Annotated in this window: 107 protein-coding genes (2 of these 107 running past the window's edge); 55 read left to right on the top strand and 52 right to left on the bottom strand. The window is 38.6% G+C overall.

What is annotated here, in order from left to right; genetic code table 11:
- From ruvB to pal, 8 genes are all read left to right on the top strand, one after another.
- Nucleotides 1-760, top strand: the 3' portion of a protein-coding gene (ruvB, locus tag F959_RS06525; protein ID WP_004878487.1) for a Holliday junction branch migration DNA helicase RuvB. It extends 236 nt beyond the left edge of the window; only the last 760 of its 996 coding nucleotides appear in the window; its start codon lies off the left edge, out of view; it ends in the stop codon at nucleotides 758-760.
- A gap of 96 nt (nucleotides 761-856) precedes the next feature.
- Entirely contained in the window at nucleotides 857-1,750 is an 894-nt protein-coding gene (locus F959_RS06520) for a hypothetical protein (RefSeq protein ID WP_004878486.1), read from the top strand.
- Between the two features lie 151 nt (nucleotides 1,751-1,901).
- The gene (gene ybgC, locus F959_RS06515; RefSeq protein WP_004878485.1) at nucleotides 1,902-2,309 is read left to right on the top strand and encodes a tol-pal system-associated acyl-CoA thioesterase; all 408 of its coding nucleotides are present in this window, start codon (nucleotides 1,902-1,904) and stop codon (nucleotides 2,307-2,309) included.
- Between the two features lie 25 nt (nucleotides 2,310-2,334).
- The gene (tolQ, locus tag F959_RS06510) at nucleotides 2,335-3,033 is read left to right on the top strand and encodes a protein TolQ (RefSeq protein WP_004878484.1); all 699 of its coding nucleotides are present in this window, start codon (nucleotides 2,335-2,337) and stop codon (nucleotides 3,031-3,033) included.
- Nucleotides 3,033-3,485: a protein TolR gene (gene tolR, locus F959_RS06505; protein ID WP_004878483.1), complete on the top strand. Its 453-nt coding sequence runs from the start codon at nucleotides 3,033-3,035 to the stop codon at nucleotides 3,483-3,485. Before tolQ ends, tolR begins: the two co-directional genes overlap by 1 nt.
- Before the next feature lie 3 nt (nucleotides 3,486-3,488).
- A complete protein-coding gene (gene tolA, locus F959_RS06500) occupies nucleotides 3,489-4,781 on the top strand; it encodes a cell envelope integrity protein TolA (protein WP_004878482.1) in 1,293 nt (430 codons plus the stop codon).
- A 99-nt stretch (nucleotides 4,782-4,880) separates the two neighbouring features.
- Nucleotides 4,881-6,167 carry a Tol-Pal system beta propeller repeat protein TolB gene (gene tolB, locus F959_RS06495; protein ID WP_004878481.1) on the top strand — a complete coding sequence of 429 codons (1,287 nt, stop codon included), beginning with the start codon at nucleotides 4,881-4,883 and terminating at the stop codon, nucleotides 6,165-6,167.
- A gap of 22 nt (nucleotides 6,168-6,189) precedes the next feature.
- Nucleotides 6,190-6,756, top strand: a complete 567-nt coding sequence (gene pal, locus F959_RS06490) for a peptidoglycan-associated lipoprotein Pal (RefSeq protein ID WP_004878480.1) — start codon at nucleotides 6,190-6,192, stop codon at nucleotides 6,754-6,756.
- Between the two features lie 47 nt (nucleotides 6,757-6,803).
- On the opposite strand, the gene F959_RS06485 is transcribed toward pal, so the two are convergent.
- Nucleotides 6,804-6,998, bottom strand: a complete 195-nt coding sequence (locus F959_RS06485; RefSeq protein WP_004878479.1) for an NF038105 family protein — start codon at nucleotides 6,996-6,998, stop codon at nucleotides 6,804-6,806.
- 177 nt (nucleotides 6,999-7,175) lie between these two features.
- Here F959_RS06485 and F959_RS06480 point away from each other — a divergent pair, with 177 nt between their 5' ends.
- The 5 genes from F959_RS06480 (at nucleotide 7,176) to F959_RS06460 (ending at nucleotide 10,638) form a co-directional block, all read left to right on the top strand.
- Nucleotides 7,176-8,147 (top strand): class 1 fructose-bisphosphatase, encoded by a 972-nt coding sequence (locus F959_RS06480; protein ID WP_004878478.1) that lies wholly within the window; start codon nucleotides 7,176-7,178, stop codon nucleotides 8,145-8,147.
- A 252-nt stretch (nucleotides 8,148-8,399) separates the two neighbouring features.
- Entirely contained in the window at nucleotides 8,400-9,176 is a 777-nt protein-coding gene (locus tag F959_RS06475; RefSeq protein ID WP_004878477.1) for a TrmH family RNA methyltransferase, read from the top strand.
- Between the two features lie 158 nt (nucleotides 9,177-9,334).
- A complete protein-coding gene (locus F959_RS06470; RefSeq protein WP_004878475.1) occupies nucleotides 9,335-9,943 on the top strand; it encodes an RNA polymerase sigma factor in 609 nt (202 codons plus the stop codon).
- A complete protein-coding gene (locus tag F959_RS06465; RefSeq protein ID WP_004878474.1) occupies nucleotides 9,936-10,259 on the top strand; it encodes a hypothetical protein in 324 nt (107 codons plus the stop codon). Before F959_RS06470 ends, F959_RS06465 begins: the two co-directional genes overlap by 8 nt.
- Entirely contained in the window at nucleotides 10,249-10,638 is a 390-nt protein-coding gene (locus F959_RS06460; RefSeq protein ID WP_004878473.1) for a DUF3106 domain-containing protein, read from the top strand. Before F959_RS06465 ends, F959_RS06460 begins: the two co-directional genes overlap by 11 nt.
- Before the next feature lie 63 nt (nucleotides 10,639-10,701).
- Here F959_RS06460 and F959_RS06455 read toward each other — a convergent pair whose 3' ends face one another.
- The 4 genes from F959_RS06455 to cxpE form a co-directional block, all read right to left on the bottom strand.
- Nucleotides 10,702-13,152, bottom strand: a complete 2,451-nt coding sequence (locus tag F959_RS06455; RefSeq protein ID WP_004878472.1) for a CSLREA domain-containing protein — start codon at nucleotides 13,150-13,152, stop codon at nucleotides 10,702-10,704.
- 18 nt (nucleotides 13,153-13,170) lie between these two features.
- A complete protein-coding gene (rbtA, locus tag F959_RS06450; protein ID WP_004878471.1) occupies nucleotides 13,171-15,054 on the bottom strand; it encodes a rhombotarget A in 1,884 nt (627 codons plus the stop codon).
- A gap of 113 nt (nucleotides 15,055-15,167) precedes the next feature.
- Complete coding sequence (locus F959_RS06445) at nucleotides 15,168-15,866, bottom strand: DnaA ATPase domain-containing protein (RefSeq protein ID WP_004878470.1); 699 nt, start codon at nucleotides 15,864-15,866, stop codon at nucleotides 15,168-15,170.
- Nucleotides 15,867-15,886: 20 nt separating this feature from the next.
- Nucleotides 15,887-17,080 (bottom strand): chloramphenicol efflux transporter CxpE, encoded by a 1,194-nt coding sequence (cxpE, locus tag F959_RS06440; protein ID WP_004878469.1) that lies wholly within the window; start codon nucleotides 17,078-17,080, stop codon nucleotides 15,887-15,889.
- A 134-nt stretch (nucleotides 17,081-17,214) separates the two neighbouring features.
- Here cxpE and purM point away from each other — a divergent pair, with 134 nt between their 5' ends.
- Nucleotides 17,215-18,285 carry a phosphoribosylformylglycinamidine cyclo-ligase gene (gene purM / locus F959_RS06435; protein ID WP_004878468.1) on the top strand — a complete coding sequence of 357 codons (1,071 nt, stop codon included), beginning with the start codon at nucleotides 17,215-17,217 and terminating at the stop codon, nucleotides 18,283-18,285.
- Entirely contained in the window at nucleotides 18,282-18,923 is a 642-nt protein-coding gene (purN, locus tag F959_RS06430) for a phosphoribosylglycinamide formyltransferase (protein WP_171056592.1), read from the top strand. Before purM ends, purN begins: the two co-directional genes overlap by 4 nt.
- Before the next feature lie 45 nt (nucleotides 18,924-18,968).
- On the opposite strand, the gene F959_RS06425 is transcribed toward purN, so the two are convergent.
- Complete coding sequence (locus F959_RS06425; RefSeq protein ID WP_004878466.1) at nucleotides 18,969-19,766, bottom strand: alpha/beta fold hydrolase; 798 nt, start codon at nucleotides 19,764-19,766, stop codon at nucleotides 18,969-18,971.
- A 169-nt stretch (nucleotides 19,767-19,935) separates the two neighbouring features.
- Nucleotides 19,936-20,958 (bottom strand): signal peptide peptidase SppA, encoded by a 1,023-nt coding sequence (gene sppA, locus F959_RS06420; protein WP_004878465.1) that lies wholly within the window; start codon nucleotides 20,956-20,958, stop codon nucleotides 19,936-19,938.
- A gap of 138 nt (nucleotides 20,959-21,096) precedes the next feature.
- Between sppA and F959_RS06415 the strand changes: the two genes are divergently transcribed.
- Nucleotides 21,097-22,053 (top strand): lysophospholipid acyltransferase family protein, encoded by a 957-nt coding sequence (locus tag F959_RS06415; protein WP_004878464.1) that lies wholly within the window; start codon nucleotides 21,097-21,099, stop codon nucleotides 22,051-22,053.
- A 1-nt stretch (nucleotide 22,054) separates the two neighbouring features.
- Here the strand turns inward: F959_RS06415 and F959_RS06410 are convergent, their stop codons facing one another.
- From F959_RS06410 to F959_RS06400, 3 genes are all read right to left on the bottom strand, one after another.
- Nucleotides 22,055-24,484, bottom strand: a complete 2,430-nt coding sequence (locus F959_RS06410; protein WP_004878463.1) for a DNA internalization-related competence protein ComEC/Rec2 — start codon at nucleotides 24,482-24,484, stop codon at nucleotides 22,055-22,057.
- Between the two features lie 86 nt (nucleotides 24,485-24,570).
- The gene (gene lolD, locus F959_RS06405) at nucleotides 24,571-25,257 is read right to left on the bottom strand and encodes a lipoprotein-releasing ABC transporter ATP-binding protein LolD (protein WP_004878462.1); all 687 of its coding nucleotides are present in this window, start codon (nucleotides 25,255-25,257) and stop codon (nucleotides 24,571-24,573) included.
- Nucleotides 25,250-26,485 (bottom strand): lipoprotein-releasing ABC transporter permease subunit, encoded by a 1,236-nt coding sequence (locus F959_RS06400; RefSeq protein ID WP_004878461.1) that lies wholly within the window; start codon nucleotides 26,483-26,485, stop codon nucleotides 25,250-25,252. The genes lolD and F959_RS06400 overlap by 8 nt, the downstream gene beginning before the upstream one ends.
- A gap of 25 nt (nucleotides 26,486-26,510) precedes the next feature.
- Between F959_RS06400 and F959_RS06395 the strand changes: the two genes are divergently transcribed.
- A complete protein-coding gene (locus F959_RS06395; protein ID WP_004878460.1) occupies nucleotides 26,511-27,089 on the top strand; it encodes a PilZ domain-containing protein in 579 nt (192 codons plus the stop codon).
- On the opposite strand, the gene F959_RS06390 is transcribed toward F959_RS06395, so the two are convergent.
- The 3 genes from F959_RS06390 to F959_RS06380 form a co-directional block, all read right to left on the bottom strand.
- Nucleotides 27,086-27,979, bottom strand: a complete 894-nt coding sequence (locus tag F959_RS06390) for a DMT family transporter (protein ID WP_004878459.1) — start codon at nucleotides 27,977-27,979, stop codon at nucleotides 27,086-27,088. The two genes, F959_RS06395 and F959_RS06390, sit on opposite strands and share 4 nt — an antisense overlap.
- A 7-nt stretch (nucleotides 27,980-27,986) precedes the next feature.
- Nucleotides 27,987-28,457: a YaiI/YqxD family protein gene (locus tag F959_RS06385; RefSeq protein ID WP_004878458.1), complete on the bottom strand. Its 471-nt coding sequence runs from the start codon at nucleotides 28,455-28,457 to the stop codon at nucleotides 27,987-27,989.
- 95 nt (nucleotides 28,458-28,552) lie between these two features.
- The gene (locus F959_RS06380) at nucleotides 28,553-28,981 is read right to left on the bottom strand and encodes a tetratricopeptide repeat protein (protein ID WP_004878457.1); all 429 of its coding nucleotides are present in this window, start codon (nucleotides 28,979-28,981) and stop codon (nucleotides 28,553-28,555) included.
- A 172-nt stretch (nucleotides 28,982-29,153) separates the two neighbouring features.
- Here F959_RS06380 and F959_RS06375 point away from each other — a divergent pair, with 172 nt between their 5' ends.
- Both F959_RS06375 and F959_RS16710 read left to right on the top strand, forming a co-directional pair.
- The gene (locus F959_RS06375; protein WP_004878456.1) at nucleotides 29,154-30,092 is read left to right on the top strand and encodes a hypothetical protein; all 939 of its coding nucleotides are present in this window, start codon (nucleotides 29,154-29,156) and stop codon (nucleotides 30,090-30,092) included.
- A 35-nt stretch (nucleotides 30,093-30,127) separates the two neighbouring features.
- Nucleotides 30,128-30,271 (top strand): hypothetical protein, encoded by a 144-nt coding sequence (locus F959_RS16710; RefSeq protein WP_004878454.1) that lies wholly within the window; start codon nucleotides 30,128-30,130, stop codon nucleotides 30,269-30,271.
- 78 nt (nucleotides 30,272-30,349) lie between these two features.
- Here F959_RS16710 and serC read toward each other — a convergent pair whose 3' ends face one another.
- Nucleotides 30,350-31,429: a 3-phosphoserine/phosphohydroxythreonine transaminase gene (gene serC / locus F959_RS06370; protein WP_004878453.1), complete on the bottom strand. Its 1,080-nt coding sequence runs from the start codon at nucleotides 31,427-31,429 to the stop codon at nucleotides 30,350-30,352.
- Between the two features lie 348 nt (nucleotides 31,430-31,777).
- Between serC and F959_RS06365 the strand changes: the two genes are divergently transcribed.
- From F959_RS06365 to F959_RS06350, 4 genes are read left to right on the top strand one after another with little or no spacing between them, the layout of a single operon-like run.
- On the top strand, nucleotides 31,778-33,274 hold the full coding sequence (locus F959_RS06365; protein ID WP_004878452.1) for a TolC family protein: 1,497 nt from the start codon (nucleotides 31,778-31,780) through the stop codon (nucleotides 33,272-33,274).
- 12 nt (nucleotides 33,275-33,286) lie between these two features.
- The gene (locus F959_RS06360) at nucleotides 33,287-34,450 is read left to right on the top strand and encodes an HlyD family secretion protein (RefSeq protein ID WP_004878451.1); all 1,164 of its coding nucleotides are present in this window, start codon (nucleotides 33,287-33,289) and stop codon (nucleotides 34,448-34,450) included.
- 3 nt (nucleotides 34,451-34,453) lie between these two features.
- The gene (locus tag F959_RS06355; RefSeq protein ID WP_004878450.1) at nucleotides 34,454-35,584 is read left to right on the top strand and encodes an ABC transporter permease; all 1,131 of its coding nucleotides are present in this window, start codon (nucleotides 34,454-34,456) and stop codon (nucleotides 35,582-35,584) included.
- On the top strand, nucleotides 35,581-36,693 hold the full coding sequence (locus F959_RS06350) for an ABC transporter permease (RefSeq protein WP_004878449.1): 1,113 nt from the start codon (nucleotides 35,581-35,583) through the stop codon (nucleotides 36,691-36,693). The genes F959_RS06355 and F959_RS06350 overlap by 4 nt, the downstream gene beginning before the upstream one ends.
- A 24-nt stretch (nucleotides 36,694-36,717) precedes the next feature.
- Here F959_RS06350 and gyrA read toward each other — a convergent pair whose 3' ends face one another.
- From gyrA to xerA, 6 genes are all read right to left on the bottom strand, one after another.
- A complete protein-coding gene (gyrA, locus tag F959_RS06345; protein ID WP_004878448.1) occupies nucleotides 36,718-39,450 on the bottom strand; it encodes a DNA gyrase subunit A in 2,733 nt (910 codons plus the stop codon).
- Between the two features lie 353 nt (nucleotides 39,451-39,803).
- On the bottom strand, nucleotides 39,804-40,439 hold the full coding sequence (locus F959_RS06340; RefSeq protein WP_004878447.1) for a hypothetical protein: 636 nt from the start codon (nucleotides 40,437-40,439) through the stop codon (nucleotides 39,804-39,806).
- Between the two features lie 186 nt (nucleotides 40,440-40,625).
- Nucleotides 40,626-41,561 (bottom strand): FAD-binding protein, encoded by a 936-nt coding sequence (locus F959_RS06335; RefSeq protein WP_004878446.1) that lies wholly within the window; start codon nucleotides 41,559-41,561, stop codon nucleotides 40,626-40,628.
- A gap of 12 nt (nucleotides 41,562-41,573) precedes the next feature.
- Nucleotides 41,574-42,323, bottom strand: coding sequence for an electron transfer flavoprotein subunit beta/FixA family protein (locus tag F959_RS06330; protein ID WP_004878445.1), 750 nt, complete (start codon nucleotides 42,321-42,323; stop codon nucleotides 41,574-41,576).
- Between the two features lie 470 nt (nucleotides 42,324-42,793).
- Nucleotides 42,794-43,372 carry an HD domain-containing protein gene (locus tag F959_RS06325; RefSeq protein WP_004878444.1) on the bottom strand — a complete coding sequence of 193 codons (579 nt, stop codon included), beginning with the start codon at nucleotides 43,370-43,372 and terminating at the stop codon, nucleotides 42,794-42,796.
- Nucleotides 43,362-44,255 (bottom strand): site-specific tyrosine recombinase/integron integrase, encoded by an 894-nt coding sequence (gene xerA / locus F959_RS06320; RefSeq protein WP_017196828.1) that lies wholly within the window; start codon nucleotides 44,253-44,255, stop codon nucleotides 43,362-43,364. Before xerA ends, F959_RS06325 begins: the two co-directional genes overlap by 11 nt.
- Before the next feature lie 160 nt (nucleotides 44,256-44,415).
- Here xerA and F959_RS06315 point away from each other — a divergent pair, with 160 nt between their 5' ends.
- Nucleotides 44,416-45,027: a LysE family translocator gene (locus tag F959_RS06315; RefSeq protein ID WP_004878442.1), complete on the top strand. Its 612-nt coding sequence runs from the start codon at nucleotides 44,416-44,418 to the stop codon at nucleotides 45,025-45,027.
- Nucleotides 45,028-45,060: 33 nt separating this feature from the next.
- Here the strand turns inward: F959_RS06315 and F959_RS06310 are convergent, their stop codons facing one another.
- The 5 genes from F959_RS06310 to F959_RS06290 form a co-directional block, all read right to left on the bottom strand.
- Nucleotides 45,061-45,675, bottom strand: coding sequence for an alpha/beta fold hydrolase (locus tag F959_RS06310; RefSeq protein WP_004878441.1), 615 nt, complete (start codon nucleotides 45,673-45,675; stop codon nucleotides 45,061-45,063).
- Between the two features lie 70 nt (nucleotides 45,676-45,745).
- Entirely contained in the window at nucleotides 45,746-46,600 is an 855-nt protein-coding gene (gene dapF, locus F959_RS06305) for a diaminopimelate epimerase (protein ID WP_004878440.1), read from the bottom strand.
- 6 nt (nucleotides 46,601-46,606) lie between these two features.
- Complete coding sequence (gene lysA, locus F959_RS06300; RefSeq protein ID WP_004878439.1) at nucleotides 46,607-47,857, bottom strand: diaminopimelate decarboxylase; 1,251 nt, start codon at nucleotides 47,855-47,857, stop codon at nucleotides 46,607-46,609.
- A gap of 22 nt (nucleotides 47,858-47,879) precedes the next feature.
- Nucleotides 47,880-48,104 (bottom strand): LPS translocon maturation chaperone LptM, encoded by a 225-nt coding sequence (gene lptM / locus F959_RS06295; protein ID WP_004878438.1) that lies wholly within the window; start codon nucleotides 48,102-48,104, stop codon nucleotides 47,880-47,882.
- Nucleotides 48,105-48,222: 118 nt separating this feature from the next.
- Complete coding sequence (locus F959_RS06290; RefSeq protein ID WP_004878437.1) at nucleotides 48,223-49,635, bottom strand: amino acid permease; 1,413 nt, start codon at nucleotides 49,633-49,635, stop codon at nucleotides 48,223-48,225.
- Nucleotides 49,636-49,793: 158 nt separating this feature from the next.
- On the opposite strand from F959_RS06290, the gene F959_RS16955 reads away from it, so the two are divergent.
- Entirely contained in the window at nucleotides 49,794-49,922 is a 129-nt protein-coding gene (locus F959_RS16955) for a hypothetical protein (RefSeq protein ID WP_004878436.1), read from the top strand.
- Nucleotides 49,923-49,937: 15 nt separating this feature from the next.
- Here F959_RS16955 and F959_RS06285 read toward each other — a convergent pair whose 3' ends face one another.
- Complete coding sequence (locus tag F959_RS06285; RefSeq protein ID WP_004878435.1) at nucleotides 49,938-51,437, bottom strand: alanine/glycine:cation symporter family protein; 1,500 nt, start codon at nucleotides 51,435-51,437, stop codon at nucleotides 49,938-49,940.
- A 354-nt stretch (nucleotides 51,438-51,791) separates the two neighbouring features.
- Between F959_RS06285 and radA the strand changes: the two genes are divergently transcribed.
- Both radA and F959_RS06275 read left to right on the top strand, forming a co-directional pair.
- Nucleotides 51,792-53,183, top strand: a complete 1,392-nt coding sequence (gene radA / locus F959_RS06280; RefSeq protein WP_004878434.1) for a DNA repair protein RadA — start codon at nucleotides 51,792-51,794, stop codon at nucleotides 53,181-53,183.
- Nucleotides 53,184-53,541: 358 nt separating this feature from the next.
- Nucleotides 53,542-54,513: a Tim44 domain-containing protein gene (locus tag F959_RS06275; protein ID WP_004878433.1), complete on the top strand. Its 972-nt coding sequence runs from the start codon at nucleotides 53,542-53,544 to the stop codon at nucleotides 54,511-54,513.
- 617 nt (nucleotides 54,514-55,130) lie between these two features.
- Here F959_RS06275 and F959_RS06270 read toward each other — a convergent pair.
- A complete protein-coding gene (locus F959_RS06270; protein WP_004878432.1) occupies nucleotides 55,131-56,759 on the bottom strand; it encodes an inorganic phosphate transporter in 1,629 nt (542 codons plus the stop codon).
- Nucleotides 56,760-57,195: 436 nt separating this feature from the next.
- Between F959_RS06270 and metH the strand changes: the two genes are divergently transcribed.
- The 3 genes from metH to F959_RS06255 all read left to right on the top strand — a co-directional run bounded on the left by metH (nucleotide 57,196) and on the right by F959_RS06255 (nucleotide 62,137).
- A complete protein-coding gene (gene metH / locus F959_RS06265; protein WP_004878431.1) occupies nucleotides 57,196-60,882 on the top strand; it encodes a methionine synthase in 3,687 nt (1,228 codons plus the stop codon).
- A gap of 84 nt (nucleotides 60,883-60,966) precedes the next feature.
- Nucleotides 60,967-61,407, top strand: coding sequence for a hypothetical protein (locus F959_RS06260; RefSeq protein WP_004878429.1), 441 nt, complete (start codon nucleotides 60,967-60,969; stop codon nucleotides 61,405-61,407).
- A 4-nt stretch (nucleotides 61,408-61,411) separates the two neighbouring features.
- The gene (locus F959_RS06255; RefSeq protein ID WP_004878428.1) at nucleotides 61,412-62,137 is read left to right on the top strand and encodes a hypothetical protein; all 726 of its coding nucleotides are present in this window, start codon (nucleotides 61,412-61,414) and stop codon (nucleotides 62,135-62,137) included.
- A gap of 130 nt (nucleotides 62,138-62,267) precedes the next feature.
- Here F959_RS06255 and F959_RS06250 read toward each other — a convergent pair whose 3' ends face one another.
- Nucleotides 62,268-62,636: an endonuclease domain-containing protein gene (locus F959_RS06250; RefSeq protein WP_004878427.1), complete on the bottom strand. Its 369-nt coding sequence runs from the start codon at nucleotides 62,634-62,636 to the stop codon at nucleotides 62,268-62,270.
- Nucleotides 62,637-62,648: 12 nt separating this feature from the next.
- A complete protein-coding gene (gene def, locus F959_RS06245) occupies nucleotides 62,649-63,134 on the bottom strand; it encodes a peptide deformylase (protein ID WP_004878426.1) in 486 nt (161 codons plus the stop codon).
- A 132-nt stretch (nucleotides 63,135-63,266) separates the two neighbouring features.
- On the opposite strand from def, the gene F959_RS16450 reads away from it, so the two are divergent.
- The gene (locus F959_RS16450; RefSeq protein WP_080585244.1) at nucleotides 63,267-63,470 is read left to right on the top strand and encodes an amino acid transport protein; all 204 of its coding nucleotides are present in this window, start codon (nucleotides 63,267-63,269) and stop codon (nucleotides 63,468-63,470) included.
- Between the two features lie 45 nt (nucleotides 63,471-63,515).
- Here F959_RS16450 and F959_RS06240 read toward each other — a convergent pair whose 3' ends face one another.
- Both F959_RS06240 and F959_RS06235 read right to left on the bottom strand, forming a co-directional pair.
- The gene (locus F959_RS06240) at nucleotides 63,516-64,007 is read right to left on the bottom strand and encodes a DUF2505 family protein (protein WP_004878425.1); all 492 of its coding nucleotides are present in this window, start codon (nucleotides 64,005-64,007) and stop codon (nucleotides 63,516-63,518) included.
- 108 nt (nucleotides 64,008-64,115) lie between these two features.
- Entirely contained in the window at nucleotides 64,116-64,406 is a 291-nt protein-coding gene (locus tag F959_RS06235; protein ID WP_004878424.1) for a hypothetical protein, read from the bottom strand.
- 252 nt (nucleotides 64,407-64,658) lie between these two features.
- Between F959_RS06235 and F959_RS06230 the strand changes: the two genes are divergently transcribed.
- The 3 genes from F959_RS06230 (at nucleotide 64,659) to F959_RS06220 (ending at nucleotide 67,199) form a co-directional block, all read left to right on the top strand.
- Complete coding sequence (locus F959_RS06230; RefSeq protein ID WP_004878423.1) at nucleotides 64,659-65,099, top strand: universal stress protein; 441 nt, start codon at nucleotides 64,659-64,661, stop codon at nucleotides 65,097-65,099.
- Between the two features lie 257 nt (nucleotides 65,100-65,356).
- Nucleotides 65,357-66,598 carry a hypothetical protein gene (locus F959_RS06225; protein WP_004878422.1) on the top strand — a complete coding sequence of 414 codons (1,242 nt, stop codon included), beginning with the start codon at nucleotides 65,357-65,359 and terminating at the stop codon, nucleotides 66,596-66,598.
- A 232-nt stretch (nucleotides 66,599-66,830) separates the two neighbouring features.
- Nucleotides 66,831-67,199 (top strand): hypothetical protein, encoded by a 369-nt coding sequence (locus F959_RS06220; RefSeq protein ID WP_004878421.1) that lies wholly within the window; start codon nucleotides 66,831-66,833, stop codon nucleotides 67,197-67,199.
- Nucleotides 67,200-67,290: 91 nt separating this feature from the next.
- Here F959_RS06220 and F959_RS06215 read toward each other — a convergent pair whose 3' ends face one another.
- The 3 genes from F959_RS06215 to F959_RS06205 all read right to left on the bottom strand — a co-directional run bounded on the left by F959_RS06215 (nucleotide 67,291) and on the right by F959_RS06205 (nucleotide 71,686).
- On the bottom strand, nucleotides 67,291-68,454 hold the full coding sequence (locus F959_RS06215; protein ID WP_004878420.1) for an alanine racemase: 1,164 nt from the start codon (nucleotides 68,452-68,454) through the stop codon (nucleotides 67,291-67,293).
- Between the two features lie 212 nt (nucleotides 68,455-68,666).
- Nucleotides 68,667-69,953 carry a D-arabinono-1,4-lactone oxidase gene (locus F959_RS06210; RefSeq protein WP_004878419.1) on the bottom strand — a complete coding sequence of 429 codons (1,287 nt, stop codon included), beginning with the start codon at nucleotides 69,951-69,953 and terminating at the stop codon, nucleotides 68,667-68,669.
- Nucleotides 69,950-71,686, bottom strand: coding sequence for a neutral/alkaline non-lysosomal ceramidase N-terminal domain-containing protein (locus F959_RS06205; RefSeq protein ID WP_004878418.1), 1,737 nt, complete (start codon nucleotides 71,684-71,686; stop codon nucleotides 69,950-69,952). Before F959_RS06205 ends, F959_RS06210 begins: the two co-directional genes overlap by 4 nt.
- 117 nt (nucleotides 71,687-71,803) lie before the next feature.
- On the opposite strand from F959_RS06205, the gene F959_RS06200 reads away from it, so the two are divergent.
- The gene (locus tag F959_RS06200) at nucleotides 71,804-72,847 is read left to right on the top strand and encodes an AraC family transcriptional regulator (protein ID WP_004878417.1); all 1,044 of its coding nucleotides are present in this window, start codon (nucleotides 71,804-71,806) and stop codon (nucleotides 72,845-72,847) included.
- 308 nt (nucleotides 72,848-73,155) lie between these two features.
- Here the strand turns inward: F959_RS06200 and tauD are convergent, their stop codons facing one another.
- The 4 genes from tauD to tauA are packed head-to-tail and all read right to left on the bottom strand — an operon-like array spanning nucleotide 73,156 to nucleotide 76,751.
- Nucleotides 73,156-74,001, bottom strand: a complete 846-nt coding sequence (tauD, locus tag F959_RS06195) for a taurine dioxygenase (RefSeq protein WP_004878416.1) — start codon at nucleotides 73,999-74,001, stop codon at nucleotides 73,156-73,158.
- A 30-nt stretch (nucleotides 74,002-74,031) separates the two neighbouring features.
- Nucleotides 74,032-74,913 carry a taurine ABC transporter permease TauC gene (gene tauC, locus F959_RS06190; RefSeq protein ID WP_004878415.1) on the bottom strand — a complete coding sequence of 294 codons (882 nt, stop codon included), beginning with the start codon at nucleotides 74,911-74,913 and terminating at the stop codon, nucleotides 74,032-74,034.
- A complete protein-coding gene (locus F959_RS06185; RefSeq protein WP_004878414.1) occupies nucleotides 74,910-75,701 on the bottom strand; it encodes a taurine ABC transporter ATP-binding protein in 792 nt (263 codons plus the stop codon). The genes tauC and F959_RS06185 overlap by 4 nt, the downstream gene beginning before the upstream one ends.
- A gap of 9 nt (nucleotides 75,702-75,710) precedes the next feature.
- Nucleotides 75,711-76,751 (bottom strand): taurine ABC transporter substrate-binding protein, encoded by a 1,041-nt coding sequence (gene tauA, locus F959_RS06180; protein ID WP_171056589.1) that lies wholly within the window; start codon nucleotides 76,749-76,751, stop codon nucleotides 75,711-75,713.
- A 224-nt stretch (nucleotides 76,752-76,975) separates the two neighbouring features.
- Here tauA and chrA point away from each other — a divergent pair, with 224 nt between their 5' ends.
- Complete coding sequence (chrA, locus tag F959_RS06175; protein ID WP_004878412.1) at nucleotides 76,976-78,319, top strand: chromate efflux transporter; 1,344 nt, start codon at nucleotides 76,976-76,978, stop codon at nucleotides 78,317-78,319.
- A 55-nt stretch (nucleotides 78,320-78,374) separates the two neighbouring features.
- Here the strand turns inward: chrA and dmeF are convergent, their stop codons facing one another.
- Nucleotides 78,375-79,316, bottom strand: a complete 942-nt coding sequence (dmeF, locus tag F959_RS06170) for a CDF family Co(II)/Ni(II) efflux transporter DmeF (protein WP_004878411.1) — start codon at nucleotides 79,314-79,316, stop codon at nucleotides 78,375-78,377.
- Nucleotides 79,317-79,373: 57 nt separating this feature from the next.
- Between dmeF and F959_RS06165 the strand changes: the two genes are divergently transcribed.
- Nucleotides 79,374-79,640 (top strand): metal/formaldehyde-sensitive transcriptional repressor, encoded by a 267-nt coding sequence (locus F959_RS06165; RefSeq protein WP_004878410.1) that lies wholly within the window; start codon nucleotides 79,374-79,376, stop codon nucleotides 79,638-79,640.
- Here the strand turns inward: F959_RS06165 and F959_RS06160 are convergent.
- The 3 genes from F959_RS06160 to modA are packed head-to-tail and all read right to left on the bottom strand — an operon-like array spanning nucleotide 79,635 to nucleotide 81,680.
- Entirely contained in the window at nucleotides 79,635-80,252 is a 618-nt protein-coding gene (locus tag F959_RS06160) for an ATP-binding cassette domain-containing protein (protein WP_004878409.1), read from the bottom strand. The genes F959_RS06165 and F959_RS06160 overlap by 6 nt on opposite strands.
- A complete protein-coding gene (gene modB / locus F959_RS06155; RefSeq protein WP_004878408.1) occupies nucleotides 80,249-80,941 on the bottom strand; it encodes a molybdate ABC transporter permease subunit in 693 nt (230 codons plus the stop codon). The genes F959_RS06160 and modB overlap by 4 nt, the downstream gene beginning before the upstream one ends.
- Nucleotides 80,942-80,948: 7 nt before the next feature.
- Nucleotides 80,949-81,680 carry a molybdate ABC transporter substrate-binding protein gene (gene modA / locus F959_RS06150; RefSeq protein ID WP_227499184.1) on the bottom strand — a complete coding sequence of 244 codons (732 nt, stop codon included), beginning with the start codon at nucleotides 81,678-81,680 and terminating at the stop codon, nucleotides 80,949-80,951.
- A 147-nt stretch (nucleotides 81,681-81,827) separates the two neighbouring features.
- Here modA and F959_RS06145 point away from each other — a divergent pair, with 147 nt between their 5' ends.
- A complete protein-coding gene (locus F959_RS06145; protein WP_004878326.1) occupies nucleotides 81,828-82,760 on the top strand; it encodes an IS5 family transposase in 933 nt (310 codons plus the stop codon).
- Nucleotides 82,761-82,825: 65 nt separating this feature from the next.
- Here F959_RS06145 and F959_RS06140 read toward each other — a convergent pair whose 3' ends face one another.
- Nucleotides 82,826-83,197 carry an Mpo1-like protein gene (locus F959_RS06140; RefSeq protein WP_004878406.1) on the bottom strand — a complete coding sequence of 124 codons (372 nt, stop codon included), beginning with the start codon at nucleotides 83,195-83,197 and terminating at the stop codon, nucleotides 82,826-82,828.
- A gap of 177 nt (nucleotides 83,198-83,374) precedes the next feature.
- Here F959_RS06140 and F959_RS06135 point away from each other — a divergent pair, with 177 nt between their 5' ends.
- Nucleotides 83,375-84,820: a CYTH and CHAD domain-containing protein gene (locus F959_RS06135; RefSeq protein ID WP_004878405.1), complete on the top strand. Its 1,446-nt coding sequence runs from the start codon at nucleotides 83,375-83,377 to the stop codon at nucleotides 84,818-84,820.
- Nucleotides 84,821-85,168: 348 nt separating this feature from the next.
- On the opposite strand, the gene F959_RS06130 is transcribed toward F959_RS06135, so the two are convergent.
- Nucleotides 85,169-85,801 carry a hypothetical protein gene (locus F959_RS06130; RefSeq protein ID WP_029424852.1) on the bottom strand — a complete coding sequence of 211 codons (633 nt, stop codon included), beginning with the start codon at nucleotides 85,799-85,801 and terminating at the stop codon, nucleotides 85,169-85,171.
- Nucleotides 85,802-85,905: 104 nt separating this feature from the next.
- On the opposite strand from F959_RS06130, the gene F959_RS06125 reads away from it, so the two are divergent.
- Nucleotides 85,906-86,289: a DUF3144 domain-containing protein gene (locus F959_RS06125; protein ID WP_004878403.1), complete on the top strand. Its 384-nt coding sequence runs from the start codon at nucleotides 85,906-85,908 to the stop codon at nucleotides 86,287-86,289.
- A gap of 74 nt (nucleotides 86,290-86,363) precedes the next feature.
- On the opposite strand, the gene F959_RS06120 is transcribed toward F959_RS06125, so the two are convergent.
- From F959_RS06120 to F959_RS06110, 3 genes are all read right to left on the bottom strand, one after another.
- Entirely contained in the window at nucleotides 86,364-87,329 is a 966-nt protein-coding gene (locus F959_RS06120) for a calcium/sodium antiporter (RefSeq protein ID WP_004878402.1), read from the bottom strand.
- Nucleotides 87,330-87,468: 139 nt separating this feature from the next.
- Entirely contained in the window at nucleotides 87,469-90,237 is a 2,769-nt protein-coding gene (locus F959_RS06115; RefSeq protein ID WP_004878401.1) for a M16 family metallopeptidase, read from the bottom strand.
- A 145-nt stretch (nucleotides 90,238-90,382) separates the two neighbouring features.
- On the bottom strand, nucleotides 90,383-91,201 hold the full coding sequence (locus F959_RS06110) for a PhzF family phenazine biosynthesis protein (protein ID WP_004878400.1): 819 nt from the start codon (nucleotides 91,199-91,201) through the stop codon (nucleotides 90,383-90,385).
- A 244-nt stretch (nucleotides 91,202-91,445) separates the two neighbouring features.
- Between F959_RS06110 and F959_RS06105 the strand changes: the two genes are divergently transcribed.
- A complete protein-coding gene (locus tag F959_RS06105; protein ID WP_004878399.1) occupies nucleotides 91,446-92,096 on the top strand; it encodes a DJ-1/PfpI family protein in 651 nt (216 codons plus the stop codon).
- Nucleotides 92,097-92,172: 76 nt separating this feature from the next.
- Here F959_RS06105 and icd read toward each other — a convergent pair whose 3' ends face one another.
- Nucleotides 92,173-93,429: an NADP-dependent isocitrate dehydrogenase gene (gene icd / locus F959_RS06100; protein ID WP_004878398.1), complete on the bottom strand. Its 1,257-nt coding sequence runs from the start codon at nucleotides 93,427-93,429 to the stop codon at nucleotides 92,173-92,175.
- 194 nt (nucleotides 93,430-93,623) lie between these two features.
- On the opposite strand from icd, the gene F959_RS06095 reads away from it, so the two are divergent.
- Nucleotides 93,624-94,427 carry an rRNA large subunit pseudouridine synthase E gene (locus F959_RS06095; protein ID WP_004878397.1) on the top strand — a complete coding sequence of 268 codons (804 nt, stop codon included), beginning with the start codon at nucleotides 93,624-93,626 and terminating at the stop codon, nucleotides 94,425-94,427.
- A 78-nt stretch (nucleotides 94,428-94,505) separates the two neighbouring features.
- Here F959_RS06095 and F959_RS06090 read toward each other — a convergent pair whose 3' ends face one another.
- Together F959_RS06090 and F959_RS06085 are read right to left on the bottom strand one after the other, a co-directional pair.
- A complete protein-coding gene (locus F959_RS06090) occupies nucleotides 94,506-95,156 on the bottom strand; it encodes a hypothetical protein (protein WP_004878396.1) in 651 nt (216 codons plus the stop codon).
- Nucleotides 95,157-95,347: 191 nt separating this feature from the next.
- Nucleotides 95,348-97,579 (bottom strand): NADP-dependent isocitrate dehydrogenase, encoded by a 2,232-nt coding sequence (locus F959_RS06085; RefSeq protein WP_004878395.1) that lies wholly within the window; start codon nucleotides 97,577-97,579, stop codon nucleotides 95,348-95,350.
- Nucleotides 97,580-98,070: 491 nt separating this feature from the next.
- Here F959_RS06085 and uraH point away from each other — a divergent pair, with 491 nt between their 5' ends.
- Nucleotides 98,071-98,469, top strand: a complete 399-nt coding sequence (uraH, locus tag F959_RS06080) for a hydroxyisourate hydrolase (RefSeq protein ID WP_004878394.1) — start codon at nucleotides 98,071-98,073, stop codon at nucleotides 98,467-98,469.
- An 85-nt stretch (nucleotides 98,470-98,554) separates the two neighbouring features.
- Here uraH and F959_RS06075 read toward each other — a convergent pair whose 3' ends face one another.
- Nucleotides 98,555-100,258: a M61 family metallopeptidase gene (locus tag F959_RS06075; protein WP_017196731.1), complete on the bottom strand. Its 1,704-nt coding sequence runs from the start codon at nucleotides 100,256-100,258 to the stop codon at nucleotides 98,555-98,557.
- 170 nt (nucleotides 100,259-100,428) lie between these two features.
- On the opposite strand from F959_RS06075, the gene F959_RS06070 reads away from it, so the two are divergent.
- The 9 genes from F959_RS06070 (at nucleotide 100,429) to F959_RS06030 (ending at nucleotide 111,024) form a co-directional block, all read left to right on the top strand.
- Nucleotides 100,429-101,748 (top strand): D-alanyl-D-alanine carboxypeptidase PBP6B, encoded by a 1,320-nt coding sequence (locus F959_RS06070; RefSeq protein WP_004878392.1) that lies wholly within the window; start codon nucleotides 100,429-100,431, stop codon nucleotides 101,746-101,748.
- Between the two features lie 93 nt (nucleotides 101,749-101,841).
- Entirely contained in the window at nucleotides 101,842-103,128 is a 1,287-nt protein-coding gene (locus tag F959_RS06065) for an NAD(P)/FAD-dependent oxidoreductase (RefSeq protein WP_004878391.1), read from the top strand.
- 113 nt (nucleotides 103,129-103,241) lie between these two features.
- Nucleotides 103,242-103,724: an FKBP-type peptidyl-prolyl cis-trans isomerase gene (locus F959_RS06060; RefSeq protein ID WP_004878390.1), complete on the top strand. Its 483-nt coding sequence runs from the start codon at nucleotides 103,242-103,244 to the stop codon at nucleotides 103,722-103,724.
- A 115-nt stretch (nucleotides 103,725-103,839) separates the two neighbouring features.
- On the top strand, nucleotides 103,840-105,282 hold the full coding sequence (gene phrB, locus F959_RS06055) for a deoxyribodipyrimidine photo-lyase (RefSeq protein ID WP_004878389.1): 1,443 nt from the start codon (nucleotides 103,840-103,842) through the stop codon (nucleotides 105,280-105,282).
- A gap of 151 nt (nucleotides 105,283-105,433) precedes the next feature.
- A complete protein-coding gene (locus F959_RS06050; protein ID WP_004878388.1) occupies nucleotides 105,434-106,180 on the top strand; it encodes a hypothetical protein in 747 nt (248 codons plus the stop codon).
- Entirely contained in the window at nucleotides 106,181-107,083 is a 903-nt protein-coding gene (locus F959_RS06045; RefSeq protein WP_004878386.1) for a hypothetical protein, read from the top strand.
- Nucleotides 107,070-108,320 carry a glycosyltransferase family 2 protein gene (locus tag F959_RS06040; protein WP_004878385.1) on the top strand — a complete coding sequence of 417 codons (1,251 nt, stop codon included), beginning with the start codon at nucleotides 107,070-107,072 and terminating at the stop codon, nucleotides 108,318-108,320. Before F959_RS06045 ends, F959_RS06040 begins: the two co-directional genes overlap by 14 nt.
- On the top strand, nucleotides 108,321-110,168 hold the full coding sequence (locus F959_RS06035; protein WP_004878384.1) for a hypothetical protein: 1,848 nt from the start codon (nucleotides 108,321-108,323) through the stop codon (nucleotides 110,166-110,168). It abuts the gene before it with no gap.
- Nucleotides 110,169-110,223: 55 nt separating this feature from the next.
- Nucleotides 110,224-111,024: an alpha-amylase family protein gene (locus tag F959_RS06030; protein WP_017196730.1), complete on the top strand. Its 801-nt coding sequence runs from the start codon at nucleotides 110,224-110,226 to the stop codon at nucleotides 111,022-111,024.
- Here the strand turns inward: F959_RS06030 and F959_RS06025 are convergent.
- The gene (locus F959_RS06025; RefSeq protein WP_004878382.1) at nucleotides 111,021-112,235 is read right to left on the bottom strand and encodes a tetratricopeptide repeat protein; all 1,215 of its coding nucleotides are present in this window, start codon (nucleotides 112,233-112,235) and stop codon (nucleotides 111,021-111,023) included. The genes F959_RS06030 and F959_RS06025 overlap by 4 nt on opposite strands.
- A 228-nt stretch (nucleotides 112,236-112,463) precedes the next feature.
- On the opposite strand from F959_RS06025, the gene F959_RS06020 reads away from it, so the two are divergent.
- The 3 genes from F959_RS06020 to F959_RS06010 all read left to right on the top strand — a co-directional run.
- Entirely contained in the window at nucleotides 112,464-113,165 is a 702-nt protein-coding gene (locus F959_RS06020; RefSeq protein ID WP_004878381.1) for a VIT1/CCC1 transporter family protein, read from the top strand.
- 182 nt (nucleotides 113,166-113,347) lie between these two features.
- Entirely contained in the window at nucleotides 113,348-113,800 is a 453-nt protein-coding gene (locus F959_RS06015; protein WP_004878380.1) for a DUF2946 domain-containing protein, read from the top strand.
- A 155-nt stretch (nucleotides 113,801-113,955) separates the two neighbouring features.
- On the top strand, nucleotides 113,956-115,343 hold the 5' portion of the coding sequence (locus tag F959_RS06010; RefSeq protein WP_004878378.1) for a cytochrome ubiquinol oxidase subunit I. The gene runs 46 nt beyond the window's last position; the window shows 1,388 of its 1,434 coding nt (coding positions 1-1,388); its start codon is at nucleotides 113,956-113,958; its stop codon lies beyond the right edge, outside the window.

Here is a 115,343-nt window from a genome sequence, read left to right as displayed (position 1 = left end):
TCTTAAATCAACTTCTGGCCCTGTCTTAGAGCGTGCTGGTGATTTAGCAGCCATGCTGACCAATTTAGAAGAAGGTGATGTTTTATTTATTGATGAAATTCATCGTCTTTCACCTGTGATTGAAGAAATTCTCTATCCCGCAATGGAAGACTATCAGCTCGACATCATGATCGGCGAAGGTCCAGCGGCTCGCTCAATTAAGCTCGATTTACCGCCATTTACACTCGTTGCGGCAACGACTCGTGCAGGTCTACTCACCTCACCTTTACGTGATCGTTTTGGGATCGTACAACGTTTAGAGTTTTATTCTGTCGAAGATTTAACTCACATTGTCACACGTTCGGCAAACCTCATGGATGTACCTATTACTCATGATGGTTCAATGGAAATTGCACGTCGCTCACGCGGTACACCACGTATTGCAAATCGTCTACTCCGTCGTGTCCGCGACTATGCCCAAGTTAAAGGCACTGGTGAAGTGACACAAGACATGGCTCAACGCGCTTTAGATATGCTCAATGTTGACAAAATGGGTTTAGATACCTTAGATCGACGCTATCTGAGTATGTTACTTGAGCGTTTTGAGGGTCGCCCGACAGGTGTTGAAGCTTTAGCAGCAGCGATGGCTGAAGATAGCGGTACATTAGAAGATGTCATCGAACCTTATCTCATTCAACAAGGTTATGTGATGCGTACGGCCCGTGGTCGTATTGCTACTAATATAGCTTATTTACAATTTGGTATGACTCCCCCTGAATAATATAAAAACATTCTTAATAAAATACTTTCTATAATGAAGCAATTAAAATAATATACAGATTATTCTAATTGCTTCATTATTTTATTAAGGGTCGAAATGAAAAATAAGTTATTAACAACAACATTTTATAGTAGCATTGTATTATTAACAGCTTGCGGTGGTGGGAGTGATAGCAACAATAATGAAAACTCTTTTCAAAGCAAAGAAAAAGTAGACTACACCAAAGCAGAGACAATTGAATCAATTTATGAACCAATAACAAATTTATCTCAAGATCAAAACAACATCTTATTAATTGGTACTGAGTTTGCTGAAAGTCTCTATTACGGTATTTATGCTAATAATAACTTTAAATGTTCGGATGGATCGTATACAAAAAATAGCGATAAGAGCATTACATTTAATAAATGCTCATTTCTAGATTATGCCAATGACGACAGCATCATTACACAGTTACGAGTTATAACTATTTCTGGATCAGTAAACAGTAAAGAAACACTTTATACAGATTCAGGCCGTTATGAGACTACGCTAAAAAACTTCAAAATCACGCCTTCAAATAATGATACTATTACTTATAATGGCAGTATTATCAGCAAATACAGTTATAACAATGCTCAATACCAAATTAAAAAAATGACTTTTAATGTTTTTGATAACGAAACAAAGGAATCGAACCAACTAATTGCTAACAACTATCAACTCAACGTAAACAATCTGACAGTAACTAGTCAAGGAAATGTCGAAGGAGATCCAGACAACAAAATCTTCTCTGTGAATTTCAAAAGTGATATTAGATTTGAAAACATTAATGATAAAATTGCTTTCTACCCTAATTCAGCAGATATCGTAATTGAAGATACGAATAATGTGAAAAATTCAATTAAGATTTCGAATACGAGCAATTACAAAGCGCTCATTCGAGCTTATGCCGATGGAATCACAGTGGCTGGATATCCTAAAACGATTGAATGGTCTGACTTAGAATAAAGATTATTTATTTCTTTTTGAAGAAGCCCTCAACTTGTTAGGGCTTTTTTTATCAGCACCAAGAATATGTTATTTATTACTATTTCTTTAGTCTCATCGAGATCTTATCATTCCCTCATTGCTCCCAGTACGAAACCAATAGGTAAAAGAGATGGCAAATCATTTTGAGTTCAATATTCGCGTTTATATCGAAGACACTGATGCAGGCGGTATTGTTTACCATGCCAATCATATCCGCTTTATGGAGCGTGCACGTACTGAATGGCTACGCGCAGCGGGTGTTGATCACTACTGGCATCAACAAGACTACAACTTCGTTGTTCATCAAATTCAAGTCAAATATGTACGCCCAATATTAATGGATGATTTAATTACCGTTACAGCACGTGTTATTTCGTGTAAAGCAGCATCATTTGTGTTGCAACAAAATATTTATCGTGGTGAAATCTTGCTGGCTTCAGGTGAGGTAACGTTGGCATGTTTGAATAAAGAATTAATGCCACGTAGACTACCTGAGGAAATTCGTGATCTGATTCAAAAAGAATTAGCACAGGACTAAAAATAAACTTTCGGCACAGCAACTTATGGCAACTAACCTAGAATCTTCCCTGCATATTTCTGATTTGATTTTACAAGCAAGCCCTGTTGTACAACTGGTTATGCTGATCTTATTACTCGCATCGATTTATAGCTGGTATTTAATTGCCAAATTGCATATGGGTTTCAAGAAAGCAGGCCAAGAGGATGAACATTTTCAAAAAATGTTCTGGTCAGGTGCCGAATTAAATACGTTATATAACAATGCTCAACTCAACTCTAAACGTCGTGGTTTAGAAGATATCTTCTATCAAGGTTTAGGTGAGTTTTTCAAACTTCAAAAACGTAAAGCTGATACTAACCAAACCATTGAAGGTACTGAACGCATCCTTCGTGTTGGTTTAAGCCGCGATCAAGGTGGTTTAGAACAAGGCTTGGGTGCTCTCGCAAGTATCGGTTCAGTTGCCCCTTATATCGGTTTGTTTGGAACAGTTTGGGGCATTATGAATGCCTTTATCGGTCTGGCAGCCGTTGATCAAGTGACTTTAGCCACTGTTGCCCCTGGTATTGCAGAAGCTTTAATCGCAACCGCAATTGGTCTTTTTGCAGCAATTCCAGCAGTACTTGCATTTAACCATTGCACTGCAAAAGGCGAATCTATCTATTCTGATCGCGCATTATTTGCAGAAGAAATGGTTGCTCTTCTACAACGTCAGTCAATTGGAACGACACAGGAAGATGCATAATGGCAATTCAGCGCTCAGGACGTTTTGAACGTATCAAAAAACCACTTAAAAGTGATATGAACGTCGTTCCTTATATTGACGTCATGTTGGTGCTCCTTGTCATTTTCATGGTTACGGCACCAATGATCACCAGTGGAATTAAAGTAGATTTGCCGCAAGCAAATAATCATCCAATCGAATCAAAAGATATGCCTGCAATGGTAACGATTGGAAAAGATGGAAATATTTATCTACAGTATCAAGAATACAAGGATAGTGAACCCCTATCGCTAGAACAACTTGAAACAGTCCTAAGCGATGCTCAAAAGCAAGCTGAACAAGACAACAAACAACTAACTGTATTGGTAAATGGTGATAAGACACGCCCTTACGGCGAAGTTGTATCGCTCATGGCAAGTTTGCAAGAAGCAGGTTTAACACAAGTTGGTTTACTTACAGAGCCATTAAAATAAGCTATGAAAAAAATTCAAGAGCCTCCATTTAAGCAAAATGCGATTGCACTGGGTTTCACACTCGGTGTTCATGCAATCGCGATTGTTGGCTTGCTTTTTTTAGGCTTGAGCAAACCACCTGAGCAGCCAAAAAAACTGACAACAGTTTTAGTAAAACCCGAAGATCTTCCTCAAATTAATGATGAACAAGCTTCTGCAGAAAACCAAGCAAATGAAGTGCAAAGTCAGATTGTCGATCAAACCTTGCCAGAAAATATTCCTGTCGTACCGCCTAAACCAACGACTCAACAACCAAATTTGGAACAACAAAAAGCTGAGCAAGAAAAGTTAGCCGAACAAAAAAGTAATGCTGATGAAGCTGCTCGTGCTAAAAAAATTGAAGAGCAACGCAAACTTGCTGAAGCTCAGGCACAAAAGCAACGTGATGAATCAGAAGCCAAACAAAAGGCAGATGCTAAAGCTAAATCGGATGCAGATGCTAAACGCAGAGCTGATCAAAAAGCGGAAGCTGATGCTAAAGCACGCCAAAAAGCTGAACAAGATGCCAAATTGAAGCAGCAACAGAAAGCTGCAGAAAATGCAAAGTTACAAGCTCAGCAAGATGCCAAGCGCAAAGCTGATGCGGAAGCTAAACGAAAAGCCGATGCAGATGCCAAACGAAAAGCCGATGCAGATGCCAAACGAAAAGCTGACGCAGAGGCTAAACGTAAAGCCGATGCTGATGCCAAAGCTAAGGCTAATGCAGACGCTAAACGCAAAGCTGAAGCAGAAGCTAAACGTAAAGCCGATGCTGATGCTAAACGAAAAGCTGATGCGGATGCCAAAGCTAAGGCTAATGCAGACGCTAAACGCAAAGCTGATGCGGATGCCAAAGCTAAGGCTGATGCAGAAGCTAAACGTAAAGCCGATGCAGAAGCTAAACGTAAAGCCGATGCAGAGACCAAAGCTAAAGCTGATGCAGAAGAAAAAGCTGCTGCTGCGAAAAAAGCTGAACAAGATGCTGCACAGAAAAAAGCGGAAGCTAAACGAATTGCATCGACAGCAAAGCAAGATTTTGAAAAGAAAATCTATCGTACTTGGAATATTCCAATGAGCTCATCTGGTCAGAAAGCTACAGCTCGTGTAACTCTTAATGATAGCGGTGCTGTTATGTCTGTTATTGTAAATTCATCAGATCCAGACATGAAAGCTAGTATTGAAGCTGCCGTTCGAGCCGCTGCTCCATATCCGATGCCTCAAGATCCAGATGCTCGTCGTGAGGCAAGAAGCTTTACTTCAAGTTTCACAGCAAAATAGTAATGAATAGTTAACATGCTTCGTTTTTAATAGCCGAAAGCATGTTAAGTATGTTAAATAATCAACTGTCTCAAAACACCAGCTCAAGTAATTGTAATTATGGAAAATACGCGTAGACATCTTATTTCTTTGGCAGTTCTTACAGCGCTTAGCTTAACTGTACCAGCCACGACCTTTGCACAATTACACCTAGAAATTGCTAAGGCACCCGAACAAGCACCAAAGATTGCAATCGTTCCTTTTGGTAATGACAATAATGCGCTCTACCCCATCATTGAAAACGACTTAAATCGTTCAGGTCGTTTTACAAGTGCATCACAAAATCTTCCTGCGACTGCACAACTCAATCAAATTCAAGCGGAAAATTGGCAAAGTGCTGGCGTTCCTTATGTTGTCGTTGGTCAACTTAAGCCAATTACTGGAAACTCTTTTGAAGTCCATTACCAGTTATACGATGTACAAAAACGTCAATACTTACTCAACGAAGTGTTAACAGTTCCAAACTCAAGAGTACGCCAAGCGGGTCACATGATCAGTGATGCAATTTATCAAGCATTAACTGGCATTGCAGGCGACTTCAGCGGTCGTATTGCTTATGTATTAAGAAATCAAGCGACTCCAGCTCAACGCTATACATTACAAATTGCTGATACAGATGGCGAACAGCCGAAAACTGTACTTTCATCACGCGATCCTATTCTGTCACCGACATGGTCACCTGATGCCAAGAAAATTGCTTATGTCTCATTTGAAACCAAACGCCCTGCAATTTATATGCAAGATTTAGCAACGGGTGAAAGAGAGGTTTTAGCGAGTTTCCGTGGTTTGAACGGCGCACCAAGTTTCTCTCCAGATGGCAAGTCTATGCTCTTCACAGCATCTATGCATGGAAACCCAGAAATCTATCAAATGGATTTAGGAACTCGCCAAGTAAAACGAATGACTACGGACTCAGCGATTGATACTGAAGCACGTTACGCACCAGATGGAAAATCATTTATTTTTACCTCTGACCGTGGTGGCTCTCCACAAATTTATCGTTATAGTTTTGATGATGGATCAGTTAAACGACTTACATTCAAAGGTGCGTTCAATGCACGAGGTACATTGAGTGCTGATGGCAAAAAAATTGCACTTGTTCATCGACCTAGCGGCAGCAATTACAAAGTTGCGATTCAAGATATTAATACAGGCATCACAAATATCTTAACCCCAACAAGTCTAGACGAATCACCAAGCTTCTCACCAAATGGACAAATGGTGGTTTATGCAACGCGTGAAGGTAATCGTGGCCTGTTATCAATCATGTCAACAGATGGTCGTTTCCGTATGAACTTGCCAAGCGAACAAGGCGAAGTTCGAGAACCAGCTTGGGCACCAAAATAAATTCAATCGATTGGAGATTCAAATGAATATTAAATATTTAACACTTCCACTTATTGCTGCAACGCTTGTATTTACAGGATGTGCAAGCCGTAAACCAGCTGCTGAAATCACAACTGGTAATACACCAAATGGTTCAACTACTGTAAGCACAGAAGGTTTAAGCGAAGATGCTGCATTAAATGCACAAAATCTAGCTGGTGCATCTTCTAAAGGTGTTACTGCTGCAAATAAAGCATTTTTAGCTAAACGTGTTGTTCATTTCGACTATGACAGTAGTGATTTATCAAATGAAGACTATCAAACACTACAAGCACATGCTCAATTCTTAGTTGCAAATGCCAACTCAAAAGTTGCTTTAACAGGCCACACTGATGAACGTGGTACTCGTGAATACAATATGGCACTTGGTGAGCGTCGTGCAAAAGCTGTAGAAAGCTTCTTGATTACCAATGGTGTAAATCCACAGCAACTTGAAGCTGTGAGCTATGGTAAAGAAGCACCTGTTAATACAGGTCACAATGAAGCAGCTTGGAAAGAAAACCGTCGTGTGGAAATCAACTACGAAGCAGTACCACCATTATTAAAATAATAATGATTTAGCTTCAAATAAAAATGCTCACATATCGTGAGCATTTTTTATGTTTGAGATTCTTCATCATCTTTTTTATCAGATGGCTGCATCGACTCAATCATATCGTGTTTATTAAACTCTTTATATTCAGGCTTTGATTCGTACTCTTTCCACGCCTCTTGCACATTTTCTTTAGAAATCTTTTCTAAGCTAATTGGCTCACTTGGCGTTGGGGTAGCGTCAAAATTCTTAGTCGACATCTGTGCTCTCCAAACTTCCTGTCTAGTATGCGATCAACATAGCATGTAATCTGTCGCTTGTAATCATAAAAGCAACATAAATAAAGTAAGATAATTTTTATTTTCGAGCGTTCTCATCTAAAATAGCCGCATTGTTTTATCAATTTTTTGACGCGGCTAAATCGGAGCTATTCAATTATGTCAAACCTTACCTTGTCCCAATATCTAGAACAACAAAATGGGAATTTGACACCAGAGTTGGCACAAGTCATCGAAACAATTGCAGACACTTGTAAGACAATTGATCAGGCATTACAAAAAGGTGCCTTAGCAGGTATTTTGGGCAGTGCTGGTAATGAAAATGTTCAAGGCGAAACTCAAAAGAAATTAGATGTTATTTCTAATGATTATTTAATTGATGCTTTAAAGGTACATCCTCAAGTTGGCGGTTTAGCGTCTGAAGAATTAGATGATTTCACACCTGCACAAGAAAATGGTAAATACCTCGTGTTATTTGATCCATTAGATGGTTCAAGCAACATCGACATTAATATGTGTGTAGGCACAATCTTCTCAATCTTGCCAGCAAAAAATGCCATAACTCAATCTAATGACTTCATGCAAGCTGGCATAGAACAAGTTGCTGCAGGTTACGTATTATACGGTCCATCAACAATGTTGGCACTTACTGTTGGTGCTGGCGTAGTGTTCTTTACATTAGATCCAGTAACACAAACCTATCTACTAACCACCGAACAAGTTCAGGTGTCAGCTGATACGCAAGAATTTGCGATTAATGCATCGAATCAACGCCATTGGGAAAATCCTGTAAAACGTTATATTGATGAACTTTTAGCAGGTAAAACTTCAGTTCGTGAAAAAGACTTTAATATGCGTTGGGTTGCATGTATGGTTGGCGATATTCACCGTATTTTGTGCCGTGGTGGTATCTTCCTCTATCCTTACGATTTAAAAGACCCTAAAAAAGCAGGTCGTTTACGTTTAATGTATGAAGCAAACCCAATGAGTATGTTAATCGAACAAGCTGGTGGTGCTTCAACAACAGGTCGTGCTCGTATTATGGAAATCCAACCGACAGAATTACACCAACGCGTTCCTGTCATTATTGGTTCTAAAAATGAAGTTGAACGTGTGACAAGCTATCACTAATCCAATCAAAATTTGATACTCGGAAACATCATCCACAACCTACGATGTATCAAAAAATTAAATATTTCATAGATTTAATGGGATATTTAAATGAATAAAATCGATAGGTTTTGTGGATGACTATGGTTTACCTACTTTTCTCTCAAGAAAAGTAGGTTTAACCGAAGGCTAACCCTTAAATAAGATGAGAACTTAGCCTGATACTGCTAAACCATCCTATTCATTGAGCCTAAATTTATTAGACAAACTCTTATGGCCATTATTTTCCTAGAATCAAAAGACAATGCAAAAATCAAACATTTGCGTGGGCTGATCGAGCTGAATAGTGCCCGAAAGAAACATCAGCAAACCGTTCTAGAGGGTACTCACCTATGCCTAGCATGGTTACAACAACAAAAGAAAATCTTTTCACTATTTACCACTGAACAAGCATTAGAAAATCCCGAGTTACAACAAGTCTTTAAGCTTCATCAAGGGCATATTTTCGTTATCAGTGAAGTTTTATATAAAGATTTAAGTACACTCGGTACAACATTACCGTGTTTGGCAATCATTGATTTACCACAGAATCCTGTACAAATTGATTTCACTCAAGACACTTTAATTCTTGAAAATGTCCAAGATCCAGGCAACGTAGGTACGCTTTTACGCTCAGCCGCAGCAGCAAATATCAAACAAATTATTTGCACACAAGGATCTGCATCACTTTGGTCACCGCGTGTATTACGCGCAGGAATGGGCGCACACTTTAGCTTAGTCTGCTTTGAAAATATTCAACTTAAAGACATTCTTCCGCAATTTAAAATTCCAGTTTTTGTTACGAGTTCCCATCGTTCAACAAGCTTATATAGTAAGGACTTAACACAAGCTTGCGTATGGATTTTAGGAAATGAAGGACAAGGTGCAAGTAATTATGCCCTCGAACATGCTGAGGCGGTTGCGATTCCACAACCAGGCGGACAAGAATCTCTGAATGTTGCAATTGCTGGATCAATTTGCTTTTTTGAAATGGTTCGCCAACGTCAGTAAAACGTTAATTTATTTTAAATACGATTTTTTTACTGAGAAAATCAATTACACTACTAAAAATAATTGCTTAAGTTGTCAACGAATCCACCATTTTCAACGTTATATGGTTAATGAATTGGAAATAATGGTGGGTGTCCATGACAGGATTTTCCATCTCTATGGATTTAGCACCGAAACAGGCTCGAACAGATAGCAGTACTGATCACAGTACTGTTGAACAACGTCTGCGTTTTTTTATGCAAGATGTTACTGGTCGTGCCCTAGTGATGATGGAAAGTGCGACGCAAGGACAACAAGGTATTGCAATGGATTTAGTCCAAGAAGCCTTTATTTCCTTACACAAATCATATTCTGATAAAAGTACAGAAGAATGGTATCCTCTTTTCTATACCATCCTTAATAACAAATTACAGGATTGGCGACGTAAAGAAGCGCGTCGAGCAAGCCCATTTTCTCTATTCAAAAAAGTGAGTCTAGATGACGACAATGAAATTATTGATGTCGTCGATGAATCCACTCCAAATCCATTTGAATTTCTCAATCAAGAAGTAACAATGGAAGAAATTCAGGTAGCGATTAACCAGCTACCAGTAAGACAACAGCAAGCTTTTATGTTGAGAGCTTGGGAAGGTTTTGATACATCTACCACAGCTCAAATCATGGATTGTAGTGAAGGCAGTGTAAAAACACACTATCATCGTGCAATTCAAGGACTCAGAATCGCTTTAGAGCATTTAAATCCACATGGAGGATCATCAGATGAATAAAGATGAGTTCACAAAAAAAGTGACTTCCAAGCTCGATCAACTTGAGAAAGAGCAATATCACAACAAAATGTTAGTGATGAATCATGTTCTTGATACTGTTCAAAAGAAACCAACGTCTTACTACAGTATTTGGAAAATGACGGGCTTTGCTTTTGCAGCAGCACTTATGGGTATTGTTGTATTACCTAGTTCATTGCAACTTGCAGACAAACAGCAAAATCAAGTGATCGTAAATCCAAAACTTTCACCACAAATGGTTGAAGATATGGAAATGTTAATGGCCTTTGGTGAAGATAGAGTTCCTCATGGCAGCTAAAAGAATTGCTCTTGTTGTATGCACACTCAGCCTGCTACAAACCAGTTTTGCTAGTTCAGAGCGTTTTTGGGTTTTTTCTAAACCTAATAAACCAACAACTGAAGAAGCTTGGGATGATCTCTCGCCTGAAGAACAACGTGTATTGATTCAACGCTATCAAACACTAAAAGAAATTCCGACAAATCAAAGCACTCAACTCCAACAAAGAATGGAGTGGTTTACTCAACTGCCAGAAAATGAAAAACAAAAAATGCGTGATGTTTGGCAAAAAATGAGCACCCAAGAACGTAATACATTGCGTAAAAGAATGCAGAATGCCAGTGTTGAAGAAAGATTAAACATCCGAGAAGAATACTTAAGTAAATATTCTGAACATTGATTTCAAAAATTAAACTATGCATAAAAATAGCGCCTAAAGGCGCTATTTTTATTGAATCAAATTTTATTTCTTCATACGGCGATAGCCCAACATCCCAAACAGTCCAAGTAAAGAAAGCCACCCCATACTTCCCCCGCCACTACTTGCATTACGAGTATCATCTGTTGTTGTTGCTGTACTAATGATATTTACAGTGCCAACATTAGAAATAGCAGGTGTACTATCATTATCGTAAACTTGGTAATTAAATGAGTAATTGAACGGGTTAAAGTTATTTGACTCTTGAATATAAATATTACCGCCATAACAGGTTTCTTTATCATCTGGAGCAGGACAAGCACCCTGACGATCTGCAGTAACAATAATATTCTTACTCGGTACATTTGTTAAACGAATTGGTAATTCAATACCCTCTTCATTTATCCAAAAAGCTGATTTATTTGGATTATTATCTGGACCATTTCCACCCTCCCCCGTATCACCATCATCGTTAGCATATTTCAATAAATTCAAAGCAATTTTTTGATTTTGTTGATACTTTAAAGTTACCGAGGTATCTTCTACTTCAGGCGCAATATTAGTAAATGCGGCTTTAATTAACCCCGATGATTTTACTGTTGGATTAGCTATTGACTGAATAGTATACTTACAAAACACTTTATCGCCAGCTTGAGTAATTGTGTCATCTTTACGATAAATAATGATTTGCCCAAGATCTTGATTCCAAGAACAAACTAAATTTTCATCTGGCTGTACGCTAGTAACGGCATCATTAATTTGACCAACCCCTAATGCCTCAGTCGTAACATTATACAAAGTTTTATCAAAAAATTGGATCTTATGCGTACCATCTGATTGTATTAACTCTTCCGGTAGAGGTAACTGATATTTCTTTAAATCAACATAAATTGCACGATAATGCAGGTTATTCTTTGTACTGTCATAGAGATTTTTATTGATTTCTAAATTATCTTTATCCGATGTTGTAAGCAATGGATCGTCTGGATTTTCTATTAGATATTCATAGTTTTCAATTTGCTGTTTATAACCATCAACCAAACCTTTAATAGATACATTCGACAGATCTTCTAGATCACCAGCTGTAAACTTCATTAACTCTACTGAACCAATATCACAACTATTTCGGGCATCTGGATCATAATAAAGAGTACCATCTGCAATACGTGCTATCCCTCGTTGATCATTTGTACTACAACCATCCGCACCTACTGTGCTCACATCAACTAAATCTGTTTCAGTTTTATTATTCTTTGGATAGTACAGTGGTAAGAAAGAAGTATTTTCTGTTTCGGGCTGTAGAGCACTTAATAAAGTTCCCATACTTTGTGTACTAATATCAAGATTAGTATGGTCTTCAGGAAGTGCTTCTTTTGGTAAATCACATTTATTATTACTTGCGCTTAAAGCAAAAGCATTATAAGCAAGTAACATATTAACATTTTCTTGATCCTCAGCAGCACCTAGCAAATAACGACACGCATAACTACTATTATTAAAAGATAAGACATTGAAACCTAATGCTTTTAAGCCTAATTTATCATAGAGAAAAACTGTGTTCGCTTGGTTCTCAACGACCGTATTACTCGTCATCACTAAGCTACTATTACCACTCAGAATACTTGAAGAATTATCTGTAGCACTTCCAGCCTTAGTATCACCACTAAACTTAATTATTGTTCCAGTTGCACTATTTGCCTTGTTTTGAGCTATAGTATTTGTAGTTAAATTAACTGTTGGTTCCCCACAAAAATCGAACACGCTACCTGATGATGTTGAACCATTTGCAATAATGCTACTTGCAGAGAAAGTAATCTCACGCTTTGAGTACACGTTGTCATTGAAACAACTCATACCCAAAACACTTCCAAGTGGAGATTGATTCGCCTTAATTACAGAGTTTGCGACAGATAACCCCGCTGTTGGGCCAGCAAGAAAAATTGCCCCCCCAGCAACCGCGGCCTGAGAAGAAAGAATTTGTACATTATTCAGACTTATATCTGCCCCTGCATAAATTGCCCCACCACGATCAGAGGTTTTGCCACCTTTAAGGGTAAGGTTATTTAAAAACAATCCTCTTCCACCAATCGTTGTATTGAAAATACGAGAATTATTATTCCCATCAATCACTGTTTTAATTGCAGTTTGAGCTGGGTAACGATTAGTAATTGCACTTTTTTTCTCCCAATCCAAAGGACTAGCACCATAAACAGTAACAGTAACATTAGGAACCAGCTCACTTTTTAATGTATATGTACCTGCCTCAAGTTGAATTTGTTTTGTTGTACTAGAAGAAATATCACTAATACTACAGCCACCATAGGACTTTCTTATTTCGGCAGCTTTTAGTGCTTCTCGTAATGAGCAAGCATTCGTATTTTCTCCATCTTCATCAGCAAAAGTAGTAACCTTAATAATATCGGTGCTTGTTGCAGCAATTAATGGCATTGATGCAACAACCATCGTAGCCAAAATTCCTTTTTTATAATTTTTCATCTTTAAACTCATCCTTGTTCAAGCTCTGAAACGGCGTAAACCAATTAACCCAAACAACATTAAAATTGCTGGAAAACCAAAACTTCCTCCACCAACATTGACTGTTTTACTTTCGAAATTATTTGGCGGGTCTTGAACAATCGTTGTAGGGATCGTGATGTAATAATTTGAAACATCATTGAAACGAGTTGTAGTTGTTATAATACGCAAATTGAATTTATCAGCACCATGCCAATTGCTATTCGGTGTATAAATAACATTACCCTCTTGATCAAGCGTTAATTTACCTTTTGATACAGTTTGAGTCTGCTGAATCTCTAAACAACCTGGTTGCCAAGATTGGCCATCTGAGCGTTTCCCCAAAATTTTCTCACATGAAGCAATATCTAATAACTCCCCATCTAAAAAGCTATCTGCAATATTAAATTTAGCTGTTTCTCCGTATAAAATATCTTGTCCAGCAACAGGTATTTCACTACGATTAATAACTAGCTCAATAGCTCCTAGATCACAAAGTTCATCATAACCGCTTCGAGTTTTCCCACGTTGATCACTTGCCTCACAACTTGCCAATCCTATTGAACTACCATCACTGTAAATTCGACCTTTATTCACAATAAGTGAGTCAGATAGTCGAATATATGACATTAATAGTCGGGGTTTAAAGTATCCAAGCATTTGATCTTTAGGAGTGTAGTATGGACATAATAGACCATTTGCTGGTGGGGCATCACAAGTTCCCTCATCGTCTACACCACCAGCTATTAATTTATGTTCGGGTTTACTCTTATCCCAAATAATATTTGGTCTTTCCGTTGGGGCATTACGATTACAATCTAATTCGGTTAAATTACTCTGTACTATCGATTCATCATTTGCTGAAGCTACGCAGTTTTTACCATCATTATCCACTAAAACACTATTTGAAATATTAGCACTTGGTAATTTCTCTGTAGTTGTTTCACCATTGGTTGTAGATGTATATGTCCACTTAGGTGCTTGCAAATAGAGACCAGCAGCATTCTTAATCATAGTAATATTATTAAGAATCATGCCCTCTCGTACATTTGCAACATATCCACCCTTATTATGAAAAATTGTTGTGTTTCGCAAACCCGCAATACGTGTAGCGAGTGCTGTTCCAGTCGTAGTATCAGTAAATCCTGTTTGTGAATATAATAAAGCACCATCTGGTGTTGTAGCAGTGCCTTCGTTATCTCTAATGACTGATTGCGAAATTAAATAACGAGGCATTTCACTATAAATCACAGCACCTTGATCAGCCTTATTTTTTTCTATAATACTATTATTAAAACTTACGTATCCTGCTGTTTTTCGTTCATCTGACAAAATACCAGCATTATAAACAGCCCCACCTCGTGCAGCGTAGCCAGAAGATAATCTTGAATATACAATATTTAATGCCTCACGATTATAAATCAATCCACCATCGTTTAACTTACTTGATGAACCCTTAAGATTTAACTCATTAAATGTAACTAAAATAAGGTCTTTTTCTACACTGCCATCATCAATAAAGAACAATCGATCATTACCAACCATTTTCAATGTAGCATTATTTAATCCTTTTTTATTATCATTAAACTCACCACTACTTGCCACAGTAATAGTCATTGCTGCTTTAAGCTGTAATGAGCTATTTAAAGTATATTCTTTATCACGTTGCAAAATGATTGTAGAAGTTGCATCTTTATCTCCACAACCATGATATCCATTTTCGTACTTAGTCTCAGCTCTATTATTTAAAAAGAATACGGCTTCACGTAATGAACAAACAGTATCATCTTTATCTTCATCAACTAATGTTGTAACTTGAATATCTGCAGAATATACATGTCCAGTAATCGCAAATAAAGCACAGGCAAGCGTCCGCTTGAGCATACCGATCTCCTTCTATTTTTCATTTTTCTTCGTATTGCAAACTAATCATTTGCAACCACATTCCTTTGTGCGTACTTTGTCACAGCTCTCGAAATTACTCAAGAAATTTTGTGCTATTGGCGATATTCATCAATTAATGCATAAATTTGCTTAAGTGTTGTATTTGAAAGCTTTGTTTTTTCGCCCTTCAACATTTTTTCGAGCTGCGCAAGAGTTTGTAATAAAATAGAGGCTTGGTGTGGGCCATTTAATAATAAATAATCTACAATTTGTTGATCAAAATGTATGCCTCGACGGATCATCACAGATTGAAGTAATGCTTGTCGATCAGAAAAAGAACTCCCATTTGGCACTTTCACACTTACAGCCTGCGTTAACCTTGACTGTAAATCTGGTAATTCTAGTTTTAATTCAATAGGAGCAACACGAGAAGAAAAAACAAGCTGCCCCTCGTGATTATTCATTAAATGAAATACAGCTTTTTGCCAATGTGGAACACCACTGATTGCATCAATGTCATCTAAAGCAACTAAATCATAAAACTCTAATGAGGTAATCGCTTCAATAGGAGCATCTAATAATTCTAATAAAGATACCTTGATTGCTGGGCGCCCCAATTCAAGATAAGAATCACAAATTGCTGATAGTAAATGACTCTTTCCAGTACCAGCCCCACCATAAATATAAAAACGACTCACTAGACCCGCATGTAACTGTCTAATTGCATCAACTACAGGCCCCCAACCTGGCCCCGAAAAATCACTGATTCGAGCATCCAGTTGGGGTTCAATATCCAGTTGGAGTTGACGCATATATGTCGTATTTTCCTCAATTACTTGGAAGTGTTTGTATCTGAAGTCTCTGTATCTTGAGAGTTTTTCACATCAATATCAATATCTATTTCATTCGTTTCGATACTAATGTGCTGAGTGCTGCCTTCTGCAACAATAATTTCGGTAGGTAATCCATAGAGACGACTTTTTTCATAGTTATTTCTTGCATGTTTAAGCAAAACAACGATGACCGCAGCGACAGGTAAAGCAATCAACATTCCAAGAAAACCACCTAATTGCGCACCTGCTAAAACAGCAAAGACAACAGCGACAGGAGATAAACCAATTTTATCACCTAACAGGAACGGTTGCAGAATATAACCTTCAACCATTTGACCAATCATAAATACAATGCCAACTAACAATAGCTGCATCCAATCAAGTCCGAATTGGAATAATGAAGCAATCACAGCTGCAATAATACCAACACCAAAACCTAAATAAGGAATAATACTCGCCAAACCCGCAATCATTCCAATAATTAAGCCAACCTCTAAACCGATAAGTTGTAGACCTACCGCATAAACAATTCCAAGTAAAAGCATTACCAAGAACTGCCCTTTTACAAACGCACCTAATACACTGTGGCACTCACGAACGATTGTTAATGTCGACGCCTCATAAGGACGAGGAATTAAACGTCGAAGGCTTTGTAACATTCTTTCCCAATCAAGTAAGAAATAGAAAGAAATAATCGGAATAAGAATAACCACGCCACCAATTTGAATAAAATTCAAACCAGACTGAGCAAGCCGTAACGCCATCGTTTGAATACTATCTGCACTATAATTGGTTTGGATATAATCCATTACAGTCTTAGAAATTTGCTCAGTATCGATTTCCATTGGTACCACATTGAACGTATGTGAAACCCAAGGCAAGAACGTCGCGTTGATCCAGTGAATACCCGCAGGAATACTGTCTCTAGCGTACATTAACTGTTTCCATACCAACGGTACAAGGAACCACAAAACAACTGTCAGACCTACGCCAATACCAACAAATACGATACTGATGGCTAACCAACGGGGTAATTTAATTTTTACAAGAACATCAACAAGCGGACTAAACAGGTAGGCAATAAAAAATGCGCCGACAAATGGCAGTACAACAGGTTTCAATAAGTATAAGACCCAGAGAAGCAATGCGAGTCCAGCGATGATAAAGATACGGCGCAGTACCTGATCTTGCATAAAATCTAGCCTTTTTTCGTGTAATCGTTATAAATGAAAAAAAAATTTAAATAAAGATAGCATTTTCGAGCATAAATAACATAAGAGTTTCGTATATTCGGGTTATAATCTGCCGCCAATGCGGAGACTTCATTATGAGCAACTCAACTTCTACCCCAAACACTGGTTTAAGCTACAAAGATGCGGGGGTCGACATTGAAGCGGGCGACGCACTGGTCGATCGTATCAAATCTGTCGCTAAACGTACCACTCGTCCTGAAGTTATGGGCGGTCTAGGTGGCTTTGGTGCACTATGCAAAATTCCTAAAGGCTATGAAGAGCCTGTATTGGTTTCAGGAACTGATGGTGTAGGTACTAAGCTACGTTTAGCACTTAATCTGAACCGCCATGACACAATCGGTCAAGACCTTGTGGCAATGTGTGTAAATGACTTACTTGTATGCGGTGCTGAACCATTATTCTTCTTGGATTACTATGCAACAGGTCATTTGAATGTTGATGTTGCTGCGAATGTAGTCACTGGTATTGGTAAAGGTTGTGAGCTTGCAGGTTGTGCATTAGTCGGTGGTGAAACTGCTGAAATGCCTGGTATGTATGAAGGTGAAGATTACGATCTTGCTGGTTTTGCTGTCGGTGTTGTTGAGCAAAGTAAAATTATTGATGGCTCTAAAGTAAAAGCTGGTGATGTATTGATTGGTGTTGCCTCTAGCGGCGCACATTCAAATGGCTATTCTTTACTACGTAAAATTTTAGATGTTAAAAATGTTGATTTAACTCAAATCGTTGATGGTCGTCCACTTGCAGATGTTGCAATGGAACCGACTCGCATTTATGTAAAACCTGTTTTAGAACTTTGCAAACAAGTTGATGTCCATGCAATGGCACATATCACTGGTGGTGGTTTGCCGGGTAACCTTCCGCGTGTTCTTCCAAATGGCGCTCAAGCCGTTATTGATGAATCAAGCTGGGAATGGTCTGAATTATTCCAACTTTTACAACGCGAAGGCAATGTAGAACGCTTTGAAATGTATCGCACATTCAACTGTGGTGTTGGTATGGTGATTGCTGTTGATCCAAGCGAAGCGGATAAAGCCGTTGAGGTATTGAACGCTCAAGGTGAAAAAGCTTGGAAAATTGGTCATATCCAAGAAAATGCTGAATCAGTTGAAGGCGCAGACGAAAAAATTCGTGTGATCTTTGCATAATGAAAATTGCTGTACTTGTCTCTGGCAATGGTAGCAACTTACAAGCCCTGATAGATGCCCAACAAGGCAAACAACTATCAGGGCAAATCATTGGTGTTCTTTCAAACAAAGCTGATGCTTATGCGTTACAACGTGCTGAGAACGCCAATATTGCAACTGCTGTCATTTCGCATAAAGACTTTCCAAATAGAGAAAGCTTCGATGAAGCAATGCATCAACAACTACTGAATTGGCAGATTGATTTAGTCATTCTTGCAGGTTTTATGCGCATATTAACACCAAACTTTGTCAGTAAATGGCAAGGAAAAATGTTAAATATTCACCCTTCTCTCTTACCTTTCTATAAAGGTGTTAATACGCATCAACGCGTATTAAATACAGGGGATCGCCTGCATGGTTGTACGGTTCATTTTGTAACAGCTGAACTCGACGCTGGCCAAAGTATTGCTCAGTCAGTTATTGAAGTTAGTTTGAATGATACAGCGGAAAGCTTAGCGCAACGCATACATAAACTTGAGCATTTCATTTATCCTCAAGTTGCACAATGGATATGTAATGGTCAGCTATCTTGGGAAAATGGCAAAGCCTATTTCAACCAAAAACCTTTAGAGCGCCCTATTCAATTTGCTCAATTGTAGCTAATGAATCAGCAAATTTAGATTTGCTGATTCTTCTCATCTTTTTTATTTTGATTTAATCAAACTTCTAATCTTTTTCACCGTATCCAGTGGATGTTCCAATGGGAACATATGCCCTCCGTCAACAACTGAAAATGGAATATCCAATTTCTTTTGTGCCACTTGAGGAAGCTTCTGCTTTAAAAATACGCTGTCTTGACCGACAACCAAATCAACAGGAACTTTTGGCTTAGGCATCGGCAACCACCACATTGATGGTGTTGTTCTAAATATCTTAACTTCCGCCTGTTTAGGTATGGTTAACATGACGCCATTATTTTGCGGATCGTTTGTTAAGGCATGATCGATATAGGCTTGAAAACAATCTTCATCGAAGTATTGATAAAAACCTTTTGGTCTCAACAATTCAGCAGCCTGCTCTCGCGACTCCCAGCGATCTCTGCGTCGGGCAGATAAACCTGCTGGTGTAATCTGATCAACAAGTTTTGGCTTAAATAACTTTGCCAAATGAAAAGCGAAAGATGCTTTACCAATAATAAAAGGTGGATCAAGCATGATCACTTGAGAAAATAATTCAGGACGACGATATGCTGCCATTAAGGTCAAAACAGAACCCAAAGAGTGCCCTAATCCAATCACCTTACGTCCATGCGATTGCTGAACGATACTATCAATCACTTGGTCTACTAAATATTTCCAACCATGCGTAATTGGATAACGTTGATCAGCACCAATTTCTGATACATAAATGACATCATAATCATCTTTGAGTTGATCAAAAAGTTTTTGATAAACTTTTGAAGGGACACCGTTCGCATGCGCGAAATGGATTAAAGGTTTCATAAGTTTGTCTATAAATTTATTGATTGGTCAATTATCCCGCTATGTCACTTTAATGCAAATTAAAAGAAAGAACTATGGAGTAATTTTTAAAGAGGGAAATTTGATGCGTTAATTGATTTGCTTAGTTTCCCCTTACGAATAAGAGGAAACCAAATTTTAAAAACTAAAATTATTGAATTTTTGCACTTTGCTGAGTTTCTAATTGAGCAGCTAATGAACTACTAATCCCTTCACCAATCTTCGCGCCCATACGTCCCAAAATTGACTCTAAAGGATTACGCTGTACTGTGTAATCAACTTTTTGCTCAACTTTCAGCTCACGCATTAGCGTTGTAAGACTACCACTACGGTCAGCAACACCCAAAGCAATCGCTTGTTCACCCGTCCAAAATAGACCTGAGAACACCGCAGGATCAGTTGATTTCAAACGCTTACCACGACCTTCTTTAACCGCATTGATAAAATGTGTGTGCACATTGTCTAAGACAGATTGTACATGCGCTTGTTGAGCAGGATTAATCGGTTTCGTCATACTCAAAATATCTTTGTTGTTACCCGATGTGAGTGTGCGATCTTCAATACCAAGCTTTTGTGCTAAGCCACTTAATCCATAATTTGGCATAATCACACCAATTGAACCCACCAAGCTTGAAGGATTCACGATAATTTCATCCGCTGCTGAAGCAATATAATAAGCACCTGATGCACCCATATCACCAATCACAGCATAGACTTTTTTATCTGGATGTTGTTTTTTTAAATAACGAATTTCTTGCCAAATTTCATCTGATTGAACAGGAGAACCACCAGGTGAATTAATATTTAAAGCAATCGCTTTGCTACCGCTCGCTTCAAAAGCACGTTTTAATGCTTTATTGGTATCTTCACTATTGACAGTCGATTGACTGCTAGAAGAATCAATCGTACCAATAATATCCACCACTGCTAGGTGGTCGCTACTGATATTTGTTGTTGATTTTTCTGCTGATGTTGAACATCCTTTAGTCATCGCTATAAGTACAATCAGTAAATAAGCAAAACCTAAACATTTAAAGAAGATACTCCAACGACGGCTACGACGTTGTTCCTCTACGGAAGCTAAAACAGCCTTTTCTAAAATTTGCCATTCTTTGCCTGTGACATTATTACTATTTGTTGGTTCGTTTTGTGGTTTCGGTGGCCAATCGGACATAAGATTCCAATCCAATATATTGTAAAGTGGTTTTATTATATACGCGGATTTGCATAAAACTGTTTAAATAACTTGTCTTAACTTATAATTATTTTTTGCATTATACTTTCCTTTGTAATTCTCAATACCTTCTGATAAATGACCCAACATACATCGACAAGTACTTCCTATCGTCTTATAAAATTGATTAGCCGCCAGCCGATTCAACTCGGGCGTTTCTTTGCGAAACTGCTGGCTGCACTATTTAATACATTTCAACTCTCTAAAATTTCTAAAATTATTGGTTTAAATCTCCGAATTGCTTTTCCACATTTATCTGAACAAGAACATCAACGACTCAAAAAACAAGCCATTCAAAATGAAATTACGTCCTATTTTGAGTTTTTGAGCATTTGGGGAACATCAAACAAAAAAAATATTCAACGTATTCTTCATGTGAGTGGTGAACATTATTTCCATGAAGCTCTCGCCGCAAAAAAAGGGGTTGTCTTGATTCTTCCACACTTTGGCACCTGGGAAGTAATGAATGCATGGTTATCTCAACATACACAAATGACTATTTTGTATAAGCCCGTTAAAAACCCTGACGCTGATCGTTTTGTCCGTGATGCGAGAAGCCGAGAACAAGCAAACCTTGTTCCAACGGATGAAAGTGGCGTGCGTCAAATTTTTAAAGCTTTAAAACAAGGTGGAACCACAGCTATTTTGCCTGACCATACCCCTGATCATGGTGGTGAGATGGTCAATTATTTTGGTATTCCTCTAGCTTCAAGCAGCTTGAGTGCAAAAATGATTCAAAAAACTAAAGCTGCTGCATTATTGCTCTACACTAAACGTAATGATCAAGATGGATTTGATATGGTGATTGAACCTATTAATCCTCAAATCTATCAAGGAACTGCCGAGGATGGTACGCTGATCATTCATCAAAGCTTAGAACAACTGATTCGACGTTATCCTGAACATTATCATTGGAGTTATAAACGTTTTAGTGCCAATAAGGCATTGAAAAAAATTTATGACATTGATGAGAAAGAGGCATTAGAAAAAGTTGATGAAGTTCGCAATCAAGCAATGCAGCAGCAAAATATCTAAGCTATTTCCGCTGCAACCATTTCACTTGTTGCCGTTGTTGTTTGAGCTGAACCTGCCCCTGATCAAAGATAAAGCTGATCGTTCCAGCATTTACAGTTGTAAACAATGGGATATTCAAGGCTTTCAATCGCTGTTGCAATTCTAAACTCGGATGACCATAACGATTGTCGAAACCTGCTGAGGCAATCGCTAGCTTTGGTCTTAATATTGCTAAAAAATCATAAGCAGAACTATGTTTACTGCCATGATGACCAAGTACCAACACATCAACTTTTAAATCAGGATACTGCTGCAAAAGCTTATATTCAGTTTCCCATCCCGCATCGCCCATAATTAAAAAGTGCTGATAAGGCTGGGCATTGGAAAAAGTTAAATAAATGACACAGGATTGTTCATTTTGCTGACTGCTCGCAAGTGCTAAATCTTCAGTACGTGGTGATAGCACTTCAATTTTAAGATTAGTATAAGTCCACTGCTGTCCCTGCTGACACAATGAGAAATTATCTTTAAATTGCATAGTGCTACGATATTCATTTGACTGAACTTGCTCAATAGCGAAAGCATTTTGAATCTTAGGAAATGCGCCACTGTGGTCTTGATCCAGATGCGATAACATCACATGATTAAGTTCCCTTATACCCTGTTGACGTAAGAAGGGAATAACAACGCGCTCGCCTATACTAAATTTTGTTTCATCATATGAACCACCAGTATCAATCATCAAAGTTTGCTCAGGATGTTGCAGGAAAATCGCCTGCCCTTGTCCAACATCTAAAATATTTAAGACGGTTGGTTGTGCTTTGAAACCTAACAGAATGGGCAAAAAACCAATCAACGACCAAGCTTTTGGAAATGTTCCATGTGGCAAAAAAAGTATGATAAGTCCGACAATTAAACTCACCATCATGAGTGGAGTACAACTGACACCATATAACGCAGGTGAAGCTTGCTGTAAAAAGCTTAAAATCCACAACAAAATGGATAAACAGACATCATTTATATAAAATAAAAGCGTTCCTAATATTGGAATAATGGAACTTAGGCAAGCAGCAAGAATATCCAATGGGATGACAATCATACTTAAAAATGGTATGGCGATTAAATTAGTCAAAGGTGCGAATAAGGAAATTTGCTGAAAGAAAATGAGTACTAACGGCAGTAAAGCCACAAAAATTTTCCATTGTGATTCTACTAAGAGCTTAATCGCAAAATATCCCTTTTGCACATAAGTCATCGGTTGATCTTGTGGTAATTTCGCTATGGTTTGATAAATTCTCAATAGAATAAAACATGCACCATAAGACAACCAAAATGCCGCTGATAAAATACTAAAAGGATCAAAAATCAGTAATAGACTTGCGCTATATACCAACAAAGCAAAAGGTCGAATCGACTGTCGAACAAGAAGAAAAAAGCCAACAATACAAACCGTGAGTAACGTTCTAAGTGCAGGGATTTCAAACCCGACAAATGCGACATAGAGTAATACGCAACCTATAAAAGGAAATAGCAGCACAATTTGTCGAGGCTGCCATAGATAAAGTTGTGGGCAATAACGTTGTATCACTTTCTGCAATAACCACGTCAGCATCAAAGCAAATATCAGTACATGAGGTCCTGAAATTGCCAATAAATGTGAGATACCAAGCAATTGAAACTGTTGTTTGATTTCATCAGAAAGTAAACTTTCATCGCCAGTCAACAATGCTAACATCAGTCCTTTATTCTGATAATTTGAGGTCTGTAACTTTAATCGAAATGACAATCGCATCATTTCGACATTCAAAAGAAATTTTGCAGTGATACTTTGTTGTTGTTTTAAATGTTGTTGATAACCGAGTCTATAAACCTCATCATCACTCAGAAGTTCGATCTGCTTTACAGAAAATGCAGACATGACGTTTTGTTGCAGAAACCATTTTTCTTGATCAAATGCACCAGAAACAGCATAACTATGCGCTGGCTTGATCGTGCCATAAACTTTGTAATAGCTACCGAGTTTTAAGGGAGAAGATAAGTCAAACTGATCTTTATTTTTCTTTAAATACAGAAACCAATTTACAGGCTGATCATAGCGATTTAAAACTTCTGCAATTTGCTTGTGCCCATTGTCGCTAAGCTCATCTATTTTCTTGATATAAATAATGGCTTCAAATGGCTGCGTTTGAGTTTCTCTGAACTGTAGGCGTTGCTGCAATGCCTGATCAGCAAAATGATATCCAGCACAAAACAATGCCCAACTTGAACTTATTAAAATGAGAAAAATAGATAAAGGCTGACGAACGGCTGACTGTCGTTTTTTATAAAATCCTATAGCAAATATAAGGATTGCCAATACAAGCCATATCCACCATGTTGCATTGATAAAAGCAAGGTTGTGCCCCATCAAAGCAATACCCGCAATCCACCCTATAAGAATAAGTTTTAACATTTAATTTTTTAATTAAGTTTTTGATTTTTCTAAGGGCAAAATTAAAGCCCTTTTTCAGGGCTTTAACAAGAGTACAAACTAAAAAATTATGGCTGATCAATCCATAAACCATCTTGCATATGCAAAATTGAATCAGCAGATTGTGCCAATTGCTCGTCGTGTGTCACGATCAGCATCGCCATATTCAGCTCTTTTTTCAGATCAGTCAGCAGCTCAAAAATACTGAGTGCCGTTTTACGATCAAGGTTTCCTGTTGGTTCATCAGCAAGTACAACTGCAGGTTTCGTTACTAATGCACGCGCCAATGCAACACGCTGACGCTCACCACCAGACAGCTCACCAGGTTTATGCTCCATACGATGCGATAGACCTACACGATCAAGTAAATACTCAGCTTGTCTTTTCACATCTTTAAAATTGCTTTCACGACGCAACATCAAAGGCATTGCAACATTTTCAAGCGCTGAAAATTCAGGTAACAAATGATGGAACTGATAAACGAAACCTAAATGCTGGTTACGCTTGTAACCACGTTCTGCTTCGCCTAAATTATCAAAACGTTGGCCGTGTAAAAAAACCTGTCCTTGTGTTGGCTGCTCTAAACCACCCAACACATGCAATAAGGTACTTTTACCTGAACCGCTTGAACCAACGATTGAAACAAATTCACCCGCATTAACTTGTAAAGATAGACCTTTAATCACTTCAACTTTAGTTTTACCATCATCAAAATGTTTAAAAATATCTTTGGCTTCTAATACAATTTTACTCATAACGTAATGCCTCAGCAGGTTGAACTTTGGCTGCACGCAATGCAGGATAAATTGTCGCCAAGAAACTCAGCAATAATGAAACAATGACAATAATAACAACATCTTGCCATCTTAAATACGAAGGTAAGTAATGTACAAAATAGGCATCAAACAGATTCAAACCTAAGGCAGTATTAAACCAAGAAATAATATCACTGATGGTTAAAGCCAACGTTACCCCTAAAATCGTACCCGCAATTGTACCGATTACCCCAATCACAGTTCCTTGCACCATGAAAATTTTAGTAATCATCGATGGTGAAGCACCTAAAGTACGTAAGATTGCAATATCTGACTTTTTATCTGTTACGACCATCACCAGTGATGAAACGATGTTAAACGCGGCAACCACGATGATAAGGAATAATAATAATCCAACAAGTGTTTTTTCCATTTGAATCGCATTGAACAAATTACCGTGGGTATATGTCCAGTTCGATGCGTAGAAATTACTTGGTAATTGGCTCACGATTTCGTCGGCTACTTTGGGTGCTGCGAAAATATTATCAAGTTTTAAACGTACACCTTGAGCCCCATCAGGTAGACGTAATAATGTCGATGCATCATTCAAGGCAATATAACCCACCATCGAATCAACTTCAGCGCCTACACTAAAAATACCCACGATTTTAAATCTTTTAAAACGAGGTACTACACCAGCTGGTGACGGCGTTGCTTCTGGTAAAACCAAAGTGACATTATCATTAAGCCCCAAGCCTAATGCATCTGTCATATCCTTACCAAGCACGATCCCAAACTCACCTTTTTTAAGTGAATTTAAATCACCTGCCACCATATGGTTCTGGATGATAGATACTTTCTTTTCGTATTCAGGTTCAATCCCTGTCACCATGATGCCTGCGACCTGCCCTTGAGCGGTCAACATGCCTTGTAATTGGGTAAAAGGTGCAGCACCCGTCACATGCGAATGTTGTTCAACCTTTTTTACAAGCTCAGGCCAATCTGTTAGAATTTGAGTAGAAGAAACAGTAGCTTGAGGAACCATTCCAAGGACACGGTTTTTAAGCTCACGATCAAAACCATTCATCACAGATAATACTGTAATGAGGACTGCAACGCCGAGAGTTAAACCAATCATGGAAACCAAGGCAATAAAAGAAATAAAATGATTACTCCGCCGAGCACGAGTGTATCTCAACCCTATATACAGCGAAATTGGCTTAAACATACCATCTAGTCCGAGGTGATTTATTATGGAAAGTTCACAACATCATCTTGTTGACGACAACACAGAACGTCGTGTGATGTCTCGTATTGATGCCGTGTTGAGAATCAACTATCAAGTCATTCCAGATGATGTTGCACTGAATGACCCATATGACTCTCATTTTGTATTGCCACGCTATTTTCTACTACTTGCAGAATTAGATCAATTTGATCATGCATTTCGCTACGAATTAGAACAATTAAATGAAAAAGATCAACAAATTGCTCGCATCTTATCCCTATTTAATCAAAAGTTGAACCTTATCACAGGGTCTTTCTATGACAATATTGTGCAATCTTTATTGCCAGTGCCTGAGCAAGTTAACTTCTCTGAAAATGGCTTAAGTTTCTTCAGTACCCAAGATCTTAATGAAGGCACCTATATTCATATTACGTTAAGCCACCCTGAAAACTTCTTTCACATAGCAGCAACTGCGCAAGTGGCATATAGTACAGCCGAAGAGCACGGAAAATTTAGAATCGGGGCTTACTTTATTACGATTAACCCTCAAGATCGTGCAAAGCTTGCTGACAGTATTCAGCTGAGTGACAACAATCAAAGTTAAATTTTTAAACGACGGTACATTTTTAAATCTTTATAGAAATAAAGTAGCAAACCAAATAAGATGATGACAGCACCAACAAACACGCGGATTGATAGCTGTTCATTATTGAGATAAGCACCGACTAAAATTGCTAACATTGGTGTCATCACTGTTGTAAGTGAAAGTGTTGTTGCTTTTAAATTTTGCACCAATTTGAAATAGCAGAACATTGCAATCAATGAAGCCATAATCACGGTATAAACCAATGCTAAAAGTGACTTAACCGAAGGAATGTGTGTAGGTGCATATTGCCAAATCCAAGGCAAGATCATAACTGCAATGATCGTCGAAAAAAGGATTGATCCTGTTGCTTGTGCCATCGCCTGCACATCAGCATTAATCTTTTTAACCAAGAAAATAGATAGTGAGTATGAAAAAACACTGATCAACATTAAGATAATGCCAATTGGCTGTACATGCTTTTGACTTCCACTCAAACAAATCATGGCCAGCCCAACAATCGATGTTCCCATACCAAGCCATTGCAGCCCAGCTAACTTCTGTTGAAAGCCAAATCGCCCTATCAAACCCGCCATAATTGGCGCAAGCCCAAACATCAGCGCAATCAAACCCGAACTGAGATAAGCTGTTGCTGCATAAGTAAAAATCTGTGATCCGATCAAACTAAATGAACCTGCAACATAACTTAGCAAGGCAAGTTTATGAACTGGAAACTTAATTTTTAAAAATAGTAGAACCGTCATTGCCAACGGTAATGCAATAAAGAACCGAATAACCAATGCCCACATTGGATGTAAATCTGAAACGCTCCAGACAATTGCTAAAGGCGTTGTCGCCCAAATAAATACAAGCAATCCATAAGTGAACATTAAGTTAAGACGTGATGGCATAGCGTGCTCAGCAAGCAGTTTTACGTTTTTGTTTTAAAATCGTTTGATCTAATGAGCTAGAGAATTCACGTTTATCTCTCTCAGAAATCGGTGGTGGGCCACCTGTCTGTACGCCAGCACCACGCAATGTATCCATAAAATCACGCAAATGAAGACGGGCTTTTACATTCGCTGTGGTATAAATTTCACCGCGAGGATGGATAGCAATTCCACCTTTTTCAATCACTTGAGCTGCTAAGGGAATATCTTGCGTAATGACAATGTCATTCTCTTGCATACGTTCCACAATTTCTTGATCGGCACGATCAGCGCCACTCATCACCTGAATAGATTTAATTCTGACAGAAGGCGTAATTCCAACGTTTTGATTGGCAACAAAAGTGACTTCGAGTTGATAGCGATCAGAAGCACGTAAAATCACTTCACGTAAAATCTTAGGTAAAGCATCAGCATCTACCCATAACTTAAATGGCAGCACGTTTGCACAAGCCTAATTGAATAAAAATATAGTTTAGCAGATTAAGATATAAAGCTTTGTTTATTTATCCATGACACTTTTTTATATCAAAAAACTTATACTTTAATTTTTGTTTCTAAAAACTCCAAATACTTAGCATCATCTTCCATAAAAATATCAAGTCCACCGCCCATATATGCTCTTGTTAACTCATCTGCCGCCTTGTCTAAATCATTTTGCTCAAAATAAAGCTGTCCTAATCTCAAATGTATATAAGGGTTACCTAAACCATCTGGACATTGCACTGCATTGTAAAAACATCTAAATGCTCTTTCATAATTATTTAGATAAAAGTGCGTATCTCCTATTGCAACATATATCCAAGTTGAAGCTTCCCACTCTTGATGGTCATCAGGCAATAGTCTCAGCGCTTCAACATATAAAGCTTTAGCTTCTACAAACTTTTGATGAGCAAATAACTTATCACCTTGCTCACACAACTGTAGAATTTCTTGATGAATCCTACTAGGTAATTCTTTGCTCATTACTTAAATAACCAATACATTTTAAAATTTACATACCAAAAATATAGCATGTAACTTATAGAAAGCTAGGTAAGCACTAATTATTTCTAGTGAAATTACATATCCAGACTTGAAAAATTGAGGTTACCCTCGATTTAATAGAATAAGTTCAATCTTTTTAGCATCACGCTTTATGAAAAATCAAAACAGTCCAGAAACCATTAAAATTCAAGATCAAAATTTCGGTAATCATGTCGAGCATTGGAACTTATTGACAGATACACCCGAAGTGGATGTACCCAAATGGTTAGGATTGGCGCTAGATGCACCCGTAATGCCAATGGGCTTATGTGAAGATGAACAAGATATGGATCAGTCATTTTGGCTTATCCAAGGACCAAGTGGACAAAAGGTTTGCATCAATCAAATTATTGCAGTGGAAGACCAAAAACCTCGCGCATTAAAAACTGCTTTTCCAAGTTTTGAAAGTCCATATAGATATGATGCGAAAATTGAGCGTATTATTACCTGTGATTCTGCAACACAAGCAGTATTACGTCTAAATTTAAATAAAAATACCATTATTTATGCCTTCGATAATTTGTTCAGCGTAAATAACTGTCAGTATGATAAAAACCAAACCTATCAAGTTCAGTTTAATGCTTGGGCATATGAATTAGAACCTGTTGCTAAAGATGAGAAAATCGTTGTTGATGATCCAGCTTCAATTAAACATCACCGTGCTTTAAATGCAATTTTGGCTGAACATAATGGTATCGCACCTGAAAATTTACAGGAGCTTATTAATGAGTGGGAACCAAAAACACCAGAAGATCAAGAACCTGTAACAGTCGACTTTTCTAAAATGGTTGCCTATTTATTTGGTGAGACATTAGGACAAGAAGATGAAGCTTGGTTTCAAGGTAATATTGTGGGTAAAACAACGATGCAGTTTATGCAGGATGAATATACCCTTTATGATGTCACTTTAGTTTTAGAAGATGATTTACCTGCAATCTTAATTCGTATTGCAACTAAAAACGTTTTGTATAAAAACTTTAACATTGGTGAATATATTCGCGGCAACCTATGGATTCAGGCGAATATTTATGCTAAAACTGCTTCTAAGTGACAAAAAATCACATAAATGGCATTTTAGGCGTTCTAATGAAAATTATACCAGAACAAACGACCACCAGTCTTATTCATTCAAGCGACCAAGGGCTTAAACTTGATGTTGGTGCTTTTTGCTTTTTTTTACTAGGCATGTTTCTAGCAGCAATCATTTTTCATCAAATTGGCTTGTTCTAATTCTAATTTTTGACCATGACCTAATTCAAATAAAAGCCCTCAATGATGAGGGCTTTTATTTTATCTATAATATATGGCTTATCCGTGACGTTTCGCGAATTCATCCATAAAGTTCACAAGAGCTTGAACACCTTCCAATGGTACAGCGTTATAAATACTTGCACGCATACCACCAACTGAACGATGACCTGCCAAGTTAAGCAAATGATTTTGCTCAGCTTCTTTTAAGAATGTCTTTTCAAGTGCTTCGTCTGCAAGTGTAAATGGTACATTCATCATAGAGCGATTTGGTACAGCGATTGGGTTGTTGTAGAAATCACTTGAGTCAATATAACCGTAGAGCAATTTTGCTTTCGCTTGGTTCATTTTGTAGATTGCATCTACCCCACCCTGCTCAAGTAACCACTCAAATACCAGTCCAGATAAATACCAAGCATACGTTGCTGGTGTATTCACCATAGAACCGTTCTTCGCTTGATCAGCATATTTCAAGATACTTGGGATCTCAGGTTTTGCTTGATCTAATAAATCTTCACGAATAATGACAATGGTTAAACCAGCAGGCCCAATGTTCTTTTGGGCACCCGCATAAATAAGTCCAAACTTATTCACATCTACTGGCGCAGACAAAATACTTGATGAATAATCGCAAACCAAAGGAGCAGCTACATCAGGTACACTCGCGAATTGCAATCCACCAATCGTTTCATTATCTGCATAATGAACATACGCAGCATCATTCGATAGATTCCAAGTGCTTTGTTCAGTAATCGCATGTTTACCATCAATCATGGTGCCCGCTTCAACGATATTAATATCGCCATAACGCTTTGCTTCTTTTAATGCTTTCTCAGACCAAATACCCGTATGAATATAATCCGCTTTATTATTTTTACCGAGTAAATTAAGCGGAATCGCTGAGAATTGTAAGGATGCGCCACCTTGTAAGAACAACACTTTATAGTTTTCAGGAATATTCATGAGCTTGCGTAAATCAGCTTCTGCCTTTTCTGCGACAGCAACATAGTCATTGCTACGATGACTCATTTCCATGATCGACAAGCCCTTACCCTGCCAATCCAACATCTCTTGTTGAGCTTTTTCTAAAACAGCAGTAGGTAATGCAGCAGGACCAGCGCAGAAATTATAAGCACGCATGAGTTTTCCCTTGTTAAAGTGAAACAAATTGAGATGGGAATTTAATCATAGATTGGCGAAGCTTGCAGCAGCTTATCCAGTAAATATTTCAATTTGACTGTAAAAAATAGTTTAATTTTTCAATGATGTTTTTGTGATTTCCATAAATTTTCAAATTGTCTTTTAATAAAAAATATGAAAGATAAATTATTTTAATTTTCAATCTGATATATAGATTAATTGCTCTATTTTTTACAAATTAACTACACCAATTCTATGCATTCAACTATTTAATTAAAAACATAATATTTAAATTTTACAAAAAAAACTTAGACTAGCGCAGGTATTATTAAATTGCGATATATCATCATGTTGAAACGACATAATCGGCCCAATGTTCAGGTCAAACGGTTTCCAAAGCAACTTTGTTTAAGTATTAGCTTAATCAGCAGTGCCTTATTTTCAACATCTTTATTCGCACAAACATTTAGTTATAACGAGGCGGAACAATATGTTGTAGAAAATGCCTACGCCTCTCAAGCGCAGCAAGCTTTACAACAAGCTTCACAACTCGAAATGGAGGCAGTTAAATACTTAGGACTGCCACGCATTGATTTAAATGCAACAGCCTATTCATTTCATAGTGAAACCAGCGTCCCACTCGAATCAAGTAAACGTAGGCTCGAAAACTCACTCACGCGTGGATTTGATGACAAATTATCGCAATGGGAAAATGTATTACCGCCAGATGTAATTGATCAAGTTGGTCAAGGATTCGATCAAGTTGTCAGTGATGGTTTAAATAAAGTACCGAATAATGTTGACGTCACAATTAAAGACCACGATGTTCGCACCTCTATTTCTATGGTGATGCCACTTTATACGGGTGGAAAAATTACCAGCGCCAAGCAAATTGCAACGATTCAAGCACAACGCTCTAACATTAGCGAAAAACAACAACAAGACTCGCAAAGATTTGAAATGATCCAATCTTATTTCAATGTGCAGTTACAACAACAATTGCTGAATGCAAGTTTATTTAATCTAAATGCGATGCAAGAACATTATAACAATGCTCTGAAACTTGAACAGCAAGGCTTTATTAATAAAGGCCAGCGCATGCAATTTGAAGTTGCTCGTAACAATGCAGAACGTACTTATCAAAATGCGAAATCAAATCTTCGCGCCAGTGAATTTAGTCTTCAAAATCTATTAAAAACTAAAGAAGATCTCAACCTGACAACACCACTTTTTGTAAATAATACGCAAAGTCAGTCTTTAGACAAATTACTAGCAAACTATGACCAAAACTCAAGTTTGATTAAAAAGCTAAAAATGGATACTGAGCTTGCGAATGAAAATATCAAAATTCAACAATCAGCGAAGAAACCAAGTGTTTTTGCCTTTGGGGAATACGGTATAGATAGCAAAGAGAATTGGATTGTTGGCGTTATGGCAAAGTACAACCTTTTCTCTGGAATCGATAATAATAAAAATATCCGTGCAGCTGAGCTAAAGAAATATGCTGCTGAACTCATGACAGAGCGAACTAAGCAAGAAGTTGAAAATGTCATATACAAATCTTATAGCGAGTTAAACTCATCACAGACTAGTCATCAACTTCTCACCCAAAATATTAAAGCTGCTCAAGAAAACTTACGCATTCAACAGCTATCTTTTAAAGAAGGAATGGGAACAGCAACCCAAGTGATTGATGCACAAAATGCATTAAGTGCTTTAAAAAGCGAAATGTCGATCAATGCGTATAAATATATTTTATCGCTCGCGACTTTATTGCAAAGCTATGGCTCGATTGACGAGTTCAAGCTTTATGTGAATCAACCACGAACTGACTATATCCGTTAATTGGAGAAATCTATGAGCCAAAATCAATCATCATCCAATTCTGAACGTGATACAGATCAAGTTAAGCAAACGACAGATACTTCTTCAACAGAAACTCAGATAGAACATGTTTCACCTATTGAGCATACCGAAAAAGTGGATGCTGCAAATACACCTTCAAATCAAGAAACTCAACCAACTGAACCACCCAAAAAAAGTAAAGCTAAAATTATTGGTTTAATTGTCCTAATTCTATTACTAGGCTTGATTGCTTTTGGACTATGGAAAGCCTATCAACCGCAATTGATTGAATTGCAAGGTCGAGTCGAAGCTGAAACTGTACATATTAGTACTAAAGTTCCGAGTCGTATTGAAGAATTTTATGTGACTGAAGGTCAAAGTATCAAAAAAGGACAAGCACTGGTTCGTTTTGTTAGCCCTGAATTAGAAGCCAAGAAAGAACAAGCCCAAGCAGCCTTACAAAGTGCGACAGCTTTTCACTCAACCATTTATCGTGGTGCGCAACAAGAAAATATCGATACTCTCTATGCCAACTGGCAAGCAATGAAGACACAAGCAGAGCTAGCTGCTACAACCTATAAACGTGGTGAAAATCTTTATCAACAAGGTGTTATTTCACGTCAGCGTCGTGACGAGATGTTAGCGGCAAAAACCTCTGCTCGTGAAGCAGCAGAAGCAGCATATCAACAATATGCTCGTGCAAAACGCGGCAGTACCGAGCAACAAAAATCTACCGCCGATGCTCAAGTAGCGATGGCTCAAGCAGCAGTGAAAGAAGCAAATGCACTGACTGAAGAAACCAAACTCTATTCACCAACTGATGGCACTATCTCAAAAACTTATGGCAAACCAACTGAGTTAGTTGCAACAGGAGTTCCTGTCGTCAGTATCATTGAAGACCATGATCTGTGGATCAGCTTGAACGTTCGTGAAGATATATATAGCTCAGTCTATAAAACTGAAACACTTGAAGGTTACATCCCTGCCCTTGATCGTAAAACAACATTTAAGGTTAAGAGCATTGATGCCGAGGGTGACTTTGCGACGATTAAAACCACACGCCAAACTGGTGGTTACGATATTCGCAGTTTTAAATTTCACTTGGTCCCAGAGCAATCCATTCCTGATCTAAAAGTCGGTATGAGCGTATTATTCAAAATTGAAGAGGTAAAATAAGCAATGTTTGCAGTCATGCTGCGGGAGTTGCGTTATCTCAAACGTCATAAAGTTGATCTTTTTATGGCCGTGATTGCGCCTTTGCTGGTTATTTTGCTGTTTGGAAGTATGTTTTCATCTGGTAAAGCCGAACATTTACCGATTGTGGTGATAGATCAAGATCAAAGTGAAATGAGTCGTAAGGTTATTCATGCGCTCAGTATTAATCATACGTTAAAAATCAAAACGATTACTTCTAGCCAAGATGAAGCAGAAAAACTGATTAATACAACTGATGCTTGGGGATTTGTGATGATTCCTGAAGGTGCAGAACAAAGATTAGTACAAGCTCAGGATGCGCAAATTAGCATTGCCTATAACCAATCCTTTTTTAGTATTGGTAATACCATCTCCTCCGCCATGCTCATCAGTACTTTAAATGGTATGGCTGAGTATTTAGGGCAAAGCTATCTGGCAAATACTCTTCCATATTTAGATGTCCCCACACCACACATCAAAATCTCGACCCTTTATAACCCAAGTATGAGTTATGAATTGTTTCTTGAGCCATTTATGGTGCCTGCTGTGCTACATCTCTTGTTATGTTGCTGTGTGGCTTTCGCCATTGGGCAAGAGTTTAAGCGGAAAACAGTTTACGAATGGGTTAATTCTAAACAGGTGATTTCAAGCTTACTAGGTAAAATATTGCCTTATGTTTTCATTTTCTGTGCATGGACAGCATGTTGGATGTTTTGGTTAGCGCATGTCCGCGGTTATTTCATTGCAGGTTCATTAACACTTATTTTAGCTGCACAATTTCTATTCTATTTTTCCTATGCTGTTATTAGCAGCACTGTTGTTCTTGCGACAAAAAACCTGCCAAAAACTTTTGGTTTTATTGCACTTTATGGTGGATCATCACCTAGTTTTTCAGGAATCACTTTACCCTTGAATAATGCTCCTGCATTTACTCAATTTTGGTCAATGATTATTCCTTATACTCCCTATGCCAAGCTACAAACGGAACAATGGATTATCGGTAGTGACCTTTATGTTTCACTTATACCTTTTAGTATTTTAGTTATTTTCGCCATCCTGTTCTTTGCACTTAGTATTCGTCTACTCAAGAAAAATATTCAGGAGATTCATCCATGAAATCATTTTTCGATTATTACATTCAGACGTTTAAGAATATTTTTGCCAATAGCTCAGTTTTTACGACATTGATTGCCGCGATCTTGTTATATAGTTTTTTTTATCCAACCGCGTATAAAGCACAAACAGCCGAAGATATTCCAATTGTGATCGTCGATGAAGAACAAAGTATTTTAACGTCAAAGATCATTAGTCAAGCGTCTAACAGCCCTCATATCAAGATCAAGACTGTGACTGATAATTTTCTTGAAGCTCAGCGAATGGTTCAAAATCAACAAGCGGAAGGCATTTTACTTTTACCCGAGAATCTAACCAATAGTCTCAAACGCGGTGAAATGGGAGGGATTGGCCTTTATCTGAGTACTGCATATTTCATTCGAACAAAAGAAGTCGGCGTAGGTTTAGCAGGTTCTATTGAATATACCTTGCAAGAATATCTAGAGAAATTTGGCAATGCTTCACAGTTTCATCCAGAGCTTTCAATTCATCAGATTCCGCTGTTCAACACAATCTCAGGTTATGGAAGCTATATTTTCCCAGCAGTCGCAAGTTTGATCATTCACCAAACAATTTTACTTGGCTTAGCCATGCTGATCGCCAGTTATCGTGAAAATGGCTGGGCTGCGAAACCCATCGAATTTTGGGCAACTTTTACAGCTATATTTACCATTGGCTGTTTAGGATGTTTATATTTATTCGGATTTACATTTTGGTTGTATGAATATCCACATGGTGGCAATTTCTGGGGCATGCTGTTAGCTGTACCGATTTATGTTAGTTGTATTATTGGTTTAGGGATGCTAGTCGGCTCCTTAGTTGATATGCCAGAACGCGTGGGACATTTAATAGTCGTGACTTCTGTTCCCTTATTTCTACTTACAGGAACGGCATGGCCACATGAATCAATGCCAGAATGGATGCAATGGTTTGCATGGACACTGCCGTCCACGAATGGCGTACAGATGTTTGTACAACTCAATCAAATGGGAGTGCCGACATCGCTCGTGATCCCAAAACTCATCTACCTTATAACTCTGGGCGCAATCTTTTTGGCATTGTCTTATTATCGCTTAGTCATCATGAAACCAGTAAAAAAGGAAGCTATTTAGCTTCCTTTTTTATTACCTCAATGATTACGCTTCAGGCGCATCATCTTTTGGCTCAGCAACAACTTCTTCAGAAGTTGCTGCATCAAGCTCAGTATTTTCTACCGATTCCTCTATAGCATCCAACTCTTCGTCATCTTCTACAGCTTCAATAGATACAACACCGACAAGTGTTTCAGCATCACTTAAACGAATTAAACGAACACCTTGAGCGTTACGACCTGTTGTCGCAACTTCTGCAGCACGCGTACGTACCAATGTACCACCATCAGAAATCAACATGAGTTCTTTGGTTTCATCAATTGATACTGCACCAACAAGCTCACCATTACGCTCACTTGTCTTAATTGCAATGACACCTTTACCACCACGTTTCTTGGTTGGGAAGTCATCTACAGGTGTACGTTTACCATAACCGTTAGCACATGCACACAATACTTCGCCAGTTTCTGGTACAACTACCAATGAAACAATACGGCTGATTAAGTTCGAATCTGATGAATCATCATTGTCGTCGCTATCATCATTTTCAACATCCGCATCTTCAGCTTCGATGGTATTGCTTGCAAAACTTACACGCATACCACGCACGCCTTTCGCAGTACGTCCCATTGCACGAACATCAGTTTCAGCAAAACGAATCGCCTTACCTTCATTCGAGAACAACATAATCTGCTGATTACCATCAGTAATCGCAACACCAATTAGGGTATCTTCTTCATTCAGCTCAATCGCACGTAAACCATTTGAACGAACATTACTGAATTGAGCAAGTTCGACACGTTTTACCGTACCTGATGCAGTCGCCATGAATACATAGTGATTCTCAGGGAACTCCGTCAACGGTAAGATCGCTGTTACGGTTTCATTTGCTTCTAGCGGAAGTAAATTGATGATTGGACGACCTTTCGCACCACGAGATGCTTGTGGTACTTCAAACACACGTAAACGATAAACTTTACCCACATTGGTAAAGCACAATACCGTTGCATGGTTTGAAGCCACAATTAAATGCTGAATAATGTCATCATCTTTCATTGCAGTTGCAGACTTACCACGACCACCGCGACGTTGTGCTTGATAATCAGAAAGTGGTTGAGTTTTTGCATAACCTGTTTGAGACACAGTCAATACAACTTGCTCTTCAGGAATTAAGTCTTCACGGCAGAAATCAACACCAGACTCCACAATCTCAGTACGACGACCATCACCGTATTGTTGCAAGATCAAAGCAAGTTCTTCACGAATCACATTCATCAATAAGTTAAAGTCATTTAAAATTGCTGTTAATTCAGCGATTTGACCTAGAATCTCAGTATATTCTGCGTGTAACTTATCTTGTTCTAAGCCAGTTAAACGGTGTAAACGTAATTCTAAGATTGCGCCAACTTGAGTTGGTGATAAGCGATAAATATCACCAGACAAACCGAATGGACGTGCAGGATCTTCGCCTTCGATCTCATCAGGTCGAACGGAAATTGCACCCGCTTTTTCCAGCAATGCAACAACACCACCGCCAGCCCACTCACCCGCTTGCAAACGCTCACGTGCTTCAGCTGGGTTTGCAGATGTTTTAATGGTTTCAATAATGGCATCGATATTTGCCAAAGCTACCGTTAAACCTTCTAAGATATGACCACGTTCACGAGCCTTACGTAATTCGTACATGGTACGGCGAGTCACAACTTCTTGGCGGTGACGAATAAATGCCGCAATGATATCTTTTAGGTTCATCAACTTTGGCTGACCATTGTCTAGGCAGACCATGTTGATGCTGAATGAGTTTTGTAGCTGTGTATGCAAGAATAAATTATTGACCGCAACTTCAGCGTTTTCGCCACGCTTCAAGTCGATGGCAATACGCATACCCTCTTTATCAGATTCATCACGAAGCTCAGAAATACCTTCGAGTTTCTTTTCTTTCACTAACTCAGCAATACGCTCAATGGTTTTTGCTTTGTTGACTTGATAAGGAATCTCAGTAAAGACAATCGTGGTACGACCTGTTTTTTGGTCTTCTTCAAAGTGATATTTACCGCGAATATGCAAACGACCTTTACCTGTACGGTAAGCATCTACAATACCTGATTTACCATAAATAATACCGCCTGTAGGAAAATCTGGACCAGTAATATGCTCCATCAAACCTTCTACAGAAATATTCGGATTATTTGCATAAGCCAAACACGCATTCACAACTTCGGTCATATTGTGCGGCGCCATATTGGTCGCCATACCCACCGCAATACCTGTCGTACCATTAATCAAAAGATTAGGGATACGTGTCGGCATCACTTGAGGAATACGCTCGGAACCGTCGTAGTTATCTTCCCAATCAACCGTATCTTTTTCAAGATCAGCTAAAATCTCATGGGTTAATTTTTGCATACGAACTTCGGTGTAACGCATTGCAGCTGCGCTATCCCCATCGACAGAACCGAAGTTACCTTGACCATCAACAAGCATATAACGCAAGCTAAAGTCCTGCGCCATACGAACGATCGTTTCATAAACTGCGCTATCACCGTGTGGGTGATATTTACCGATCACGTCCCCGACAACACGAGCAGACTTTTTGTACGCTTTGTTATAATCGTTGCCCAATTCATGCATCGCATATAGTACGCGGCGGTGAACAGGTTTTAGACCGTCTCTAACATCTGGCAATGCACGAGAAACAATTACGCTCATCGCGTAATCTAAATATGAATGCTTGAGTTCGTCCTCAATGGCAATCGGTCTGATTTCCGATACGCTCATGCATACTCCTTGTGTACAAATAGAAATTTCTATCTGTTTTTATGTCTTCAATCTTGCAAAAATTTAGCCCAGAAATTGGAACTAAAAATAAAAAATACAGCGAAAAATTATAGCATAAAGGTCATATAAACGGGGAGTACAGCAATCGGAAAATAGCATTTTTTTACAATAAAAAGTTTATTAGAATTAACAAGTTAAAAACATTGAATTGGATTGGAAAAGATACGAATAATTAAAGACCCAATTTGATTAAAATATAAACAAAACGGCTTGTAAAAATAATGATTCCTAGGATTGCAATATAGATTTTAAAGCCCACTAATCTAGAACAATAGCTGCAGGCTTTTTAAATCTTAGTTAGATTCTGTACACACCATTGCCATATCAACCTCAACTGGTCGATCTTGCTGCATAAAGAAAAGAGCAGCAGAAAATAACGCAAAAATAAATGGTGTTTCATATAATTCTTCTACAACATCTTGGCTCGCTAGATCAGTCAATAGCCATGAACCAATAAGACGATGATGCTCGACACAGTCGGCGAAAAATAAAGATACGATTGCTATCATTAAATACCAAAATGGAAACCTGACAAAGCGTACTTTATACGCAATCTCAGCACGTAATTTCGATGAGAAAAGCATAAATACGACTGGTGCAATCACAACCACAGAGATGGCTCTAAAGTAAATCTTTGCAACATCAGGGAAAAAGTCACGCCCCCAACTGATACTCCGCCCAAAAAACATAAACCACCATGCGATAGCCCACATCCAAAACCATTTCTTTTGATCTGATAGGCTTTTAGGCTTCATATAGAACCAAGTAAAAGGCACACATAGAAGTAAGATTAAAGCTTGTACATCCTCGATTAAATGTACATTCCACGTCAATAACCACTCAACTTTTGTAATAGAGATCAGGAGAATAAGCAATACTAAGCTAAGCAAAAATAGCGCCTTAGCATCAAAACGCATATCAAATTTCATCAGGAGATAACCTATCCAAATTGGATAAAAGCTAATTTTAGCAAAAGTGTACTAACAAGTACACTTTAAGATTAAAACAATAACTTAATTTGATAATAGAATTTAGGACGCGATACATATTATTCAGATTTTTTTAATCATAAAAAAACGCTCCTTTCGGAGCGTTTTTCAACTTAATTCAAAGAATTAAAGTTTAGATACCAATTCTGGTACAACAGTGTTCAAATCACCAACTAACCAGTAGTCAGCAACGCTGTTGATTGGCGCTTCTTCGTCTTTGTTGATCGCAACAATAACTTTAGAATCTTTCATACCAGCTAAATGCTGGATCGCACCAGAGATACCGATCGCCATGTAAAGATCAGGCGCAACGATTTTACCAGTTTGACCAACTTGGAAGTCGTTTGGTACGAAACCAGCATCAACCGCAGCACGTGAAGCACCTTGTGCTGCACCAAGCTTATCAGCTAATGGGTCAAGTACTTTATGGTAGTTCTCACCAGAACCTACACCACGACCACCAGAAACTACGATACGAGCAGCAGTTAATTCTGGACGATCAAGTTTAACGATTTCTTCGCTAACAAACTTAGAAATACCAGCATCGTTTGCTTCAGCAACAGCTTCAACTGCAGCAGAACCACCTTCAGCAGCAACCGCATCAAATGCAGTACCACGAACTGTACCAACGATAATTGCTTCGTCAGATTGAACAGTTGCAATCGCGTTACCTGCATAGATAGGACGCTTAAACGTATTTGCAGATTCTACAGCAATGATGTCTGTAATCATGCTTACGTCAAGAAGCGCAGCAACACGTGGAAGAAGGTTCTTACCAGTCGTTGTAGAAGCAGCTAATACGTATTTGTAACCACCTTTCGCGATGTCAGCAACTAAGCCAGCAACGTTTTCAGCAAGTTGGTTTGCATAAGCAGCATTGTCAGCAAGCAATACTTTGCTCACACCAGCAACTTTAGCAGCAGCGTCAGCAACTGCTTGAGCGCCAGAACCAGCAACTAATACAGTAATGTCACCACCAATTTTTTGAGCTGCTGCAACAACGTTTAAAGTTGCACCATTCAAAGCTTGGTTGTTGTGATCTGCGATAACTAAAATACTCATGATTTTACTCCCTTAGATCACTTTCGCTTCATTTTTCAATTTTTCAACAAGCTCGTCTACAGACTTCACTTGTACGCCAGCTTTACGTTCAGCAGGTGCTTCAACTTTAACAGTTTTAAGCTTAGTGCCTGTTGCAACGCCGTAATCAGCTGGAGTTTTAGTATCAAGAGGCTTCTTACGAGCTTTCATGATGTTTGGAAGAGCAGCATAACGTGGCTCATTCAAACGTAAGTCAGTTGTGATGATTGCAGGAAGTGCAAGCTCAACAGTTTGTAAACCACCGTCGATTTCACGAGTAACTTGAACTTTACCGCCATCAACTTTAACTTCAGATGCGAAAGTACCTTGACCTGCACCAAGTAAAGCACCAAGCATTTGACCTACTTGGTTAGAGTCATCATCGATTGCTTGTTTACCAAGAAGAATAAGTTCTGGTTTTTCAGCATCAACAACGCCTTTAAGAATCTTAGCAACTTCTAAAGCGCCAACTTCATCAGCAGTTTCAACTAAAATACCACGGTCAGCACCTAAAGCCATTGCAGAACGAATTTGTTCTTGCGCGTCTTTAGAACCCACTGAAACAACAACGATTTCTGAAACCGTTCCTTTTTCTTTTAAGCGAACCGCTTCTTCCACTGCGATTTCACAGAATGGGTTAATTGACATCTTAACGTTGGTAAGGTCAACCCCACTATTGTCCGGCTTAACACGAACTTTAACGTTGGCATCAACCACACGTTTTACAGCAACAAGAGCCTTCATGTAATCCTCGGCTGTTCTAAGCAAGTAAATGTAGTGAAGAGTATTCTAACTCTTCGATTGAAACTTTTTAGGTGCCCTATCTTGCAATGTATTTGGCATTTCGGTCAAGTCAGAATTTCCGCTATGCCTGTAAAAAAGATGAAATGCTCAGTTCACTAAATAAAATTTGAGTTTGATAAATGCAATTCAGAACAATTAAATTAAAATTATTATGCTTTGATTTATTTAATATTTTAATAAATTCAATGATCTAAAAAACACAAAATTGATTTAATGCTTAAAACCCAAATTAATCAGTTTGACTTATGCTTTAACACATTTTTCATTTTACTAAAACTTGGCAAAAAAGTAAGAACACGAATTAAACATTCTCTAACGATAAAGTGTGTATACAGCTGATTATTAATCAACCGCATTTGAAACATAATGTATCGTTCAAAGTTTATCTAAAGCACAATCATAAATTCTAGCTACCATTTAAACATCGGTAGTGGGCTCCATGGTTTTTGCAATAAGCGTTTTATTCCCAAATAAATTAAGGTCTTATGAAAACCATTATTTGGGAATTCTCTTGTCAATTTATGAAATTTACTCAATGGAATATTTGATCGAACTAACCCAAGTGTGAAATCGGCATAATCAGCCCGTCGAAATTTTTCAACTAAATGATATTGAGAACATTCAGCCTTAGTGACCTTATGATGCTCAGTAATCATTAATGTGATTTCTTTTTCCCACATTAACAACTCATTTGATACAAGATATTGCCGCATTTCCTCAACCGAAGGTTTAATATAATCAATAGTGTGTGCAGTCCATATACCAATATCATGAAAAGCCGAAGCAATCGCAATTTTACGCAGTGTTTCTTTACTGTCATCCTTACTTAACATCAAACAACATGCCGCCACACGCTTACAGTGATTTAAATAACCTTGATAGCTTTGATTTATAACTGCTCGATAACCATGCAAAATCTCATCAATTAATTCACAACAATGCCTAAATTCGACTTGATCTAATGGTTGTGGGTATTTTTCAATGTTCATTCTTTTGCGCCCGTGGATGTGCTTGATCATAAACTTTTGCCAACTGATCAAAGTCGACATGTGTATAAATTTGCGTGGTCGATAAATTGCTATGTCCGAGCATTTCTTGTACTGAACGTAAGTCTCCACTGGCTGACAGCATATGACTAGCAAAACAATGTCTTAATAAATGTGGATGTAAATCGATATTTACACCAGCGCGTTGCGCTTGCAGCTTAACTCGATTTTCAATCTGCCGAGGTGTTAATGCATGACCCCGTTGAGAAATAAAAACCGCTGATTCAGCAGTGAAGTTACCTTGCCAAATACGATAAATCTTCAGCCAATCAATCAAGCTTTGTTTTGCTGGGGAACCGAAGGGAACTATTCTCGTTTTATTTCCTTTACCTGTGATCCGTAAAAGCTGTCTATTGAAATCAATATCTTTAATGGTTAATCCTTGCAACTCAGCCAAACGCAGACCACTGGAATACAATAATTCCAATATCGCCTTATCTCTTGCCCAAAGTTGCTGCTCTATCGGTTTTTCAGGCAAAGCCTGATCTAATATTTGATGAACCGTTTCGATATCAATTAGTCCCGGTAAAGGTCTTGGCTGGCGTTTTAACTTAAAGTCTTCTGATGGATTTTGTGCTAAATACTGACCTTGCTCTGCCCACTTCATAAACTGACGAATAGAGGTTAAATGACGTTGTAAACTGCTTGAACTCAATTGGTCACGCTCAACACGCGCCGCCAAATACTCCCTCAAGTCTGAAGCTTCAACATCTTGCAAATTTAATTGCTTATTTTCACAAAATTTAAAAAAGTCAGTTAGATCACGTTGATATGCTGAAATCGTATGTTCAGACTGATTTTGAATAATTCGTTCTTTTAACCACATGGACAGCAGTTTTTCTGGGACTTCCAATTCGCTCTCCATTCTGACCTGAATCACCAATTATTAAAGTTTAACAAATATTTCCTAAATAGCACTAATAGTACTCCTCGAACAATTATTGATGTAATACAATCGAATTCAAGCTTTACTGAGCGCCCCCAAAATGTCAACGATACTTATTCCATATTTTATTGCAATCACGGTACTTACCATCACGCCTGGCCTTGATACCACGCTTATCATTCGTACAGCAACACTAGAAGGTCGAGCGAAAGCTTTTCAAGCTGCTTTAGGAATAAATTTAGGTTGTGTCGCATGGGGTATTATTGTGGCCTGTGGTTTAGGTGCGCTGTTGATGACGTCTGATCTTGCGTTCAATGTATTGAAGTGGGCTGGAGCAATTTATCTTGCTTGGTTAGGTCTCAATCTTATTTTAAAACCACGTACTCAACTTGCAAATATCAATGAAACAGCAGTAACTCAAAATTGGTTCATACGAGGGTTTTGGGGAAATTTATTAAATCCCAAAGTTGGTATTTTTTATATTTCATTTCTTCCACAATTTATCCCCCCATCATCTTCTCCAGTAATTTGGACGATGGGTCTTGTCTCTATCCATGTCATATTAGGATTTATTTGGTCTGTTTTTTTAATTGCTGCAATGCAGTCAGTCTCTAGCTATTTAAAGCGACCTAAGTTTATTCAGTATATGGATCGCATCACAGGCAGCATTTTTATTGTATTTGCTTTAAAACTCGCATTCAGTAAAAGATAAAAAAGTATACCACTTTATGTTGGTACGCTTTTTTCAGTTTGATAACGATAATTCCTCTAAATAATGCTTAATTTGCAGGCTAACTTCATTTGCATATTTCTCTGCAAGTTGATGATCACCATTTTTGACAATATATAACGTTGAGTTTTTCAAAATACGATTAAGATATTGTCCAACTGGAACAGGGCTAATGAGATCTTGATCTCCCCAAATGAGTAAAGTTTTTATATCAATATCAGTTAATGAATTTTCGTAGGCTATATTTGCTGTTACAAACCAATCTGGATATTGCAAGTATTCGGCTTGATAGCCTTGTCGCCAATCTTGGACTTGAAACTGATCTAAATTAATACCGCCAGAGGTTGCAATCAAAACTAAGCCTTTAATCAAATGTGTCTTTTTTAATGCTGCTGCAATAGCAAAAATTCCGCCCATGGAGTGGGCAATGAGAATAGACGGTTGTTGAATCTGCTCAATCACATAACTCGTTAAATCATCAAAACTATTTATATCTGGATGTGCTGGTTCACCATGAAAACTTGGGTAAGCAATCACTTGTTTTATATAACTTTCAGGAAGTTTTTCGATCAAGGGAGTCCAAAATTTGGTATTGCCTGATGCACCAGCTAGAAAAACAAGATTATTCATAGCCATCCTTTAAAATTATTATTCTCTCTAAAAATAAACACCCAATAATGGGTGTTTATTTGATCTAATTTTAACTTTGGAAATATCTTAAATCCAAACGTGCATCATAAACATGCGTAGTTGGACCTGTCATCCAAACTACATCACCTTCACGCCAAGCAATATGTAGTTTTCCACCAGCCAGTTGAACTTCAACCTCATTGGCAAGTAAGCCACGGCGCATACCACTGACTGCTGCTGCGCAAGCACCTGTACCACAGGCCAAAGTCTCACCGACACCACGCTCAAATACACGTAAACGAATATGCTTTTCATCTAAAATTTGCATAAATCCAGCATTCACACGTGCAGGAAAACGCGCATGTGATTCCACTTGTGGACCAATACGCTCAACATCAGCAGTCAACACATCAGAAACAATCGTCACCGCATGGGGATTTCCCATATTCACGACATCTATGTTAATGCTCTTCTCTTCAGCTAAAGCCAATGAATACAAACCTTCAGCATCTTCATTTTCTTCCGCAACAAAAGGAATTTCTTGTGGCAAGAACTTTGGATAGCCCATATTCACACGAACCCATCCATTTGCACCCAATTCAGGTTCAACGATGCCAGCCTTAGTTTGTACGCGAATTTTGGTTTTGGTCGTGAGTTGACGCTCATGTACAAAACGCGCAAAACAACGCACGCCGTTACCACATTGCTCGACTTCAGAACCATCCGCATTAAAGATACGATATTTAAAGTCAACATCAGGTAAATCAGGCGGCTCAACAATCAGCAGTTGGTCAAAACCAACGCCGAAATGACGATCAGCCAAACGCTGAATCGTGACCGTGTCTAAATAAGCTCGTTGGGTAACAAGGTCAACGACCATAAAGTCATTGCCCAGACCATGCATTTTGGTAAATTCTAAATACATCTCAATTTACTCCTCAGGCAATAAACGCTCTTTTTCCCAAAGAGATTCTATTGTTTCACGCTCACGAATTAAATAGGCTTGATCACCGCTAACCATAATCTCAGCAGCACGACCACGCGTATTATAATTTGAGCTCATTACAAAACCGTAAGCACCTGCACCTAATACGGCTAGGACATCATTTTCTTGTAGTGCTAAATCACGCTCTTTACCCAAGAAATCGCCAGTCTCACAGATTGCACCAACCAAGTCCCACGTCTTTGTTTCAACTTCAGGATTTGGGTTAACTGATTGAATATCCATCCAAGCTTCATATAAAGAAGGACGAATCAAGTCATTCATTGCGGCATCAATAATGGCAAAGTTACGATGATTGGTCGGTTTTAATAAATCTACCTTGGTGAGTAATGCACCTGCATTGGCAGAAATACTACGTCCCGGTTCCATATAAACTTTTAAACCTAGTTGTTCTAATACTGGACGCATCGAGTTTGCATATTCTGCAACACTTGGTGGCGTTTCATCTTTATAACGAACACCTAAGCCACCACCGATATCAATGTGTTTAAGATTGATACCTAATTTTTTTAACTGCTCAATCATCACGACAACACGATCAAGCGCATCCACAAAGGGCTTTGTTTCTGTTAATTGTGAACCGATATGACAATCAATTCCAACGATATCTAAATTCGGCAAAGATACAGCATATTGATAAGTTTCATCTACCGTATCACTCGGAATACCAAACTTATTTTCTTTCAAACCAGTCGAAATATAGGGATGTGTTTTTGCATCAACATCAGGATTCACACGCAAAGAAATTGGCGCTTTTTTACCTAGTTTTGCCGCAACTTTTTGAATACGATCAAGCTCGGCATGCGACTCCACATTGAAACAAGCTATGCCAACATTTAATGCATTTTCAATATCTGATTCAGATTTGCCTAAACCAGAAAAGACAATTTTTGCAGGATCACCGCCAGCCGCAAGTACACGAGCTAGCTCACCACCTGTAACGATGTCAAAACCAGCGCCTAATTTTGCTAAAACATTCAGAACAGCTAAGTTTGAGTTTGACTTCACCGCAAAACAGATTTGATGATCAATGAAATCAAAAGCACGATGCATATCTAAATAATGCTTCTCCAAAGTTGCTTTTGAATAAACATATAAAGGTGTGCCAAATTGCTGTGCGAGCTGATCTAATGAACATTGCTCAGCATGCAATACTCCATTAATGCGAGTGAAACCCATGAAGATGTCCTTATTTACAAACTTAAGGTGAGATTGTCTGAGATTGAGTCGTCGAAGCTGTGTTCTGATCTTCTGTAATTACATCAGATGAAGCTTTACTTTGAGATGCTTCATTTTTATAAAGCAGATATTTGGCACGTTTGTCATGATTTGGATCAGATGGTAATTGCAATGCACCTGATTGACCACATGCTGTTAACACGACACTGCTCAGTAATAAACTGATCGAACAAATGACTTTAAGCATCTGAGCACCTAACTTTTACAATTCGCAGCAGTATAGCGTGATCATAGGATTGGCTAAAGACCAAACATAAAAAAACGCCAACTTATGCTGGCGTTTTTTTCTTATCGAATGTTTCTGCCTATTTCTTTTTCGCAAAGAAATAACCAATGATCAATACTACAAACCAAATAGGACTGACTTTTAATGCCTCTAAAGTGGTCTCATCCAAAGCAAGGAAATAAATCGTTGCAAGGAAAAATACGATCACAACCCAACAGGTTGCAATTCCACCTGGAAGCTTAAATGTCGATTGTGCATGAAGCCCAGGACGATTCTTACGGTAGTTAATATAACTCCACATAATAATCATCCAAACACATATAAACAGAATCGTTGATAAAGTCGTCGCTAAGGTAAATGCTGTGACTTCATCATTTGTTCCCGTTTTCAACTTATAAACAAATTGTACGAATGCACCAATGAAGATACAGATTGATGAGAAAATCAATGCTTTGGCTGGTACAGCAGACTTAGACAACTTACCGAATAACTTTGGTGCTTGGCGGTCTACAGACAAGCCAAACAACATGCGACTTGTAGAAAATACGCCACTATTCATCGATGACATTACCGAAGACAATACCACCAAATTCATAATAATCGCCGCAGAAGCAATACCCGCTTGAGAGAAGATATTTACAAAAGGGCTGACTTTAGGATTGATTTGGTCCCAAGGCGTTACACACATGACAACGAACAAGGCCAACACATAGAAAATAATAATACGAATTGGAATCGAGTTAATTGCTTTAGGAAGATTTCGTTTCGGATCTTGTGTTTCGGCTGCCGTTGTACCTACCAACTCCACCCCAACAAAGGCGAAAATTGCGATCTGGAAACCAGCTAAGAAACCATCCAATCCTTTAGGAAATAAACCACCATGTGTCCACAAATTACTGACACTTGCCGTTGTTCCTAAATTATTAGTAAAACCTGTAAAGATCATCCATAAGCCCACAGCAATTAATACAATAATTGCTGTGATTTTGACCATCGCAAACCAAAACTCCATCTCACCGAATAATTTGACAGTGACAAGGTTCAAACCAAGTACGAATAGAATGGCAACCGTACTAATCAATAATCCTTCTGCTGCACCAAAAGATTCACCACCATTGAAAAACTCAAGGTAATAAATAATTGCGGATAAATCTGCAATACCAATCGTGACCCAACAAAGCCAGTAGGTCCAACCCACAAAATAACCAGCCCAAGGCCCAATTAAATCAGTAGATAAGTCGATGAAGGATTTATAATTTAAGTTGGATAATAATAATTCTCCTAATGCACGCATTACGAAGAACACCATCAAACCAATCATCATGTAAATAAACAGAATAGATGGACCAGCTAAACTAATTGTTTTACCTGACCCCATAAACAATCCCGTTCCGATTGCTCCGCCAATCGCAATCAACTGTAGATGTCGATTGGATAAGCTACGGTGAAGTCCGTCTTGTTCTACAGACTCACTCAGATTTTGATTCGACATTTTTACAAAACCGCTCCAGTATTCTTAGTGAGCTAGCTCAGAGCCAACCCCAAATACTCTTGCACCATTTATAGGCATCTTTTCTGCTAAGTATTCTTGATAGGCTTCTAGCTAACCAATTCTTTGTGTGTATTACTCAATATTTCATGGGAGATACAATGGGCATCGATAATACGCACAAGAATGGAGCAATACAATGCACTTTTTTGACACAGCAGTTTTTAGAAAATCCGAATATTGACAATAAAAAAGCAGCCTATATGGCTGCTTTTTTAAGTTTTACTTAATGAATCCTTCAATATTTAGTCATTCTTTTGTTGTTTCTTTAAACGCTCTTCCCAGTAAGTTGCATTACGGATACCTAATTTCACTGGATCGAAAGTGAACTCTTTTACGCCAGCTTTCTGCTGTTGTTCATAGTCTTTCAATGCTTTCATGGTTGGCTTCCAGATGAAATAGGTCAAGATAATACCAATGATATTAATCCAAGCCATTAAACCTACGCCGATATCACCAATACCCCAGATATAACCTGTCGCACTAATCACACCATAAATTACTGCAATCATAATGAAGCACTTAGTTATGAACATCAATGATGGCATCTTCATGATATAGCTAAGATAAGTAATGTTGGTTTCAGCAATGTAGTAATACGCAACGATTGTTGTGAACGCAAAGAAGAATACCGCTAATGCAACAAAGATTTGACCAAAACCACCGAATACAGTGCTTACAGCCATTTGAGTGAATGCAGGAGAACCAATCTCAATCGTTGCACCTACGTTTTGTACAATAAAGCTTCCAGCTTCTAAAGTTCCTTGTACGTTATACATACCCGTAATGAGGATCATAAATGCTGTTGCTGAACATACAAATAAGGTATCAACATATACAGAGAATGCTTGGACAAAACCTTGTTGTGCAGGATGTTGAACTTCGGCAGCTGCCGCAGCATGTGGACCAGTACCCTGACCCGCTTCGTTTGAGTAAACACCACGTTTTACGCCCCAACCAATTGCAGCACCAATACCCGCCATTGGAGAGAATGCATCTGCAAAGATCATTTTGATTACGCCAGGAAGTTCATGAATGTTCATAAACACAATCACTAGCGCCATCAAGATATAACCAACAGCCATGAATGGAACAACAAACTCTGCGAAACGTGCAATACGTTTAATACCACCAAAAATAATGATGGCTAACAGTGTTACAATGACAACCAATGCTAGTAATTTATAAGCACCAATACCTGCAAATACAACCGCACCTTCCCCCGTAATTTGAGTAAAAGCATTACCAACTGCATTTGCTTGGATACCCGGTAGGAATAAGCCACAAGAGATAATTGCAGCGATGGCGAAAAGAATACCTAACCAACGTTGTCCCAAACCTTTATCAAAATAGAACGCAGGCCCACCACGATACTGACCTTGATACTCAACTTTATAAATTTGACCTAAGGTTGATTCGACATAAGCTGTACTCGCACCTAAAAAGGCAACAACCCACATCCAAAATACAGCGCCCGGACCACCAAAACCAATTGCTGCGGCAACCCCAGCAATATTACCTACACCCACACGTCCTGAAAGCGAAACTGCCAGTGCCTGAAACGATGAAATACCTTGTGCTGATGAAGATCCATTTATCAGAAGCTTCATCATTTCTTTGATCTGTCGGACTTGGACAAATCGCGTTAAAACCGAGAAAAATAAACCTGCACCTAAACATAAATAGATTAGAGCTTTGCTCCAAATAATTCCATTTACCCAATCAACAATTTCTGCTGCACTCATAAACATCAACCTTTTTATATAATTTGAAAATATAGCAAATGATATATTTTCATTTGTCTGAGCAGGAGCAATATCTATGCCATTCAACCTGCGTTATATGACAAGAATTGAACAACTGCTCGCAGACCTTCCATGGTAAAAGTGAATTGAACAAATATTTTGACTCAAAAACACACTGTATCTTACTTGTAAAAGTCTTATATCATGTTATTTTTCTGAGCACTTCCCTTTAACCAATGAGTTACGAAAAACGCCCTTTTTCTTTATTCCTTATTAAGAAAAATGGACTCGACGCATCGTTTTCGTAATTACTATACTTTTTAACTAATTTATAGAAAATTTTCAATTTAAAATATGGCAAAAGTTAAAACAGTTTACCGCTGTGAACAATGTGGTGCAGATCATCCAAAATGGGCTGGGCAATGCACTGAATGTGGCGAGTGGAATAGTCTCGTTGAAGTGCGTATTGAACCCGTTGTGACGCATCGCGGTCAAACTAAGTTGGGCGGTGGCTATGCTGGTCAAGCAGCAAGCATTACAACATTAAATCAAGTTTCGGTTTCACATGAAACACGTCTTGCAACAGGTATTGGCGAATTTGATCGCGTACTCGGTGGTGGTTTAGTTACAGGTTCTGTTGTGCTGATCGGTGGTGATCCCGGGATTGGAAAGTCTACAATTTTATTGCAAACAGCAACGCACATGGCAGCAGCAAAGAGTTCTGCACTCTATGTTACAGGTGAGGAATCTCTTTCCCAAGTAGCCCTTCGCGCACAACGTTTAGACTTACCGACAGATCAACTCAAGGTTATGGCAGAAACCTGTGTTGAACGCATTTGTGAAGTATTGGCACATGAACGACCTGCCGTTGCTATTTTAGATTCGATTCAAACCTTATACACAGAAACCTTGCAGTCAGCTCCGGGTGGTGTTTCTCAAATCCGTGAATCAGCAGCCCTACTCACACGCTTCGCGAAAAATAGTGGAACTGCGCTATTCATAGTAGGTCACGTCACCAAAGAAGGTGCTTTAGCAGGTCCGCGTGTACTCGAACATATGGTTGACTGTGTGTTGTATTTTGAGGGGCAATCTGACTCGCGATATCGCATGATTCGTGCAGTAAAAAACCGTTTTGGTGCAGTCAATGAACTGGGTGTATTCGGTATGACCGATAAAGGGCTTCGTGAAGTTGCTAATCCTTCTGCTATTTTCCTCAGTCGATATGATGAAGCGATTCCGGGTTCAATCGTCATGATTAGCCGCGAAGGTACGCGTCCATTATTGGTTGAAGTACAAGCGTTGGTAGATGATGCTCACGGACAACCTCGACGCGTTGCACTTGGTTTAGAGCAGAATCGTCTCAATATGCTGCTCGCAGTCATGCATCGTCATGGTGGCGTACAAACTTCGGGACAAGATGTTTATGTCAATGTCGTCGGTGGTTTAAAAATCACTGAGACAGGCTCAGATCTCGCCGTCTTGCTCGCCTGTGCTTCTAGTCTTCGCGGTAAAGCCTTGCCTCAACAATTAGCTGTCTTTGGTGAAGTGGGCTTATCAGGAGAAATTCGTCCTGTACCGAATGGACAAGAACGTTTAAAAGAAGCCGCAAAGCATGGCTTTAAGTATGTGATTCTACCTAGAGGCAACGCACCTCAAAAATCAATTGAGGGAGTCCAGATCATTTCTGTCGCTCGCTTACATGAAGCACTAACTGAAGCAATGCAGTTAAGTGACGAACTTAGCTAATGGTATAAGCAATACTGCTTGATCATTTGTATGCTTGGATAAAATTTCAATAAGTCTGATTTTAATGTAAAGCGTAGAAAGCTGTTTTCTATATTTTAAAATAAAATCTATTGTGATTTTATCCTTTACAGCTCCTATTTCAAATTATAGGCTTAAATCTCACTCCGCTATAATTACTCTATTTAAAATAATAAATTAGCTTAAACTTACTGTTTATTATCAATAGGCTATAATCTTAAAACAACCATAAATGTGAGCTAAATAAATCCTTAATAAAAAAACATATTTTTCTGGTTGAAATTACTGACAAATGCCTGCATAAATACACTGACAAATTGGATTTAAATAGGAATTTTCGATGCAAGTACATCAGCGTGGCTTGATGGCAGCTTTATTAATGGCGACTTTGGTTGCAGCACCGATTGCAGAAGCAAAACGTGCAGGTGGCGGTAAAAGTCATGGTATGAGCCGTTCTAGCTCAACTAGCCAGTCGTACCAACAACCTCGTCAAGCGACTCCGACTCAACAACAAACAACTGCTCCACAAAAATCAGGTCCTGGTGTAGGTTCAATGGTTGCTGCTGGTGTGGCAGGTGCTGCTGTAGGTGCTGTTGCTGCAAATGCGCTTGCTGATGATAAAAATCCAACTGCAACTGAACAACAAGCTGCTGAACAAGCTCAACAAGAGGAAAAAGGTGGCATTCCTAGCTGGCTTTGGGTTCTTCTTGCAGCTGCTATCGCCTTCTTTGTATTCCGCAAATTAGGCGCAAAAAAAAAATTAGCAGCCAATAACCCATACGCTCCAAACAATAGCGGTCAAAACAATTTTGGCCGCCCTAGCTCACCTCAATCAACAGCTCGTCAATCTGGCGATAACACCAATATCTTTGGTCAATCCGTCGCTGGTGGTGCTGCAACACAAGCGCCTTTCGGTGCCGCATCTATGAATAGCGGAAACCAGCTACCAGATGGCACTGAGCCTGCTGCATTCTTACGTATCGCACGCCAACGTTTCAATCATATCCAATCCGTAAATAGCGCAAGCAATGTTGAAGAAATTCGTCGTTATTTAACGCCTGAACTTTATAACTCAATGTACAGTGACATCGTGGCAAACCAAGACCAAGATGTAGCTGAATTTAGTAATTTAAATGCAATGGTTGTTGAAAGCACGACAGAAAACGGTCAATACGTTGTAAGTGTTCGCTTTACAGGTACAGTAAGTGAAGATTTAAATAGCTTACCGCAACCGTTTACTGAGATTTGGCATTTTGTAAAACCTGCTGGCTCTCAACAAGATTGGGTTGTTGCTGGTATTCAACAAGCATAAAGCTTGAAAAAACAAAAAGAGCTGCTTCGTCAGCTCTTTTTTTATGGCTCAATTTAGGGTCTGTTGGCATTTCACATTGCGAGCTACTCAGCTCTCATTTCGACAGAGAACACTTTTTAGATGATACAAGGCATGACTTGCTAAATTTAATCACTCTAAATGGGCAAGTTATGATGCGGTAATAGCAAAAATAACTTTATCTCTATTAAAAGCTAAAAAAAGCCACCCTCTATTTCAGAGAATGGCGGAGTGTAAATGAAATCAAACTTAGTTACTTTATGAAGAGTAACTTAATACATAGGCAAGTTAATACTAGTAGATAATTTTGTAGAAAAACATTCCCCGTTTGGGGAATAAACCCTATTTTCCACCCTCTTATTTTGCCCAACTCATTACAGAACAAGATATTAAAACACTTATAAATAATATGATCAGTTGCTACACACTTTAACGTTGATTAAGAGATTCAGAACCAGATATTCGTTCAATTTAATGAGCTATGCTTTATTTTTATCTCTACATCTAATTAAGTAACTGAACTCATCTATGATAGACATAAAAAAAGCTTTGCCGAAGCAAAGCTTTTAAAGAAACGATTTTATATTTGTGTTGATGTATCAAGATACAAACTGCAGGAACAACCAATATAGTCCGCCTGATAATGCAATCGTCGCAGGTAGTGTAAAGATCCATGCTGAAAGAATTGTCTTCACAGTCGCAAAGTTTAGACCTGACTTATTAGCAACCATTGTACCTGCAACCGCACTGTTCAATACGTGAGTTGTAGACACAGGCATCCCTAAACCATCCGCAGCAGCAATCGTGCTCATCGCAACAAGCTCAGCAGACATACCTTGACCATAAGTCATATGATTTTTACCAATACGCTCACCAACAGTCACAACAATACGCTTCCAACCCACCATCGTCCCTAGACCCAGTGCAAGTGCTACTGCAACTTTTACCCAGTTAGGAATATATTGAAGGAATGAATCCAAGTTACTGCGGTATTCTTTAACAACTTTCTCTTGGTCTTTATCCATCGCTGGTAAAGCTTCAGCTTTATCTAAGCGCTTGAATGTTGTCGTGCTTAAATACATGTCATTACGGATTTCACTTACAGCACCTTCAGGAATCGCTTTAAGATCACCATAAGTTGCTACACGCTCACCTAAATGCATTGTCATACTTGCTAGTGCTGGTACAACTTCAGCCGTTTGTTCTTTAGTTTGGATATATTTCGTCAATACATCACGGGCTTTTTCATCAGATAGCTCATTTTGATTAACATTCAAAACGGTTGCAGTCTGAACTGAAAGCTGTTCAAAAGACTGTAAATGATGTGCATCAAGGTTCTTATTTAAAGAATAAGCCAATGGAACCAAACCGATCAAAATTAACATGATTAACCCCATGCCTTTCTGACCATCATTTGAACCATGCGCAAAACTTACACCAGTACAAGTGAAAATTAAGATCGCACGAATCAATGGTGGTGGTGGCTTATTACCAACTGGTGGTTGGAATAACTCCATTTGACGCTTAAAGATTTTCTTTACTAATAGAAACAGGATCGCAGCAAAAGCAAAACCAATTAAAGGAGAGAACAATAAAGCCTTACCGACTTTAATCACTTGATCAATATCAATTCCACTCGTTGCACCAGTCGATGCATTTAAAAAGTGGTTCATGATACCCACACCTAAGATTGAGCCAATCAAAGTATGCGAGCTAGACGCAGGAATTCCTAAAAACCATGTTCCAAGATTCCATAGAATCGCCGCGATAAGCAAAGCAAAGACCATAGCAAAGCCAGCACCACTGCCGACATTCATGATCATTTCTACAGGAAGTAACGCGATAATACCGTATGCCACTGCACCACTTGCAACCATAACTCCCAAGAAGTTACAGAAACCAGCCCACATGACTGCCACTGGAGCAGGCAAAGCATTGGTATAAATAACGGTAGCTACAGCATTCGCTGTATCGTGGAAACCATTTACAAATTCAAAGCCTAAAGCAATGAAAAGAGCCGTCGATAAAAGAATAACGGAATATAAACTCAAAGGTGGCACGTGTGCCAAATCTGCACTTACCTGAAAACCAATGTAAATCAATGTCGCGACAATGATCGTCAGGAACACCGGCATAAAGAATTTTGGTGTTGGTACATGTACATTCGTCGATTGTGCCGAAGAGTCGGCAAGCGGTGAATCCGAAACAGGAGGAAGATTTGAATTCATGTAGACGGCTAGAGGATAATAAAATCCCCTGTATTGTTTAATTAAATTATGACAATTATATGACAAAGCACTGTCACATAAAGCCAAAATTTCATGTTTTTAATACATTTTCTTGCCGTTTTTTGCGATAATTTAGCCCTGATTTTTTATTTATTCAAATAAAAACATATAGATAGAATAAGACAAATACAGTAAAAACTGTTTGTCTGATTTTGCAACAAACGCAAATAAATATGACAACAGCTTGTCATATTTCATTCATGCGTTTTCTTTTTAAGCATTATTCAACTCAATTGTTACAGCCTGATGAAGCTTTTATGACATTTTCAAATTGAACTCAGCAATCACCTCTCGTTTTTGATGAAAATACGCGCTTTGGCTTCGCTTCTGTTACAATGCGCCTGCTTTTTCAATTTGTTATGTACTGGGGTTCCTTATGTCCACGCTTGCCACCCTACAATCCCTTCTCACCCAACGCATCTTAATTATTGATGGTGCAATGGGAACTATGATTCAACGCCATAAATTAGAAGAAGAAGATTATCGTGGTGATCGCTTTGCAGATTGGGCATCAGACCTAAAAGGCAATAACGACTTATTGGTTTTAACACAACCACAAATTATTCAAGGCATTCACGAAGCTTATCTTGATGCTGGCGCTGACATTATTGAAACCAACAGCTTTAATGGCACACGCGTTTCAATGTCTGACTATCATATGGAAGACCTCGTACCTGAGATCAACCGTGAAGCGGCACGTTTAGCTAAAGCAGCCTGTGAAAAATATTCAACACCTGACAAACCCCGTTTTGTTGCTGGTGTACTCGGCCCAACATCACGTACCTGCTCGATTTCACCGAATGTGAATGACCCTGCTTACCGTAATATTACTTTCGATGAACTCAAAGAAAACTATATCGAAGCAGCACATGCATTGATCGAGGGTGGTGCTGACATCATCTTGATCGAAACTGTATTCGATACATTGAACTGTAAAGCAGCGATCTTTGCCGTTAAAGAAGTATTTAAGCAAATTGGTTATGAATTGCCGTTAATGATTTCAGGGACAATTACAGATGCTTCTGGTCGTACCTTAACAGGTCAAACCGCAGAAGCGTTCTGGAACTCTGTTCGTCATGGTGATCTACTTTCAATCGGCTTTAACTGTGCGTTGGGTGCAGATGCAATGCGTCCGCATGTTAAAACCATTGCTGATGTTGCTGATACTTTTGTTTCTGCCCATCCAAATGCGGGCTTGCCAAATGCCTTTGGTGAGTATGACGAAACACCTGAACAGACTGCAGCATTCATTAAAGAATTTGCTGAAAGTGGACTGATCAATATTACAGGCGGTTGTTGTGGTACAACTCCTGATCATATCCGTGCTATTTATAATGCGGTTAAAGACATTAAACCGCGTCAAGTGCCTGAAACGGTTCCTGCGTGCCGTTTAAGTGGTTTAGAACCATTTAACATTGATGAAAATTCATTATTCGTCAACGTGGGTGAACGTACCAACGTCACAGGTTCTAAAAAATTCCTACGATTGATCCGTGAAGAAAACTTTGCTGAAGCATTAGAAGTTGCACAACAACAAGTTGAAGCAGGTGCTCAGATCATCGATATCAACATGGATGAAGGGATGCTCGATTCGCAAAATGCGATGGTACATTTCCTAAATCTAGTTGCATCTGAGCCGGATATTTCTCGTGTGCCGATCATGATTGACTCATCAAAATGGGAAATCATTGAAGCAGGTTTGAAATGTGTACAAGGTAAGCCCGTTGTAAACTCTATTTCACTGAAAGAAGGTTATGACGAGTTTGTTGAAAAGGCTCGCCTATGCCGTCAATACGGTGCTGCGATCATTGTTATGGCCTTTGATGAAACAGGTCAGGCGGATACTGCTGCACGTAAGCGTGAAATCTGTAAACGTTCTTATGATGTATTGGTCAATGACGTTGGCTTCCCTGCTGAAGATATTATTTTTGACCCGAACGTATTTGCTGTTGCAACAGGGATCGAAGAACACAATAACTACGGTGTCGACTTTATTGAGGCAACAGGCTGGATCAAACAGAATTTACCTCATGCCATGATTTCAGGTGGTGTTTCTAACGTCTCGTTCTCTTTCCGTGGTAATGAACCTGTGCGTGAAGCGATTCACTCTGTATTCCTGTACTATGCCATCAAACAAGGCATGACTATGGGCATCGTAAACGCTGGTCAAATGGCGATTTATGATGATATTCCGAAAGAACTAAAAGATGCTGTTGAAGACGTTATCTTGAACCAAAATCAAGGTGAAAGCGGTAACGATGCAACAGAAAAACTTCTCGAAGTTGCAGAGAAGTTCCGTGGTCATGGTGGTGCAGCGAAAGAAGCTGAAAATCTTGAATGGCGAAATGAATCAGTTGAAAAACGTCTTGAATATGCATTGGTCAAAGGTATCACCACGTATATTGATGAAGATACTGAAGAAGCACGTTTAAAAGCCAAACGTCCACTTGATGTCATCGAAGGCGCTCTCATGGATGGCATGAATGTAGTGGGTGACTTGTTTGGTTCGGGCAAAATGTTCCTACCGCAAGTGGTGAAATCTGCACGCGTGATGAAACAAGCCGTCGCTTGGCTCAACCCGTATATAGAAGCGGAAAAAACGGGTAGCCAATCTAAAGGTAAAGTGTTGATGGCAACCGTTAAAGGCGACGTACACGATATTGGTAAAAATATTGTCGGCGTGGTGCTTGGTTGTAATGGTTATGACATCGTTGACCTTGGCGTGATGGTGCCATGTGAAAAAATACTACAAACAGCGATTGATGAAAAATGTGACATCATCGGTTTGTCTGGTTTGATCACTCCATCTTTGGATGAAATGGTGTTTGTTGCTAAAGAAATGCAACGTAAAGGCTTTGATATTCCACTGTTGATTGGTGGTGCGACGACATCTAAAGCACATACCGCAGTAAAAATTGATCCGCAATACCAAAATGATGCGGTGATTTATGTGGCGGATGCATCTCGTGCTGTCGGTGTGGCAACCACCCTGCTCTCTAAAGAAATGCGTGGTAACTTTATTGCAGAATACCGTGCTGAATATGCCAAAATTCGTGAGCGTTTGGCCAATAAGCAGCCAAAAGCAGCCAAACTGAGTTATGCCGAATCAATCAAAAATGGTTTTAAAGTGGATGACAATTACGTGCCGCCAAAGCCAAATGCTTTAGGTACTCAAGTTATTACTAATTATCCATTGGCAACACTGGTTGAATATTTTGACTGGACACCGTTCTTTATTTCTTGGAGCTTGGCGGGTAAATTCCCGAAAATCTTAGAAGACGAAGTGGTTGGTGAAGCTGCAACTGATTTATATAACCAAGCGCAAGCGATGTTGAAAGACATCATCGAAAATAATCGTTTCGATGCGCGTGCAGTATTTGGTTTATACCCTGCACAACGTACAGGTGCAGATAGCGTCAGCGTATTTGATGAAGCTGGTCAAAAAGTTACGCATACATTCGAGCATATTCGCCAACAATCTGACAAAGTCACAGGTAAACCAAATTTATCTTTAGCGGATTTTATCAGTACCTCCACAGAGAATACTGATTACCTTGGTGGTTTCACTGTGTCGATCTTCGGTGCAGAAGAACTTGCAGATGAATATAAAGCCAAAGGTGATGATTACTCTGCAATCTTGGTTCAGTCTTTAGCTGACCGTTTTGCAGAAGCTTTTGCTGAGCATTTGCATGAGCGTATCCGTAAAGAGTTCTGGGGTTATAAAACTGATGAAATCTTGACGAATGAAGAACTGATCAAGGAGAAGTATGTCGGTATTCGTCCTGCGCCAGGTTACCCTGCTTGTCCAGAGCATTCTGAAAAAGCGGTGTTGTTTGACTGGTTAGATTCTGAAGCGAAGATTGGCACGAAGCTAACTGAACACTTTGCGATGATCCCGCCTTCTTCTGTCAGTGGTTTCTATTATTCGCACCCTGAAAGTGAATATTTTAACGTGGGCAAGATTTCTCAAGATCAGCTTGAGGATTATGCAAAACGTAAAGGCTGGACACTGGATGAAGCGAAGCGTTGGTTAGCGCCGAATTTGGATGATTCAATTGGGTAATTTATAAAAAAATCCCTTCAATTGAGGGGATTTTTTTATTTTTATGATAAGTTATTTCCTATTAGTACATATGTAAAAAAACTTATGAAGATAGAACAAACTGACTTTGAATCTCAACAATTTGAAAGTTACCACGAGCTAATGATTGTTCCTGAACTAATAGAAAATGAACAAAGTATCTATTCATCTTCTTCAATATCATTTTATAAATATGCAAAAAATCAAGTTAATCTGAACTATATAAGAAAACCTGATATTATTTTGGAGCAGAGATCTATTGATTGGTTTGGCCCTACGCTATTAATTACTACTGCAGCGTTAACCCAAAACCCAGAACTAGTTTCTATAACACTTAATGTAATATCAAATTATATAACAGATTTTTTTAAAGGTCGTCAGGAACCAGATATTAAAATTAGCCTTTTGATCCAGCAATCTACAACAAAATTTAAAAAATTAGATTATGAAGGTAATAAAGATGGTTTGAAAGAGATCGAGAAATTAATCAAACAGTTAAAAGATTAAGATAATGACTATAGTTTCTTTTGAAGAAATTCACTCAAAATTTTGTGAAAAAATTGATACATTACAATCCTATAATAACTATACTTGTTCTATAGAACTAAAAAGAATAGCTATAAAAAACTGTTTGGAATTCATAAAACTTATAAAAAAAGAAAAATATTCTGCAATAAAAAACAAAAAAACGTATATTGCAGATCAGTTATTCCACATGCAATGCGTACTTAACAGCTTATTATCTTCATTAAAAATTTGGTTATATATTGAAAAAAAACAATTTAAAAATGGATGGGATTCTTTAATTGATGCATATGAATACTTATTCATTGCAAAAAAAATAAATGAATATAAAGGTCTCTCCAATCTAGAAATGCACTTAAATAGCATCGAAAAAAGTATTTTTCCAAAGAGAAAAATCTACCTAAGTGCAGCATTCACATCATCAATTGGAAGCTGCTCTATCTGTAATAAAAGCTTTTATGAGTGTAACCATATCGAAAACAATATTTATTGTGGAAAATTATGCTATAGAAAAAATATAAGTAATATTAAAGGTAATCATATTGCTCTTGTTGAAAATCCAAGAGATAGAAGATGTCTCATTACTAATTATGGGCATAAAAATTCGATTATAGATTCTTTTACTTTAGAAGAAATTGAACAAAAAAATGAAAACCAAGAAGGTTTATTCCATGCACATATTTTATCTTTTTCAAAACTCGATTGGGATTAATACAATATTTTATGATAGAAAATTACAATAATATAATCCTCCCCAACCCTCCTTTGAAAAAGGAGGGGGTACCAAGAATCCGAAAACTATCATCAAATTCGTGACAAGTCCCCCTTTATCAAAGGGGGATTTAGGGGGATTCCAATCTCTGTTTCACAATCCAATAAATCTGATCTAAAACTGCATCTATTTCAGTCAAAATCTGATGATTACTAAATCTTAAAGTGAGCAGCCCTAATTCACTCAAAGCATAATCTCGATTTTGATCAGCCTCTAACCCAACCTCGGTGTAATGTTGCCCACCATCACATTCAATGACTAAATTCGCTGCAGAACAATAAAAATCTACGATGAAATTTAGAATTGGCTTTTGTCGATAAAACTGTAACCCTAAAATCTGTTTACGGCGTAATCTTTGCCAAAGCAGTTGTTCTGCATCGGTCATATTACTGCGTAAATCACGCGATGGAAGTTTTAAGCTTTTATTATAAGATTTCATTGTTTTTATTTTCTAAGCACTCAATCTATCCACAAACAACACACCATCTAAATGATCCACTTCATGCTGTACTATACGTGCAGGAAAACCATCAAAGTTCGTTTCAACTACTTCACCTTGTAGGGTGTGATAACGTACTTTGACTGCTTGTGCTCTTTCCACCTCTCCACGCTCATTCAGTACACTCAAACACCCTTCTTCCCCCAAACAAGTCGCTTGAGAAAATTCTAAAATCTCAGGATTCACCATCACCACTGGATCCATTTCAGGAGCATCTGGATAACGAGGATTGGCGCGAGAAGCAACGATAATCACTCGCTTAGAGATATACACTTGCGGTGCTGCGATTCCTACACCATTACGTTCAAGCATAGTAGCATGCATCGTAGAAGCCAGTTGCAATAGCCACTCGCTATTGAACTCCGCATGAGCAACCGCAGCCGCTTTAATTTTTAAAATTTCTTCACCGCGTTGCGCTACAGGTAAAATTACACTCATCCCACGACCTTATTATTTTTGATCAATACTCATACACATCGTATTCGATATTTATTCACGCTTCTATAATTTTCATTTAAGAATCTTGTCATATTATTTACATAATAAAAATTCAATTCACGGCATAAAACAATGAATGCAACACAACTTTTTCTAGGGGTCATCTTTAGCTCTATAGGCTTCGGCTATTTTCTATATGGCAAAAAACAAAAGATGACGGTACCTCTCGTCTGTGGATTGGCTCTCATGCTATTTACCTATTTTATTGATAACACCATGATCATCAGCGTAATTGGTATTGTTCTATCGATCCTTCCCTATTTTCTACGCTTTTAAAAATAAAAAAACTCCCCAAATGGAGAGCTTTAGATTTAGGTTAAATTAAAGATGTTTCTTTAATTCATCCTCAACGATTTCAATTTCAAGCTGGCTAAATTTACGAATTTCGCCTTCTGCATGTTTCTCCAGCATACCGCCAATCAACGGAACTTTAACTTTTACAGTCCATGTCAATGTAATATCAACTTGCTGACTATTACCTGTCACTTTGCGCTCAGCTTTCGCATCTAAAGGCAAGTTTGCACCTAACTCCACTGTCGAAGTTAAATTTTTTAAATGTGTAATGTCAGAACGCTTTAAGCGAAATGCATTTTTTAATAGTTTTTTTGCAACTTCAGGAATATTGACATCAAGGTTATATTCACGGCGTAGCGTATAAATATCACCATTCACATTAGATTCAATAATTTCTAAGTTTTCACCCGGAATGCGTTTACACACTGCTTCATGCAATGATGTTTCAGCAACTAATCTTGAAAAGTCTTCAATCGAAACACCATGAATTGTTTCATTAACCGTAAATTGATGTGCCATCTTTAAATTTCCATTTCGTTTTATTTAGGATCTCATCATTGCGCAAAAGTATAGCATTCTCATTAAAAACTCAAAATCTGATCAGTCAAAAATGGATGACTGCGCGGATTAGTTATTTTTATTGTAATGATGTCGACGACCTAATTTTACCGTTACACGTTCGGCACGACTGATATATAAATAATGATCCCCATATTCAATCACTGCATAAAACTGCTCAGCACCATCATCCAAACCTGTTGCTGACCATGTTGTTCCTTGAGGAAATTCATCTAACCAAGCGGCTTTATAAAAATCTGACACAGATTCAAATTCCAAATAGAGTTTTGGATCTGCCATAATTTTGGCAGCAACTTGATCAAATTTTTGCTGTTTAAAGGCTTCTAAACTGAGTAGCACAGATATTCCTATGATCAAAAATAATGGTTTAATTTCAGCATTGCAGCTAAAGTAAATTTTTAACTAAATTACAAAAATACAGTGATTTTCTTATACCCCTATTTTGCTGAGGAATTTCCAACAATTCCACATTAATTTCAGTTTTATCAGATGCTTTTGATCAAGGTCTAATTTGCTTGAACCTGCTCAATATGCTATCAACTTATTATAACTTTTATCTTTTTTTACAACGATAAACTATAAGGAGCAAACATGTCTTATCAAAATATTTTAGTGCCTGTCGATGACTCTCCAATTTCTTATGCAGCGGTTGAACATGCACTTTCTTTAGCGAAATTGTCAGGGGCAAAAGTTACGATTCTCAGTGTTGTTGCAGTTGATCCATTTGTAGGTGTCGATTTTTATCAAGTTGCACCCGCTGTGACGGATTATTTCATGCAGGCTGAATCACATGCCAAGACACAACTGCAAGATATTGCTCAGTCATTTGTACGTGATGGAATCGAGGTTGCAACCAAGATTTATCATGGCTCTGCTAGCGAAGGCATTATTTTCGTTGCGGATGAAGTCGGTGCTGATTTGATCGTCATGGGTTCTCATGGTCGTACTGGCGTAAAACGCCTATTGCTGGGTAGTGTTGCGCGTGCAGTTCTCACAGAATCACATATTCCAGTATTGATTGTTAAGCAGTAAATTTGTTTAAAAATCTGAAAGCCTTGTACGTTATTACAAGGCTTTTTCTTGTCTATCGTTTTTATTTGACCGATCTCCCCCCCATTTTGATGAATTACAACCCTACTCCATCATTTCAAAAGATGCTTCACTACGCTATGGACATAGACTTTCTATCAAAATAGTAAATGGAATCATGCTGCTATAGATAGAAAAAATGACCGTTTATAAAAAATAGAACCTCAACAATAAAACACGGTTTAACAAGGATGATGCCTATGAAACTCAACCCTATAGTGCTTGGTATATTTGGAATATGTATCTCGACATTGAACCATGCAGCAGCACTGGATCAATCAGGACAAACCATTCTGCCCTTTCTGGAAAATGGCAATTATGTTGAGGTGAATGCTACAGCAGTTGATCCAGATATTTCAGGAACGATCCGCAATCGTCCTGAACTTGTGAATGATCCTAATAATCTGAACTCTGGCAATATGGGGAATAGTTTTCATTATTACAGTGCTGCTTTAAAGCTCCAGCTCACTGAAAAAATTAGTTTTGGTCTACTCTATGACCAACCATTTGGCGCGGATATTCGCTATCCGATGCAATCCAATAATACATTCTCGGATAATGAATATACTCAGCAAGGAACATCGGTCAATGTTGATACTGAAAGTATTAGCATGATCTTCGGATTAAGCCCATTTACCAATTTTCAACTTTATGGCGGTGCAGTTTATCAATCCGTTAAAGGTGATGTCGCATTGCGTGGTAATTCTTATAGCGAAGCATTTAATGGCTATGATGCAAAATTTAAGCAAAATCATGCAGTAGGTTGGCTTGCAGGTTTAAGCTATCAAATTCCAGGTATTGCATTAAAAGCAGCTGTGACGTATCGCTCAAAAATAGATCATGACATGCAAGTCACAGAAACCATGTTTGGTGAACCATTAGACGTAACCACACCAAGTAAAACCACAATCACGACGCCACAATCAGTCAATATTGATTTTCAAACAGGTGTTTATAAAGACACGCTCGCCTATGCGAATCTACGTTGGGTCAATTGGAAAGATTTTCATATACGTCCGACACAATTTGGAGCAGTCACCGAATATCTCACTGATTTAATCAGTGAAGGTTCTTATACAGGTGGTTTTGATTTAGATAGTTATCAAAAAGATCAATGGGCAGCGACGCTAGGAATTGGTCATCAATTTACTGAAAAATGGAGTGCATCCACTGAGGTGAGTTGGGACTCAGGCACAGGTAATCCTGCATCGACCTTAAATCCAACCAAAGGTTCTTGGGGGCTTGGTTTAGGCGTACAATTTAACCCTGCTGAGAACTACTTTATTGCAGGCGGTATTAAATACTTCTGGCTAGGCGATGTAATAGCTGAAGATGGCACGTATTACATTCCTGTAGCAGGAATCAAACCGATTGCAGAGCAAGCAGATTTTAAAGATAACTCAGCGATCGCCTATGGCTTGAAAATCGGCTATAAATTCTAAGTTTTTAAATGTTGGGCATATGAAATATCTAGTTGGACTTCATCTTTTTAACGATCTTTTGACCGACTAGATATTTTTATGATTTAAACAAAAAATAACACCATTAAAAAGTTTAAAAACTGTTCTTAATTTACTGAGTTTATATAAAATAACCCTGTCTCATTGAATAAATTCTTTCAATACAATATCCGCATATTTCTTTATATTGCTACTCACCAATTCGGAAAACTCAATGAAAAAAACTTATATTTTAATTTCTATGCTTACATATGGGTTGCTTCAACCTGTTATCGCTTTTGCAGACAGCACAGAGCCAAAAGAAATAATGGATATGTTTATTGGTACTTTAAGTGTTAAAGATAAAAAAGCAATTTTGACTCGCTGCGATCTTGCTGAAAATAAATATACATTAAAAGATGCAGATTGGGCTGAAACAAAAGCAGTCGAAAATTATTTGTCAAAAGCAGAAAAACTAAAACAACCCATTTATGCAGAAGTGCTTGGTGCATATAAGCAAGAAGCAGATACAAATGTACTTTTAGTTGATTCAATTGAAAATATAACAGAAGCCAAAAGCTGTCACTTAAACGATTTATTTTAAAATTTATATTTTCATTGAAGATAGAAACGCTCTCATTTCTACTTAACAAGCCCCTTTGTTTAAAATATAAGGGGCTATTTATACCGTATCGTTATTCACGAAATGTATCCCATGCTTCAAAGGTATTTTGCTTATATCGTATTAACGTTGAAAACTGAGGAAGAATTGCTTCACTTTGCTTCGGTCTAAGAAAAATAAAATCATCAACTTGAATATCACAATCCTTCGGCACATTGACCAATTCCTGATTAGTACTACGCCCGTACAATGCATGGATACGTGCTTGGTTAGGATAGACATAGTCAGCCAGCCAATAGCCACCATAGATGAATAGCGCCTTATGCTTATGTGGTAATTTATCCAATAATGACATAGAGGGAAGCTGGGTAAACGGTAGGACTTTTAATACAGGCGCAGCAATCCACAACGCAGGTTGTAATGCCTTTAAAAAATCACTGTCAAAATCACTCGGTTTCAGTAGCATTGAACCAAAAGATAGATCATTACAGACACTATTGTCAGTATGAAAACTAAAAGTTGGACTCCCCCCACCATTAAAACAAAGTTGTTCTGACCATAGTGAATTAAACTGTTCTTGAATTAGCTTTTTATAAACCGCGTAAACATGTTGAGATTCTTGATAAGCAAGTTCTGGTTTTTTAATGATGGCTGGGATTTTGGTGACATGCGCATCATAGCCCATCAAACCAGAAAGCTTTAAATACTGTGGATACTGTTGAATCAGCTTTAAGATTTCAGTCAGTTGTTGTGTCGACTGTACCCCACCACGATGTAAACCAACATCAATTTCAATATTCACATCTAAGCACAGAGAATAGAGCTGGGCAATCTCAAGATATTGCTGTAAGCGTTGCTTGCTATCAATCAACCATTGAATTTTGGCATTCGGCCACTCCACATGCTGATCAAAAAAATGACGTACAGCTTGAGCAGGCATTGGCTTACCCAACAAAATATCAGCTACAGCAAAGTTTTCTAGGATCGAAACAATATGTGGTAAGTGAAATACCATAAAGCGTTGCGTATTGATTTGCTCAGATAACAACTTAAGTAAATCCAGGCTTGCTAATGATTTCACCACCAAACGTGCTCTTAAATGTTTGGCATGAGCAAGACGAATCTGAACATGCTGGATATTTTGTTTTAAAGCCGCTTCATCAACAATCAGTTGTGGTGTCGCCATCCCCTGTTTTTTTAGATCGAAATTGAGTTGTTTAAAATAATGATCCAACATGGCTATACCTTTTTTTATTTAATCGTGATCCTAAAAAAAATCTTATACAAGGGAATGTCATCTACAATCTGAGCAAGCTGAAGCGACTATAGCTTTGGCAAAGTATAAGACGAAGTGGCTTATCCTAAAATGGATAAAACTCGGCAAGACTCTGTTAAGTTAATTATTTTTCAATAAATTAAATCAACATTTAAGTCGAACCTAAGTTAAAACTAACCTAAAAACAGCTTTTCCAGATAGGGGTTTAAAAACTTGGCTTCTGGGTCAAGTTGCTGACGTAAAGCCATAAAATCATCCCACTTTGGATATGAAGCCCGAAGCTGTGCCGTAGTCATAGTATGCATTTTTCCCCAATGAGGTCGCCCTCGATATTTCTGTAAAATCGGTTCAACTACATCAAAAATTAAATGTGGGTCTTGCTTATGATATTGATGCACTGAAATCGAAATTGAATCTTGCTGATAAAAAGGGCTAAGCCAAATATCATCCCCTTTTACAAAACGAAATTCGAGCGGAAAAAAGGTCGCGACTTTATGTGTTCGCAGTGCATGTAATACTTCGTCTAAACAAGCAACCCCTTGATCTACTGGAATCTGATATTCCATTTCATTGAACTTGGTATTTCGTGGCGTCGGAAATATTTTGCTCGACCAATCGACATAGGTGGTCGGTTTGACAAAGATGCCTAACAGCTTCTGTAAATAGGGATTTAATGAAGGAAATGTTTTGGTTAATTCTGAGCACATCGTGAGCAAGGTATCATCCGAAGGAAAATTTTCTTTCCTAGGCAAAATTGCTTCCTCAGTCTCGTCTAAAGTTTTCAGCATCAATTGCTTTTCATACGAAAATACAAAGCACTCGATATGTCGATGCTGATGCTTCCATTGATGAATATGTTGCATCATGTCCTCTACAGGACAAAGTTCAATATGTTCTTTAAGCTTATAACGCGGGCGGTTTTGCATAGTGATCTTGGTCAAGATTCCCAAGCTTCCCAAAGAAACTCGTCCAGCGGCAAAGATTTCGGAATGTTCTGTTCGGCTACATGTCAGGATTTCACCAGAAGCCATCAATAACTCAAAAGCTTCAACATAACCAGAAATACAATATAAATCTGCACCTGTACCATGTGTTCCCGTAGAAACAGCTCCAGCTAAGCTTTGCTGATCAATATCACCCTGATTCATCAAGGCTTGGTTGATCGATTGCTGCTGTAAATGTTGGTCTAAATCATATAAGCGTGTCCCTGCATAAATACTGCTCTGACATCGATTAGTATCCGTCGATACAACACCCGCAATATGGTCTAAAGACAATAAGGTTGCATCTGTACATACCAATGGCGTGAATGAATGCCCTGCACCGACCACTCTAATCTTGTCATGATCTCTGACGATATTCTGAAGCTCTTGAATATTTGCAGGTTGTAAAATTTGCTGCGGATTGGACGTTTGAAAACCAGACCAATTTGACCACTTCGCTTGATGCCTATCGCTCATACAGCCTCTCCTTGGCTCACAGCAGTTTTTAGATTTCCATGATTGGTACGTTTTGCTAGTTCTTGAAGTGGAATTAATTTCGGTCGTGTTGATTGATCGTAGTCGCGGTACTTTTTATCCAACAATAATTGCTCAGCGAATAATTTAAACTTGCTTTGACAAGCAGCTAAGGTCCATTGTCCAAATAAGGTATGTCCACCTTCATAAGCTTGTTGTTGATACTCCTCATACGTGGTGACATAGCCCATGTAATCATTGCAATATGAAGCAAGCCAAACTCGATCAATTAACGATTTTCCAATAAGTTGTTGTTTTACTGTTTCCATAACGCGTTGCCCTGCAATCGTCGTAAACTCTCCCGGACAGCAAACAAGTGCTAAATTGCCTAAACGAACAATCTGTAGCGGCACAATACTCGGAACCAGTGGGCTTTGTTGAATCGCGCCAGCACGGACTTGTCGATTCATCTCTGCAATCAATGGATCAAGAATACTGGGAGGAAAACCAATCGGTTGACCTAATATTTTTTTAGCGCCAGCTTCAAGCAAAATCTGCTTCGGCCCTTGTGAAGCGTACAGCTGTTGATAAGCAGTAAAATCATGCGCAGCGTCACTCTTTAATTTTTGCTTTTTAAATTGATCAGCAAGAAATTGCATCCCTTTGATCAATGGCTTTGGCGCACCTAAACCATCCACAGGTGTACCCGCAAAAAATGCTACACCATGACAGGGCTGACTGGTTTTTGCATCCTTCTTGCCATGTGCAAACTCAGGGGGAACGTCAATATGACTCAGATCAACATAAGAAAAAATTGCATCAATCTGACCTTGCACTTTCTGCATTGGTTGCTGCAAACCAGTTAATGCCAAATCACTTTGATAACGACCATTTTGCTGAGCATAGTAATATTCCTGCTCGCCTTTAATCTTGTTGCGAATCTTAAGTTGATCTTTGCCATGAAAATGCGGTGACACATCGCCAGCTGTTGCTTGAGCAAAAATCGTGACTGGATTTTCAATTCCGCGTTCAATTAAAGCCTGCTCTGAAAATGACGCGGCATAACCTTTATTATCACCATCATAAGCACTTAAACTATTTCCTAAACAGGTGGCATGCACACCAAACAGAGAAATAAATGACTGTAATTTCTGCTCTCTATAAAAACCAATCAACTGCATTTCACGATTGATTGCTAAATGCGTTTCATGTTCTGAATGCTCAATCACCTCTGGATTTCGGTTATAAGCACGGATTGAGCGATTCCATGCAACAGGCGTATCATTTTCAAAATGTTGGGTGGAAAGACCGATTTCAGTATTTTGTTCATTTTCAATTGCAGTCTGAATACTGAGAACAATCGCATGCACTATTGCATCGACATGTTCAGGAACAAATCCTGGCGTGGGCATATTATATAAGGCTTCATGCGCGCAGCCCCCCGGTCCTGAATGGGTATGTGTTGCTATGAGTACCAATTGATTTTCATCAAACTCAGCACCCAACATTTCTCTTAATCGAGCGACGGTCTTACTTCGCATCGCATGAGTAATACAGCCTAAATCTAAACAACACAGAATCAGTCGACTCTGTTGCTGATCCACAATACTAAAGCTTCGCACATACAAAGCGGTTCGCTGCTCATAAGCACGATGTGACCATTGACCATAGCCAAACATGGCATAGCCTTTCGGTGCAATCTTGATTTCTTGTTTATCCCAACCAACTTGATACATTGGCACATCCTTTGTAAATTCTTTTTCTAACTGCAATAAAGCATGTTGAAAGTTAAACAAAATTATGAGATACCCAAAAGGGTTAAAAAATCTTCTTTTGGGGGGCTAAACGGACTTATGCCTAAACAAATCATTCATGCGGAAAGCACACAGCAATTTATACCAGCTACGATTTTGGCAAGCTTGATCCACTATGCAGAACAACAAGAATGGGATTATAAAAAATGGTTTGAAGATTCTGGTTTAGATTTAGATCAAGTCCAGCAAAGCAATGGCTTTGTTCGTTTTAGCCAAATGTGTGATGTTATTCGTAAGGCAATCACTGCCTACGGCCAACCTGATTTAGGTTTAAAAATGGGTCGTAGTGAAGGTCTCATTTCGATGGGAATATTAGGCTTTGCAATGCAATCTTGTAAGACTGTTGCCGATGCACTGGAAATAGCACTCGAATTTCATCGCGTTTCAGGTAGTGTGTTGAACATCGAATTTTCAATTCACGATGATATTTGTACGCTAGAAGTGACTGAATCGAGCCCAACTTTTGATCTCAAAGCTTTTTTTTACGATGAATTATTTAGTAGTGTAATTGCCTGTTTAAATGCAATGCTAGGTGACCACGATGATGTTATTGGGCTTGAACTTAACTATGCTCCCACCGCAAATTTAGAAGACTATCAATATCTTTTTGGCTGCCCTGTTCAGTTAAATACTACCAGCAATAAAATTCATTTTAAAAGCAGCATGCTCAATCGAAATCTCAAAAATTACAGCCCAGCGAACTACGCTACGGCGATACAAATCTGCAAACAGGCTTTAAAAGAAATTGATCAGCTCAATCAAGTCGACTTTGTGCATATAGTCGAGCATTTGATTGAACAATATTTACCTGAACGTTTTGAGATGCGACAAGCAGCAGACCATCTGCAAATGAGTGAACGCCATTTAAGACGTAAATTATTATCTGAAGGTTTGAGTTTCCAACAAATTCGACAAAACGCCTTGGAGCGTAAAGCTAAACAATTACTGGAAAAGAACCTATCCATGAGTGAGATTAGCCTGCAATTGGGTTTTAGTGAGTTACGTGAATTCCGACGCGCCTTTAAACGTTGGACAGGACAAGCACCTTCGGTTTATAAGCAGATCTGTGAAATCAGCCACTAAAGTCTGTTTAAATATTGAGTTAATTTATTGAAAGATAGATTTAACGGAGTCGTGCCGTGCTCTCATCCAATTTAAGGATAAGCCTTCAGCTGGAGTTACTTTGGTTTCGCCCAAAGTAACCAAAAGCATCCTCATCCACAAAACCTGTCCACTTCTTGTAATCTTTTTAAATCTTTCGCAGAAACTAGACTTTATAAAAACCACGCAGGTTGTGGATGAGATTACCGAGTATCAAATACTGGAAATAACCTCAGCCCCAAGAATAAAAAGCTCAGGATTTTACCCAAGCTTTTTATCAAAACTAAATTTTAACTTGCCGCTTGATAAAACGGTACATCACCATTAATCGTGGCACGATGCATAATTCGATGCGCATCACCATAATCAAATAAAGCCTTATGCTGCGTACAACGATTATCCCAAATCGCTACATCACCCGCCTGCCACTGCCAACGCAGATGAAACTGCTCATTGGTGGCATGCGCAAATAAGTACTGCAGCAATTCAACACTTTCGGTCTCATCCAACTCATTAATACGTGTGGTAAAACCTTCACTCACAAACAAAATTGGCTGACCTGTAACTGGATGCGTTCTCACCACAGGATGAACAACTGGTGGATTACGCTTAAAAGTTTCTTCCAGCTTGTGACGCTCAACATCATTATGCGCAAAACGCTCAAGCGGGAAAGACTGGCAGATATCATGCGTTGCGGTTAAGCCCTTTAACTTCGTCTGTAAATCTTGATCTAGCGCAGCAAATGCAGCAGCCCCACTCGACCATAGCGTATCACCGCCTACAGGAGGAATCTTGATGGCTTGTAATACACAACCCAATGGCGGTTTCTGGCTAAAAGTCACATCAGTATGCCAAAGCTCATTATCACGCAAGTCTTGTTTCCAGCTATCCAGTACAATGATTTCAGGCACATTATCAATAGATGGATAGATCGGATGGATGTGCAAAGAACCAAAACTACGTGCTAACTCAGCTTGTGCCTGTGGTGCCAGCTGTTGTTTGCGAAAGAAAATCACATGATGATCAAGTAGCGCTTGTTGAATTTGTTGCGTCGTATTTTCATCAGCCTTGTTTAAATCAACATCATGAATAATTGCACCGATTGTTGGTTTAATCATTTCAATATTTAACGTCATCTCTAACTCTCTCATCTTTACTATTTGCACTTACAGCTGTTGACCATACCAAGGAGATAATTGCTTCTGTAACCAACGCAAGAATAATTCAAAACTGACTGCGACAATCGCAATCACAATAATACCAAGTACTACAGTATCAGTAATCAGGAACTGCGCCGCCGACTGCACCATAAAACCAATACCACGATCTGCCGCGACTAACTCCGAAGCCACTAAGGTTGACCAACCAACACCTAAACCAATACGAATACCCGTTAAAATATGCGGTAATGCGGTCGGTAAAATCACATGCCAGAATACCTGTGACTGACTTGCACCCAATGATAGGGCTGCACGCTCACGATTGAGCTGATGACTCAACACCCCATGCGTACTACTGATAATCACTGGTGCAAGAATGGAGAAGAAAATCAAAAGCACTTTAGTGGTTTCACCAATCCCAAACCAAATCACCAATAATGGCAAATACGCTAACGGTGGAATCGGACGCAACAACTCAACCAATGGATCAAGCACGGCACGAACCCATTTATTCAGCCCCATCCACAAACCTAAAGGCACACCAATCGCAATCGCTGCAACAAGTGCCAGCAAGACACGCGAAATACTCGCTGCTAAATGCTGCCATAAAGTGGCTTTCATAAAACCTTGCTGACTGACCTCAAGGAACTTTTGCCATACTGCTTGTGGACTTGGTAAAAACAGGCTTGGGACAATTTTTAATGCAGTGATCAAATACCAAATCACCAGTACGCTCAAGACACTGGAAAGACTCAGCGCTAAACTACGATGTCGAGTAAAGAAAGCCCATATTGGACTTAAAACCGAAGCGGATTGTGACTTGTTGATCTGTTGTGGCTCTTCGGCCTTGCTCACCTCATAGGCTGTATTTTTAGCTTGACCCGTCATACAGCCACCTCATGCCCTGCCTGTTTCTGCACACGTAAACGTTCAAACAGTTGTTCACGCAATTGAATAAATTTCGGATCTGATTTAATTGCACGAATCGATTCACCCTGGTTATAACGATCTGCAAAATCCAGCTTTAATGTTTCTACGATCTTGCCAGGTCGAGCTGTCATCAACACCAGTTGATTGCTCAACAACAACGCTTCTTCAATTTCATGCGTGATCAGGAAGAATGATTTATTTTGCTCAATCCACAGATCTAGAACCAGTTGTTGCATGGTTTCACGAGTAAAAGCATCTAAAGCTGCAAAAGGCTCATCCAATAGAATAAAAGCTGCGTGGCTAATCAAAGCACGCGCAATACCGACACGTTGTTTCATGCCACCTGACAATTCCCAGATATTGGCTTGAGCAACATGGCTTAAACCCACAATTTTCAGAATAGCATCGACTTGTTGCTGAATCTCTTGCGCTTTCAAGCCCTTAAGCTGCAAAGCAAAACCAATATTTTCCGAGACATTTAACCACGGCAACAAGGCATGATCCTGAAAGACCACCGCACGGCGCGCATCAGGCGCAGTCACGACTTCATGATCCAGTGTAATCCGCCCCAAACTCGGTGCTTGGAAGCCTGCCAAAATATTTAACAAAGTGGTTTTACCACAGCCGGACTCGCCCAAAATTACCGTCAAACTCCCTTCTGCAATCTTGAGATTGATATCTTGCAATACAGGTACAATCTGCTTTGGAAAAGTTAAATGAAGATGCTCAGCAGCTAATACGCTCATTTCGATCTCCTATGGCTGTAAGAGTTGGGTGGTGACATTGCCTTGATAATCAGGCTTCACCTGATCGACCTTGCCCTGACTTTTTAAGAAAGTCGCTGTATCAAAAATATTCTTGGCGAATTCACCCGCTAAAGTTGCGTGTTGTTGCTGGCCATTCAGATAAATATTGCCTGACAACAGTAAAGGAATATCTTTCGCATCAGAGCCTGTCAGTTGAGCCATTTTTTGGATATTGTCCGCATTTTGTTCAAATGCTTTTGGGTCTTGGTTATAGGCTTCGATCTGTTGCAAACTGGTCTTCACGAATGCTTTCAAGAACTCAGGATTTTTCTCGGCAAAGTCTTTACGAACCACCCAAAGATCATAAGTTGGCGCGCCCCACTCGCCGACTTGTTTCGAGTCTGTTAATACATGACCACTGGCTTTGACTTTACTCAATGCAGGTTCCCAAACATAAGTCGCATCGATATCACCACGTTCCCATGCCGCTGTAATTTCAGGTGGACGCAAATTGATGATCTTGACCTGATTGTCTGCAATATTCCAATGCTTTAAAGCGGACAATAAGCTGTAATGTGTGGTTGAAACGAATGGCACAGCGATGGTTTTTCCAATCAAATCCTGCGGCGTTTTAATGCCTGATTTGTTGCTGACCACCAATGCCTCAGAACCACCTAATTTTGCTGTCACCAAAAACACTTCAATCGGTAAATCACGGCTGGCTGCAGCCGCCAATGGACTTGAGCCAATATTGCCAATCACGACATCGCCCGAAGCTAATGCATTGACCACATCTGAACCCGCATCAAATTTACGCCATTGAATTGCTTGATTACTATCACGTTCATAATCACCATTGGCTTGAGCAACCTTAGTTGGATCCACACCAGTTTGATAAGCTATCACCACGGTCTGACCATTTTTAGATAGGTTTGGAGTAGCATCTTTTTGATTTTGATAGACAATAAAAGCAACAATCGCCACTAGGACGATTGCTGTAACAATGAGCGGCTTCGTGTTCTTGATAGCCATAATTAGATGATCTTTCAACAATATCGACTTATGTTATGCGCCACGCTTTATGATTAAAAATAAGAAAAAATGCGTTGCTTATTTATTTTTAATATATAGAAATTAAGATTATCTGATGAATTCAATTGAAGTGACTTTAACAATTCATCATTCTGAATTATTCAATCACTAAAATGTCCTATCTGACTTAGGTGATTTATTTCAATGACCTAATAAGTAAAAGAATATATTGAGAAATCTGAATGCAGCAGTCCAACGATGTTTCAATCCAGCCAGCAATTCCATTTTGGCAAGCTTTTTGGTTTTGGCTAAAACTAGGTTTTATCAGTTTTGGTGGACCAGCGGGTCAAATCGCAGTGATGCATCACGAGCTAGTTGAACAAAAACGCTGGATTTCAGAACGAAGATTTTTACATGCACTCAACTATTGCATGCTATTACCCGGCCCTGAAGCACAACAATTAGCGACCTATATGGGCTGGCTGATGCACCGAACTGCTGGTGGATTGATCGCGGGCATACTGTTTATTTTACCCTCTCTCTTTCTACTGATTTTATTGTCATGGATTTATATTCAATTTGGTGATGTTCCAATTATTGCGGGGCTTTTTTATGGGATCAAACCCGCAGTAACAGCCATCGTATTTCATGCAACGTATCGTATTGGCCATCGAACTTTAAAAAATCACCTTTTATGGTTAATTGCAGTCGCAGCATTTATTGCCATCTTTGTATTTAGTCTTCCTTTTCCACTCATAATTTTTTGTGCGGCAGCATCGGGATATGTATTCAGTAAATATTATCCTCGGTTATTTAATCAACAAAATACTCAACAGCATCAGCAAAAGAATTACGGCACTGCACACATTGATGATGATACTCCTTTACCCCAACATGCGATCTTTAGTTGGTCTCGACTCGGGAAAATTTTAATAATTGCCGCTATTTTATGGTGTTTGCCGATACTTATTTTGAGCTTCAGCTTAGGTTGGCAACATACCTACACTCAAATGGCATGGTTTTTCAGCAAAGCTGCTTTACTGACCTTTGGTGGCGCGTATGCTGTGTTACCGTATGTTTATCAAGGTGCAGTTGATCATTATGCATGGCTCAATCCAACGCAAATGATTGATGGTCTTGCATTAGGTGAAAGCACACCAGGCCCATTAATCATGATCGTTGCTTTTGTCGGTTTTGTGGGTGCTTTTAATCAAGTTTTATTCGGTGTAGAGCATCTCTTTATTGCTGGTGTTGTAGGAGCAATCATCGTTACGTGGTTTACTTTTCTTTTTTCTTTTGTATTTATTTTAGCTGGTGCTCCAATTATCGAATCCACCCACAATGAATTGAAATTTACAGCACCTTTAACTGCCATTACAGCAGCAGTCGTCGGTGTCATATTAAATTTGGCATTATTTTTTAGTTATCATGTACTTTGGCCAAATGGCTTTGAACAAGCTTTTGATTATAGTGCAGCACTCATCACCATTGCCGCATTGATCGCTTTATTTAAATTTCAAATCAACGTCCTGTACGTGATTTTTGTCTCAGCGCTTTGTGGTTTAGCCGTATATTTACTTATCTAAAAAAATCAAACCACACTAGAGCAAAGGAGAATTCAGCTTTAGTGTGGTTTATCGATTAGATGTGATGAATCTCAATGGAGGCATGTACAATTTCTTCGTGAATCGATAATTCAGCTTTGATTTGATCAGGGTTTAAATCAGCACTTGTCGTCTCTAAACCGAGAATACAAGAAAATTTACCCTTGCCCACTTTCCACACATGCAGATCAGTAATTTCAACATCCTTAAACGTTGCAATCAGCTCTCGAATTTCTGCGACCACAGGATGCTCCATTTCAGCATCTAATAGCGTCTTCCCTGTTTCCTGAATCAATCCCCAAGACCACTTTGCGACCAACAATGCTCCAACAAGTCCTAATAGTGCATCTAAAAAATTCCAACCAAAATATTTAGCTGCAAATAAAGCAATAATCGCAAAAACTGAAGTTACGGCATCAGCAACTACATGTAAAAAAGCCGCTTTTTGATTTAAATCATGATGATGATCATGTGAATGGTGATGGTGTGAATGTCCATGATGATGATCATGATGGTGGTGATCATGTCCACCTTCATGTAGTAACCAAGCACAAACTAAATTAATCACTAGCCCAACAATCGCAATCGGAATTGCTTCATTAAAATGAATCGTAACAGGATTAAATAAGCGCTCAAGTGATTGAATACCCATCATTAAAGCAACAACCATCAATAAGATTGCACTGCTATAACCAGCTAAGACTTCAATTTTCCATGTACCAAAACTAAATCGTGGATCATGCGCATAATGACGTGCCATTCGGTAAGCAAAATAAGCTAAACCTAAAGCCAACATATGAGAGCTCATATGCCAACCATCAGCCAATAACGCCATTGAATTAAAAATCCAACCGCCCGCTATTTCTAAAACCATCATGATTGCAGTCAAAATTGTTGCAATTAAAATACGCTTTTGCGCTAGAGGATTGCCTTGATCAAACTGATGTGAATGACGTCTTTCTAGGTTACTATGCTGCATTTGTTTTAGCTTTAAAATATACTCCCCTACAGTATATATTTTTTTTGGAAAAAAAGTATGTCTCATCTCCATCATGACAAGAAAATTTTAAATCGGGTTAAACGAATCCAAGGACAAGTTGCGGCTGTTGAAAAATCCATACTCAACCCAGAAAGCTCATGTATTGAAGTTTTACAACAAGTTGCCGCAGTCAAAGGTGCGGTAAATGGTTTAATGAATCAGCTCATAGAGCAACATTTAAAACAACATGTGCTGAAAGATGCAGATCATGTAAATGATGAGGAAATGCAGAAGTTTTTAGCTTTGTTACAACGCTACTTATAAATACCAAATGTCTTCGGTCAGTTGTTCAAGCTCTGATTTGTCATGGCTGACATAAAGCATAGGAATCTTTAATTCATTTTTAACCATTTGAAAAAAAGGAATAATTTCAGCTTTATGATCAGCATCAAGCGCAGACAACGGTTCATCCATTAACAATAAATGAGGTGAATATAACAACGCACGTCCTAATGCAACACGTTGTTTTTCTCCACCAGAAAGCTTGATCGGCATACGCTCCGTCAGATGTCCTAATTTAAGCAATTCCACCATATAGTCGAGTTCAAACTGACGTTGATTTGGTCGAATATGCTTAAAACCAAACAACAGATTTTGCATTACATTCTTATGAGGAAATAACTGCGCATCCTGAAAAACTAAGCCAACACGGCGTTGTTGCGTACTCAGATTTATTTTATGCTGATGATCGAACCAAGTCTGACCCTGAACTTTTATCCACCCTGATTGAGGCGTAATCAAACCCGCGATGCTATGAAGAATTGTTGTCTTGCCCGAACCCGATGCACCAAATAGACCAACTACAGCATGTGCAGAACTAAAAGCTTGATCAAGGTGAAACTGCCCTTGCTGGATCGAGATATGACAATCAATCATGATGAAAAACCACGTTTATTTCTTTGATAACGGTTGAACCATTGAGCAAACCATAATGCAAAGAATGCAACCGACAATGAAATCATAATCAATCGCCAAACAGCCGTCTCAGTATCTGGTTGTTGCATCAAACTATACATCGCCAGAGGCAAAGTTCGGGTTTCACCTGCAACATTACCTACAAAACTGATGGTCGCGCCAAACTCACCTAAGCTACGACAAAAGCAGAGAATTCCACCCACTAAAATTCCACTACTAGCTAAAGGTAAAGTCACTTGCATGAATGCACCAAGGGAAGAAGCCCCCAAGGTTTTGGCAGCCATCTCTAAACGTTGATCAACCAGCTCTATTGCCAAGCGTACCGATTGGACCAGAAGTGGAAAACCCATAACGGCAGAAGCCAACACAGCTCCTTTCCAATTAAATGCAAACTCCAATCCATAAGGTGCGAGATATTGACCAATTAATCCACGATTTCCAAAAACTTGCAGTAATAAATAACCCGGCACCACTGGAGGTAAAACTAAAGGAAGAAAAATGAATGTTTCGAATAGAGATTTACCAAAAAACTCTTTTCTTGCTAGAACCCAAGCGATGAATACGGCTGGAACCAGACTAAAGATGAGGCAACTTGCAGCCACTTTGCAAGACAGTTTCAGTACTTCTAACTCATCTGGGCTTAATATCATGACTGAATCACTTTAATACGCTAAACCCATACTTTTGAAATATAGTTTTAGCCTGCTGACTTTGTAAAAATTGATAGAACTTTACTGAATCCGCATTCTTTTTAACTAGACCAATCGGGTAAATAATTGGAGGGTGAGTGTCTTCTGGGAAAATACCTGCAATCACAACGTCTTTGCTGATAGCAGCATCTGTTGCATAAACAATTCCAGCTTGGCATTCTCCCCTAGCAACAAAATTTAAAGCCACTCGAACGTCTTCTGTTTCAACAAGCCGAGGTTTTATCGTTTCCCACCATCCGAGTGAGTTTAAAGCTTGCTTGGCGTATTTTCCGACTGGAACACTATTGGTATCCCCTGTGCATACCTTACCTTGTAGTACCTTACTTGGATCGAACCCTTTAACCATTTTAAGTTTTAGAGGATGATCTTTAGGGGTTATCAGCACAAGGCGATTCCCTAATAAATTAATACGATCTTTGGCGTTAATGATTTGTTTATTCTGTAAGTAATCCATCCATTGTATGTCTGCCGACATAAATACATCAGCTGGAGCACCTGCCTCAATTTGCTTCGCTAATGTTGAAGACCCAGCATAGGAGGTTTTCACTTGCATCTTATAATTTTTTTCATACAACACATCTAATTCATTTACTGCATTGGTTAAGCTGGCAGCAGCGTAAATGGTTACTGAATCAGCTGCATAGATTTGAGAGCTTATTAATAAACTTCCAAAAATCATCCCTATCGTATGTTTCTTATGTCTTTTGATCAGCATTTTCTATCCTCATATTTCGATATATTTCTAAAAACATATCGCTTGATAAAGATACACGGCTTTGTTGCATAAACCTAGCCACGAAGATTTATTCAGCCATATAATTTCAAAATGAATAAACCTGCCCCTAGAACCTATCGCACAACCAATTGGCCTTCCTATAATCGAGCCCTCATTAACCGAGGTAATATTTCCATTTGGTTTGATCCAAAGACTCAGTGGTATGCACAACCACAAGGCAAGCAAGGTCGAAATCAAACTTACTCAGACATAGCTATTCAATGCTGTTTAATGATCAAATCTCTATTTAGACTCTCTTTACGCATGGTTACAGGTTTTGTTCAGAGCCTGATTAAACTTTGTGGATTAGATTGGACAGCACCAGATTATTCGACCATATGCAGAAGACAAAAGCATATTGATATTGTGATTAGCTATCAAAAAAGCAGCGATGAACTACATCTGCTCGTGGACTCTACTGGTTTAAAGTTTCTAGGTGAAGGTGAATGGAAACGCAAGAAACATGGATCTGAATATCGTCGCCAATGGCATAAGCTTCATATTGCTATAGATGCTGAAACCCTTCAAATACGTGCAGTACAACTCACCACAAATAATGTCAGCGATTCACAGGTACTTAGTGATTTACTTGATCAGATTCCATTGGATGAGCAAATAGACTCTGTTTATACCGATGGAGCTTATGACACAAAAAGATGCCGTCAAGTCATTGCAGATCGACAAGCGCATGCAGTGATTCCTCCTAGAAAAAATGCAAGACCTTGGAAAGATACAAAATCACATTCTCAGGAGCGAAATGAATTACTTCGAACAGTTAAACGTTTAGGCAGAACACTATGGAAAAAATGGTCAGGCTATCATCGGCGAAGTTTGGTGGAAACCAAGATGCATTGCATCAAATTATTAGGGGATAAACTCAGCGCTAAAAATTTTAACAATCAAGTCAACGAGATTCATGCACGTGTGGCAGTCTTAAATAAATTTACAGAATTAGGTCAACCTCATACCCAAGTTGCCACTTAAATTTGGATCACTTAGGGGCAGCTGTGCATTTCAAGCCTTTGTGCAACAAAGCCTTACAAAGATAATTAGCTATCAATCTTATCAAACTGACGATCAACCAGACTCAATCGACCACGTACAACATCTGACAACATACGCCAATCTGAAATAAAACTATATAAAGGTTGCTTGAAACTTGCTGGCTTATTATGTTCAAAGAAGAAATGCCCCACCCATGCACAAGCGTAACCAGATAATAAACCATAAGCCAAATATTTTGCCTTGCGTTGGCGGATTGCTTTACTCCAGAAATACAAACCGATCGAACTGCCTACCACATGCAAACGGCGGCTCGTAATATTTCGATGCTCAGTTAAATAAAAACGGTAAAACTCATTGTAGTTTTTAATAGGCAAAGAGAATTCCACTGGCTGAGGTAAATTTGCTGGCGCATTCATTTTATGATCATCCTAATCTTCTAAGGCTTAGCACACGTTAATGCATTTTTTGTTCAAAATAAAGTCATTGCATACCATCCTTTTCCAACTTAAAACAACTTTACAATGATTGTTAAGATCAACAGGTTATACTCATTTTTATATTTATCAGTCTCATTGATCAGGAGTCATTACATCATGGAAATAGAGTTAAAATTTCAACTTCCTGAATCTAAGAAAAAAAATGTCTTACAAACTTTAAATAAGCAAAAAGCACAGAAAATTCGTTTACAAGCTAAGTATTACGATACAGCAGACCGCCTACTTGCGAAAAACTACGTTGCGATTCGTCTACGTCAAGAAGGTGAACATTGGGTACAGACATTTAAAGCGGCGAGCAAAAATCATTTACAGCGTATCGAAGAAGATATTTTCTTGGGTAAATGCGCAGAAGAACCTGAACTCGATCTATCTCTTTATAAACATAACCAAACTGTTCAAAGTGTCCTACGTGATATTTTGGGTAATAATGCTCCAGAATTAATCTTGCAGTTTCAAACTGATGTACAAAGAAGCTTTCATGTATTTGAATTTGAAAACTCAAAAATAGAAGTCTGCTTAGATGACGGAGAAATCCGTACACCTACCGATCAAGCAAAAATCTGTGAGGTAGAATTTGAACTGAAACAAGGTTCTGCTCAAGATTTAATTCTTTTCTCTAAAACTTGGGTAGAAAAATATCAGTTATGGCTCGATGTAAGAAGCAAAGCAGAACGCGGTAATTTATTGGCTATTGGCAAAAAAGTTTCTCCTGCCACCAAAGCTAAATCGTTAAATTTAGAATCAAATGCCAGTGCCGAACAAGCAATAAAACAGATTGTTGAAAATACCTTGAACCATATTCTGCCTAATACAGCTGCGATTGCAGATGGTGTAGCAGAAGCCCCTCATGTTCATCAAGCGCGTGTTGGATTACGCCGTTTGCGTTCAGCTTTGAAACATTTTTCCAATTGGTCGACACAAATTGATCCAACATGGGAAAGCCAATTAGCTGAAATTTTTCAAGCTCTAGGACAATCTCGTGATTTTGATGCAATCAAAGACGCTGTCATCCCTTTGGTTCAACAGGTGTCTCATTTTGAATTTGGGCTGATCACTAATCAGCCAAATAACATTGCCCAACAGTTTAGTCATCCCAAAACAACGCAGTTATTTTTATCACTATTAAACTTTGTGTATAGTGAAAATGAACATAAAGCCAAACTATCTAAACAGGCGGCAAAAAGCTTATCTCAATTGTACGCCAAAATTCTAAAAGACTCGGCTCAGTTTCTGGATCTTCCTGTTGAGCAGCAACACCGTACTCGCAAACGTGTTAAACAATTGCGTTACTGCATCGACTTTATTGCAGGTCTTTATCCTGAGAAAAATATCCAACCGTTTTTAGATAAACTTGAACCGATTCAGGAATATTTAGGTTTTTATAATGATCTTTATGTTGCTGAAAAAATCTTTGAGCAACAGGCAGTAGGACAACCAAAATTTCTATTTGCATTAGGTTGGGTCAAAGCGCAACAACCGCATGTTGCAAAGAAAGCAGATAAAAAGCTGAAAACTCTATCTATTCAAGACGCTTTTTGGTAATAAATTTTCATTTTCTAAGTTTATTTCATATCGGAGTCATGCCGACTTTTCATTCAATTTCAGAAGATACCTTCGGAGACCTACCTTGCGAAACGTTGTTTCTCATTTCGGGAAAAGTAGGTAAAACCTGAGTTGCGGTTATAGCAACGTAAGATCTACAAAACCTGAGGTACGAATAGCAAAGATTAATAATCTTTGCCGTACCGCAAGGTGAAAGCTTGCTTGAGCATGAACTACGCACTTCGTTTGTCTTGCGCTGTGCCAAAGCTTTAATCGCTTTGGCTTGCTCAGGTTGTAGATGACGCTCCCGACACTCATATTTGCGAGTAAAATACTCAATTAAATCATTTACCGATACTTTCCAAAAATTTTCCAAATCCCATTATCTGCAATCGGATCACTATAACTATCATTACGTTGCTTACGTGGCTTATCCCGTGCATCTACTAATTTAAAATGTGGCTCAACACTCAGAATCACGCCATTCATATAAAAACGTGTTCGTGTATATTCACTTTGTCCATGCTGAAACACATAAGTTCTTAAATCAATAAATTCACGATGGGCGACTAAAGCTGCCGTGTCATCACTTCCCAACCATTCCTGCATCGCAAAGATTTGATCCGTGTCAAACTGCCCGCATTTCTCCACCAAAGCAGCCACACCACGAAAGGTCTTTGACTCTTTAGCTCTCGTTTTATTAATACGAATTCGATCTACATGAAAGAAGAATAAAGGCAAATTCAAATGGCTTGGTAGATGAATCGCTTTCACAGCTTCATCTTCCATAAATGGCTGACACAACTGCTGTGCTCTTTCGATCAAAGGCTGCCATTGACGATAATATTCTTCAACTTCTTCTTTCAATCCATAATAAATTGGCAAACCTTCGACATGCTGCAAGTATTGTGGTGGATAAATATGTTGACGAAGTAAGGCAATATCTGTTTTTAGACTTTGAATGGCGATCGCATCTTGCATCATCTTGATCCGAATTGCTTAGGCTATTTTAGATTAAGGCAAAGGTTTAGTTTCGACAAGGCTTTGTCTATAATAATGTGTCTTATTTGTTGTTTGGAATTACCATGTCTCAAAAAATTAATGCCACTGATGTAACGGAAGAAGAAGCTTTAAATGCGGTGTTTTTTGAGCGTGCGGATGAGTTTATCAAGCAAGCAAATGATTTCTGTCGCCCACCGAAAGGTCAACAAGCAAAGCCAGAAGAATTACGTGGTCAAGTTAGCGCGGCTATGTTATTCGCCACTGCTCGTTTTAATACGTGGGTTGCTGCCAATAACTTTAAAGATGGCGAAGAAATGCGTGAAGCGAAAGAACAAGTGATGTCTTATTTACTCCAACAATTCCAAATGATGTTAGAAGATAATTTTGATGAATATTGCGAACAATTTGAAAACTATCTTCGCTTCCGTAAAAACGAAGACTTCCACGCACATAAGCATGATCACTAATTCGAATATTCGGGAATGACTATTTCATTCCTCAATAAGAAAAAGGCATTGAATATTTCAATGCCTTTTTTCATTTAAAATGCAGTATTAATCAAATAACAAGTGTATGCAACAAAACTAACTAGCCAGATACTACCTTTAACGCGTCCAATCCGTCCTTGCCCTTTAAAGCTCAACGTGAAAAGTAACAAGCTCAATGTCAGTGTGCCCATGACAACCATATCGCGCTGTAAGACTTCTGGTGGCACTATCGTAGGATGAATTACGCCAGCAAGCCCAACCACAGCAAGTGTATTAAACATATTTGAGCCGATCACATTGCCAATCGCAATATCAAGCTCTCCTTTTCGGGCCGCTGCAATAGAAGATGCCAACTCAGGTAAGGATGTACCAACAGCAACAACGGTTAAGCCAATAATCAGCTCGCTCACACCAAAAGCTTGAGCGATTTCCACGGCTCCCCAAACCAATAGTCGCGAACTAATCACTAAGACAATCAGACCAAAAATCAACTGAAATATTGATGTTTTTAAAGGAACTTCTTTCTCTTGTAATTGGTGATCAAACTCATGACTTAATACATCACTTTGGTTTCTCATTCCTTGCCAAATCGTCCAGCCCATATATAGAACAAGCATCAACAGCATAATAATGGCATCATTTCGACTAAGCACACCATCAAAGATCTGGAAAATACAAATACCTGTCACAAGCAATAACAGAGGAAGTTCTTTACGCACGACAGCGGAATGCACCATGATCGGTTGAATTAGAACAGTAACACCAAGTATTAATGCAATATTTGCGATATTGGAGCCATAAGCATTGCCTAATGCCAGTCCTGGATTGCCATCTATCGCAGCCATCACAGAAACAACAATTTCAGGTGCAGACGTCCCGAAACCAACAATCACCATACCAACCAATAATGGTGGCATACCAAAATGACTTGCCGTTGCTGAAGCGCCATCAATAAACTTGTCTGCGCTCCAAACTAATAATACCAATCCGAGAATGACCGCGATCACAGCCCAAAGCATGATTTGTTCCTCTATTTATAATGATCAACATCATAACAATTGATTGTACGCATAATAAAATGCAAGCAGAAAGAAATGATCTATCTACTTGCATCTAAGTAAGGTTGCGGGCTAAAGCTAACCCACTATATTCAATAAATTATTGAGAGTTTTGAGCCTGTCCATATTGATCAGCCATCACCTCAACGAAATGATCTAACTTGATGTATTTTTTAATCACCGCATCTACATCTGCTTTGGTTAATTTAGCAAGTGCTTGATCTCGAGTAGCACGATCAAGTAGCGTTTTATTACGCTCTAATTGACCAGTGAGCATCCCATGAATATTTCGTTCATCTTCCAAAGAAGTCACACGTTTTTTCATGATGTCTGCTTTTGCAGCTTCGACTTCTTGTTCAGTCACACCTTTACTCAAAAGCTCATTCAACACTTTATGTACAGATTGAGAAACTTGATCAGAACGACCAGAAGTATAGTTTGCCGTAATACTTAGCGTACCATCATTCACATCTGGATCTAAGTCTAAGCCGCTACCAAAACCGTAAACTAATGCATTCTTCTCACGTAACTCTTGCGCTAAACGAGAAGACAATTGCGAATTACCTAGAATATGGCTGAGTACGATCAATGCTGGTGCATCTTGATGATATGAACCTACAGGAAGTGCCAAAATACTTTGATAACTACCAAACTCACGCTGTTCAGAAAGTGCATGAACTTTCTGTGCTTTATAGACGGTATATTGCCCAGTTACCTTTTCATAAGGTTGTTTTGATTTCCAAGAACCAAAAGCTTTCTGCAACGTTTTTTGCATTTTCTTCGCATCAAAATCACCTGTCACAGCAATCTGAGCATGATCAGTAACAAAGAACTGATCATAGAATTGTTTCACTTGAGCTTGAGTCGAATTACTGATTTCTTTTTTCGCAAGTTCAGGTTCAAAGTGATAACGTAAATCGCCCGGCTGATAAATCTCTAGAATTTTAGAGAGTGTCATTGAAGCTACTACCGCAGGTTCAGTATATGGTCGATCTAAAACAGACAAGCTTTGATTTTTTGCTAGGTCAAATTCCGTTTGCGAGAATTTTGGTTGCTTAATGACATCAATAATGAAGTTTAAGAAATCCTCAAATTTATCTTTCTTCGCTTGAACAACGATCGTAAAACCATTGCCGTTTGAACTGACTGATGCACCACCACTTGCAGCAATGGCTTTATCAGTAATTTCCTGCAAGGTATGCTTCTCAGAACCACGCAGCATTAAATAGCTGGTTAAATCTAAAGTAACACCTTTGCCAAACAATGATTTTTCGTTACCGAAATCTAAGCTAATCGTCGCATAGGTTTTATCATCACGAGTCGATGTTGGGAACAAAGCATAACGAATCCCATTTTTTAACTCACCGCGTTTGATCTTCTGCTCATTCTTTTGCAATTCTTGTGCAGACTGGGCTACAAACTGAGCAACCTCTTGTTTATAAACGCTTGGATCTTTCATTGGTTCAGGCTTTTCAGCAGTTTGATCCAAAGTTTTTGGTTTATCCTCTGCTTTTAAAGTCATCGCTTTCTTTTGATCTTCAGGCGTAGGTAATATGTCGCCTGAAATACGATGTGATGACACTAAAAACTGTTTTAGTGTTTTATTCGCATCATCAAGTTTTAAATCTTGAACTGCTTGTAAATCTTTAAAATATTGATCCCATTGACCATGAGATGAAATAGCATAATCACTTAAACGAGAACCTAAAGCCACCGCATCATTCATAATAGTATCAGCAGAGTTTTGGGTAATATTTTTAATACGTTGCAATTCAGCTTCAGTAAATGGTTGGCTATTTTCAACCCCGACCTTTAGAGATTCATCAACCTTTTTAGCATCATGATTTGGTGCGTAAATTGCCCCCATAAACACAACATTAAAATCTTGATCTAGCCATGTTGTCGATTGCACAGCTGTGCTTATACCCGTTTCAACCATACTCTTATACAGCACTCCACTTGGTTGCATTGTATATAGTGCAGGTGCGAGGGCTAAAGTTGGTTGTAATGCTGTATTTTTTCCATTCATGTAAATATGGAATTTGGCTAAGTCACTGCCCTTTTGAACGGTAAACTGACGTTGTTCAATTTTACTTGAATCTAAGACTGGCACTTGCACTGGTGCAGGTACAGGACGAGCAGCAATCGGACTGAAGTATTGGTCGATTTTGCTTAAAACTTCAGCCTTATCAAATTTTCCTGAAATCACCATCACTGCATTATTTGGTGCATACCATGTTCTATAAAACTGATTCAGCTCATTCATTTTTATAGATTTTAACTCTGGTAAATCACCAATCGGCAAACGACCTAAATATTGATTGCCATAAGCGGCTTTCCACATCTGATCTAATAAAACAGCAAAAGGTTGATCCATACGGATTTCACGTTCACGTTTTACGATTTCAATTTCAGAAGGAACGAACTTTTCTTGCAACACCAATTTATCCATACGCTCAGACTCAAGGTATAGAATTTCATTCAATGCATTTTTTTCAGGGCGAACAATATTTAAGTACTTAGTCGAATAATAATCCGTACTGGCATTGGTCATTAATGTGTATTGATCTAAACGGCGCTGGAACTCTTCACCTTTAACATTTTGTGTGCCTTTAAATGCCAAATGTTCAAGTAAATGAGCCAGACCACCTTTACCTTTTGGATCATTTAATGAGCCTGTTAAATAAACGGTATTTACATAAACTTTATTTTCTTTATCGTTTGGCGCAAGAATAACTCTAAAACCATTATCTAATTTATATTCCTCAATATTTTTTTCACTTTTTACGAGCACCGTCTGAGACCAAGACGCTGCACTCAACCCGATTAAACAAAGAGAGAAAGTAAGCTGCTTAAACCGCATTAACATAGATTATCCAATTATTTTTGGTGATTTAAATAAAAATGACAGACTATAGTAGAGAATGATTCGCATCTTTAATAGTTATGTTTTGAAAAAAGCTGCTTATTTAAACAGCTTTTTTCTTTGTTTTTATATTGATTTAGTTAAAAACTTAAAGTGCAAGTTCCGCTTGCATATACAGACGTGCATAACCTGAGATTTCAATACGATCTTCAGATGCGATAACACATTCTAAAATCCCACCACGTTTAGAAGCTTGTAAAGCAATTAATCTTGTCTGATCTAATTTTTCAGCCCAAAGAGGTACAATCGCAGTGTGGATTGAACCCGTTACAGGGTCTTCATCAATCCCAATTGCTGGCGCAAAATAACGAGATACACAATCAAACTGCCCTTCTCCTCTTGCTGTAATTGCAACATCTGGCTGAGATGCCGTAATCGCTGTACGGACTTGTCCCAATAATTTGAGTTTTTCCAAGTTAGGTCGCTCGTCCAATACATCTTGCACTGTTTCATACTCAACAATATAAGCTTGAGCATTTCGATAAACTGCTTTAAACGGCTTGGTTAACCCGTCACGTAACGCTTGTGGATACTCAGAAACTAATTCAGCTTTACGAATCGGAAAGTTCATTTTTATTTTGCCATCTGCATCTTGGCTAACAATAAAAATCCCCAATTCACGTACATGAAATTGAATTGTTTTCGCCGTGGTAAAATCCTTAAAAAGAACAAAAGCACTGGCTAAAGTTGCATGACCGCAAAATGCAACTTCATCCGTTGGAGAGAACCAACGAATCTCATAGTTGCTCTCATCAAGCGTTTTCACAAAAGCTGTTTCTGATAGATTGTTTTCCATGGCAATATTTTGCATCAGCTGTTCATCTAACCATTCATCCATCACAAAAACTGCCGCTGGATTTCCTTTGAATAATTCTTTAGTAAAAGCATCAACTTGATACATTTTCATGGCACAGCACCTTCTCTGATTTTCAGTTATTTTGAACGTTTGGTAGATAAATCATAGATACAGTTTTTTCTAAATTTTCGATACACCTATTTTTTAAATACTTGGTCACTCGGATGTTCAAAAAATCCTCTAAATTCAGGCATCGCTTGCTATCAGATCAGCTCAAAAGTCCAATGATTTAGCATAAATAAAAATAAGCCATACAGTTATTCACACAGAAAAATAGGCAGCTCTTTATGGTGTTATGCAGATTAAATCTGTGAGAAATAAAGTGCCTATTCCAGTGAATGCTATCGTATTTGATGACTTTGAGACGCTCGATATTATGGGGCCTGTTGAACTCTTTGGCTTACTGCAAACCTATTATCAAGTGCAATTCTATAGTCTAAATGGCGGTTTAATTTCCAATAAACATGGGGTCACAATTCAGACTCAAGCTTTTGAGGCAATGGAAATCAATAGCCAAAGTATTTTAGTCGTACCAGGGGGTATCGTCACTTTTGAACTGATTAAAAATCAAGCATTCCTAGATGAGCTAAAAACTTTAGCTTCACAAAGTGGCTCTGTGCTGAGTATTTGTACGGGTAGCTCACTGCTTGCTGCGACAGGTATTCTTGATGGAATCAAAGCCACTTCGAATAAAATGGCCTTTGAACTCGTCAAAAAGTTAAATGACAAAGTGTTATGGCAAGCACGAGCACGTTGGGTAGTTGATGGAAAATTTTATACATCTTCAGGTGTGAGTGCGGGAATGGATATGACCCTTGCATTTATCCACGAGACTCAAGGTGAAAAAGTTGCGCAGTTATGTGTAGAAGAAGCTGAATATATTTGGAATAATGATCCAAATGTAGATCCTTTTTCTAAACTAACAACCACTGAAATAGTAGGCTAAAAATTACGACAGGAATTCTTAGCTGAAAATAAAAAAGAGCGGATCATACCGCTCTTTTTTCTTAACTCAATAAAAGTTAATCTTCCATATGCTCAATGATCGCTCGACCAAACTCTGAACAACGTAACAAAGTTGCATTTGGCATTAGACGCTCAAAGTCATAAGTCACAGTACGAGCGGAGATTGCACCAGAAACCCCTGTGATAATCAAATCAGCAGCTTCTACCCAGCCCATATCACGTAACATCATTTCAGCTGACAAAATAATCGACCCCGGATTGACTTTATCCTGTCCTGCATATTTCGGAGCTGTACCGTGAGTTGCTTCGTAAACCGCAATTGCACCACCAATATTTGCACCCGGCGCAATGCCAATTCCCCCAACCTCAGCAGCAAGTGCATCGGAAATATAATCACCATTAAGGTTTAATGTCGCAATCACAGAATAGTCAGCAGGTCGCATCAAAATTTGTTGCAAGAAAGCATCTGCAATCACATCTTTGATAATGATGTCTTTGCCTGTTTTTGGATTTCTAATTTTTACCCAAGGACCACCATCTAATAACTCACCACCAAAACGCTCAAGAGCCAATTCATAGCCCCATTCTTTGAATGCGCCTTCGGTGTATTTCATGATATTGCCCTTGTGAACAAGCGTCACAGAAGGTTTGTCATTATCAATTGCGAACTGAATAGCTTTGCGTACCAAACGCTGAGTACCTTCTTTGGAAACAGGTTTGATTCCAATACCACAACCCTCTGGGAAGCGGATTTTGGTTACACCCATTTCCTCTTGTAGGAATTTAATGACTTTTTTGGCTTCTGGAGAGTCGGCCTTCCATTCAATCCCAGCATAGATATCTTCTGAGTTCTCACGGAAAATTACCATGTCAGTTAACTCAGGATGTTGTACTGGTGATGGTACACCTTCAAACCAGCGCACAGGACGAACACATACATATAAATCTAATTCTTGGCGTAATGCGACATTCAATGAGCGAATACCACCACCAACAGGTGTGGTTAATGGGCCTTTAATTGATATAATAAACTCACGTAGAGCTTCAAATGTTTCTTCTGGCATGTATGTGCCATAAATTTTATCGGCTTTTTCACCGCAGTAAACTTCCATCCATTCGATCGAACGTTTGCCACCGTAAGCTTTTAAAACTGCAGCATCTACTACTGCTTTCATTGCTGGTGTAATATCCACACCAATACCATCACCTTCAATGAAAGGAATGATTGGATGATTTGGAACATTCAGTGACAGGTCTGCATTCACTGTGATTTTGTCACCATCTGCAGGAACCACGATCTTCTGATAACCCATTTTGCAGGTTCTCCCTCATGTATTTAGCGAATTTATACATGCCTTCTATGGCATACTTTCGTTTTTTATTACATGAAACAGTTTAGTTCAAAACAAAGGTTGTTTGCGATTTATACGGGAAATAACAACATTTTCCCTATAAATAAAAACCGTTACTTTTGTGATGCCGCCTAAAACCCAAGTAGTATATTTATATGAAAATAGTCGTATTTAACAAACCTTTCGACGTATTGTCGCAGTTCCGTGAGGATGAGGCTCATCTCACGCTTGCTCATTTTATTCACGACCCAGATTTACGTCTCGCAGGTCGATTAGATCTTGACTCAGAAGGTCTGATGTTTCTTACTGATCACGGCGGTTTAAATCAATACATTACCAACCCAGTGAATAAGAAATTTAAAACTTATCTCGCTCAAGTTGATGGTGATGTAACTGAAGAAGCACTTGAGCAACTTCGTAAAGGCGTTGAACTTGCTGATGGCATGACTTTACCTGCAAAAGCGATCAAAGTTGATGCACCTGAATGGTTATGGGAGCGTGATCCACCTGTTCGTTACCGTGCGAATATTCCGACGAGTTGGATTGAGCTGCAAATCTGTGAAGGTCGTAATCGTCAAGTTCGTCGTATGACAGCTGCTGTTGGTTTTCCTACTTTGCGTTTGATTCGTACTAAGATTGGTTCTATTGATTTAGTTCGTATGGGTTTGCAACCGGGCGAGCAAACCGAAATCGAACCTTTGCTATATCCTGATTTTAAAGATGTGCCTGAAGATAAGCCTTATCGCTCTCGTTCTTATGTGAAAAAACCGGGTGGTACTGGCGGTAAGCCAATGCATCAGAAGAAGAAAGATGGCGATGCTAACGGTGGTGAAAAGAAAAAGTCAGGTACTAAGCGTATTTGGCAAATGGATGAGAGCGAAAAACCACGTCGTAAGACCAATGGTACAACGCGTCCAAATACCAAAGCACCACGCGGTCGCAGCCGTAATGGTCGTTAATATCTTTTAAAGTATTAAGGAGCTATAAAATAGCTCCTTAATAACATATTTATTTTTCCAAATCTTTATGTTTAAACCTTAAATAGGCTGAAATTTATTAAAAAACAAGATGAAAGCCGCAACCATACTCAATGGCAATCCAATTTTAACTATCCAATATTCCAATTGATTCACTTCAGCAAAATCCTTTTTCCTCGTTAAAAGCCATTTTCTTATAATCCAAATATGTGCAGCCAAACATAATAAGAGAGCAATGATTATAAAAAAAATATTATTTCCCTTTTTAGGACTAGTATCTACCAAAGAATAATCAATTTTTTTATTTTCCCCATTATTTATTATCTCAAAAGACTGAATATAATAAATAACATCTTGATTAGATCCCCCTATGCCTTCCTTATATTTTAAATTTTGAATTGGTAGGCCTCCACTTTCAATTATAGATTTACAGTAATTTTCTAAAGATAAGGCACATTCATCTGTATAAAAAAGTTGATCTCCTTTATATATTTTTAAATAATAATTCTTAAAAAAGCTTTTCCTTTTTACTTTATAAGAACTATATATCTTAAATGAAGAATCTTCATGAATAAATTTCTCAGTCCATTTGTAATTAAAGTTTTTATGATAAATATCAACTTGCATTGCCAAGATACCATAAGTAATTACAAGCAAAGTACAACTTATTAAGATTTCATTCCAACTCTTTCTTTCAACCATTATTTTCATCAAAACAATCTTCTATAATTTTAATTAGCGTTTGAAGTTTTCATCTTTACAACGTCATATCCTATTAAATTAATTTCCTTGGTATTTTAGGTCTATTTTAATTCAACCATTTAATATTATAAATAAAAAACCGATGCTTACGCATCGGTCTCTTTACATTACTAACAAGCTTGTTAGTTCGGTATTCACACTTAAATTGTTTCAAGCGCAGCATTAAGCGTAGCACTTGGACGCATTACAGCATTTACTTTTGCAGTATCTACTGCATAGTAACCACCGATGTCCGCAGCATTACCTTGTACTTGAGCAAGCTCAGCAACAATTTTCTGTTCATTTTCAGCCAATGCTTTTGCAAGAGGCGCAAATTTAGCTTTTAACTCAGCATCTTCGTCTTGAGCAGCCAAAGCTTCAGCCCAGTACATTGCTAAGTAGAAGTGGCTACCACGGTTATCCAACTCGCCTGTACGGCGTGATGGAGACTTGTCATTATCAAGAAGTTTACCAGTTGCTTGATCTAATGTTGTAGCAAGCAATTTAGCGCGGTTATTATCTTCTTTGATACCAAGCTCTTCTAAAGAAACAGCAAGTGCAAGGAACTCACCTAAAGAATCCCAACGCAAGTGGTTTTCTTCTACCAGCTGTTGTACGTGTTTAGGTGCTGAACCACCCGCACCTGTTTCGTACATTCCACCACCAGCCATCAACGGCACGATAGACAACATTTTCGCTGAAGTACCCAGTTCCATGATTGGGAACAAATCAGTTAAGTAGTCACGTAAGATGTTACCAGTTACAGAAATCGTATCTAAACCACGAGCTACACGCTCAAGCGTATAACGCATTGCACGAACTTGTGACATGATTTGGATATCTAGACCATCTGTATCGTGATCTTTCAAGTACTCTTCAACTTTCTTGATCAACTCATTTTCGTGTGGACGGTATGGATCTAACCAGAAGATTGCAGGCATACCAGAGTTACGCGCACGCGTTACAGCAAGTTTCACCCAGTCACGGATTGGTGCGTCTTTCACCTGACACATACGCCAGATATCACCTTCCTCAACATTTTGAGACATCAAAACTTCGCCAGTTTCTAGGTCAGTGATGTTTGCTACACCTGCTTCAGAAATTTCAAAAGTCTTGTCGTGTGAACCGTATTCTTCTGCTTTTTGCGCCATCAAACCAACGTTTGGCACTGTCCCCATGGTACGTGGGTCAAAGTTACCATTCCATTTACAGAAGTTGATCATTTCTTGGTAAATACGTGCGAAAGTTGATTCAGGCATAACCGCTTTAGCATCGTACTGCTTACCATCAGCACCCCACATTTTACCACCCGCACGGATCATTGCAGGCATAGATGCATCGACAATGATGTCGTTTGGCGAATGGAAGTTAGTGATGCCTTTTGCTGAATCTACCATTGCTAATGCAGGACGGTGTTCTTGGCAAGCGTGTAAATCTTCGATAATTTCTTCACGGAGTGATGTAGGTAGCGTCTCAATTTTCTCGTAGAGACCAGCCATACCGTTATTGACATTAATACCTAATTCGTCAAATAACTTACCGTGTTTTTCAAAAGCATCTTTGTAGTAAATTTTCACACAGTGACCGAATACGATCGGGTGTGAAACTTTCATCATGGTTGCTTTAACGTGTAATGAGAACAAGATACCAGCTTGACGACAATCTTCGAGTTCTTTCTCATAGAAATCGCAAAGTGCTTTTTTGCTCATAAACATTGAATCAATGATTTCACCGTCTTGAAGCGCAACTTTCGGCTTAAGCACAATGGTTTCACCATTTTTAGTGATGAGTTCCATTTTTACGTTACGTGCGCGATCAAGCGTCATTGATTTTTCACCGTGGTAGAAGTCACCTTCTTCCATGTGTGAAACGTGAGTTTGTGACCATTGCTTCCACTCGCTCATTGAGTGCGGGTGTTTCTTAGCATAATTTTTAACAGCAGTTGGTGCACGGCGATCAGAGTTACCTTCACGTAAAACAGGGTTTACTGCTGAACCAAGACATTTACCGTAACGAGCTTTGATTGCTTTCTCTTCTTCAGTGGTCGGGTTTTCTGGATAGTCAGGGATTGGAAAACCTTTTGATTGAAGCTCTTTGATACATGAAGTCAACTGAGCAACAGAAGCACTGATATTTGGAAGCTTAATGATGTTTGTATCTGGATCTTGCGTGAGACGACCTAGCTCCGCAAGGTTGTTAGTCACTTTCTGCTCGTCGCTTAAATAGTCCGAGAATTCTGCAAGTACACGTGCAGCTACAGAAATGTCACTCTTGACAATCTCGATGCCAGCTGGCTTAGTAAAGGTCTCAATGATCGGCAGTAGAGAATAGGTCGCCAGTAGTGGCGCCTCATCAGTCAGTGTGTAAATGATTTTTGACTTTCCACCAGCCATATATAGCCCCTTGTGTTAGGTTGAGTTTTTGAGGAGCGAGCTTTTGACCCAGTCCTTTAAAACCGGTTTGCTTAAATAAGGTCTGAGAGTATCAGCCCTGATCTTGTCGCAGTCAACGCAATATCCCGTGATAATGACATTTCGCTACGAAATAATAGTATAAAGCTTAAGCTTTACCACTAACGAACCGGTTAGATTAAATAAAACATGAGAGTATCAGCTTTGATTACTTCTCAGTCAATGCAATATATCGTGATAACGACATTTCGCTACGAAATACCACAATATGAATATTCTTTATCCAATTTGTGCATTCATCTTTGGACTTATATTTGTACATAAATATATGTCCAATCTTTTACAAGAAATATCTATTCATAATAGATTGTTTGAATCGAAACGAATATTCGACTCTAGTTTCATATACATTTTGTAAACCTAAATTTTGAACAAATGATTAAAATCATTTTTTTATTTTTAGGATCAGAAACATGATTAAAGCGCTTGTTCCACTTTCAGCGATTTTTATTTCATCTTTTAGCTTTGCTCAAAATCCGCTAAGTGTGCATGTTCTCAATTTAGAGAATGGTCTTCCCTCTGCTGGCGTAAAAGTGATTTTAGAAAAACAAGAAAAGGATCAATGGAAAGAACTAAGTAAAAGCACCACGAATCAACAAGGTCGAATCACTGCACTATATCCACAGGATACTCCTTTTGAAAAAGGTATTTATAAAGTCACGTTTAAAACAGGTGAATGGTTTCAAAAGAACAAACAGAGTTCATTTTTCCCAGAAGTTCCAGTTATCTTCTCTGTAGATGGAAAACTTGAACACTATCATATCCCACTGCTTATTAGTCCTTATGGATATTCAACATATCGTGGAAATTAAATCCAATTAGAAAAAAGAGGGACTCTAAATCGAGCCCCTCCTTTCGATCAAGATCTTGATCTAAGAATTTAGATCATTGACTAAATCAGCCTTTCAACCAAGCGTCTAACTTCACTTGATCATCAATATTAAATTCAACTGTTGAGAGTAAATTTTCTCCTGCTGAAATTTCAAACTGCAACAATTCATCACGACGGAATGCATAAACTGTAAATGTGCCTTGTTGCTTTGCGTACTTCGCTAAGAGTTTTTCAGATGCCTTTAAACCATCAACGGCAATAATGACATCGTTAGCAGATAAGCCAGCCTGAGCAGCGGCACTCTCGCGACGCACTTGTTGAATCACAACACCTTCCGCCTTATCCGCCACTTTTAAACCAAATGGCAAAGACTTGTCATTTTTAATGCTGTAACTTAAACCAAACTCAGGGAACAACTGATCAAGTGGTAATTCATCTGTGGTATTGATGAGGTGATTGATTTGTTCAATCCAATTATCCCCTGTCAACTCATTACATAGCTCAACAATGGTACGATCATTTACCTGCATCCCATTTTGGGTATTTTCATATAAACGACGCATGAGAGCATCAAGATTCGAACCTCGCAAACGCAATCCTAAATCTAAACACAGTGCGACTAAGCTGCCTTTGTTGTAATAACTCGTTCCCGCGTTATTTGAGTTCTCATCTTGGCGATAGAATTTAATCCATGCATCAAAACTCGACTCAGAAACTGACTGAATAAAGCGACCAGGATTTTGCAAATAACGATCAATTTGTGCTTTGAGTAAATCTAAATATGACTTCTGCGAAATCACACCGCTACGCAATAAAATTAAATCATCATAGTAAGAGGTAAAACCTTCAAAAATCCAAAGTAAGCTGGTGTAGCCTTCTTTGTGCAAATCATAATTGGCAAAATTTTCAGGACGGATAAATTTAACTAGCCATGAATGGAAATACTCATGACTACATAAACCAAGGAAACGTTGATAATCCTTGGATGGCTCTTCAGCTTCGCCCGCTTTGGGAAGGTCATCGCGTGGCGTAATTAAACTCGTACTATTACAGTGTTCTAATCCACCATAACTATTACCAGTCGCCATAGTCATAAAGGTATAGTCTTTAAATGGCGCAGAACCAAACAGGTTAATTTCCGTTTCACAGATTTTCTTGATGTCTGCTTTTAAACGATCTAAATCGGTACTGTGTTTACCAGAAATCACAAACGCATGTGAAATACCATTAGCTTCGAAACTAAAACGACTTTGATCAGCAAGTTCAAATGGACTATCAATCAACTGATCATAATTTTCAGCTTTTAATGTGAAACGACCTTTGACGAGGCTCTTTGAAGTTAGACCTGTTGCAATCTGAAAATGCTTTAGCTCATTAGGTAGGAAAACCTCAACTTCACAAGGTGCTTGTTCTTGATCTTGTAAACCTAAGCAAACACATGCTGGGTTGATATATAAACGAGTTTGATCAACATAAGCACCACGAACAGATAAATCATATGCGTAGACATCATATTCAACCGTAATCAGCTCATGATCTGTATTGAATAAACGCCAGCGATTCTTTTCTGTCTTTTTAATGCTCAGTATGCGCCCTGCTTCATCGGAGGCTTTCACTGATTCAATATGCTTTGAAAACTCTCGAACCAAATAACTACCCGGTATCCACGTTGGCAACCAAAGTTCTTGGTTAGGATTTGCTAGAAAACGAAGGGTGACATGAACAAGATGTTGGCGATAATCGTCGAACTCAATTTGGTAGTGCAACATAGCTTTAGATCGTAAAAATAAGAACAATTTCTCACAGCTTAGCATTTTTTTACAAAGTCATGCGTAGATGTCGTAATTGTCAGCAAAAGTCGCTAGCTTCCATAGCCAAAAAGTCATAGGATGCTTCTTTCGCATTTCGTGCCATTGGATCGGCAACACAAGGTGTTTACGTGAAATTCATCCTCTCTCTCTTTACGTTGTTTAGCTTGCTATGTGTCAACTTCGCGCATGCAAATTTACTTAATATCGCACCAGAATCAGTTGAAGCACAGGCTTGGTCTATCATCGATGCTCAGTCGGGACAGATTATTTCTGAGCACAATAGTCATGTACAACGTGCCCCTGCTTCACTGACAAAAATGATGGTTGCTTATATCGCTTTAAAAGAAATAGAAGCTGGAAAATTACGTAAAGAAGACGTTATTACGGCAACGCCTGTGGTGAATACCATCATGTGGGATGAGTCCCAGATGTATTTAAAAGCGGGAGAACAAATTTCTGTTGATCAGCTTTTAGCAGGTCTGATAGTGATGTCTGCCAATGATGCGGCAGTAACACTTGCGGAAAAGATTTCAGGTAGTGTTCCTCAGTTTGTTGCTCGAATGAACCAAGAAGCTCAAGCACTTGGTATGAAAGACACTCACTTTAGTAATCCAGCTGGGATTACGATGACTGATCACTACTCTACTGCGGCTGATCTGAGCATGCTTGCAAAAGCAATCGTGAAACAAACACCAGAATATTTATATTATTCAAAAATGCCAAGCTTTAGCTATAACCAACATTTCCATCATGCAACTAACCTTGCATTAAAAATGGATCCAACAGCAGATGGTTTAAAGACAGGTTATACAAAAGCAGCGGGTTATAATTTGGCACTCACTGCTGAACGCCCAACCCTTAATCCTCATGTTGAAAAACGCCGTCTGATTGTTGTGGTTCTAGGTACGCCAAGTGCGGAAAAGCGTGCGGAAGTGGCGCATAAGCTTATGAATCTAGCTTATACCTATACGCGTGACGAAGAAGTTATTCCACAACAAAGATTGATCGCTGAGTTACCCGTAATTAAATCAACGTTAAAAATGTTTAAGGTTGAAACTCAACAACCGACGATTGTAACTACCTCTCTATACGCTCCAACGACACCCATCGACTTAAATAGCTTTGACTTAACGACACAACGTATTCATTTAGTGGATGCTAACCAGCAAGTAACATCGGTTGAGCCATTACAAACAACAAATACGCATATCAATATTGAGTTGAATGAACAGCATTTAACTGCACCATTGATGCAAGTGATGAACTTGGCAACTGTGTCAATTTATCAAAATAATCAGTTAATTCGCAGCTTTCAGATTGAGAATGATGTGCATATTGAAGAGGCTAATATTTTCCAGAAAATTATGATTTGGTTCTCTAATTTATTCTCATTTTTTTCAACCAATGATTCTAAGGTTGCCAAACTTTACCCTCTAAATCAAGGATAAAAAGTCTACTATTTTTATCAAGATTGACCATACAATCGTGAAAAAAGGATGGCATAATCCAACCATCCTTTCACAAAAATAATTAGGTTAATCATGAGCAAAACCTTACATCATATCGTGATTGTGGGCGGTGGCGCAGGTGGTTTAGAGCTTGCAACACAACTAGGTGAACGTTTTGGTAGACGAAAGAAAGCTAAAATTACCCTAGTCGATCAAAACCTCACACACATATGGAAACCTCTCCTACACGAAATAGCCGCTGGCTCTCTCAATCCTCACGAAGAACAAACCAATTATTTTGCCCACGCTGAAAAGCATCATTTCGAATTTGTACTCGGCACACTCATTAAGGTCAATAAAGACCAAAAGCAAATTGTGATTTCTCCCCCACAACTTTCCAAAGAACACACGCCTCAAATTCAAAACCTGACATACGATACCTTAGTGCTTGCCGTCGGCTCGGTATCTAATGATTTTGGAACAGAAGGTGTTCGTGAACATTGTCATTTCCTAGATAGCCGCCAGCAAGCTGATATTTTCCAACAAGATTTATTCCATCTTTATATCGAGGCGCAAAATCAAGCAGATGTACGCGCTTTGAATATTGGAATTGTCGGTGCGGGTGCAACAGGCGTTGAACTTGCTGCTGAGTTAATTGAAACCACCAAGAACTTCTACCGTTATGGCTTGAAGAAAATTGACCCTAAACAAGTCAAAATTACGCTGATCGAAGCATCTGACCGTATTTTGCCAGCATTAAATGAAAAGACTGCTGCGCATAGTGCAAAACAGCTTAAAAAAATGGGCATTGAAATTTTGACTCAACATAAAGTCCAAAAAGTGGATGAATCAAATGTCTATTTTAGTCATGGTGAAGTCATCCATTCAGATATCACAGTCTGGGCAGCAGGAGTAAAAGCACCTAAGGTTTTAGAAAGTTTCGAGGATTTCAAACGAGATAAGATTAATCGTTTGATGGTTTACGCGACGCTACAAACCTACTCCGATCAAAATGTCTTTGCTTTTGGTGACTGTGCGAATTGCCAGTTAGATGCACGTCAACCACCACTGGGCCCTCGTGCTCAAGTAGCCAGTCAGCAAGCAACGTTTCTAGTCGATGCAATGGCTGCTCGCATAGCAGGCACACCACAACCTATGTTTAGCTTTAATGATAAAGGTTCATTGGTTTCATTGAGCCGTAATCAAGCTGTAGGAGAATTGCTCGGCGATGTTAGCGTACAAGGCTTTATTGCAAAAACCATGTACGTCGCACTCTACCGACTGCATCAAGCGAATATTCATGGTTATACCCAAGCAGGTATGTTAACCATGAAAGATTTTCTGACGCGTCGTGTACGCCCAAAAATTAAACTGTATTGAGTTGAAATCTCAAATTTCGTTCCCATTTATAGTTGAATAGTGTCAAAAAGTGGAAAAGAACCTATTTTTCACTTTATGATGTACACCTAAATTGATTGAATGGATCAAATAACATGACTGCTATTGCAAATAACCACGTGGTTTCATTCCACTACACTTTAACAAACGCTGAGGGTGAAACACTTGATCAATCTCAAGGTGAACCACTTGCATATTTGCACGGCGCGGGCAACATCATTCCTGGTTTAGAAAATGCACTTACAGGCAAAACTGTTGGTGAGAAGTTCACTGTGAACGTTCCAGCTGCTGAAGGTTACGGCGAATACAATCCTGACCTAGTTCAAGAAGTTCCAGCTCAAATGTTCCAAGGTGTAGACAACATCCAACCTGGTATGCAATTCCAAGCTCAAACCGATGATGGCGTTCAAATCGTTACAGTTAAAGCGATCGAAGGCGAAAACGTTATCGTTGATGCAAACTTCCCACTTGCTGGTCAAGACCTTACTTTCGAAGTTGAAATCGTAGAAATCCGTGATGCTTCTCAAGAAGAATTAGATCACGGTCACGTACACGGTGTAGGTGGTCACCACCACTAATTCATTTCTTGAATTAGATTTTAAAAAAGCAAAGCTTCGGCTTTGCTTTTTCTTCACATAGACTTAGATAAAATAATAATTAATCTTTTAAATTGAATTTTAATACAGCCATTCTATGTCAAATGCTTATCAGTTAATTTGGTTTCGCCAAGATTTAAGAATCCATGATCATGCTGCGCTATGGCATGCAACTCAAGCTGGTCCTTGCATTGCAATCTGTATTTTGTCACCTGCACAATGGCGACGACATGATGATGCAGCGATTAAAATAGATTTTTATTTACGCCAATTACAAACATTGGAACAACAACTAAACGCACTCAATATTCCGCTGATTATAAAAAACATTGATCTTTGGAAAGACATTCCTGATTACTTCAACGCACTTCTGCAAGATATTCAGATTGAAAACATCTTTGCCAATATCGAACTCGGAGTCAACGAGTTAAAACGAGATAAGGAAGTACAAGCCTTTTTCAATTCACAAAAAAAAGAGTTTCATCTTTTTCATGATCGTACCTTATTTCCGATTGCCTCGATCCGCAATCAATCAGATTCTCCTTACCAAGTTTTTGGCGCATTCAAGAAAACCTGCTATCAACGTCTAGAACATGGTCTGCCGCAATGCTACCCATCACCCTCTTCTCAGAAAAAAATACAAATTGATATTGCTCAATCATCAACAGCGGATATCGAAACATTACGTTCAGTTTACTTGACCCAAATCAAGGATCGCCATTTAACAGAATGGCCTGTTGGAGAATCTTATGCTTTATCGTTATTAGATCAATTTATCAAAGATCATGTCACAGATTATAAAACGGCAAGAGACTTTCCAGCTCAATCTGGAACGAGCCAATTATCCACTTACTTAAATATCGGTATTATTTCGATTCGACAATGCATTCAAGCGTTGTTCAGACAACAACATGGTGATTTTTTAATTGAGTCTGAAGGTCAACAGACATGGTTAGATGAATTGTTGTGGCGTGAATTTTATCAACATATCTTATTTGACTTCCCGCAAGTTTCTAAGCATCAGCCATTTAAAGCATCTACTCAAAAAATCACATGGAATGATGATCCGAGTGGATTGGAACGATGGCAACAAGGGCAAACAGGCATTCCAATTGTTGATGCGGGTATGCGTCAACTCTTAGCGACTGGCTGGATGCACAATCGTGTTCGCATGATCTGTGCGATGTTCCTCAGCAAAAATCTACTCATCGATTGGCGTAAAGGTGAACAATGGTTTATGCAACAGTTGATTGATGGAGACTTGGCAGCCAATAATGGTGGCTGGCAATGGTGTGCCTCAACAGGAACAGATGCTGCTCCTTATTTTCGTATTTTTAATCCAATCAGCCAATCAAAAAAATTCGATGAAAATGGTGACTATATCCGTCGATGGGTACCTGAACTTGCCCATTTAGATGCTAAAACCATCCATGAGCCTTATGCAAAAAATGCAATAAAACACTTAGATTATCCACGCCCTATGGTTGATCTAAAGATATCAAGAGCAAAAGCGATTGAAGTATTTAAGACTTACTTATAAGTTGCCTCGCATATCATAAATTTAATAGATAAAAAATTTATGTTACTGTTTTATACAATTATTTTAAAAAATAAATAACATAAAACAATCGAATGCATGCGGCTAAAATGCTAAATTAATCACAGAATAATTTAATAAAATTAAAACTATTATGCAAAAAAATCCTGCTCCAGCCCTCGTCTTATGGATTATCTCCTCTCAAATTTTTATGGGAATAATCGCATATGAGTGGCTGCCTGCAACTTATCGCGGTAGTTGGATTTTCCTATTGCTCTTATTAATCGCGGGTGCTTTTTTAAATGTCGGTTTAGCACTGATTTTAGGCTTAGTTGCATTCGTAAGTATGGCTGTTTATTTTGCCTTAGATTTAGCCAATCAAACCTATATTGAAAGACAGCTACTCTTACTTTTTGTGATTCCAATGGCACCAATTTTTATGAGTGCAGTACGTCATAATATTCAAAACGCCCTTAAAACTTATCGTGATATTCAAAGTTATGATCGAAACTATCAACATGATATTTTACCGTTAACAGCTTTAAATCATTTTCAGGTTGAATTACGCAAGTTATTGAAACTCACTCAAAAAGATCATTATAAAGTTTTTAGCATACATATCACTAACACTGTTCTTATCCGAGAAATGTTAGGTGAAGATATTTGGAAAGAAACTCAGAATAAGATCATGGAGATTTTATCAAGTGATCAAGACAGTGTCATTTATCATTTCATTAGTGAAGAGCTTAGTGAAATTAGAAGTATTGTCATTCATGAAAATAAATCAGATGATGACCTCTCCCCCCCTCTATTTGTACAACGCTTACAAGAACTAAGCGTGCTTAAGCTTCAAATTGAACAACACAATGAATGCGTTGCTCCTATTAGTGGAGATGCATAAATGTCAGTGATCGTAAACATTTGCGGAATATTAGTGGCAACCGCTAATTTCCCAGATCAAACCTTACAGGATTTTTATCAACAATATTATCATTGTAAAATTGAGCGTCGTTATGATGACTCATTAACGCAAATCCAATCTACTCAGGCAATTCCGCACTTTTTTTCAAAGCCTCCGACATGGTGGCCAGTATTCACTTCCGATCAATTACAGTCTGAAAGTTTTAAAAAGTTAGTTGAACACGGTATTAAGCCTGGTGTTATTTTACCCAATGAATATTTTAGTTTAATTGATTATATAAGAATTAAAAAAGCAGTGAGTGAAGGTGCTATTCCTGTTGCTTACTATCAAATGAAGCAATCAAGATACTTTGCATCTAAAGCGACTTTTTCTACTGCAATTGGTTTACGACCATTGGTTGCGTTTGTACAAACAGGCTGGGATGAAAACATCATTTCACAACCTGCGGGGAGTTATATCATCCAATCACAAGACGATGATTTAAATATTCCAGCTCGTGCCATCCAACGTAAACAACAATATTTTTATAACGCGACCACAGATGCGACATTAAGTTCAGGTTATCAAGTGATTATCAATCCTCCTGAGAACATGTCTCTAAATAATATTGAATATCCACAGCTTGGGATTTCTTGGAAAATACACAATACCAAGTTTCAAAGTACGCCTGAAAGAGTAAAAACCACTCCATCAGGTTATTTTTTAATAGTGATGAGCACTGTTGTTATCCCACTCGATTATATCTTTTCTGCCCGTTATCCAAGCTTGTTAAGCACATTTGGTAGTTCAATTTCATGGATTTCGTTATTACTCGGATGCACTTTATTGCTGATCCTGATTATGTCCATCATTCGTAGGAGAAGAATAAATGCCCGCAATTGATGTTCTTTTCTTATTTGGTTTTTTAGGTATTTGGATTCCCCAAGCCTTTTGGGCATGGCTCAGTTATCAAGCTTGGAAATACTCAAAAAATGCCGCCCGCGAACTCGAAAATATGCCTGTGCCTGAGCAATGGCCATTTTTAAGTGTCTTGATTCCCGCCTATAACGAAGGCGTTGTTATCGAAGATACTTTACATGCAATTGCACAACAAGATTATCCAGCTCATGCCTATGAAGTCTTACTGATCAATGATGGTTCTAAAGACAATACCTTAGAAATCGCGGAGCGCATGGCAGCAATTTATCCCTGTATTAAAATCGTCAATGTCCCTAAGGGTATGGGAGGAAAAGGTAAATCTCGCACTTTAAATAACGGTTTACCACATGCCAAAGGTGAATTAATCGTTGTTTATGATGCCGACAGTACACCTGAACCAGATTGCGTTCGTTTACTTGCTCAAACCTTAATTGCTGATAAAAAGTTAGTTGCGGTAAACGGTAAAGTTCGAACACGGAACTGGCGAGATAGTATTTTGACTCGCTTTATTGCAATTGAATTTATTTTCTTTCAGTGGATTTTCCAAGGTGGACGCTGGCAACGTTTTGAGCTCTCAACATTGATGGGAACCAACTATGTGATCTGGCGTGATGCCTTAGAAACCTTAGGTGGTTTCGATGAAAAATCGCTGGTAGATGATACAGAAATGAGCTTTAGGATTTTCTTGGGTCAGCGAAGAATCAAATGGGTGCCTTACGCGGTGGGTTGGCAACAAGACCCTCCTTCACTCAGCGTATTTATCAAACAACGTTCTCGTTGGACACAAGGTAACTTTTATGTAACCAGTAAATATTTACCTATTGCTTTAAGAAAACCTTTTCCAATTGGGATCGAGATCTTTAATAACATCATGTGCTATGTACTGTTTGTGCCAGCACTAATATGGAGTCATATCACGTTAAGCTTAGGCTTACTCGGTATTGCAGGGATCACACTTGCGGGTCCATTCACCTTACTTTGGGGCTTATCATTTTGCTTATATGTTGCCCAAATGTGGTTCACGCTTTCATTAGAAAGAGCAAAACCACAACTGTATTTCTTCTCAGTTTTATCCTATGTAACCTATTCCCAAATTTTCTTATTCATCGTTTTCAAAGCAGCATACGATATGTTGAAAAATAAAATACAGGGAAACTCATTACAGTGGTACAAAACTGAACGTAGCAAAGAGAGAAAATAAATGAAAAAAAATCCATTACATCATCAAGTATTGAAAGTTCTTTTAACCAGCGCAGCGCTCTCTTTGCCGATTTTATCCAATGCAGAGACATGGAATACTTGGACTTTTGACAATATTGATACCTCAAATAAATACACCATTGAGCCTCACTATTTCTATATCGGAAAAGGTTCAGAATGGCAAAGTATTCGTTTTAGCAGTGAATATGCTACTGAACACTACACATCTCTACTGGTGAAATATGATGACAAACTCATCTATAACACTATGCTTAACGGCACGGGTGAACTGAGTTTTAATATTCCTGCGAGTAAAAGTGGCTTCCATCGCCTTGATTTTATTCTGCAACAATATTCACCATCAACTTCACCTGCAGCGAATCGCACGACATTCTGTAGTGAAGATGTGGATCAAGTTACCTACCTAACCAACTCAAAAATAGATTATTTACGTCATCGCCCAGTTTACAAACTGAAAGACTTACCTGATGCCCTATTCAATCCACAAATTGTGCGTCCAACACCTTTTATCGGTGTTTTAAAATATAACCCCGCCAACTTAACTGAAGCTTCGATGCTTGGTCGCTTAGTGAGTGCATGGACGCCAGTTACTCAAATCAAATGGTACGAACAAAATGCGCCGACGAATCAACCTGCAAATTTCTTTATTGAACTGAAAAAGTCAGCGACACCTTTACCAAATGGTACATTTGCTCAAATTATTTTAAAGGATGATATTCCTACTTTAGAAATTCAATATGACCAACCTGAGAAATTAAAATCGGCAATCAATGGCTTACTCAATACTAGCTATTTAGATCAGTTAGATACTTCGGCAACATATCTTCCAAATAAAATTGCTGCGCCTAATTGGGCACAGTTGAAAGAAATTAAAACGCTTGCCGATCTAGGGATTAGTGATTTTCGATTAAACCAAGCTGAGAAAAATCTATTTTTAAACTTCCCTGCTGTTTGGCAACCAACCGATATCTTACAAGGTCAAATTGCACTTCGTGTACAAAGTGGTTTACTCGAAGGCTCAAATATCACCACGTGGATTGATGGTGGATTAGCAGGCAGTTTAAAAACTGCTGACTTGGCTTCTGATCCAGTCAATCGCCAATTCAACTACTTTGCTAAAAATATTTCTAATGACACAACGTTTAGCATGAAATTGGAAAACTCAGTGATTGTAAACTCACAATGTTTACCGACGGCAAAAGGTTCATTATGGATTGATACCCAAAAATCAACCGTAAAATTACCGCATAAAATGAAAAACGGTGTTGGATCACTCTCAGTAAGCTTTGCAACTCACCCAACCATCGCAATAGATAGCCATCCTGGTAGTTTAGAAATGGCGATTGCAATTAGTCAAACAGCCAAGAAAATGTTAATGACCAATGATCCTGTGCCATTAAACCTAGTGAAATTTGACAATGCCAAACCAGAAGTCTTAAACGTTCAAGTCAATCCAAATATATATCGACAACAAGTTTTGATGCACCCTGACGTGATATATGCACCAGCAACTGCACGTGGTTTTTTGGTGAGTTCACATGATCAACGTTTTGATGTTATCACAGACTCGTTAGAGGGAGCACAGAACTTCACACGACTTTGGGATAAAATTCAGCATGACATTCCAAATAATGCCAGCAAGATTTTAATTGCCGAAAATGGCCAAGTTTTTATTTTGCAAAAAATCATCGTTGGTAATCAAAAAGCGCCTTTAGTACAACAATCTTCATTTTTCATCTTGATTGTTACTATCTCTACGATCATTATACTGGTGATTCTATTCTGGTATTGGCGAAAACGACGCAATGACAATAACAAGGCCGACTAAAAAAAAATCAATTATAATTGGCCTTATTCTCTCAGCGCTAATTGTCTCAGGTTGTATGCGCAGTAGCCCTGTCATACAACCTCCTCAAATCGAAGGTATGTTTTGGCAACCTGACCTAGCCACAACAGCCCCTAAGGGAAATTGGGACTTATTAGGGGTAAATACTTTTGTTCCACAGTGGTCGATTGTTGAATCAAAATCTTGGTTTGATCTCGATATGGATTTTCCCAAATGGGAAAAGAATATCAACTTAAAAAAGCTGAATCAAAAACCGTGGGCAGAAAACATTATTTTAGGTCTTGCTGGTGAATATGATGAAAAAACAGCACGAGCAAATGTTGTAAATCTGGCAACACACTCAAAAAAAATTATTGAGCAAACTCAATCATACCCGCTTAAAGGATATTACTTCCCCGTAGAAGCAGATCCAACATGGATTTGTGTAGACGATCTAGCTAAAGCGATTAATATTCTAGCCAAGCCAGTCTGGATCAGTATTTATAGCGCTGAGCAAACACCACATCACTTAGATTCTTGGTTAAGAAGTTGGTTACCTGAGCATACTGGTGTGTTCTTTCAGGATGGCGTCGGTGTAGGAACTCGTACTCCTGAACAAGCAAGAAAGACTTTGGAACAGCTTCAACTTGAGTTTGGTAAAGAACATATCATTATTGTATTAGAAGCATTTAGGCCAAAGAAAAATGGACAATTTCGTTCAGCATATCCTTGGGAAATCGCTGAACAATTAAAAGCTTATGAAGGTCAAAAAGTTTATATTTTTGACGGCCCACATTACATGAACCGCTGGACTGTTTATGCTGTTACGCTATGGTATAAATTGCGTTATGGTTCTTAAAAATCCTTATAAAAAACAAGTTCGGTACGGGTATTGTTATAGCTGTCAGTACCATCCGCCAAAGCATCTTTAAAGTAGTTCCCATATAGACGTTCAACACGAATTTTCACAGGTATGTAGTTAAATGGTTGCCATGCCACACCAGCTCCATATTCAAATAAGTTATTGTAGTTTTCACCTTTTGAATCGGCTAAGGCATGTAATTTGCCATAGGCCTGTACCGTACCAGCTTCACCTCGATATACATTAAAACCTGAACGTAATCTCAAATCAGCAATCACGTTATAGTCCTCTCTGGAATAACTCGCTATGTTTCCATATAAGTCAGTAAAATAGTCATTCCAAACTGTACGTTGCTCAAGAGCTGGATTGGCATACCACTCTTGATAACCTGTTACACCACCGACCACACTTTCACGGAATTTATCGCGATTACGATCAATCAGATCATAACTGCCACCGATTTCTAAATAAGCTCGAAGTGGTATTGATGTCCAAGGTTGGTAATTGGCACCAACACCGACAGTTACAGCATTCTCATCGATAATTTCTGGTCGAACACCACCTTTAGACTTTGTATCTCGGTTAAGGTTTATAAAACCATAAACTTGTGTACGTCCATTATCTAAGTTTTTCCCATAGCGCATTTTTAATGGAAAAATAAAATCATCATAACGTGACTCATATGATGGAGCGAAATAGATATCTTTAAATGTTGGTTTTACAGCACCACCGCTTAAATTACGTACCGCCTCTTGTGCTTTACTCGCAATTTCTGGGTTATTTGAAGTTGTTAAATCCTTAAAAATCGGCAGTGCATCTTTGTCTTTTTGGAGCTGATTCAATAGATAGGCTTGTTGCAATTTAAGTTGATCATCCTGCGGATCAAGTTTTGAGGCTTGTTGTACGCTCTGAAGTGCTAGCTTCTGCTTATTTAGTCGAATTTGTAGATAAGTTAAGCTTTTCCAAACCTTTACATCTTGAGGTGTAAGCTCGCTCAACTCTAGTAAAACTTTTTCAGCCTGTTCTGGCTGATTTGGCTCAAGCTTATAAAACTGATCCCAACGATCATAAATTGGGTTACCTGGCTTATACTCAGCATCACCTTCTTTGACAAAAGTAGTCTCAGCACTGAATGCAAATTGAAAAGGAAACATTAAACTGAAAGCTAATAATGAATAAGTTATGGGCTTTTTCTTGGAATAGTTCATCTTATATCTCAACTAAAAGCACTCAGCGCAACTACCACGAATAGTAGATTAAACAAAGAGTTAAAACGGCGAATTATTCACATATTATAACTAAACAGCTGTTCTGGTATCGTTAAAATAAGTTATTTTATAAGTAAGTTAAGTTGATGAATCATTGATAAAACTAAAATAACACTTGAATACATCACTTTTTAGATAACCAACAATATTTTATATAAGAGTAAAATTATGTCGCATTCTCACCACTCTGAAATCCATGTTATGCAGCGTTCTGGCTGGCTTCGTGCAGCCGTACTTGGTGCAAATGATGGAATTATCTCTGTAACTAGTTTAATTATGGGGATGGCAGCCAGTGGCGCTAGCTCACATACACTTTTAATTACCTGTATTGCTGGGCTAATTTCTGGTGCTACATCTATGGCTGCTGGAGAATATATTTCTGTTAAATCACAAGAAGATATTGAGAAATCTGATCTACGCTCAGAAGCCCATGAACTTGAGAAAAACCCTCATGCCGAGCTAAAAGAATTAACTCAAATTTATATTTCACGTGGTTTAAGCCCTGAACTAGCCCATGAAGTTGCCGTCCAGTTAACTGCTCATGACGCGCTTGGTGCACATGCACGTGATGAAATTGGTATCCATGAAAATACCGCAGCAAACCCTGTGCAAGCAGCACTTTCATCAGCTGCATCATTTTCATGTGGTGCAGCCCTCCCCATGTTAGCGATTCTACTCAGTTCGCATGAATGGGTAGCGCATTCTGTATTAATTACAGGTGTCATTTCCCTTGCGGTTTTAGGTGCTTTATCGAGTTATTTTGCTAGAACATCAATGCTCAAAGGCAGCGTACGCATCACTTTGTGGGGAATTTTAGCAATGGCATTTTCAGCATGGGTCGGTTCTTTATTCAACGTTCAACCCATATAAGAAACTATAGCAAAATCATTATGTAATAAATCACATTTAAAAATAATAATATATGTAATTTATAAGTAAGATTTTTCTAAAATTTAGGTGTATGATGACTACTAATCGAAAGTTGAGTTAGCCAGTAAGAATTACTTGAAATCTCAACTTACTGGTTTGAAATACCAATGTAGAGAAGTGTCTTGATACATCGACTTGGGATATTGTTTGCTTTTGCAACAATAGCATTACAGATAGCTGTCTTCTTGCAGCCTCTATTGCCAGAGAAATATCAAATTTCTCCAGCTTGTGAGACTGTAACGCATTTGTCTTCCCAAATGAAACATGAACACACTGCTCACTCAGCACATGTATCACATCAAAATCCTTTAGAACATAATCACGCAACAAGCGATCATGTACATTTTGATTCGACACATCATTCGCATCAACACGACTTTAACCATCAATGTCCATTCTGTTTCTTTTATGGGCATTTAGTTGCTCCTCCAACACTTGGGGTTAAAGAAGTTTTTGTTCGCTTACAAGTCCGCTTTTTACACTTATATCAAGTTTTTATTGCGTTATTTTTCTCATTACAACGCTTATTTCTCATCCCCCAAGGTCGAGCCCCACCTTTTGCTTTCTCAATGTAATCATTTATTTAACTAAATTATTGAGAAAGTGAGTTTTATATGCTTTATCGAATTTCTTTTGCTGATCAACAGCAAGAGCGAGACAAACACATCGCTAAAAAAGTGTCTGTTGAACCAGTTTTTCAACGATTCAATCATCCGTTGGAGGGCTCATTATGGACTTAGGTTTAACAGCGTTAGAGTTAGCACGTATCCAATTTGCCTTTACAGTCTCGTTTCATATTATTTTTCCTGCAACGTCAATCGGTCTTGCTTGTTTTTTAGCAGTTCTAGAATGGAAATGGCTACGTAGTCATAATCCAATCTATCAAGACCTCTATAAATATTGGCTCAAAATCTTTGCCGTGACATTTGGTATGGGTGTGGTTTCTGGGGTCGTTATGAGCTATCAGTTTGGGACAAACTGGAGTGAGTTTTCTCGAATTGCAGGAAGTATTACTGGGCCACTGCTGACCTATGAAGTATTGTCCGCCTTTTTCCTTGAAGCAGGATTTTTAGGAATCATGCTATTTGGTTGGGGACGAGTCAGTGAAAAAGCCCATTTCTTTGCAACGTTCATGGTAGCAATTGGCACCTGTATTTCCATGTTTTGGATTTTGTCTTCAAACAGTTGGATGCAAACGCCACAAGGCTTCAGCATCGAAGATGGCATCATTGTGCCTCAAGATTGGTTTGCGATTGTCTTTAACCCATCATTTCCGTATCGCTTTGCACATATGGCGGTTGCAGCTTTTCTAGTCTCTGCGTTAGTTATCGCAGCAACAGCGGCTTGGCATTTAATTCGCGGTCGTCGAGATGAGTTAGTAAAGAAATCCTTCTCTATGGCGATGTGGATGATCTTATTCGCAGCACCTGCGCAAGTCTTAATCGGCGATCATCACGGTTTGAATACCTTAAAGTATCAACCAGCTAAGTTAGCAGCGATGGAAGGCCACTGGGAAACAAATGTCGATGAACCAATGCCTCTCTATTTGTTTGGTATTCCAGATATGCAAGAAGAAACCACTAAATATGCTGTGGGCATTCCTTATTTAGGTAGCTTGATTCTAACCCATAGTCTCGATGGTGAAGTCAAAGGGTTGAAAGAGTTTGCCCCTGAAGATCGTCCAAATTCAACTTTAGTTTTCTGGAGCTTCCGTATCATGGTTGGTCTAGGAACACTGATGGTTTTACTGGCTGTGGTTGGCTTATGGTTGCGCAAAAAAGAACGAATTTATGAGAACAAATGGTTTCATAAGTTCGCCTTAATCATGGGGCCAACGGGTTATATTGCGTTACTTGCTGGATGGTTTACCACTGAAATTGGCCGCCAACCTTGGGTTGTATATGGTGTCCTGCGTACAGAGGATGCTTTGTCGAATGTTTCTGCAAATCAAGTCGGTATTACGCTGATTATCTTTGTATTGGTTTATACCGTTGTCTTTGGAACAGGTATCTATTACATCCTTAAACTCATGTACAAAGGCCCTCAATTCATTCATACCCCTGTTGAAGAACAAGGTGGTGTTGGACACTTTAGAACGCCAATGCGCCCACTCAGTGC

It is taken from the genome of Acinetobacter venetianus RAG-1 = CIP 110063 (genome assembly GCF_000368585.1).
Taxonomy (GTDB): domain Bacteria; phylum Pseudomonadota; class Gammaproteobacteria; order Pseudomonadales; family Moraxellaceae; genus Acinetobacter; species Acinetobacter venetianus.
Note: the sequence above shows the minus strand (reverse complement) of the source record. Positions and strands in the feature narration are given on the sequence as shown.

Excerpts from the sequence above, each read along its gene's own strand:
- F959_RS06520 (WP_004878486.1), top strand. The coding sequence starts at position 857 with ATGAAAAATAAGTTATTAACAACAACATTTTATAGTAGCATTGTATTA.
- ybgC (WP_004878485.1), top strand. The coding sequence starts at position 1,902 with ATGGCAAATCATTTTGAGTTCAATATTCGCGTTTATATCGAAGACACT.
- tolQ (WP_004878484.1), top strand. The coding sequence starts at position 2,335 with ATGGCAACTAACCTAGAATCTTCCCTGCATATTTCTGATTTGATTTTA.
- tolR (WP_004878483.1), top strand. The coding sequence starts at position 3,033 with ATGGCAATTCAGCGCTCAGGACGTTTTGAACGTATCAAAAAACCACTT.
- tolA (WP_004878482.1), top strand. The coding sequence starts at position 3,489 with ATGAAAAAAATTCAAGAGCCTCCATTTAAGCAAAATGCGATTGCACTG.
- tolB (WP_004878481.1), top strand. The coding sequence starts at position 4,881 with ATGGAAAATACGCGTAGACATCTTATTTCTTTGGCAGTTCTTACAGCG.
- pal (WP_004878480.1), top strand. The coding sequence starts at position 6,190 with ATGAATATTAAATATTTAACACTTCCACTTATTGCTGCAACGCTTGTA.
- F959_RS06485 (WP_004878479.1), bottom strand. The coding sequence starts at position 6,998 with ATGTCGACTAAGAATTTTGACGCTACCCCAACGCCAAGTGAGCCAATT.
- F959_RS06480 (WP_004878478.1), top strand. The coding sequence starts at position 7,176 with ATGTCAAACCTTACCTTGTCCCAATATCTAGAACAACAAAATGGGAAT.
- F959_RS06475 (WP_004878477.1), top strand. The coding sequence starts at position 8,400 with ATGGCCATTATTTTCCTAGAATCAAAAGACAATGCAAAAATCAAACAT.
- F959_RS06470 (WP_004878475.1), top strand. The coding sequence starts at position 9,335 with ATGGATTTAGCACCGAAACAGGCTCGAACAGATAGCAGTACTGATCAC.
- F959_RS06465 (WP_004878474.1), top strand. The coding sequence starts at position 9,936 with ATGAATAAAGATGAGTTCACAAAAAAAGTGACTTCCAAGCTCGATCAA.
- F959_RS06460 (WP_004878473.1), top strand. The coding sequence starts at position 10,249 with ATGGCAGCTAAAAGAATTGCTCTTGTTGTATGCACACTCAGCCTGCTA.
- F959_RS06455 (WP_004878472.1), bottom strand. The coding sequence starts at position 13,152 with ATGAAAAATTATAAAAAAGGAATTTTGGCTACGATGGTTGTTGCATCA.
- rbtA (WP_004878471.1), bottom strand. The coding sequence starts at position 15,054 with ATGCTCAAGCGGACGCTTGCCTGTGCTTTATTTGCGATTACTGGACAT.
- F959_RS06445 (WP_004878470.1), bottom strand. The coding sequence starts at position 15,866 with ATGCGTCAACTCCAACTGGATATTGAACCCCAACTGGATGCTCGAATC.
- cxpE (WP_004878469.1), bottom strand. The coding sequence starts at position 17,080 with ATGCAAGATCAGGTACTGCGCCGTATCTTTATCATCGCTGGACTCGCA.
- purM (WP_004878468.1), top strand. The coding sequence starts at position 17,215 with ATGAGCAACTCAACTTCTACCCCAAACACTGGTTTAAGCTACAAAGAT.
- F959_RS06425 (WP_004878466.1), bottom strand. The coding sequence starts at position 19,766 with ATGAAACCTTTAATCCATTTCGCGCATGCGAACGGTGTCCCTTCAAAA.
- sppA (WP_004878465.1), bottom strand. The coding sequence starts at position 20,958 with ATGTCCGATTGGCCACCGAAACCACAAAACGAACCAACAAATAGTAAT.
- F959_RS06415 (WP_004878464.1), top strand. The coding sequence starts at position 21,097 with ATGACCCAACATACATCGACAAGTACTTCCTATCGTCTTATAAAATTG.
- F959_RS06410 (WP_004878463.1), bottom strand. The coding sequence starts at position 24,484 with ATGTTAAAACTTATTCTTATAGGGTGGATTGCGGGTATTGCTTTGATG.
- lolD (WP_004878462.1), bottom strand. The coding sequence starts at position 25,257 with ATGAGTAAAATTGTATTAGAAGCCAAAGATATTTTTAAACATTTTGAT.
- F959_RS06400 (WP_004878461.1), bottom strand. The coding sequence starts at position 26,485 with ATGTTTAAGCCAATTTCGCTGTATATAGGGTTGAGATACACTCGTGCT.
- F959_RS06395 (WP_004878460.1), top strand. The coding sequence starts at position 26,511 with ATGGAAAGTTCACAACATCATCTTGTTGACGACAACACAGAACGTCGT.
- F959_RS06390 (WP_004878459.1), bottom strand. The coding sequence starts at position 27,979 with ATGCCATCACGTCTTAACTTAATGTTCACTTATGGATTGCTTGTATTT.
- F959_RS06380 (WP_004878457.1), bottom strand. The coding sequence starts at position 28,981 with ATGAGCAAAGAATTACCTAGTAGGATTCATCAAGAAATTCTACAGTTG.
- F959_RS06375 (WP_004878456.1), top strand. The coding sequence starts at position 29,154 with ATGAAAAATCAAAACAGTCCAGAAACCATTAAAATTCAAGATCAAAAT.
- F959_RS16710 (WP_004878454.1), top strand. The coding sequence starts at position 30,128 with ATGAAAATTATACCAGAACAAACGACCACCAGTCTTATTCATTCAAGC.
- serC (WP_004878453.1), bottom strand. The coding sequence starts at position 31,429 with ATGCGTGCTTATAATTTCTGCGCTGGTCCTGCTGCATTACCTACTGCT.
- F959_RS06365 (WP_004878452.1), top strand. The coding sequence starts at position 31,778 with ATGTTGAAACGACATAATCGGCCCAATGTTCAGGTCAAACGGTTTCCA.
- F959_RS06360 (WP_004878451.1), top strand. The coding sequence starts at position 33,287 with ATGAGCCAAAATCAATCATCATCCAATTCTGAACGTGATACAGATCAA.
- F959_RS06355 (WP_004878450.1), top strand. The coding sequence starts at position 34,454 with ATGTTTGCAGTCATGCTGCGGGAGTTGCGTTATCTCAAACGTCATAAA.
- F959_RS06350 (WP_004878449.1), top strand. The coding sequence starts at position 35,581 with ATGAAATCATTTTTCGATTATTACATTCAGACGTTTAAGAATATTTTT.
- gyrA (WP_004878448.1), bottom strand. The coding sequence starts at position 39,450 with ATGAGCGTATCGGAAATCAGACCGATTGCCATTGAGGACGAACTCAAG.
- F959_RS06340 (WP_004878447.1), bottom strand. The coding sequence starts at position 40,439 with ATGAAATTTGATATGCGTTTTGATGCTAAGGCGCTATTTTTGCTTAGC.
- F959_RS06335 (WP_004878446.1), bottom strand. The coding sequence starts at position 41,561 with ATGAGTATTTTAGTTATCGCAGATCACAACAACCAAGCTTTGAATGGT.
- F959_RS06330 (WP_004878445.1), bottom strand. The coding sequence starts at position 42,323 with ATGAAGGCTCTTGTTGCTGTAAAACGTGTGGTTGATGCCAACGTTAAA.
- F959_RS06325 (WP_004878444.1), bottom strand. The coding sequence starts at position 43,372 with ATGAACATTGAAAAATACCCACAACCATTAGATCAAGTCGAATTTAGG.
- xerA (WP_017196828.1), bottom strand. The coding sequence starts at position 44,255 with ATGTGGTTAAAAGAACGAATTATTCAAAATCAGTCTGAACATACGATT.
- F959_RS06315 (WP_004878442.1), top strand. The coding sequence starts at position 44,416 with ATGTCAACGATACTTATTCCATATTTTATTGCAATCACGGTACTTACC.
- F959_RS06310 (WP_004878441.1), bottom strand. The coding sequence starts at position 45,675 with ATGAATAATCTTGTTTTTCTAGCTGGTGCATCAGGCAATACCAAATTT.
- dapF (WP_004878440.1), bottom strand. The coding sequence starts at position 46,600 with ATGTATTTAGAATTTACCAAAATGCATGGTCTGGGCAATGACTTTATG.
- lysA (WP_004878439.1), bottom strand. The coding sequence starts at position 47,857 with ATGGGTTTCACTCGCATTAATGGAGTATTGCATGCTGAGCAATGTTCA.
- lptM (WP_004878438.1), bottom strand. The coding sequence starts at position 48,104 with ATGCTTAAAGTCATTTGTTCGATCAGTTTATTACTGAGCAGTGTCGTG.
- F959_RS06290 (WP_004878437.1), bottom strand. The coding sequence starts at position 49,635 with ATGTCGAATCAAAATCTGAGTGAGTCTGTAGAACAAGACGGACTTCAC.
- F959_RS16955 (WP_004878436.1), top strand. The coding sequence starts at position 49,794 with ATGGGCATCGATAATACGCACAAGAATGGAGCAATACAATGCACTTTT.
- F959_RS06285 (WP_004878435.1), bottom strand. The coding sequence starts at position 51,437 with ATGAGTGCAGCAGAAATTGTTGATTGGGTAAATGGAATTATTTGGAGC.
- radA (WP_004878434.1), top strand. The coding sequence starts at position 51,792 with ATGGCAAAAGTTAAAACAGTTTACCGCTGTGAACAATGTGGTGCAGAT.
- F959_RS06275 (WP_004878433.1), top strand. The coding sequence starts at position 53,542 with ATGCAAGTACATCAGCGTGGCTTGATGGCAGCTTTATTAATGGCGACT.
- F959_RS06270 (WP_004878432.1), bottom strand. The coding sequence starts at position 56,759 with ATGAATTCAAATCTTCCTCCTGTTTCGGATTCACCGCTTGCCGACTCT.
- metH (WP_004878431.1), top strand. The coding sequence starts at position 57,196 with ATGTCCACGCTTGCCACCCTACAATCCCTTCTCACCCAACGCATCTTA.
- F959_RS06260 (WP_004878429.1), top strand. The coding sequence starts at position 60,967 with ATGAAGATAGAACAAACTGACTTTGAATCTCAACAATTTGAAAGTTAC.
- F959_RS06255 (WP_004878428.1), top strand. The coding sequence starts at position 61,412 with ATGACTATAGTTTCTTTTGAAGAAATTCACTCAAAATTTTGTGAAAAA.
- F959_RS06250 (WP_004878427.1), bottom strand. The coding sequence starts at position 62,636 with ATGAAATCTTATAATAAAAGCTTAAAACTTCCATCGCGTGATTTACGC.
- def (WP_004878426.1), bottom strand. The coding sequence starts at position 63,134 with ATGAGTGTAATTTTACCTGTAGCGCAACGCGGTGAAGAAATTTTAAAA.
- F959_RS16450 (WP_080585244.1), top strand. The coding sequence starts at position 63,267 with ATGAATGCAACACAACTTTTTCTAGGGGTCATCTTTAGCTCTATAGGC.
- F959_RS06240 (WP_004878425.1), bottom strand. The coding sequence starts at position 64,007 with ATGGCACATCAATTTACGGTTAATGAAACAATTCATGGTGTTTCGATT.
- F959_RS06230 (WP_004878423.1), top strand. The coding sequence starts at position 64,659 with ATGTCTTATCAAAATATTTTAGTGCCTGTCGATGACTCTCCAATTTCT.
- F959_RS06225 (WP_004878422.1), top strand. The coding sequence starts at position 65,357 with ATGAAACTCAACCCTATAGTGCTTGGTATATTTGGAATATGTATCTCG.
- F959_RS06220 (WP_004878421.1), top strand. The coding sequence starts at position 66,831 with ATGAAAAAAACTTATATTTTAATTTCTATGCTTACATATGGGTTGCTT.
- F959_RS06215 (WP_004878420.1), bottom strand. The coding sequence starts at position 68,454 with ATGTTGGATCATTATTTTAAACAACTCAATTTCGATCTAAAAAAACAG.
- F959_RS06210 (WP_004878419.1), bottom strand. The coding sequence starts at position 69,953 with ATGAGCGATAGGCATCAAGCGAAGTGGTCAAATTGGTCTGGTTTTCAA.
- F959_RS06205 (WP_004878418.1), bottom strand. The coding sequence starts at position 71,686 with ATGTATCAAGTTGGTTGGGATAAACAAGAAATCAAGATTGCACCGAAA.
- F959_RS06200 (WP_004878417.1), top strand. The coding sequence starts at position 71,804 with ATGCCTAAACAAATCATTCATGCGGAAAGCACACAGCAATTTATACCA.
- tauD (WP_004878416.1), bottom strand. The coding sequence starts at position 74,001 with ATGACGTTAAATATTGAAATGATTAAACCAACAATCGGTGCAATTATT.
- tauC (WP_004878415.1), bottom strand. The coding sequence starts at position 74,913 with ATGACGGGTCAAGCTAAAAATACAGCCTATGAGGTGAGCAAGGCCGAA.
- F959_RS06185 (WP_004878414.1), bottom strand. The coding sequence starts at position 75,701 with ATGAGCGTATTAGCTGCTGAGCATCTTCATTTAACTTTTCCAAAGCAG.
- chrA (WP_004878412.1), top strand. The coding sequence starts at position 76,976 with ATGCAGCAGTCCAACGATGTTTCAATCCAGCCAGCAATTCCATTTTGG.
- dmeF (WP_004878411.1), bottom strand. The coding sequence starts at position 79,316 with ATGCAGCATAGTAACCTAGAAAGACGTCATTCACATCAGTTTGATCAA.
- F959_RS06165 (WP_004878410.1), top strand. The coding sequence starts at position 79,374 with ATGTCTCATCTCCATCATGACAAGAAAATTTTAAATCGGGTTAAACGA.
- F959_RS06160 (WP_004878409.1), bottom strand. The coding sequence starts at position 80,252 with ATGATTGATTGTCATATCTCGATCCAGCAAGGGCAGTTTCACCTTGAT.
- modB (WP_004878408.1), bottom strand. The coding sequence starts at position 80,941 with ATGATATTAAGCCCAGATGAGTTAGAAGTACTGAAACTGTCTTGCAAA.
- modA (WP_227499184.1), bottom strand. The coding sequence starts at position 81,680 with ATGATTTTTGGAAGTTTATTAATAAGCTCTCAAATCTATGCAGCTGAT.
- F959_RS06145 (WP_004878326.1), top strand. The coding sequence starts at position 81,828 with ATGAATAAACCTGCCCCTAGAACCTATCGCACAACCAATTGGCCTTCC.
- F959_RS06140 (WP_004878406.1), bottom strand. The coding sequence starts at position 83,197 with ATGAATGCGCCAGCAAATTTACCTCAGCCAGTGGAATTCTCTTTGCCT.
- F959_RS06135 (WP_004878405.1), top strand. The coding sequence starts at position 83,375 with ATGGAAATAGAGTTAAAATTTCAACTTCCTGAATCTAAGAAAAAAAAT.
- F959_RS06130 (WP_029424852.1), bottom strand. The coding sequence starts at position 85,801 with ATGCAAGATGCGATCGCCATTCAAAGTCTAAAAACAGATATTGCCTTA.
- F959_RS06125 (WP_004878403.1), top strand. The coding sequence starts at position 85,906 with ATGTCTCAAAAAATTAATGCCACTGATGTAACGGAAGAAGAAGCTTTA.
- F959_RS06120 (WP_004878402.1), bottom strand. The coding sequence starts at position 87,329 with ATGCTTTGGGCTGTGATCGCGGTCATTCTCGGATTGGTATTATTAGTT.
- F959_RS06115 (WP_004878401.1), bottom strand. The coding sequence starts at position 90,237 with ATGTTAATGCGGTTTAAGCAGCTTACTTTCTCTCTTTGTTTAATCGGG.
- F959_RS06110 (WP_004878400.1), bottom strand. The coding sequence starts at position 91,201 with ATGAAAATGTATCAAGTTGATGCTTTTACTAAAGAATTATTCAAAGGA.
- F959_RS06105 (WP_004878399.1), top strand. The coding sequence starts at position 91,446 with ATGCAGATTAAATCTGTGAGAAATAAAGTGCCTATTCCAGTGAATGCT.
- icd (WP_004878398.1), bottom strand. The coding sequence starts at position 93,429 with ATGGGTTATCAGAAGATCGTGGTTCCTGCAGATGGTGACAAAATCACA.
- F959_RS06095 (WP_004878397.1), top strand. The coding sequence starts at position 93,624 with ATGAAAATAGTCGTATTTAACAAACCTTTCGACGTATTGTCGCAGTTC.
- F959_RS06090 (WP_004878396.1), bottom strand. The coding sequence starts at position 95,156 with ATGAAAATAATGGTTGAAAGAAAGAGTTGGAATGAAATCTTAATAAGT.
- F959_RS06085 (WP_004878395.1), bottom strand. The coding sequence starts at position 97,579 with ATGGCTGGTGGAAAGTCAAAAATCATTTACACACTGACTGATGAGGCG.
- uraH (WP_004878394.1), top strand. The coding sequence starts at position 98,071 with ATGATTAAAGCGCTTGTTCCACTTTCAGCGATTTTTATTTCATCTTTT.
- F959_RS06075 (WP_017196731.1), bottom strand. The coding sequence starts at position 100,258 with ATGTTGCACTACCAAATTGAGTTCGACGATTATCGCCAACATCTTGTT.
- F959_RS06065 (WP_004878391.1), top strand. The coding sequence starts at position 101,842 with ATGAGCAAAACCTTACATCATATCGTGATTGTGGGCGGTGGCGCAGGT.
- F959_RS06060 (WP_004878390.1), top strand. The coding sequence starts at position 103,242 with ATGACTGCTATTGCAAATAACCACGTGGTTTCATTCCACTACACTTTA.
- phrB (WP_004878389.1), top strand. The coding sequence starts at position 103,840 with ATGTCAAATGCTTATCAGTTAATTTGGTTTCGCCAAGATTTAAGAATC.
- F959_RS06050 (WP_004878388.1), top strand. The coding sequence starts at position 105,434 with ATGCAAAAAAATCCTGCTCCAGCCCTCGTCTTATGGATTATCTCCTCT.
- F959_RS06045 (WP_004878386.1), top strand. The coding sequence starts at position 106,181 with ATGTCAGTGATCGTAAACATTTGCGGAATATTAGTGGCAACCGCTAAT.
- F959_RS06040 (WP_004878385.1), top strand. The coding sequence starts at position 107,070 with ATGCCCGCAATTGATGTTCTTTTCTTATTTGGTTTTTTAGGTATTTGG.
- F959_RS06035 (WP_004878384.1), top strand. The coding sequence starts at position 108,321 with ATGAAAAAAAATCCATTACATCATCAAGTATTGAAAGTTCTTTTAACC.
- F959_RS06030 (WP_017196730.1), top strand. The coding sequence starts at position 110,224 with ATGCGCAGTAGCCCTGTCATACAACCTCCTCAAATCGAAGGTATGTTT.
- F959_RS06025 (WP_004878382.1), bottom strand. The coding sequence starts at position 112,235 with ATGAACTATTCCAAGAAAAAGCCCATAACTTATTCATTATTAGCTTTC.
- F959_RS06020 (WP_004878381.1), top strand. The coding sequence starts at position 112,464 with ATGTCGCATTCTCACCACTCTGAAATCCATGTTATGCAGCGTTCTGGC.